The sequence below is a fragment of the Rhodoferax sp. GW821-FHT07G04 genome (assembly GCF_059418585.1).
This window is the reverse complement of the sequence record NZ_JBWKQD010000004.1, coordinates 57,672-173,014: the sequence shown is the minus strand read 5'-3', so window position 1 is coordinate 173,014 and position 115,343 is coordinate 57,672. Positions and strand designations below refer to the sequence as shown.

Sequence of the window (115,343 nt, the reverse complement as noted above, 5' to 3'; positions counted from 1 at the left end):
TGCGCGTTCTGCACAAGCAGCCTATGGGCGAGTGGTTCCTGACCGTTGCCGCTGCGCTGGAATACATGGTCAGCATGCCTGCACACCCGCAAGCTGACCAAGCGGAGGACGACGAAGAGGAGACCGACAACGAGGTGGAGGACGCGGAAGAGGCCGAGGCCCGTACCCGCGAAGAGGCCGCTGCCGACTGGATGGTCGAGCAAGGCTTTGACCGCAAGGAGTGATGGCATGAGCAACAACCTTGCACTCATTGCCAAGACGCAGAGCCTGATCGCCGCAGGCGACATCGTTGCCGCCGAATCCGCATTGGTCGAGTTGGCCGACACCGAGGGCGATGGCGCCCTGATGGTGGTGCTGGAGCAGTTGCCGCCCAAGGACATCCTGGCGGTGATACGTGAATACGACAACTCCAAAGAGTCCGTCATCAACCTGCTGGTCACGCCCGAGATGTTTGCCCGGGCCGTGGTCATCGAGAAGCAATACAAGGACCTGACCCGTACGCACCTGCGTGGCATGGTCAACTCGGTCATCTTCCGCGAAGATGGCGACCCGGTTGAATTCCTCAACGCCATTGGCGATCTGGAGGGCGGTAGCGAGGCGCTGGCTGACTACTTCTCCGAAAAGTGGAGCCGCATCGAAGCCTTTGCCCGCACCGGCACCTTCGACACCGTGGAAGACGACGGCGAGATGCTGTCCGAAACCGCCCTGCTGTCGCTGGCCTATGCGCCGCCCCGCATCGAGTTGGATGAAGTGACCGATCAGGACTGGATGCAGTTGGCCTGGCTGCTGCGCCACGAGTGCCCCGACCTTTTCACGGAAACCGTCTTGGTGCTGCGTGCCAAGGCACGTGCCCACGATCTGGGCCTGGACGGTGATGACGAGGCAGAAGCAGCGGCCGAGGAAGACGATGACGGCAAGGTGGAAACCGGAGACACCGACCGCGGCAAGGCAACCCCCGCGGCCCGCGAGGACGACGACGAGGAATCGGCCATCTGATGACGCCCCACGCAATCTCGCTGTTCGACGCGCGGCCGTTTTTCGAAAAGGCTCTGGCATACGGCGTACAGCACGGCATCATCAACCAGGCCAAGCTGGACAGCATCTGCCAGGACGCGCCCAAGGGCATGGTGCAGATCGCGCGCTACTTCGGCACCGAATTTCTGCGCCCCGAGCTAGAGAAAGCCCGGGACCGCATGGTCAACCTGATCAGCCTGTACCTGGAAAGCAGCAGCAGCGGTGACCTGCGGCTGGCGGCCGAGTCCTTGCGCGACAACTCCTTTCTGTCGCGCTCCAAGGGTGGCTCGGACATGCTCAAGGCCCTGATCGCCATGCCGCAAAACAGCCACTTCGGCATGAACGAAGGTCGTGCTTTCACCGACGACCAAATTCCGTTGCTAGCCAAATGGTCGTTGCGCACGCTGCCCGAGTACCAGACCGAACTCGCCCAGCGCACACAAGCCACACAATTGGTTGATGCAGCCGTCTGGATGGCCCAGAGCCTTGACCTGTCTGCCGACGAATTGGAAGAAGCTGGCAAAGATGCCGAGGCTGTCATACGCACGGCCCTGCTGGCGCGCTCCGCACGGCGCAGTGACATGCCAGACTGGGTGGCGTTTGAGAAGCTGATTCTGGCTCTGCGCAAGAAATACCCCAAATCCGACGACACAAGCCCACAAACCCTGCCCCCCCTCGCCCTCCCCAAAGACCTGCCGCCCGCGTTGGTGCCAGCCGTGGACCGGGTTCGCCAGTCTGTGTTGGATGACATGCCCAAGATTTTGGACACCGCCCTGCCGGTGCGTAAATTGTTCGACCAGACACCGGCCTTCATGGGCCGCTACTTCTGGCTGGAAGACGCCATCAGCGAGATTGACCACTTCGACCGCAGCGCGTCGGCCGCTTGGAACAACGCCACTGGCGGCCATGGCGATGATGGTTCACTGCTCACGCTGTTCCTGTGCATCGCAGCAGGTAGCGCACCCAAAACGGTGCTGACCGAAAAGGCCGCCGCCACGCTGATCCGCAAGATGCGCAAGTCCGGCCTGAAGCCAACATTGGCCACCGACTACATCTTCAGCCACGCACCCCAACACCACCAAAACGACTACGCCGAGTTGTGGAGTGCTTTTATCGAAGACGCACAGCCCACACTGCTCAGCGACCGGGATTACGCGCTCCACGATGCCCTGGCCCTGCTGCGGCGTGAATGCAATATTGGCCCCTGAGCCAACCAGCCATTGGATTGGACGTGAAAATTGCGAGCCCCCGGTGAATCCGCTACAGTGTTAGCAGCCACCCTTGAAGGGAAACGTAGTGAACACCAAGTCGCAAACACCTGCCCAACCCGCTGCGCCATCCCAAGAAAAGTCCCAAGAGCGCTATATGCCAGGTGACCCCATTCCGGTGCCCGATGCCGTGGAGGCCAATACCGAATCCAGCTGGGCACTGTTCTCGGACGTGCCGCGCCAACCCGACCCAGAACCGGAATTTCTGGACACTGTACCAGCCTCTATGCTGGACGAAGAACTTGCCGCCATCGTGCGCAAAAAAACGGAGTAAGCATTGAACCGTCGTCCCCTGATTGCATCCCTCGCGCTCATTCCCCTGCTATTGAGCGCCTGTTCCCAGCAAGAAGCCTCTAGTGGCGCCGCAAGCCCCAGCAAACAAGCCGTATCCGTGGAAACCGTGGCAGCACAGGCCAAAGGCTTTACTGTGGGCTCCATGATGAGCGCTCGTACGGTCTACGTCTTCTTTGACCCGCAGTGCCCCCACTGTGGCCACCTGTGGCAAGCCTCGTTGCCCTTGCACGCCAAGCTGAAGTTCGTATGGATACCTGTGGCCTGGATCAACGCCTCCAGCCTGCCCCAAGCAGCGACCCTGCTGACCGCCAGTAACCCAGTGGAGCAGATGACCGCGCACGAAGCTTTATTGCTGGCTGGCAAAGGCGGTATTTCTGCATCCGCCAGCGTGGCAGCGGAAGTCGAAAAGACCATCAAAGCCAACACCCAATTACTCAACAGCTTTGGTGCCGATTCGGTGCCCTACATCGTTGCCAAAGATGCCCGCAACGGCCAGGTCATAGGCCGCAGCGGTGCCATGGGCACGCCGGAGCTGGCCGCGCTGGCGGGAGTGGACGCTACGCCCTGATCCGCTTGGAGCACGCCATGCCCAGCATCAATGTGATCGCGGCCAGTCTTTTTGCGCTGGCCCTGCTGCACACCTTTTGCACCAAATTCTTTGAGCAGCTGGCCCACCGCCATCCTCGCCATGCGGGCCTGCTGCACCTGCTGGGCGAGGTCGAGGTGGTCTTTGGCTTCTGGGCCTTTGTACTGATCATTGCCATGGCCCTGATAGTGGGCGGGCCAGAGGCCATACGCTACGCCGAATCGCAGCACTACACCGAGCCGCTATTCGTATTCGTGATCATGGTGGTCGCAGCCTCCCGGCCAGTGCTGGCCAGTGTGGAGGCCCTCATCTCAACACTTGCTGCCCTTGCCCCGCTGCGCACCGTGGTAGCCCAGACCTGGGCCTGCCTAGCCCTGGTTCCGCTGATTGGATCGTTGATCACCGAGCCCGCCGCGATGACACTGGCCGCGCTGCTGCTGGCGCCACTGGTGTTCAGGCCCGGCATGCCCGAGCGGCTGAAATACGCAGCGCTGGGCGTGCTCTTTGTCAACGTGTCAATTGGCGGCACGCTCACGTCCTTCGCCGCACCGCCGGTGCTGATGGTGGCCAACGCCTGGAGCTGGGACAGTGCCTTCATGGCCCGCACGTTTGGCTGGCGCGCCGCCGTGGCCGTGTTGGTCAATGCCACGGCGATGGTCTTTGTGCTGCGCAGTCATTTGACCGATGCACAGGCCGCCGCGCCGGCGGACGACAACGCACCCCACCCCACCCCAGTGCCCCTAACCGTGCGGGCCATTCACATCGCCTTGCTGGCAGGCGTGGTGGTCTTCGCCCACCACCCGATCATTTTCATCGGCCTGTTTCTGTTCTTCTTGGGCTATACGCAGGCCTATGCGCGCCACCAGAGCCCCTTGATACTCAAAGAGGGCTTGTTGGTGGGGTTCTTCCTGGCGGGCCTGGTGGTGTTGGGTGGCATGCAGCAGTGGTGGCTGCAACCTATCGTGTCGGGCCTGCAGCCCACTGCCCTGTTCTTTGGCGCCATGGGGCTGACCGCGCTGACCGACAACGCCGCGCTCACATACCTAGGTTCGTTAATCACCGGCATCACCGACCCCGCTAAATATGCGCTGGTGGCCGGTGCGGTGGCGGGGGGTGGTCTGACGGTGATTGCCAATGCACCCAACCCCGCCGGCGTCGCGCTGCTCAAACGGGGTTTTGCCGACGAATCCATTGGCGCAGGCGGCCTGCTGCTGGGTGCCCTGGCACCAACAGCGGTCGCCGCGCTGGCGTTTCTGCTGTAGACCTGGCATGGGCTGGCTAGGCCAGCGCCGCCATCACTGCTGGTTCAGCGCCTTTTCAATGGCGGCGACCAGCGTCGTGCTTTGGGGCTCGACCTTGCTGGGGTAATTGGCCAGCACCTTGCCACGCCGGTCAATCAGGTATTTGCTGAAATTCCATTGCGGCTCGGCCTTGGTGGCCTTGCTAAGGTCCACATAGAGTGCATTCTTCTTGGCGCCGGCGACGTCGGACTTGGCAAACATCGGGAACTTCACGCCATAGGTGTTGAAGCAAAAATCAGCAATCTCCTTGGCCGACCCGGGCTCCTGCTCCCCGAACTCGTTCGACGGGAAGCCCAACACGACCAAACCCTTGCCTTGGTATTTGGCGTATAGCGCCTCCAACCCTTCGTACTGCTTGGTAAAGCCGCAATAGCTCGCCGTATTGACCACCAGCACCACCTTGCCCGCGTACTGGCACAGATTCTGGGGCGCGTCATCCTGCAGGCGGGGGAACTCATGTTGCAGTACCGCCGGGCAGGCGGCGCTTGCAACGGCTTTGTGGGCAGCCGGGGCTGCTGCGGTCTGCGCCATGGTGGAGGGAGTGGTCAGCAGGCCGCAAATGCCGGCTAGCCATGCGATGGTGTCAGTGCGTAGGGTCTTCATGCATCCATTATGGATGCCGTTGAAAATGTATTTTTACTATATATTGGTCAACAATTCGTAACCGCGAGGTAACTATTTCCTATAAATCACCGCAAAACCAAGTGTTTTCACCAATACCAACAAAAAGTAATAAAACTACATTCACTCCACCTCAATCGCACAGCACCGCCAAAAAGCAGCCAAACCTGCGGCGCAAGCCATAGCCCCCAAGGGATGCTTGATCGAGGTTGAACCGTTGCAAACGAAATCAACAACTAGATGGAGTAGACATGACAACTGGTATCCGATCACCCCTCGCAAAAATACTCGTGGCCGCAGGCACCCTGCTCTGCTGCGCGTTGACGGCCACCACCCCGGCCCATGCCGCCTTAAACCCCAGCGACACCTCGGTGCAGATGTTCCGCTGGAAGTGGAATGACATCGCCAAGGAATGCACCAACTGGCTGGGCCCGCAGGGCTACGGCGCCGTGCAAATTTCACCACCCCACGCAGCCGCGAGCCTGGGCTTCTGGTACGACATCTACCAGCCCGTGAACTACACCGATCTCAAAAGCGCCATGGGCACCGAGGCCGAGCTGCAAACCATGGTCAACACCTGCCACACGGCCGGCGTGCGCGTCTATGCGGACGTGGTCGTCAACCACCTGGCGGCCGGCGCTGGCACGGCCACCAACGGCCAGACCTGGAACTCCACCACGCTGACTTACCCTTTCTTCAGCACCAACGACTTCCATGCCAGCTGCGCGATACAGGACGCCGACTACGGCAGCCCCGGCAACCAGAGCAGCATCCGCAACTGCCGCCTGGTCGGCCTGCCTGATCTGTCCACCGAGTCCACCTACGTGCGCGGTCAGATCAAGAACTACCTCACCAAGCTCTTGAACATGGGCTTTGACGGTTTCCGTTTTGACGCGTCCAAACATATGCAACCGGCCGACCTGCAGGCCGTGGTCAGCGGCGTATCGCAGACCACATTGACGGGCGCACCGGTATGGGTCACGCACGAGATCATTCCCGATGGCAACGTGAACCGCGCAGACTACTTCACCAGCGGCACCGTCAACGAATTCAAGTTCACCTACGCCATGCGCGAGACCTTCCGCGGCACCAATGGCAACCAGCTCTCGCAGATTCGCACCTACATGGGCACGCCGGGCAACTGGGGCGGCACCTGGGGATTTGTGGACAGCGCCAAGGCCACGGTCTTCGTCAACAACTGGGACACCGAACGCAGCGGCGACTCGCTGATGGCCAGCAACTACACCGGCCTCACCAACGACACCCAGGGCTCCAAACGTTATGACCTGGCCAACATCTTCATGCTGGCGTGGCCCTATGGGCATGCGCAATTGCACTCGGGCTTCCGCTTCACCAACAAGGACCAGACCAGCCCCAGCGCCAGCCCGTTTGACGCCAACGGCAACCCGCAAATCAACGTGAACTGGGACTTCATCCACCGCTGGAGCGACATCTCCAACATGGTCAAGTTCCGCTCAACCACCTCGGGGCAAGACGTCAACAGTTTTGTCAGCGGCACGGTGAATCAGATCGCCTTTGGCCGCGGCAACAAGGGCTTTATCGCGATCAACAACGAGTTTTCCGCGTGGAACACCACACTGCAAACGTTGATGCCCGCAGGCACTTACTGCAATGTCATCGACGGTCAGGCCAACGCCGCACAAACGGCTTGCACCGGCAGCACCGTGGTCGTCAGCGCCAGCGGCCAAATCAGCATCAGCCTGCCTGCCAATGGCGGCGGCACCGTGCCAGCGGTCGCCATCCACATCAACCAGAAGCTCAATACCGACACCACCCCACCCAGCGTGCCCACAGGCTTGAGCAAGAGCAATGTGACGTCCAGCGCAGCCACCATCAGTTGGAACGCATCCACCGACAACGTGGGCGTGTCCACCTACCGCCTGCTGCGCAACGGCGCCCAGGTCGCGACCTCTGTATCCACCAGCGCGACCAACACCGGCCTGTCGCCCTCCACCACCTACAGCTACACCGTGCAGGCACTGGATGCAGCGGGAAACGTATCGGCCGCCAGTAGCCCCCTGTCCGTCACAACACTGGCCGCACCGGCGGGCTGCCAAGTGACCTTCACCATTGCGAACGCCAATACGGTCATGGGTCAAAACCTGTATGTGGTCGGCAACCAGACCGCCATTGGCAACTGGACGCCCGCATCAGGCTTTGCGCTGGCCATACAAGGCAGCGGCGCCAATGTGCCTTGGACGGGTACTGTGACGCTACCGGTCAGCACTGCTATTCAATACAAGTATGTGAAATGGAACGGCAGTACGGCGGTGTGGGAGAGCAACCAGTCCACGGCCTCCGGCAATCGCGAAATGACCACGCCGGCCAGCTGCGCCAGCCCTGTTGCGCGTAGCGACGGCAGCTTCAAGCTCTAACAGGTTAGCGCTACAAAGAAGCAGGAATGCCAGTTTGGGCAATATTGAGAACGAGGCCGGGACAAAGGCCAGCGTTTCCTGTTTTTTGAGTGGGGGTGCCATACAAGGCGCTCAGTACAATGCTGACAGCATTCCCTTCTCTCGATATACCCCATGCCTGCTGTCTTCCCCGCGCCTTGGGCCAACCTGTACCAAGATGCAGTCACTCTGCACCAACGGGGGCAATTGGAACTGGCTAGCCAACGCTACCAAGAAGTTTTAAAGCACCAACCGCAACACCATCAAGCCCAGCATCTATTGGGCGTCATTGCCGCACAACAGGGTCGCTCTGCGGAGGCCGTAGAGCGAATCGCCAAAGCCATTGCCCTATTTGCAGGTGATCCCAATTACCACATCAACCATGGCAATGCATGTCGCGCGCTAGGTCAGTTGGAAGCAGCGAAGACCAGTTATCACAAGGCGATCCAGCTTCAGCCCAACAACCCTCAGGCGCATGCCAGCCTGGGGGCCGTGTTCCAGGGGCTAGGTCAAATGAGCGAGGCCATACGCTGTTACGACACTGCATTGCGCATCAAGCCAGGTTCGTTTGAGGCACAGTACAACCGGGCAGTGGCCTTGCAGGCAACAGAAAAGCCATTGGAAGCCTTGGCAGGATTCGATCAAGCATTGGCCTTGATGCCAGGCTTTGTAGACGGTCACTTCAGGCGCGGCGTGGTACTGCAACAATTGGGACGCTCGGAGGCAGCAGTGGCTGCCTATGACCGCGTCACATCACTTCTGCCGAGCCATGCCGAAGCGTTCTACAACATGGGAGTTGCCCTGGCAGAGTTGCACCGCTTCGAAGATGCCATTGCCAGCTATGACAAGGCTATCGCAAACAAAGCGGATTTCGCCCAGGCCCATGGCAATCGCGGTGCAGCCTTGCTACAACTGCGACGGTGGGGCGATGCTTTGTCGAGCTTGGAGCGCTCCATTGAGCTCGCGCCGGAGTACACGGAGGCCCTCGTGAACCGCGGCGTAGCTCTGCATGCCTTGCAACGGTGGGACGAAGCACTGAAGAGCTATGCGCGGGCGCTGGAGACAGATCCGCAGTCCGTGAATGCCCTTGTCAACCGAGGCGTCGTACTCCATGCCTGCAACCAGTTGGATCCAGCGCTAGAAAGTTACGATCAGGCCATCGCCCTAATGCCGGAGGCTGCTGAGGCGCATTTCTTTAAGTCCCTCATCCTGCTGCTACGAGGTCAACTCCAAGTGGGTTGGAGCGAATACCGCTGGTTCTGGAAAACACCCCAAGGTGCCGCACGCCTGCGGACATTTGTGCAACCCACATGGACAGGCCAGGAACCGGTAAAGGGTCTCCGCGTGCTGGTACACAGCGAGCAGGGACTGGGCGACATGATCCAATTCTCTCGCTACGCCCGCCTCTTGGCCGCGCGGGGTGCCCATGTCATAGTGGAGGTGCCCTCGCCTCTATTGGATGCTTTGCAAGCACTGGAGGGGGTTTCTGAATGGGTCAGCAAAGGCGATGCACTGCCGCAATTTGACTACCAATGCCTGCTGCTGAGCCTGCCGGGCATCTTCGACACTGACTTAAACAACATTCCAACACCGGGTGCCTATCTGTCCTGCAACCCCGGCAGACTAGCCCAGTGGCGGGAACGTCTGGGGCACACACAGCAGCGACGCGTAGGCTTGGTTTGGAGCGGTAGCAAAGAACATATGAATGACGCCCATCGCAGTCTGTCGCTGGACACCCTCCTGTCGCGGTTGCCCGTGGGGTTCGACTATGTCAGCCTGCAAAAGGAACTGCGGGATGACGACATCGGTGCGTTGAAGAGTCGCTCCGACGTGCGGCACTTTGGGGATGCCATCCACGACTTTGCGGATACGGCCGCGCTGTGCGAACTCATGGACGTTGTGGTGAGTGTCGACACCAGCGTGGCCCACTTGGCAGGCGCTATGGGCCGCCCCACCTGGGTCATGCTGGCTGCTGTCCCGGACTGGCGCTGGCTGCAGGCCCGCGCGGATAGCCCCTGGTACGCCTCGGTCCGGCTATTTCGCCAAACCGTGCAAGGCGACTGGAATGCGGTCCTGCAAGCTGTCGCGCAAGACTTGGTTGATAAAGTCAAACCAACTAACGAGCTCACACCTCCATAGCTGCACCGCACTGCTCTCGCCTGTTCATGCCACCACCCAACGGTGGGCCAGAAACAATGTGCCATGGACGGGCACCGTGACGCTGTCCGTCCGCACAGCCCGTCCAATACAAGTATGTGAAGTGAAATGGCAGCACAGCGGAGTGGGATAGCAGCCAGTCCACATCCTCCGGCAACCACGAGATGACAACACCCGCCCGCTCAGCGTGGGCTTTTTTTGGGTCAAAAAAGCGAGTGCACCGCAGCGAGAAGTTTAGTAAGGTTGGCTTAGGCCGCACCTTGCCGCAAATCAGCAACGAGTTTGAACACTCTGCGTTGCCGGGTTTCTGGAGACTTGGCTTCTTCGATTGCCTTGACGTGCTTGCGCTTAAGACCAAACGGCAAGCGATCAAAGGCCAATCGCGCTTCCCGGATGTTGTCCAAAGCTGCCGCGAGATCTGTGGGCTCTGGCACTACTCTTGGCTCAGTGTCGCGTTCAAGCACAACTTGGATCAGTTCCGCCTCGGCGATGCCACTTGCAGATCTATTGGCTGCACTGATTCCAATCAAGCACTGCCCGCGCATGAGGGCTACTCTGCTTCGCCAAGTATGACCATTGATTGAAACTACAACGAGCGGCCTAGCCTCAGGCCCAAGGGCCTCCATGACTGCTGCTGGAACCACAACGGCGGTCGCGTTACCGGATGGAATGACTGTGGCTTGAAACTTCATGTTGGTGAGTGAATGGAGCGGTGTTTGTCTGCGGTCTAACGTTTGCAGTGAAACCTGTCTCATCAACAGAGTCGTTTTGAACCATGATTCCACTCCCGGCATTTATAAGTGGTTGATTTGTAACTGAATTGCCACCAGGCCTCATCGTGACCCAAAACAAAATAGCGACAAACTCTACAACAACCAATCTAATTGGACGCGTTCGACGAACTACCGCTTCCCATCCGGCAACTCCCCCGCCTTCACCCACGGCTGCTCATCCTCTAGCTGCTTGAGCAGCCGCTTGGGTGCCTGCGCACGGTAGCTTTCCATCATCCATCGCATCACGGTGTCCAGCACCACCGCTTCGTCGGACGCAAAGCTCAGCGAAACCCATCCGCTCTTGCCCAGGCCATACCCCGTGGGTTTGGCATTGGGGTATGCCTCCAGCACGGCCTTGCCGGTTACAGGCAGCTTGGCGGATACGGCCAGGCCGCCGTCGTCGTGCAAGCTCAGGTACACGAAGGTCTTGTTATTGACCGCCACATCGTCATGCCCCGGCCATGGGCTTTTGGGGGTGGTGCCGGGCAAGCTCAAGCCAAAGGCCTTGAGCTTTTTCAGTGTTGCGGCGTGGGCGTGCCGCTGTTGAGCCACAGCGCGTTTACCCCACCCAACGCCTTGCGTTGTGCCAAACCTGTATCCAGGGGCTGTGCGCGCTGCGGTCGCCATCTGTCCAGCTCATCTGTACGTTGCGGAAAACCCGCTCGGGGTGCGGCATCCACGCGGTGAAGCGGCCGTCAGGGGTGGTCACACCGGTCAGGCCGCCGGGGCTGCCGTTGGGGTTGAAGGGATAGGCTTCGGTTGCCGCGCCATGGTTGTCGGTGTAGCGCATGGCGGCCACGGCCTTGCCTGCGTTGCCGCGGTACTTAAAGTTTGCGTAACCTTCGCCATGGGCCACGGCCACCGGCAGGCGGCTGCCGGCCATGCCGGACAGGAAGATGGATGGGGATTCCAGAATCTCCACCATCGACAGGCGCGCCTCGAAGCGCTCGCTCTGGTTGGTGGTGAAACGCGGCCAGTCCTGCGCGCCGGGGATGATGTCAGCCAACTCGGCAAACATCTGGCAGCCGTTGCACACGCCCAGGCCAAACGTGTCCGTGCGGGCAAAGAAGGTCTTGAACTGGTCGGCCAAGGCGTTGTTGAAGGTGATGGAGCGCGCCCAGCCAATGCCGGCGCCCAGCGTGTCGCCATAGCTAAAGCCGCCACAGGCCACGATGCCCTTGAAGTCCGCCAGTTGGGCACGGCCCGTTTGCAGGTCGGTCATGTGGACGTCGTAGGCCTCGAACCCGGCCTCGGTGAATACATAGGCCATTTCCACATGGGAATTGACGCCCTGCTCACGCAGCACCGCTACCTTGGGACGAGCGGCGAGAATGGCGGGCGCTACATTCTTCGTAGCGGTATACGTAGATTCCACGAGGACTAGCGCCTGATTTGACAAATGCACATGCAGCCCAGGGTCGCCTAGCGCACCGGCGGCGCTGTGCTCGGCATCGGCACAGGCGGGGTTGTCGCGCTGCTGGCAGATCTTCCAGCTGACTGCGTCCCAGACCTGGTGCAGGTCGGCCAGCGGGGCCTTGAAGATGGCCTTGGCATCGCGCCAGATTTGCAGTTCGTTCTTGCCAGCGTCGATTTCACTGGAGGCCGGGCGCGTCTTGCCGATGAAGTGGCTGTGGGCGGACAGATTATGCTCACGCAGCGTGGCCATGACCTCGCTGCGCTGCGCGGTGCGCACCTGCAGCACGACACCCAGCTCTTCGCTGAACAAGGCTTTCAGCGTCAGCTCTTCGCGGCGGGCACCCACCTGCCCTGCCCAGTTTTTGCTGTCACCCACGTCCATGCGGCTGTCGGAGATGCCGTCGCCCTCGGTGACCAGCATGTCGACGTTCAGCGACACACCGACGCGGCCGGCAAAAGCCATCTCGGCCACGGTGGCCAGCAGGCCGCCGTCGCTGCGGTCGTGGTAGGCCAGGATCTTGCCTTGGGCGCGCAAAGCGTTCACGGCGTTCACCAGGTTGACCAGGTCCTTGGCGTTGTCCAGATCGGGGACCGCGTCGCCCACCTGGTTCAGCGTTTGCGCCAGGATGCTGGTGGCCATGCGGTTCTTGCCGTGGCCCAGGTCGACCAGCACCAAAGTGGTGTCTTCGGATGCATTCAATTGGGGCGTCAGCGTGCCGCGCACATCGGCCAAGGTTGCGAAGGCGCTGACGATCAGGGACACGGGGGATGTGACCTTCTTGTCGTCTGCGTTGGAATCCTTCCACTGCGTGCGCATGGACAACGAGTCCTTGCCCACGGGGATGGACACGCCCAGCGCCGGGCACAGCTCCAGGCCCACGGCCTTGACAGTGGCGTACAGCGCGGCGTCTTCACCCGGTTCGCCACAGGCGGCCATCCAGTTGGCGGACAGCTTGACGCGGGGCAACTCGATGGGCGCAGCCAGCAGGTTGGTGATCGCCTCGGCCACGGCCATGCGGCCCGATGCCGGTGCATCCAGCGCGGCCAGCGGCGTGCGTTCGCCCATGGACATGGCTTCGCCGGCAAAGCCCTTGAAGTCGGCCAGCGTGACGGCGCAATCCGCCACCGGCACCTGCCAGGGGCCGACCATCTGGTCGCGGTGGGTCAGGCCACCGACGGTGCGGTCACCAATGGTGACCAGGAAGCGTTTGGAGGCGACGGTGGGGTGGGCCAGCACGTCGATGACGGCCTTCTGGATGTCGACGCCGGTCAGGTCCAGGGGCTTGAAGGTGCGGGCTACGGTTTTGACGTCGCGGTGCATCTTGGGCGGCTTGCCCAAGAGCACATTCATGGGCATATCCACTGGCGATTCGGCGCCCTCGTCCACCAGCTTCAGCTGGCGTTCTTCGGTGGCCACGCCAATCACAGCAAACGGGCAACGTTCGCGCTCGCAGATGGCGGTGAACAGGTCCAGCGACTCGGGTGCAATCGCCATCACGTAGCGTTCCTGGCTCTCGTTGCACCAGATTTCCTTGGGCGCCATGCCGGACTCTTCCAGCTGGACGGCGCGCAGGTCGAAACGGGCACCACGGCCGGCGTCATTGGTCAGTTCGGGGAAGGCGTTGGACAAACCACCGGCGCCGACATCGTGGATCGCCAAGATCGGGTTGCCGGGTTGCTCGGCCGTACCCTGCCCCAGCATCCAGCACTGGTTGATGACTTCTTGCGCCCGGCGCTCAATCTCGGGGTTGCCGCGCTGCACCGAATCAAAGTCCAGCTCGGCGGCGTTAGCACCCGTGGCCATGGAGCTGGCCGCGCTGCCGCCCATGCCGATGCGCATGCCGGGGCCGCCCAGCTGGATCAGCAGGCTGCCGGCGGGGAATTCGATCTTGTGGGTCTGCGTGGCGTCGATGACGCCCAGGCCACCGGCAATCATGATGGGCTTGTGGTAGCCGCGCTGCACGGTGTCCACATTGCTGGCCACGCTTTGCTCGTATTCGCGGAAGTAGCCCAGCAGATTGGGCCGGCCAAATTCGTTGTTGAAGGCCGCGCCACCCAGCGGGCCTTCGACCATGATCTGCAGCGGGCTGGCAATGTGCTCGGGCTTGCCGAAATCTCCGCCCCAGAGCTTGGACACGGTGAAACCGGTCAAGCCTGCCTTGGGCTTGGAGCCGCGGCCGGTGGCGCCTTCGTCACGGATCTCGCCGCCCGCGCCGGTGGACGCGCCGGGGAATGGGGAGATGGCCGTGGGGTGGTTGTGCGTCTCCACCTTCATCAGGATGTGGTTGGTCTCGCTATGCTTTTCGTAGCTGGCTACGACCATTCCACGGGGGCCAGGGCCCGATTGGCCCTTCATGTCTGCTGATTTTGCTACGAAGCGTTCGACCACCACGCCTTCCATGACCGACGCATTGTCCGAATACGCCACCAGCATGTGCTGGGGGTTGGTCTGGTGCGTGTGGCGGATCATGCCAAACATGCTCTTGTCCTGCGCCACGCCGTCGATCGTGAATTGGGCGTTGAAAATCTTGTGGCGGCAGTGTTCGCTATTGGCCTGGGCAAACATCATCAGTTCTACGTCGGTCGGGTTGCGGCCCAGCGTCGTGAAGGCGTTGACCAGGTAGTCGATCTCGTCAGCGGCCAGGGCCAGGCCGAACTGGGTGTTGGCCTTGACCAGGGCATCCTTGCCACCCTTGAGCACGTCCACATGGTCCATGGGCGCGGCCTGCAGGGCGCCAAACAGGCCTAGGGCCTGGGCACGCTCCAGCATGGCGCTTTCGGTCATGCGGTCGTGCAGCACGGCGGCGACCTGCTGCAGTTGCTCGGCCGTCAGCGCGGTCTTGCTCAGCAGGCCGTTCTTCAGCGTCAGGCGGTATTCCACCAGGCGTTCAATACGCTTGACGGCCAGGCCGCAGTTGTGGGCGATGTCGGTCGCCTTGGACGCCCAGGGCGACACGGTGCCCAGGCGGGGCGACACCACAATCAACGGGCCATCCGTGGGACCGACATAAGGGTCGCCGTAAGTCAGCAGCGCGGCCAGTTGCTCGCTCAGCGCGGCATCTGGCGCCACATCGCTGGCCACCAAATGGACAAAACGGGCCGAAATGCCCGCAATTTTCTCGTGGATGCCCTGCAAAGCAGGCAGAAGTTGTTGGATACGGAAGCTGCTCAGGGCGTTGCTGCCCTCGAATTGGGTGATGTGCAGAGTCACTGGGGCGGCCTGTTGGGTGGGCTGGGGGTTGAAGGTTCAGCTTTTACCCGTACGCTGAATGGGCACGGGCCTAAAGCCTGCTGATTTTAGCCGCCCCGGCGTGCCGCTCCTGCGGCAAGCCTTCATCGCTTGATGGACTCGATGCGCGCGGCGCGCTTTTGGGCCTCTTGCGCTAGCTTGGGCCGGTGGGTCGCGCGATAGAGAACGGCCAGGTTGTTCAGACTTTTGGCCACTTCGGGGTGGTCCGGGCCAAGGGATTTCTCCCAGATCGCCAGCGAGCGCTTGTAGAGCGGCTCGGCCCGCGCGTAGAAGCCCTGTGCACTGTAAAGCTCTGCGAGGTTGTTGAGCCCGTTGGCGACGTCGGGGTGATCCGGACCCAAGGCTTTTTCGCGGATAGCCAATGAACGCTTGTAGAGAGGCTCCGCCAGCGCATACGCCTTGTTTTGGCGGTAAAGCAATGCGAGGTTGTTCAGGCTGCTGGCCACCGCCGGATGGTCCGGGCCGAGCGTCGTTTCCCATATCTTCAGCGCGCGTTGGTAGCGCGGCTCCGCCAGCGCGGTCCGGCCTTGAACCTGGTCCAGCGCCGCCAGGCTGTTCAGGCTGTTGGCGACATCCGGGTGGTGGGGCCCCAGCATCTTCTCCCGGATCGCCAGTGAACGCTGGTAGAGGGGTTCCGCGCGAGCGTACTGGTCTTGCACGCGGTAGAGTTCGGCAAGACTGTGCAAGCTGCTGGCCACAAGCGGATGCTCCGGTCCCAGCGCCTTCTCTCGGATTGCCAAGGCGCGCTGGAAGAATGGCTCGGCCTGTGCATAGCGCCCTTGCGCGCGGGCGAGTTCTGCGAGGCCGTTCAGGCTGTTGGCGACGGTGGGATGGTTCGGACCCAGCGTCTTCTCAAAGATCCCCAATGCGCGCAGGTAAAACGGTTCCGCCTGCGCATACTGGCCTTGCGCGCGGTAGATCTCCGCAATCCCGTTCAGGCTGTTGGCAACGTTCGGATGGGCTGGGTCGAATTTCCGCTCCGCAAGCGCCAGGGTCTCTTTCGCCGCCACCAGGGCGTCGGAGTAGTTGCCAGCCTGGTACAGCAGCACGGCTTCGTGGTTCTGGGCCAGCCATTCGTCGTTGGCGGCGTCAGCGGCACAAGCTGCCGACGCCATCGTGCAGGCCAGCACCCATGCCACGCAAACGGCCATCCAGTTGCGGGCATAGCCATTGCTATGCATTACATAGCGCATCATGTAATACCGGCGAGGGCTAGCGGCTCAAACAACTTATGACCTTGCTGCCATGCGGTGGTTTTCACGCCATCTGAAACAGTTCCTGCGGCATCTGCATCACCGCGCTGGTGGGTGCCAGCGCTGCGCTGTAGTGCGCGTCGGCGCGGGGCAGCAGGCGCGCAAAGTAGAACTCGGCGGTCTGGATCTTGGCCGTGTAGAAGTCGTTGGACTCCTTGCCCTTGCCGCTGGCCAGCAGTTCGTTCGCCTTGGATGCCTGCAGCGCCCAGAAGTAAGCCATCATCACAAAGCCGGAGTACATCAGGTAGTCCACGCTGGACGAGCCTACTTGTTCGCGGTCCTTGGAGGCGCGCAGCATGATGAGTGTGGTCAACACATTCCACTGGGCCGTGCGGCGCGCCAGCGTGCGCATCATCTGGCCCATGGGCGTGCGTTGCAACGCATAGGGCTTGACCATGCGCAGGATGGTGGCGCTGAAATCGCGCACACACTTGCCCTTGGTGTTGAGCAACACCTTGCGACCCAGCAGGTCCAGCGCCTGGATGCCGGTGGTACCTTCGTACAGCGTGGAGATGCGGGCATCGCGCGCGATCTGCTCCATGCCGTGTTCGCCGATGTAGCCGTGTCCGCCAAACACCTGGATGCCCAGGTTGGCTGCTTCCAGGCCCATCTCGGTCAAGAAGCCCTTCAAGATGGGGGTGTAGAAGCCCAGCTCGTCGTCGTATTTCTTGTAGGCCGCCTGGTCGCCGTCTTGCACCGCGGTGAACATCTTGTCGGCGATCTTGGACGCCCCGTAAATCATGGCACGGCCGCCCTCGGCGATGGCTTTTTGCGTCAGCAGCATGCGGCGCACATCGGGGTGCCAGATTAGGGCATCTGCCACCTGCTCGGGTTCTTTCTTGCCCGACAGCGCGCGCATGGAGCGGCGCTCTTGGGCGTAGGGCAATGCGCCCTGGAACGACAGCTCGGCATGGGCCACACCCTGGATGGCGGTGCCGATGCGGGCCGTGTTCATGAAGGTGAACATGGCTTCCAGGCCCTTGTTGGGCTCGCCAATCAAGGTGCCGATGGCGCCGTCAAAGTTCAGCACGGCCGTCGCATTGGCGGCGATGCCCATTTTGTGCTCCAGCGAGCCGGTGTTGACGCCATTGCGCGCACCGACCGCGCCGTCAGCAGCGACAGCAAACTTCGGGACAACGAACAGCGAGATGCCACGGGTGCCCGCTGGCGCATCGGGGAGGCGGGCCAGCACGATGTGGACGATGTTTTCCGCCAGATCGTGGTCACCGGCCGAGATAAAAATCTTGGTGCCCGTCAGCGCATACGTGCCATCCGCTTGCGGCTCGGCACGGGTCTTGACCTGGGCCAGATCGGTGCCGCACTGGGGCTCGGTCAGGCACATGGTGCCGGTCCATTCACCCGCCACCAGGCGCGGCAAGTAGACGGTCTTAATGGCGTCCGTGCCGTACTGCAGCAGCGTGTTGATGCAGCCAATGCTCAGGCCGGGGTACATGTTGAACGACCAGTTGGCCGCGCCCATCATTTCCGACTTCATCAGGTTCAGCGACATGGGCAGGCCCTGGCCGCCGTATTCCACGGGAAAGGACAGGCCTTGCCAGCCACCGGCCACGAACTCGGCGTAGGCCTCCTTGAAACCCTTGGGCGTGGTCACCACGCCGTCATTCAGTTTGCAGCCTTCCTTGTCACCGGATGCGTTCAGTGGTGCCAGCACCTCTTCGCACAGCGTGGCCGCGCCTTCCAGAATGGCATCGACCATCTCGGGCGTGGCTTCGCCGCCATTGGACAGCATGCTGTAGTGCTGGGGGTAGTCCAGCACTTCGTTGATCAGAAAGCGCATGTCGCGCAGGGGGGCTTTGTATTGCAGCATGGTGGCGAATCTCTTTAACGTTCAATGATGGCGACAACGCCTTGGCCACCTGCGGCGCAGATGGAGATCAACCCGCGGCCGGAGCCCTTTTGCGCCAGCATCTTGGCCAGCGTGGCCACGATGCGGCCGCCGGTTGCGGCAAAGGGGTGACCCGCAGCCAGCGAGCTGCCGTTCACGTTCAACTTCTTCATGTCGATCTTGCCCAACGGCTTGTCCAGACCCAGCTGCTGCTTGCAGAACACCTTGTCCTGCCATGCGTTCAGCGTGCACAACACTTGGGCAGCAAAGGCTTCGTGGATTTCGTAGTAGTCAAAGTCTTGCAGCGTCAGGCCGGCGCGCGCCAGCATGCGGGGCACGGCGTAGGCCGGGGCCATCAGCAGGCCTTCCTTCTTGTCGAAGAAGTCCACGGCAGCCACTTCGCTGAAGGTGATATAGGCCTGAACCGGCAGATTGCGCGCGGCGGCCCACTCTTCGCTGGCCAGCAGCACGGCAGATGCGCCATCGGTCAGCGGTGTGGAGTTGCCGGCGGTCAGCGTGCCCTGGCCGGGTGCTACCTTCTTGTCGAACACGGGCTTGAGCGAACGCAGCTTCTCGATCGTCAGGTCGGCGCGCAGGTTGTTGTCCTTGGTAACACCCTTGAACGGTGTCATCAGGTCGGTGAAGAAACCGTTGTCGTAGGCCTTGGCCAGGTTCTGGTGGCTCTTCAACGCCAGTTCGTCTTGGGCTTCACGGGTGATGGCCCATTCACGCGCCATGATCTCGGCGTGTTCACCCATGGAGAAACCGGTGCGTGGCTCGCCATTGCGGGGCAGCGCGGGCTTGAGCAGCATGGAGGGGCGCACACGTGCGGCAATCGCCAGGCGCTGGGCGCCGGTCTTGGCACGGGACAGGTCCAGCAGGATCTTGCGCAGCTTTTCGTTCAACGCAATGGGGGCGTCCGATGTGGTGTCCACACCGCCGGCAATGCCGCTGTCGATATGGCCCAGCGCAATCTTGTTGGCCACCAGCATGGCGGCTTCGAGGCCGGTGCCGCAGGCTTGCTGGATGTCAAAGGCCGGGGTTTCGCGGGCCAGCGTGGTGGACAGCACAGATTCGCGCACCAGGTTGAAGTCACGCGAATGCTTCATGACCGCACCGGCCACCACGTCACCCAGGCGTTCGCCGTGCAGGTTGTAGCGGTCCACCAGGCCTTGCAGCGTGGCGGTCAGCATCTCCTGGTTGGAGGCTTGGGAGTAGACGGTATTGGAGCGGGCGAAAGGGATGCGGTTGCCGCCCAGGATGGCGACGCGGCGAACGGTGGTGTTGGTGGTCATGGGTGTGTTGTTCCGTGTGGGGAGAAAAACAAATTCAATGGCTTTGCTACGGTTTTAGCAGCTAAGTTGGCCGCGCAGATGGGGGCGCATGCCCTTTTTGTCGCGCACTTCAAACTGCGCGCCGTGGGCGGATCGCTCGGTCCACAGCGTGGCGCGGCCAGGCAGCATCAACGGGGTCTTGAATTCGACAGTGGCCGATGCCTGCTCCAGTGGGTCGGCCGGCAGCAGGTACGACAGCGCCCGCGCCTTGGTCCACATGCCATGGGCAATGGCGCGCTGGAAGCCAAACAGCTTGGCGGTGATGGCCGTCAGGTGGATGGGGTTGCGGTCGCCCGACACGGCGCCGTAGCGGCGGCCCATGTCGGCGGGCGCCGTGAACTCGGTCTGGCAGGACAACGATGTGTCCAACGCCAACTGGCTGGCAAAGGGCTGGCCGGCAGTCTCTTTGACACCTACGCGCAGCAGGCTTTGTGTGGCGCTCCACACCAGCTCGCCGTCCCGCAGGATGCGCAGGTCCAGCGTGAAACCCTGGCCCTTTTCATGCGTGAACAGTTGGCCGGTGCCCATCTCCACACGCACCGTGTCGCCCGCGCGCAGGGATTTGTGTTGCTCGATGCTGTTGGCCAGGTGCACCGTGCCCATGGCGGGCCACGGGCATTCGGGCGAACACATATACGCGGTCACCAGAGGGAAGGTCAGCATCTGCGGGTAGATCAGCGGCACACCTTGCGACGCGCTAAAGCCGGTCAGTGCGGCGTAACGTGCAATATGGTTTGCACCCAGTGTGACGCTGGGGATGGCCAGCTCGACCTTGGGCAAGGACTTGACCAGACCGGGGCGTTTGCCGCCCGTGCCCAGGGCACGGAAAAAGGTGGCCGCCAGGCTGGGGGAGCCGGTGATTTCTTGGGTGGTGGTTGTCATAGTGTTAGGCACCGATCAGGCTTTGGCCGCAGACGCGGACCACGTTGCCGGTCAAACCACCGGATGCGGGGGATGCAAACCAGGCAATGGCTTCGGCCACGTCGACAGGTTGACCGCCCTGCCCCATGGAGTTCATGCGGCGGCCGGCTTCGCGGATCGCAAACGGCACGGCGGCCGTCATCTGGGTTTCGATGAAACCGGGCGCCACGGCGTTGATGGTGATGCCATTCTTCGCCAGCACCGGTGCCATGCTTTGCACCATGCCAATGACACCGGCCTTGGACAAGGCGTAATTCGTCTGACCCAGATTGCCGGCAATGCCGGAGATGGACGAAACACACACAATGCGCGCACCGGCCTTCAGCGCGCCCGATGCCACCAGCGCGTCATTGATGCGCTCTTGTGTGGACAGGTTGACGTTGACAACTGCTTGCCACAGGTGATCCTTCATGTTGGCAATGGTCTTGTCGCGTGTGATGCCGGCGTTATGCACGACCACGTCCCAGCCACCGTCGGCCAGTGCCGCATCCACCAGCGCTTGTGGCGCTTCGGCGGAGCCGATGTCCAGCGCGAGTGCCTTGGCACCCAGACGATTGGCAACAGCGTCGAGACCTTCCTTGGCTTGCGGCACATCCAGGCAGATGACCTGTGCGCCGTCACGCGCCATGACCTCGGCGATGGATTCGCCAATACCGCGCGATGCGCCGGTCACCAGAATCTTCTTGCCAGCCAGTGGCTGGTTCCAGTCCACTGCGCCATTGGCGGCTGTGGGAGCCGCCAGGCGCACGACCTGCGCCGACACATAGGCCGAACGGGGTGACAGCAAAAAGCGCAGCGTGTTTTCCAGCTGGTCTTCGGCACCCTCGGCCACGTACACCAGTTGCACGGTGATGGCACGTTTGAGTTCCTTGGCCAGGGCACGGGTCAGGCCTTCCAGCGCGCGCTGGATGGTGGCTTGGCGCGGATTGGCACAGGCTTCGGGCGGGCGGCCCAGCACGACCACACGGCCACAGGGCAGCACGGAGCGCGCGGCGTCGTGGAAGAAGTTGTACAGGGCATCGGACTGGTCGCTGTCGGTCAGGCCAGTGGCGTCGAACACCAGCGCCTTGACCTTTTCACCCGGCTGGTCGGCTACGCCCCAACGCCCGGTCATCATGCCGGCTTCGTTGGCCAGACCCATCCATTGCGGCAGGCTCTTGTGGGCCACGGTCTGCGCGCCCATGGATTTGAAAGCGGCGACCAATGCATTCAGCAGTTGGGGGGTACCACCGCCACCGATCAGCACGCCGCCCTTGATGACGGGTTGGCCGGGCTTGAAACGCTCCAAAGGCAGGGGTTGTGGCAGGCCCAGCATTGCTGCAATACGTGAGCCCAAAGTTGAGTTGGCAAAGCCAAGGTACGAATCGTTCATGAGAGGGAAGCTCCTTTGGGGCGCGATAGTACCGACCAATTGGTCATTTAGCGTAGAGCGCTCTGCCTAACCGAATATTGCAGTGCATCAAACCCATGCATCAAACGCTCGCCCGCTTGGGCGGTAAGGTGTGCAACAGGATGCGCTTCATCACCGTTGCATACTGCCGCAATAGGCTGCCCCTGTTGTAGGCAAGGCCATATTTGCGGCACAGCGCCTGGATCTGCGGCGCCACCTCGGGGTAGCGGTGGGCCGGCATGTCGGGGAACAGGTGGTGCTCAATCTGGTGGCTCAGATGACCGGTCAAGATGTGGAAGAGCCGCCCGCCCGTGAGGTTGCTGGAGCCCGAGAGCTGGCGCAGGTACCAGTCGCCCCGCGTTTCGTTGCGTGTGTCTTCCTCGCGGTACAGGGCCACCCCATCGGGGAAATGGCCGCAGAAGATGATGAGGTAGGTCCACAGGTTGCGGATCAGGTTGGCGCAGAAGTTGCCCGCGAGCACGCGCGGCGCGCTCCACAGTGCCAGCGCCGGGAACAACAGGTAGTCCTTGAACCAGACCTTCCCGACCTTGGTCAGGAACCGGTCCAGCCGCGCCTTGAACTCGGCCTTGGGCATGGCGCCGTGTTTGTAGCGGCCGATCTCCAGGTCGTGCGAGCCCACGCCGTACTGAAAGCCCATGGCCAGCATCAGATTCGCCAGCGGCTGGAACCAATGGCGGGGCTTCCACTTTTGCGCCTCGGTCATGCGCAATAGCGAGTAACCCACATCGCGGTCCTTGCCCAGAATGTTGGTGTAGGTATGGTGGGTCACGTTATGCGAATGCCGCCACTGCTCACCATCGCAGGCGATGTCCCACTCGAAGGTTTGTGAGTTCAGCGCCGGGTCGCCGGTCCAGTCGTACTGGCCGTGCATGACGTTGTGGCCGATCTCCATGTTGTCCAGAATCTTGGCGTGGGCCAGGGCCAGCACACCGGCTAGCCAACTCAAGGGGCCAAGACCAAAATGCAGCAGCGCACGGCCACCGATTTCGCTGGCGCGGCTGATGCGGATCATGTTGCGGATGTGATCAACGTCGGCCTGGCCCAGCTTGTTCATCACGCTGTCGCGGATGGTGTTGACCTCGCGCTCGAAGTCGGCAACCTGCTCGCGGCTCAGGGAATGTGGATTGGCAAAGTGCATGGTGTGGTGCTCGTGTTTGTTGGGTCTGGGTTGTTGTTGAAGGGCCTACAAGGCCAGCGCCACATCAGAGCGCGCGGTGGAGATACACAGGCGTATCAGTTCGTTCGGCGCGGATGACACCTCACCGGTCTGCAGGTTTTCCACCGTGCCATGGGTTTTGATGCACTGGCAGGAACGGCAGATGCCGATGCGGCATCCGTGCTTGGGTGCGAGCCCCGCGCGCTCGGCCTGCACCAGCAAGGGTGCGGTGCCCTGGGTCGTGAAGCTGCTGCCACTGTGGGCGAACTTCACCTGAACCGGCGTGCCCGGCGCGGTGCTGGGCAACAGCGGCGCGCCCACAAAGCGCTCGCTGAACAGTGGCGAAGCCAAGCCCTTTGCCTCCCAGTACGCACTGATGGCATCCATGAAACCGGCGGGGCCGCACATCCAGGTGCTGCGCTCTGAAAGATCGGACATTTGTTGGGCCAACGTCTGGGGTGTCAAGCGCCCGGCGGCTGCGTCATAGTGCAGCACCAAACGCAGGCTGGGGAAGTCGGCCGCTATTGCCTGCAATTGGGCTGCGAATATCAGGTCGTCCGGCGCGCGGCACACGTGCAGAAACACCACATCGCCCCGGTAAGCGCGGGCCTTCAAGTCGCGCAGCATGGACATCACCGGCGTAATGCCGCTGCCTGCGCTCAGCAGCAGCATTTTTGCGGGCAATTCCTTGGGCAACACAAACTCACCCATGGCCTGGCTGATGGTCAGAACATCGCCCACACGGACCGTGCGGTGCAGGTGTTGCGAGACCAAACCTGGGTCTTGTCGCTTGACGGTAAAGGCAATACACCGCGCTCCCGACCGCGACGACAGGCTGTAGGCCCGCTCCACGCGCCGGCCATCGATCTCCAACTGCACCCGCACAAACTGCCCGGCCTCTGCACCCGCCCACAGGGCATTGGGCTGCAACACAAAGGTCTTGGTAGCAGCTGTCTCTTCCACAATGCGCACCACGCGGGCTCGTACGTCGGTCAATGACAGCAAGGGGTGTATGGCGGCGAGCGCATCTTCGACCGCGCTGAGCCGAACAATGGACTCCACCCAAGGGTGCCGTAGGGCCTTGACCAGCGGCGTATTGACCGCCATTGCCATGCGATGAACGCTGCCTGTGGCATGGGGCGTGGTGGCTGTGAAGGATGCTTGCATGGTGTCTCCAGGTTGCAATGACTTGATTGTGTACATTCGTACACAAATATTCAATGCAAAAGCCCAAATCTAGGGAGATAAACCAATTTATTCATTGCACAGCATAAAATACAAACGTACACAACAAATGCCACATGACCAAACCCACCGCCCCCGCAGACCCCAAGGACAAGCTGACCCGCACCGAGCGCAAGGACCTCACCCGCAACAGCTTGTTGCAGGCTGCGCTGGCGCTGATGGGCGAAGGCCGCAGCTTCACCAGCCTGGGCATACGCGAGATCGCGCGCGAGGCCGGTATGGTGCCCAATGCCTTCTACCGGCACTTTCGCAATACCGATGAGCTGGGCCTGGAACTGGTCGAAGAGATGGGCATTGCGCTGCGCCGCCTGCTGCGCGAGGCACGCCAGACCGGTGCCGCAGATGCGGACATCGTGCGCCGCTCGGTGCAGGTTTACCGCCACTATGTGGTGGACAACCGCCTGTTGTTCCTGTTCGTGTCCAGCGAACGCTCGGGTGGCAGCCGCATCCTGCGCATGGCGATTCGCAACGAGGTGACCCACTTCACGAACGAAATGGCACAGGACTTCCGCCGCCTGGGCGCCTACAAAGACCTGTCCACCGCCAGCCTGCAAATGGTCTGCGGCCTGATCGTGACCTCCATGCTGGCCGCAGCCCCCGAGATACTGGACCTGCCGCCCGACCAGCCCATGCTGGAGACCGAAATGACCGAAAACTTCGTGAAGCAATTGCAACTGGTTCTGATAGGCGCGTCCAGTTGGAAGGAGAACGGGAAAGAGAGCGCACGCAAAACCTGAACAAAAAAACGTGTGCAGGCTTGGCCTGTCGCCGCTAGACTAAATCCATGGTGGCCGCATGCTGAACAATTCAACGCTCTTGTTGGTGCAGATCAGCTTGACGGTCTTGACGACCCTGCTGCTGATCGCTGCAGCACTGTCTACGGACGCCTTGGCCGAACAACGCCTCTGGGCGCTGGGCAATGTGGTGAGTTGCCTGGGGCTGGCCGTCGGCAACATGACCGAGCTGCCCGAGGTGGTGCACGGCGGCATCAGCTACGCATTGCTGGGTTTGGGCATGGCCCTCGTACTGCGAGGCGTATGCCGGTTTTGTGACTACGCAATGGCCTGGCAATGGCTGCCTGGCATTACTGCAGTCACTTTTGCCATCCCCGCGTATTTTGCGACCGTGCAACCCGACCAGACCGCGCGGCTGGTAGCCACCGGGCTCTTGCTGGGTGGACTCAATCTGGCCTGCGCGATCACGTTGGTGCGCGGCCTGCGGGGCAGCGTACGCGCCATGATGTGGATAGCCGTCAGCGGCTTTACTGCACTGGGGCTGGCGCTGGTACTGCGCTCCGTCTACCAGTTGGCGGCACACGCCCGTGGTTCTGGCACGGTATCCGACGAAACGCTGATGTCCGCAACCATTTTGGCGGTGGCGCTGGCGCAGGTGACCATTGCCTTTGGACTGATCATGCTGGTGGCCCATCGCTACGCTGAAAAGCTCAATCGCCTGACCCTGCTGGACCCGCTGACCGGCACCCTGAACCGCCTCGGCATGGAACGCATGGGGCAGCGCGTGCTGATCCGCTCGCGGCAAAGCATGCGCCCCGTGGCAGTGGCCTTGGTGGACGCCGACCATTTCAAAGCCATCAACGACCAGCATGGCCACCCCGTGGGCGACCAGGTGTTGACCCATCTGGCCAACTTGCTGATTGCCCAGGTTCGCCCCGGTGATCTGGTGGTGCGCTACGGCGGCGAAGAGTTCTTGCTGCTGTTGGATGGTTCGGGCCCCGAATCGGCTTTTCGCATTGCCGACCGTCTGCGCGAGCTGGTCACACAAGCCCAGGTTGCCACGCCGGCCGGCCCCATCCGCTACCAGGTCAGCATGGGCGTCAGCAACTCGGACAAATCGGGGCACACCTTGAGCCAGTTGATTCTAGACGCCGACGCCGCGTTATACAGGGCCAAACAGGAAGGTCGCAACCGGGTGTGCATGGGATAATTGCGCCATGACCATTACCTACAAAGACGCCCAGGGCATTGCGGGCATGCGCGTTGCAGGCCGCCTCGCCTCTGAAGTGCTGGACTACCTCACGCCCTTCGTCAAACCCGGTGTCACCACCAACGAACTGGACAAGCTGGCACACGACTACATCACCCAGGTGCAAGGCGGTATTCCGGCCCCGCTGAACTACAAGGGCGGCGGCAATATCCCCTACCCCAAGTCCATCTGCACCTCGGTCAACCACCAGGTCTGCCATGGCATTCCCAACGACAAGCCGCTGAAAAAAGGCGATGTGGTCAACATCGACGTCACCGTCATCAAGGACGGCTGGCACGGCGACACCAGCCGCATGTTCCCGGTGGGCGAGGTCTCCATCGCCGCCAAGCGCCTTGCCAACATCACCTACGAGGCCATGTGGAAGGGCATCATGCTGGTCAAACCCGGCATCCACCTGGGTGACATTGGTTTTGCGATCCAGAAGTTTGCCGAAGGCCACGGGTTCAGCGTGGTGCGCGAGTTCTGCGGCCATGGCATTGGCCAAGTTTTCCACGAAGAACCCCAAGTGCTGCACTATGGCCGCCCAGGTACGCTGGAAAAGCTGGTCGAAGGCATGACCTTCACGATCGAGCCCATGATCAATGCTGGCAAAAAAGAAATCAAGGACGGCCCCGAGAAAGACGGCTGGACCATCGTCACCAAGGACCATTCGCTGTCCGCCCAGTGGGAGCACACCGTGCTGGTCACACCCACCGGCTATGAGGTGATGACGCTGTCCGCCGGCTCCCCGCCCACGCCGGCATTTGTGCCCGCACAAGCCGCTGCTGCTGCCTGACACCGCTGGCGCGTAACGACGACGGCACGGTACCCATGGCTGATTTACAGGCAATCCGCAACGCCTACCGCGCCGACAAAACCCAACTGCTGCAGAACCTGGGCCAGGGCGATGCCACCGGGCGCGACGTGCACAAGGCCCTGGTCCGACTGGCGCATCTGGCCGACGGCGTGCTCAAACAACTGTGGGACCACGCCGGCCTGCAGCACCCCTTTGCACTGCTGGCAGTCGGCGGCTTTGGGCGTGGCGAGCTGTTTCCGCACTCCGACGTGGACGTTCTGCTGCTGCTGCCCGACGGCTACGACCCGCACTACGACACCGCGCTCAAGGGCCGCATCGAGGCGTTCATCGGCAGTTGCTGGGATGTGGGGCTGGAAATCGGCTCCAGCGTGCGCACCCTGGGCGATTGCCTGGCCGAAGCCGCCAAGGATGTGACCATACAGACCGCGTTGCTGGAATGCCGGCTGATCACCGGCAATGCCGATCTGGTGCAGCAGTTCAAGACCGCCTTCTTCAAGGCCATGGACGCACGGGCCTTCTTTGTAGCCAAGACACTGGAGCTGCGCCAGCGCCACACCAAGTTCGAAAACACCCCCTACGCGCTAGAGCCCAACTGCAAGGAATCGCCCGGCGGCATGCGCGACCTGCAGATCATCCTGTGGGTGGCCAAGGCCGCAGGCTTTGGCGATAACTGGCATGCACTGGCGGTCAATGGCCTGGCCACGCCTTTTGAGGTGAAGCAGATCCAGCGCAACGAATCGCTGCTGATGCGCATACGCGCCCGCCTGCACCTGATCGCCAACCGGCGCGAAGACCGCCTGATCTTTGACATGCAGAACGCGGTGGCCGAATCCTTTGGCTACACGACCAAGACCCTGGTCTCCAAAAGTACACCGCCAAAACGCACCGTGGTGCGTGCCAGCGAGGCGCTGATGAAACGCTACTACTGGGCCGCCAAGGCGGTGGCCCAGCTCAACCAGATTCTGCTGCTGAACATTGAAGAGCGGCTCAACCCCTCCACCCACGCGCCACGCCGCATCAACGACCGCTTCAACGACAAGGCCGGCATGATCGATGTGGTCAGCGACGACCTGTACCAGCGCGAACCCCACGCCATCCTGGAGACCTTTCTGGTCTACCAGACCGTAGTGGGCGTCAAGGGTCTGTCGGCCCGCACGTTGCGCGCGCTGTACAACGCCCGCAACCTGATGGATGCGCGCTTTCGCAGCGACCCGGTTAATCGCCAGACCTTCCGCCAAATTTTGATGGAGCCCCAGGGCACGACGCACGCCATGCGGCTGATGAACCAGACCTCGGTGCTGGGGCGTTATCTGTGGGTGTTCCGCCGCATCGTGGGGCAGATGCAGCACGACCTGTTCCACGTCTACACGGTGGACCAGCACATCCTGATGGTGTTGCGCAATATGCGCCGCTTCTTCATCGTGGAGCACTCCCACGAATACCCGTTCTGCTCGCAGTTGGCCGCGGGTTGGGACAAGCCCTGGCTGCTGTCCATTGCCGCCATCTTCCATGACATTGCCAAGGGCCGCGGTGGCGACCACTCCGACCTGGGCGGCGCCGAGGTGCGGCGTTTCTGCAAGCAACATGGCTTCTCGGGTGAAGATGCGCAACTGATCGAGTTCGTCGTGCGCGAACACCTGACGATGAGCCGCATCGCCCAAAAAGCCGACTTGAGCGACCCGCGCGTCATCGCCGACTTTGCCAAACGCGTCGGTAACGAGCGCCAGCTGACTGCCCTGTATCTGCTGACCGTAGCCGATATTCGTGGCACATCGCCCAAGGTGTGGAATGCCTGGAAGGGCAAGTTGCTGGAAGACTTGTACCGCTACACCAGCCGCGCGCTGGGTGGCCACGCACCCGACCCCGATGCCGAGGTGGAGGCCCGCAAGCGCGAGGCCCTGGTCATCGTCAACATGCACTCCCTGCCCTTTGAGGCGCACAAGCCGTTGTGGGATACGCTGGACGTGGGCTACTTCATGCGCCACGACGCGGCCGATATCGCCTGGCACACGCGCCACCTGTCGCGCGTGGTCGGCACCGGCAAGGCCGTGGTGCGCGCACGCCGTTCACCCGCGGGCGAAGGTTTGCAGGTGCTGGTTTACACACCGGACCAAAGCGATTTGTTTGCCCGTATCTGCGGCTACTTTGAGCAGCGCGGCTTCAGCATTCTGGATGCGCGCATCCACACGGCCAAGAACGGCTACGCGTTGGATACCTTCCAGGTGGTCACCTCGGCCGGCCCCGAGGAATACCGCGAAATCACCAGCATGATCGAGAACGGTCTGGCCAAGGTGATTGCCGACGCCGGCCCCCTGCCCAAACCCAGCCGCGGCCGGGTCTCGCGCCGAGTCAAGAGCTTCCCCATCGCGCCGCGCGTGACGCTGACGCCGGACGAAAAAGGCCAGCGCTGGCTGCTCAATGTATCGGCCAGCGACCGTGTGGGCCTGCTCTACAGCCTGGCCCTGGTGCTGGCCCGCCACCAGGTCAATGTGCAACTGGCCAAGGTGGCCACCTTGGGCGAGCGGGTGGAAGACACCTTCCTCATCGACGGGCCGGAGCTGCAGCACAACAAGAAGCAGATCGAGATAGAGACCGAATTACTGGAAGCCCTGGCGGCTCAGTGAGCTCGCTACTTATTTAGTAGCGAGTAACGCATATTTGGCGAGGGCTAGCGCCGTTTTTTATTTAGTGCGGCGACCAAGTAACCCAAAATGGGTTAGATTTTTGAGAAAACCTGGGCTTCTTCAAACAAGGGGGTCAGGTCGCCCAACCGGGCAATGACCTCTTCCAGCGTACCACCCAGGCGTTTGGCCACCTGGGGCGGGAGTTCCTCGACCAGGTGGTTACCGGCAAAACCGAACTTGAGCTGCTTGCTGATCTGGTTGGCCGCAAACACGCAGGCAATCATGTCGGAGTCGGCCAGCTCGGGGCCGTATTGGTGGCGAATCGTCTCCACCAGCTTGGGGGCAAAGCGCCATTTCTCGACCAGCATGGCGCCCACCACGGCATGGTCCACCTCAATGACCTGGCGCAAGGCCAGGTGCAGCGATGTGCCCTGCTGCTGGCTGATGTCCAGCGCGGCGCGGAACTCTTTGGGCATGAACTGGGCCAGCACCACCTTGCCAAAATCGTGTAGCAGGCCGGCGATAAAGCAGTCCATCGGGTCGGCATCGTCCACCTTGAGCGCCAGCTGCTTGGCAATGGCAGCCGTGGCCAAGGAATGCAGCAAATACTGCTGCCCGTCGAAACCGGCTTCGTTGGTCTTGGGCAGCATGCCGATGGCGGCAATGCTCAGGGCCAGGTTCTTGATGGTGTTGAAGCCCAGGTAGACCACCGAGTGGCCCACCGACGTGATCTGCTTGGGCAGGCTGTAGTAGGCGGAGTTGACGACCTTGAGTATCTTGACGGTCAGCACCGGGTCTTTATCGATGACCTCGACCAGGTCCTTGGGTGTGCTGTTGACATCGCGCGTGAGCTCCAGAACCCGTTGCACGCTCTTGGGAAAGGCCGGCATACCGTCCACGGCAGCGGCGAGCTTTTTGGTGAGTTCGGGGCTCATGGGCGTCAGGTGAGTTCCGGGAACAAAACCTCAGTGTAGCCAAATTGGCTGAAATCGCGAACCCGCATCGGGTAGAGCTTGCCCCACAAATGGTCGCACTCATGCTGAACTACGCGCGCATGGAAGCCGTCCACGGTGCGGTCGATGGGGTCACCGTACTGGTCAAAGCCGGTGTAGCGTATACGCGACCAACGTGGCACCAGACCGCGCAGGCCAGGGACGGACAGGCAGCCTTCCCAATCGTCTTCTTCCGGTGTTTCACCGGTTGCACTACCGTCTGCGGACAGCGGCGTGATGACCGGATTGACCAGCACAGTCGGTGGCACGATGGGCCGATCGGGATAGCGCGGGTTCCTGTCGCGGCTGCCGAAGATGACAACCTGCAAATCCACGCCGATCTGTGGCGCGGCCAGGCCCGCACCATTGGCGGCCTTCATCGTGTCCAGCAGGTCGGTGATCAGCAGGTGCAGCGCGTCGGAGTCGAAGTCGGCCTTTGGCACGGGTTGGGCGACACGCAGCAGGCGCGGGTCGCCCATTTTGAGGATGTCACGTACTGTCATGGGTGTTGGGATTCAAGAAGTTTGAGTTGTTGCAACAGAACGGGCACGTCAGTCTGCACAATGCTCCACAAGATGTCGTTGTCCAGGCCCAGATAGCCATGGATCAGCTGGTTACGCGTAGCAATCAACATCCGCCACGGAATAGTCGGCTGGGCATTGCGTACGTCTTGGGGAATATGGGTTGCAGCTTCACCAATTAGCTCAAGATTGCGCACCGTTGCATCGAAACGCATGGCATCCACCACGAACTGGGTTTGCTGCAGCCCTTGCGTGAACGCCAGGACCTTTTCACAAAAGCCTACCATGTCCGTTATGTAAAAGCGCCACTCCCGCTCAGACATGCACCGCGTCCTTCAGCACGTAGGGCCGTAACTCTGGGCGCAATGCTTTCTCGGTTACCAGATCGACGGGGCAGCCCAACACATCTTCCAGATAAAACTGAACCCCGAAAAACTGCGCAGAGGTAGCCGGACCGACAAAACTCACCAGCAAATCCACATCGCTACCTGGCTTTGCCGCATCGCGAGCAGTAGACCCGAACAAGGCCAGTGACGCGACGCCAAAGCGCCGCACGATCTGTGCTTTGTGCTCAGACAGGGCTTGGAGTGCGGCCGCGCGGTTCATGGTGGCAGTTTAAGGCAATGCTGAGCATCACGAACCGCCGTCTTTCCCACTCTCCGTATCGCCAGCCATTAAGGCAGTCATTGCCGCCTCGTCAATCACCGCCACACCCAGAGTCTGCGCCTTTTCCAGCTTGCTGCCGGCATCCGTACCGGCGACCACATAGTCGGTTTTCTTGCTGACGGAGCCAGCCACTTTGGCGCCAGCGGCCTCCAGCAAGTCCTTGGCCTGGTCGCGGCTCAGTGTAGGGAAGGTGCCGGTCAGTACAAAGGTCTTGCCGGCCAGCGGCTTGGGCGCCTGGGCGGCGGGCTCACCCTCTTCCCACGTGACGCCGCAGGCGCGCAACTGCTCGACCACCTCGCGGTTGTGGGCTTGGGCGAAGAAAGTGTGCAGGCTTTTGGCGACGATAGGCCCCACATCGTTGACCTCCAACAGTTGTTCCTCAGACGCGCCCATGATGGCGTCCAGCGTACCGAAGTGGCGTGCCAGGTCCTTGGCGGTAGCCTCGCCGATGTGGCGTATGCCCAGGCCAAACAGGAAGCGCGGCAGTGTGGTGCGCTTGGATTTTTCCAGCGCGTCGACAATATTCTGGGCCGATTTCTCGGCCATGCGGTCCAATGCCGCTAGCGATGCCAGACCCAATTTGTACAGGTCGGGTAGCGTGCGGATGACATTGGTCTCCACCAGTTGGTCGACCAGTTTCTCGCCCAGTCCTTCGACCTCGACCGCGCGGCGCTGCGCGTAGTGCAGGATAGCCTGCTTGCGCTGGGCACCACAAAACAGGCCGCCGCTGCAGCGGTGGTTCATCTCGGTCTTTTCACGTACTACGTCGCTGCCGCAGATGGGGCAGGTGCGGGGCATACGGAAGTTGGGCACATAGACCGCGCGGGGGCCGGTGCTGACCACACCAACCACCTCGGGGATCACATCGCCCGCTCGGCGCACGATGGCCTGGTCACCCACGCGCACCTTCTTACGGCGCATTTCAAACAGGTTGTGCAGCGTGGCGTTCGTCACCGTCACGCCGCCCACAAACACCGGTGCCAACCGCGCCACGGGCGTCAGCTTGCCGGTGCGGCCCACTTGCACGTCAATGCCCAACACCGTAGTGAGTTGCTCCTGCGCCGGGTACTTGTGCGCCACGGCCCAGCGCGGCTCGCGGCTGACAAAGCCCAGGCGCTGCTGCAAGGCCAGGCTGTTGACCTTGTAGACCACACCGTCGATATCAAAGGGAAGCTGGTCACGGGTCTGGCCGATGCGCTGGTGGTATGCTATCAATTCAAGAGCGCCTTGTGCCCGTTCCACGAGGGCTGCGACCGGAAAACCCCAATGCTTCAAAGTCTGCAGCATGTCGAAGTGGGTACCGAAGACGGGACCGCCCTGCTCTGCTGACGTGACCTCGCCCAGACCATAGGCGAAGAAGCTCAAGGGGCGCTGGGCCGCAATGCCAGGGTCCAGCTGGCGCACGGCACCGGCCGCGGCGTTTCGCGGGTTCACAAAGGTTTTCTCGCCTTTGTCACGCTGCTTCTCGTTCATGGCCTCGAAGTCATCGCGGCGCATATAGATTTCGCCACGCACCTCCAGAATAGGGGGCACACCTTGCGGTAGCTTCAAAGGTATCTGGCCTATGGTGCGGATGTTCTGCGTGACGTCTTCACCAAACTCGCCATCGCCCCGCGTGGCGGCTTGCACCAACACGCCGTGCTCGTAACGCAGGTTCATGGCCAAGCCATCAAACTTGAGTTCGGCCACGTACTCCACGGCCGGGTCGGCCTCGGTCAAGCCCAGTTCTTTGCGCACACGGGCGTCAAAATTCTGCGCGCCGCTGGCCTCGGTATCCGTCTCGGTGCGGATGCTGAGCATAGGCACGGCATGGCGTACCGACGCAAATTGGTCCAGCGGTTTACCGCCCACGCGTTGCGTCGGCGAATCGGGCGTCACCCACTCGGGGTGGGCAGTTTCCAGCGCCTGCAGCTCTTGGAACAGCCGATCGTATTCGGCGTCGGGTACCGTGGGCGCGTCCAGCACATAGTACTGGTGCGCATAGCGGTGCAGGGTCTCATGCAGGGCCAGCATGCGCGCGCGGTCGGGGTGGGACGCCGGCGCTTCGCCGCCAGCAACAAACAAATCCAGATTGGCCATGGCCTCTAAAGCCCCTTCGCAGATCGGTCAGGCAAACAGGCGGCGCGCCAGCAAGGAGCCGGCGGCCAGGTCACGCTGCTCCAGCGTGTCGTACAGGCTTTCCAATTCGGAACCGATGACGTCCATGGTTTCGGCGGTCAGCAGTTGGCCGTTATCGTCGGTCACCACGCCGTCCATGGTCTGGGCCAGGGCGGCAGCGACTTCGCGCATGCGCACAAAGGGCTGTTCGGTCCGGTCGACATGGGCCACGTCCAGGTGCAGGGCAATGTCACGCACGGCAGACTGGGCCGGGTCTTCGGCCAGTGCGGCCTGCGGGTCAAAGCTCAAGATCAGCACGGGCGCCAGGCCTTCGGTGCTGGCGGGCAACACCATGCGGCCGGGGATGACGCCGGCCACAAAGCCCAGGCGTGCGGCATTCTGCTGCACGTAGCCAGGGCTCCAGGAGGCGTTACGGGCGCGAATCGTGAAGCTCAGTTGCGCGTCGTGGGCGCTGGCAAATTGGTCCAGCTCGCGGGCGCGGGCCACTTCTTCCAGCATTTCCGGGAATTCGGGCGTGGCGTTGATGGCGTCGGCAAAGGCCTGGGTCTTGACCACGTATTCGGAGTATTCGATTTCGTTCAAGGCGCCGGCACGGTTGGCCAGTTGCACACCGGCCTGGAAACCGCCGTAACGCTGGCCGGGCACGGGGACTTCCCAGTTCAAGGTGGTCAGGTTGTAGCCCTCGATGGCGAAGGGCTTGGTCCCTGCGCGGCGCGTGGCGGGCATGGCGGCGATGGCGGCCTCGCCCGATACCACCATATTGGGGCCATCCAGCGCGATGGTGGCGATGACGTCGATCAGCGAATCCATGACCGAGCGGCGTGCCACCGGCGGCAGGTTCATGGGCTGGGTGTCACCCCGGGCGTCGGTGTCAAACGAAGGCTCACGCAGTGCAGCGTCGGGGCGCTCGCCCTGAGGCTCGGGCTGGGCCTGGCGGGGCGCATGCTTGCGTGCGTTCCAGGCGCTGTGGGCCACCACGGCCGCCAGCACTACGCCGCCCGCTATTGCCAAACCGATTTGTAGGTTGCTCATAGGGATGGTGCCTCCTGCAGAGCCGCCTCAAAGGAGGCACGCGCCCCCTCGGGGGGCAGCGAATGAATATGAGCGTGGGGGTTCATAAATTACACCAGCTCAGCCAGACTCAGGGCAGACTCCATGTCCACCGCAACGATGCGGGAGACGCCCTGCTCTTGCATGGTCACACCGATCAGCTGCTCGGCCATTTCCATGGCGATCTTGTTGTGGCTGATGAAAAGGAATTGGGTTTCTTTGCTCATGCTACGCACGAGTTTGGCATAGCGCTCGGTATTGGCGTCGTCCAGCGGCGCATCCACCTCGTCCAACAAGCAGAACGGCGCGGGGTTTAACTGGAAGATGGCAAACACCAGCGCAATCGCGGTCAGCGCTTTTTCGCCACCCGACAGCAGGTGGATGGTCTGGTTCTTCTTGCCCGGTGGCTGGGCAATGACCTGCACGCCAGAGTCCAGGATCTCGTCACCGGTGATCACCAGGCGCGCATTGCCGCCGCCAAACAGCTCGGGGAACATGCGCCCGAAATGCTGGTTGACCTTCTCAAAGGTGCCGGACAGCATCTCGCGGGTCTCCGTATCGATCTTGCGGATGGCGTCCTCCAGCGTCTGCATGGCCTGAGCCAGGTCGGCATTCTGCGCGTCCAGGAACTGCTTGCGCTCGCGCGCTGCGGCCAACTCGTCGACGGCGGCCAGATTGACGGCACCCAGGGCCGCGATCTCGCGGTGCAGGCGGTCGATCTCACCCTGCATGCCGGTCAAGCGCACATTGCCGTCCTTGATGGACAGCTCCACGGCCTCCAGTTCGGCCTGGGCGTCCAGCAATTGCTGCTCGTACTGCTCAAAGCCCAGGCGTGCGGCCTGCTCCTTGAGCTGGAATTCGGTGATGCGTTGGCGCAGCGGATCCAGCTCACGCTCCAGTTGCAGGCGGCGCTCGTCGCTGGCGCGCAGCTTGGCAGTCAGGTCGTCGTATTCGCTGCGCTTGGCGCCCAGGGCCTGTTCGCGCTCCAGCTTCAGGGCCAGCGCATTTTGCAAGCCAGCCTGGGCCGCTGCATCGGTCAGGCGCGTCAACTCGTCGCGGGCGCGCTGGGCCTCGGCATGGACGGATTCGGTTTGCTGGTTGGCGGTGTCAATGGCGCGGGCCAATTCGGCATTGCGGGCCTGCAGGCTGCGCTGCGCAAACTGGGCCTCCTGGGCCTGGCGTTCCAGGGTGCGCTGCTGCTCACGGCATTGGGTCAGCTTGCGCTGCACCTCGATGACACGCTCGTCCAATTGGGCGTGGCGCTCCTGGCTGTCGGCCAGTTGCATGTCCAGCGATTCGAAGCGCCCCTCGGCCGTGACGCGGCGCTCTTGCAGGTCTTCAAGTTGCGCATCCACCTCGGACAGATCAGCATCGATCTGGGCGCTGCGCATGCGGGCCTGCTCGGCCAGTTGCGACAGGCGCAAAACCTCGACCTGCAGGGCATGGGCCTGGGTCTGGGATTCGGTCGCCTCGCGGCGCACGCTGACCAGGCGCTGGGATGCATCGGCATAGGCGGCCTCGGCACGCACCAGGGCGACGCGGGCTTCCTCGGCAATCATGGCCTGGGCGCGCAGGTCTTTTTCCAGGTTTTCGATCTCCTGTGCCCGGGCCAAGAGGCCGGCCTGCTCGGAGTCTTGCGCATAGAAGCTGACGCTGTGCGCAGTGACCACATGGCCGGACTTGAGGTAAATGCTTTCGCCGGGCTGCAGTTTGTCGCGTTGGGCCAAGGCGTCTTCAAAATGGTTGGCCGTATAGCAGCCGTGCAACCACTCGGCGAACACGGCCTTTTGGCCGGCATCGTTGATGCGCAGCAAGTCGGCCAGGCGCGGCAGCGTGGACGCGGCCTCTGGCACGGCGGCCAAGGGTGGGCTGAAGAAAGCCAGCTTGGCGGGTGGTGCATCATTGGCAAAGGCGCGCACCAGGTCCAGCCGCGACACTTCCAGCGCAGCGAGACGCTCGCGCAGTGCGCCTTCCAGCGCACTCTCCCAACCTTGTTCGATGTGGATGCGGGTCCACAGGCCTTGCAAATGGTCCAGGCCGTGCTTGGCCAGCCAGGGCTGCAGCTTGCCGTCGGTCTTGACCTTTTCTTGCAGTGTCTTCAGGGCTTCCAGCCGGGCGGAAAGGTCCGCCTGGCGGGCCGATTCGGCATTGACGGTTTGCTGCTGGTTGCGCCGGGCCTCGTCGCGCTGGGGCAGCATCTCTTGCAACTCGTGCAGGCGGGCCTCGGCAATGCCGGCGGCCTCTTGGGCTTCTTCAAGTTGGGCTTGCAGTACCTGCAGGCGCTCTTCGTCAGGGGCGGACAGGTTGCTGCGGTCTGCAACCAGGCGCTCACGGCGGTTGGCGATCTGACGCGACTGCTCTTCGATATTGCGCTGCTCCGCGGCCAGCACCTGGATTTGCTGTTGCACCTGCATGACGCTGCCACGCTGGTCGTTGGCGGCGGTCTGGGCGGCGGTCAGCGCGTCTTCCAGGTCGGGCAGTTGCTGCGCCTGTTCTTCCACTTGGGCAGACAGCAATTCGGTTTGTTCTTCGCCCAAGGCTGCCAGCTCGGCCAAGCGTTCGATTTCAGCCTGGGCATCTTCCTTGCGGGCCGCCCATTGGCCGACCTGTTCTTGCAGCGTGGCCAGACGCTGCTCGGCGCGCTGGCGGCCTTCGACGACAAAGCGGATTTCGGCTTCCAGCCGGCCCACGTCGGTACTGGCTTCGTACAGCAGGCCCTGGGCCTGGTTGACCTGGTCACCCGCGGCGTAATGGGCCTGGCGCACGGCCTCCAGATCGGCTTCGATGTGACGCAGGTCGGCCATGCGGCTTTCCAGTGCATTGACGGCACCCAGGGCGTCGGACTTGACCTTGGCCTGGTCGGCCAGGGCCTCGGCCCGTTTCAGGAACCACTGCTGGTGCTGCTTCAGCGTCACATCGGTCTGCAGCGCGTTGTATTTCAGCGCGACCTCGGCCTGCTTTTCCAGCTTCTCCAGATTGGCTGTGAGTTCGCGCAGGATGTCTTCGACACGGGTCAGGTTCTCGCGCGTGTCCGAGAGGCGGTTTTCCGTCTCGCGGCGGCGCTCTTTGTATTTGGAAACCCCGGCCGCCTCTTCCAGGAACAGGCGCAACTCTTCGGGTTTGGATTCGATGATGCGGCTGATCGTGCCCTGGCCGATGATGGCGTAAGCACGTGGCCCCAGGCCCGTGCCCAGGAACACGTCTTGCACGTCGCGGCGGCGTACCGGCTGGTTGTTGATGAAGTAGCTGGAGGTGCCGTCGCGCGTCAGCACGCGCTTGACAGCGATCTCGCCGAACTGGCCCCACTGGCCGCCAGCGCGGTGGTCGGCATTGTCAAAAATCAGCTCTACGCTGGAGCGACTGGCCGGCTTGCGGCTGGTCGTGCCGTTGAAGATGACGTCTTGCATGGACTCGCCACGCAATTCACTGGCCTTGCTCTCGCCCAGCACCCAACGCACCGCGTCCATGATGTTGGACTTGCCGCAGCCATTGGGCCCCACCACGCCCACCAATTGGCCTGGCAACAGGAAGTTGGTGGGTTCCGCAAAGGATTTGAACCCCGATAACTTGATGGAATTAAGACGCACGGACGAGAAAAACTAGAGCTAAGCGGTTGATTTCATTGGTGTTTGTGGTGTACCTACACACACCAACGGCCTGCAATCATACCGTGCGGGTACAACGCCCCCGGCGCTTGCCACACCACAGGGACAAGGCCGAGGCCTCAGGTCCGCAAAGCCGCTTCGATTTTGGTGGCCAATGCAGTCAACGAAGGGGGTTTGACGAGATAGCCTGCCACGCCCAGTGGCAAGGCCTCGCCCACCGTGCCGGGGCTGGAGTCCGCGCTCAGGAAGATGACTTTGGTATTGCTGACCATGGTACTGGGCAGGGCCCGCAGTTGCCGCACGAATTCAAGGCCGCCGACCGGCTGCATGTGGATGTCGGTCAGTATCAGGTCTGGCTTCAAGCGGGCGACTTCCTTCAGCGCGCTGCCACCCTCCTTGAAGGCATGCAGGTCCATGATGCCGATGCGACACAGGCTATTCAAGATAAAAGTGCTCATGACGTTTTCGTCTTCGACCACCATGATCCGGGCTTTTTTTATGTCCACTTCACAGCTCCAACGTTAGGCCAAATACTGTGCGACTTCTTTTTGCAAGGCTATCAGCTTGGGCAGCAGGGGAGCAAAAGCTTCTGCCACCTCGGCCCCCGTACCCGCCTTGCTCAGTTGCTCCACCTGGGCCATATGCTCACACAGCGACGGTGCACAAAAGATGGGCAGACAACCTTTTAAGGAATGCAGCAGGGGGTTGGCGCCGCGGGCGTCCTGGTGGGCCAGTAGTTCGGTGATCTGGGGCACATCGCGCTCCAACAGTTCCTGCAGCATCGGCAGCATGCCGCGCATGGCGCTCTCGTCGCCGATCTGCTCCAAAGCACGCGCAATATCCAGGTGAACCCGCACTTGCCCGTCGGGCGAAGGTGTAGCCATTGATTGCTCCTTGACTGGCCGTGGTGAAAAGCGGTGAAGCCCAAAAACCTGCCGTCCAGTGTAGCAACTGCTCGGGGATAATGGCGGCCCATGAATCCGAATTTGAACCGCCTGCAAGCTTATCCGTTTGAACGCCTGCGCCAGCTATTTGCCAACGTCACGCCCAACCCCGCCTACAGCCCCATCAGCCTGGGTATTGGTGAACCACGGCACGCTACACCGGCCCTGATCAAGCAAGCCTATTGCGACGCCATCATGGACCCGCAGGGCGGCCTGTCGGTCTACCCGGCCACCGCAGGTGTGCCCGGCCTGCGCCAGTCGATTGGGCGATGGATGCTGCGCCGCTACGGGCTGGCGCTCCATGTCGATACCCAGATCCTGCCGGTCAACGGCTCGCGCGAGGCTCTGTTTGCCTTCGCCCAGGCGGTCATAGACCCGGCGCGTCCCACTGCGGGCGGCCAGCCGGCCCTGGTCGTGTGCCCCAACCCGTTCTACCAGATCTACGAAGGCGCGGCCTTTCTGTCGGGCGTGCAGCCCTATTACGTGCCGTCCGACCCGGCCCGCAATTTCGCGCAGGACTGGGACAGCGTGCCCGAAGAGGTATGGGCCCGCACCCAGTTGCTGTTTGTCTGCTCGCCGGGCAACCCCACCGGCGCGGTGATGCCGCTGGATGAATGGAAGAAGCTGTTTGCCCTCAGCGACCGCCACGGCTTCGTTATTGCCTCCGACGAGTGCTACAGCGAAATCTATTTCCGCGACGAACCCCCATTGGGTGGCCTGGAAGCCGCTGCCAAGCTGGGCCGCAGCGACTTCAAGAACCTCATCGCTTTCACCAGCCTGTCCAAGCGCAGCAATGTGCCCGGCATGCGCAGCGGCTTTGTGGCCGGTGATGCAGCGCTGATCAAACAGTTCTTGCTGTACCGCACCTACCACGGCAGCGCCATGAGCACCGTGGTGCAAGCCGCCAGCATCGCCGCCTGGGACGACGAGGACCACGTGCGCGACAACCGCGAGCAATACCGGGCCAAGTTTGCCCAGGTCACCCCCATGCTGGCCAGCGTGCTGGACGTGGCCCTGCCCGATGCCGGTTTTTATCTGTGGGCCAAGGTCAAGGGTAGCGACACCGACTTTGCCCGCGATCTGCTCGCTCTTTACAATGTGACGGTCTTACCGGGTAGCTTTCTGGCCCGTGAGGCCAGGGGCTTCAACCCAGGCGCCAACCGCATTCGCATGGCGCTGGTGGCCGAAACCGCGGAATGCGTGGAAGCCGCCCAGCGTATCGTCCAGTTTGTACAGTCCCGCGGCTAGCCAAGCCTTGCGGGACGGATCCTGATCTTTCGTGACTTTGCTTTGACCCTTTAGGAAAATACTCCATGAGCCAACAACTCCAGCAGATCATTGACGCAGCGTGGGAAAACCGCGCCAATATCTCCGTGCAATCCTCCACCGCCGAGGTGCGCGACGCTGTGGAACACGTGATCCACGAACTCGATACCGGCCGCCTGCGCGTGGCCACCCGCGAAGGCGTGGGCCAATGGACCACCCACCAGTGGATCAAAAAGGCCGTGTTGCTGAGCTTCCGCCTGCGCGACAACGAGATGATCCAGGCCGGCCATCTGGGCTTCTACGACAAGGTGCCAACCAAGTTTGCCGACCTGTCCGCCGAAGAAATGCGTGCCACCGGTGCCCGCGTGGTGCCGCCGGCCGTTGCCCGCCGCGGCAGTTATGTGGGCAAGGGCGCGATCCTGATGCCCAGCTTTGTGAACATCGGCGCCTATGTGGACGACGGCACCATGGTCGACACCTGGGCCGCGGTAGGCTCCTGCGCTCAGATCGGCAAGAACGTGCACTTGTCCGGCGGCGTGGGTATTGGCGGCGTGCTGGAACCCATGCAGGCCAACCCCACCATCATCGAAGACAACTGCTTCATCGGCGCCCGCTCCGAGGTGGTCGAAGGCGTTATCGTCGAAGAGAACTCCGTACTCTCCATGGGTGTGTATGTGGGCCAAAGCACCCCCATCTACGACCGCGCCACGGGCCAGATCAGCTATGGCCGCATTCCTTCCGGTTCGGTCGTTATCAGTGGCACTTTGCCGAAAGACGGCGGAAAATACAGCATGTATGCAGTCATCATCGTCAAGCGCGTCGACGCCCAGACCCGGGCCAAGACCTCGCTGAACGATCTGCTGCGTGACTGAAGACCAAATCCTCTGTTGATCTCACAAGACCAAGGCTGAACATATGGCAACGACGACGACAACGACACCCCCCTCTTCCGGAACCATGGAGCGCATCCTGCGCTTGATGAGCGAGAAGAAAGCGTCGGACGTCTATTTGTCAGCCAATTCGCCGGCCTTGATCAAGATCAACGGCCAGTGCGTGCCCATCAACAACCAGTCGCTGCCGGTGGAGGCCACGCGCAACTTGTTGGCCGAGATCCTGCCGGCCGACCGCATGGCCGAGCTGGACGCTGAGGGCGAGTTGAACATGGGCTTTCCCATACCCGGGTTGGGGCGGTTCCGGGTCAGCGCCATGCGCCAGCGCGGCAGCATTGCTGCCGTATTTCGCTACATCTCGGTGGATGTGCCACCACTGGCCGACCTGTTCCTGCCACCTGTTCTGGGCGACCTGATCATGGAAAAGCGCGGCCTGGTGCTGATGGTGGGCTCCACTGGCGCTGGCAAGAGCACGACGCTGGCGTCCATGATCGACTACCGCAACACCATGGTCTCGGGCCACATCCTGACCATTGAAGACCCGGTGGAATTCTTGTTCAAGAACAAGAAGTCCGTCATCAACCAGCGCGAAATCGGCTCCGACACCAAATCCTTGCAGGTGGCGTTGAAAAACGCACTGCGCCAGGCGCCTGACGTCATTTTGATCGGCGAAATCCGCGACCGCGAGACCATGTCGGCGGCCATTGCCTACGCCCAGTCCGGCCACCTGTGCCTGGCTACCATGCACGCCAACAACAGCTACCAGGCGCTGAACCGGATTCTGAGCTTCTACCCCGTGGAAGTGCGCCCCACGATGCTGGGCGACCTGGCCGCCGCGCTAAAGGCCATTGTCTCGCAACGCCTGCTGCGCAACACCGCCGGCACCCGCGTGCCCGCCATCGAGGTCATGCTGAACACCAAGTTGGTTTCCGAGCTGATCGAAAAAGGCGACTTCTCCGGCGTCAAGGACGCAATGGAGCAATCCATGGCCGATGGCTCGCAGTCCTTCGAGCAAGATATCGCCCGCATGATTGTCGAAGGCGTGGTCGACCGCAAGGAAGGCCTGGCCAATGCCGATTCGCCCACCAACCTGATGTGGCGTCTGCAAAACGACTTCACCAAGGCCGCACAACCCGTGGCGGCACCCGAAGAACACGAGGAAGCCTCGTTCACCGAAATCACCCTGGACGTCAAGCATTGATGAGCACAGCAACCAGCAGTGCCACACTGCGCCTGGCCGAGCAACTGATTGCGCGGCCATCGGTCACCCCCGCAGACGGCGGATGCCAGGAACTGATCGCCCAGCGGCTGCAGGCCCTGGGCTTCCACTGCGAGACCATTGTCAGCGGCCCGGCCGACTTCTCCGTCACCAACCTTTGGGCCAAACGGCCTGCAGCCCTCGTCGAATCTACGCAGTCCGCTAGCAATTCAGTAGCATCGCCAAGGACGGCCAAAACCCTGGTATTTGCCGGTCACACCGATGTCGTGCCCACCGGTCCCTTGGGTGAGTGGAACAGCCCCCCTTTCGTGCCCACACACCGCGATGGCAAGTTGTTCGGCCGCGGCGCCAGCGACATGAAGGTGTCATTGGCCGCATTTGTCGTGGCCCTTGAGGAATTCATCGCCGCCAATCCCAACCCGCAGTTGAACATCGCCCTGCTGCTGACCAGCGACGAGGAAGGCCCGGCCAACGATGGCACGGTGGTCGTCTGCAAGGCGCTGACCGCGCGCGGCGAATCGTTTGACTACTGCATCGTCGGCGAACCCACTTCGGTGGAGCGCACCGGCGACATGATCAAGAACGGCCGCCGCGGCACTATGAGCGGCAAGCTCACGGTCAAGGGCATCCAGGGCCACATTGCCTACCCGCATCTGGCCAAGAACCCCATCCACCTGGTCGCCCCCGCGCTGGCCGAGCTGGTGGGCGTGGAGTGGGACAAGGGCAATGCCTTCTTCCCGCCCACCACCTGGCAGATCAGTAATATCCACGGCGGCACCGGCGCCAGCAATGTGATTCCGGGCCACGTGGTCATTGATTTCAATTTCCGCTTCTCCACCGAATCCACGCCCGAGTCGCTGCAGTCGCGCCTAGTCCGCGTGCTGGAAAAGTACGAACTGGAATACGACCTCGCCTGGACCATCGGTGGTCTGCCCTTTTTGACGACGCCCGGCACATTGGTGCATGCGGTGCAAGAGGCCATCTTGGCCGAGACCGGCATCACGACCGAACTCTCCACCACCGGCGGCACCAGCGACGGGCGTTTCATCGCCCAGATCTGCCCACAGGTCATCGAGATGGGCCCGCCCAACGCCACCATCCACAAGATCAACGAGCATGTGAGAGTGGCCGACATCGAGCCGCTGAAGAACATCTACCGCCGGGTGCTGGAAAACCTCGACCGTCAGGCCCGTGCATGACGCTGATCGAACTGATTGAATCGGCCACCCAGCAGTTGGAGCAGGCCAAGGTGTCGTTTGGCCACGGCACCACCAATGCCTTTGACGAGGCCGCTTGGCTGGTGCTGTGGAGTCTGGGCCTGCCGCTGGATACCCCGCTGGACGGCGAAGGCTCAAAAGCCAATCAACCGGTAGCCCTCACCGATGCTGAGAAGGCCGCTAGCATTTTGGAAGCACGCGTCACCACACGCAAACCCGCCGCCTACCTGACGCAAGAGGCGTGGCTGCAAGGCGTGACCTTCTACGTGGACGAGCGTGCCATCGTGCCCCGCTCGCTGATCGCCGAACTGATCGCCGATGGCAGCATTGACTATTGGCTGAAGGCCTCCACGCACACAGTGCTGGACCTCTGCACCGGCAACGGCAGCCTGGCAGTGATTGCCGCGCTGACCTACCCGGACGTGGAGGTCACCGGCTCCGACCTGTCAACTGACGCACTGGCCGTGGCCCGCATCAATGTGGACAAGCATGGCCTGCAGGAACGCATTGCACTGATCGAGTCCAATGGCTTGTCAGCCCCGACATTGGCGGCGCGCGGCCCCTTTGACCTGATCCTGTGCAACCCGCCCTATGTGAACGCCCAGAGCATGGCCGACCTGCCTGCCGAGTACAAGGCCGAGCCCGTGATGGCGCTCAGTGGCAACCAAGACGGTGGCAGCGATGGCATGGACTTTATCCGCGGGCTGCTGAAAGACGCACCTCAGCACATGAGTGAAGACGGCGTGCTGGTGCTGGAGATTGGCAACGAGCGGCCGTACTTTGAAGCCGCCTTCCCCGAGTTGGAAGTGGTGTGGCTGGAGACCAGTGCTGGGGAAGACCAGGTGTTGCTGGTGACTAAGGAGGCCTTGCTGCTTTAGCGCCTGTTTTTTTGCTGGGCTCTGCTGGGCTCGCGGAGGCTAGGGGTAAGGGGCTCCGTTCGTGTCCCCCGGCCTTCGGCCTCCTCCTTTACCTCACTGCACCCCTTACCCCTAGCCTCTGCTACGAACAGCTTTACTTTTTTGCGAGACATACCGCATCTTTCCTTGTTAGCGCACCAATAACGCCGCGCGGCGGGAGGATGGGGTACTGCGAAGCGCAGGTAAAGGAGGAGGCCGGAACGGCCGGGGGACACGGAGCTTCGCAGTACCCCATCCTCCCGCTCACCACGCTGCACCTGCCGAAGTGAACCGAATAAATAGTTACGACCACAAAGAATGATCACCTTAAAGAATGTCACCTTACGCCGCGGCGTCAAGGTATTGCTGGACAGTACGTCCGTCACCCTGAACCCTGGCGAAAAGGTCGGCCTGGTGGGCCGCAACGGCGCGGGCAAATCCTCGCTGTTCGCGTTGCTGAATGGCAGCCTGCATGAAGACGCTGGCGAGTACTACATCCCTACCCAATGGCGCATGGGCCAGGTGGCCCAGGACATGCCCGAGACCGACCAATCCGCCACCGACTTCGTGGTCGAAGGCGACACCGTACTGCTGGCCGCCCGCGAGGAAGTGACCGCTGCTGAGGCCACCGAAGACTACAACCGCATGGCCCACGCCTACACCGGATTGCACGACGCCGGCGAGTACGACGCTGCTGCCCGCGCACAGGCGCTGATCCTGGGCCTGGGCTTCAAGACCACCGAGCTGGACAACCCCGTCAACAGCTTCTCGGGCGGCTGGCGCATGCGCCTGCAACTGGCCCGTGCGCTGATGTGCCCGAGCGATCTGCTGCTGCTGGACGAGCCCACCAACCACTTGGATTTGGACGCCCTGGTCTGGCTGGAGGCCTGGCTCAAGAAGTACGAAGGCACCATGGTCGTCATCAGCCACGACCGCGAATTTTTGGACGCTGTGACCAATGTCACGCTGCACATCGACGCCGGCAAACTGGTGCGCTACGGTGGCAACTACAGCAAGTTCGAGGACATGCGCGCCGAGCAGATGGAGCTGCAGCAAAACGCGTATGCCAAGCAGCAGGACAAGATCGCCCACCTGCAAAAGTTCATTGCCCGCTTCAAGGCCAAGGCCAGCAAGGCCAAACAGGCGCAAAGCCGCGTCAAGGCGCTGGACCGCATGGAGAAGATTGCGCCGCTGCTGTCCGAGGCTGAGTTCACATTTGAGTTCAAGGAACCGGCCAACCTGCCCAACCCCATGTTGAGCATGAGTGGCATCAGCGTGGGCTACCCGGCGCCAGAAGACGCGCCCGAGGGCACACCGCCCACAACCATCGTGCGCAACATCAACAAGTCGGTGCTGGCCGGCCAGCGCATCGGTATCCTGGGTGCTAACGGCCAGGGCAAATCCACACTGGTCAAGACCATCGCGCGCGATCTCGCCATCCTCGACGGCGAAATCACCGAAGGCAAAGGCCTGAATATCGGTTACTTCGCCCAGCAGGAGCTGGACGTGCTGCGCCCCGCCGACAACCCGTTGGAACACATGATCCGACTGGTGCGCGACATGACGGCCGCCGGCAAAATTGCAGGCCAGCAGACGCGTGAGCAGGATCTGCGCAGCTTCCTGGGCACGTTCAACTTCAGCGGCGACATGGTCAAGCAAGCCGTGGGCAGCATGAGCGGTGGCGAGAAGGCCCGCCTGGTGCTGTGCATGCTGGTATGGCAGCGCCCCAACCTGCTGCTGATGGACGAGCCCACCAATCACCTGGATCTGGCAACCCGCGAAGCGCTGTCCATGGCGCTGAACGAGTTCGAAGGCACGGTCATGCTGGTCAGCCATGACCGTGCGTTGTTGCGCTCGGTGTGTGATGAGTTCTGGATGGTGTCGCGCGGTGGCGTCGAGCCCTTCGACGGCGATCTGGACGACTACCAGCGTTACCTGCTGGACGAAGCCAAACGCCAACGCGAAGAGGCCAAAGAAGCAGCCAAGGCGCCCGTGGTGGCGAAGGCTGCTACCCCCACCACGCCTGCTGCCGCCGGCAGCAAGTCCAAAGGCAGCACCTCGCCCAAACTCAAAAAAGAATTGCAGGACGTGGAGGCACGCATGGCCGTGCTCAACGGCGAAGGTGCCGCACTGGAGAGCCGCCTGTCCACCAACCCGCATCCACAAGAGATTGCCGAGATTGGCCGCAGCCTCAAGCTGGTCAATGACGAGTTGGCGGTGCTGGAAGACAAGTGGCTGGAGTTGTCCAGCAGCATCGAAGGTTAGCAAGCCGGTGCTGGATAGTCATGCGCTAACGCTAGAGCTTGCGTGGGAGCAGGCTCTGGCGCTGGCCTATCGTTGCTCCGGCTACATGCTGCTGAACTGGGGCGACGACGTCGCGTTGCTGGCGCTGATGTTCTGCTGATCGCCCCCCTCAATGACAAGCGCCCAAGAAAAAACCCCGCTACCTATTCGATAGCGGGGTTTTCAATGCCCACAAGGGCCAATTGGTGGGATCTGAGAGATTCGAACTCTCGACCTACGGATTAAGAGTCCGCTGCTCTACCAGCTGAGCTAAGATCCCTGGTTAATCTTTTGGTGGGACCAGCGGGGGTCGAACCCACGACAAACGGATTAAAAGTCCGCTGCTCTACCAACTGAGCTATGGTCCCGACAGTTAGTAGCAAGTTACCTTACAACCCCCCGCGAAGCTTTCAATTATAGCCTTTTTTAGTTGCCTGTTTTACAGGTTTCAGAAATTTTATCCAAAACCCATCCGGCAGCACACATACCAAAGGTGGCGGTCACGGACACGGCCGAGCCATAGCCATGGCAGTTCAGTGAATTGTCCCCCTGCTCTATCTGGCAGGATGCATCCGCAGGCTTGACAGCTTCGCGGCTGAAGACACAGACAACGCCGATGCGTTTGCCTTCCTTCGGCGCGTTGTGTGTCTTGCGCAGGCGGTAGCGCATTTGCGCCAGCAAGGGGTCGTGCGTGGTTTCGCTGAGGTCGGCTATATCGACCTTGTGCGCGTGGCGCTTGCCTCCGGCAGCACCGACCGAGATGAACAAGGCCTTGTTGCGCCGTGCCCAATCAGCCATCGCGGTCTTGGCCTTGATTTGGTCGCAAGCGTCCACCACGGCATCCGTGTCAGCGGGCAAGATGCCAGGCCAGTTGTCGGGTTCGACAAAGGCATCCACACAGGTCACTTGGCAGGCGGGGTTGATCAGTGCGATGCGCTCTTGCATGGCCGTGATCTTGGCCATGCCCAGCGTGGTGCTGAGCGCATGCACTTGCCGGTTGACATTGGATTCCGCCACATGGTCCAGGTCGATCAGCGTCAACCGCCCCACGCCGCTGCGGGCCAGGGCTTCCGCGACCCAGGAGCCTACGCCGCCGATGCCGACTACGGCTACGTGGGCTGCGCGAATGGTGCGTGCAGGGTCCACGCCATAGAGGCGCTCCAGGCCGGAAAAGCGCCGCGCTCCATCGGCCTCATCGTCTTCAACACCGGCCTGCAGGTTAGAGGCCGTGATGCCGGACTGCTCGCTCACGGCTTGGCTAGCGCAAACGTGCCAGACGGTCCTTGGCGGCTTGGGCGGCTTCGGAACCTGGGTAGTTGGCGATCAACTCGTCCAGCGTCTTGCGCGCACCCTTGTTGTCTTTCAACTCCAGTTGGCAATTGGCAATGGCCAACTGCGCTTCTGGCACACGCATGTGATCCGAGCCCATCGCCACCAGGGCGCGGAAGCTGGCCAGCGCGTCCTTGTAGTCGCGTGTGGCGTACTGGGCATTGCCCAACCAGAACAAGGCCGAGGGCCGGAAACCCGTTTTGGGGTAGCGGTTCAAGAAATCGACCAGGGCGACCTGCGCAGCGGCGAACTCGCCCTTGCGGAAGGTGGCCATGGCGGCGTCGTAGCTCAGCTTTTCATTGGGATCGGCCAAGAACTCACGCCCGTCCACGGTGATGCGGGAAGGCTCGAATTTGCGCAGGCGCTCGTCCACGTTCTGCACGGCATCTTTTTGCTGGCGCTGCAGTTCGGCCACATCACGGGCCATCTGCTCTTCCGAACCACGCAGCTTGGCCATTTCGGAACGGGTCACATCCAACTGGTTTTGCAGATCGATGAGATTGCGCTGCAATTGGGCCGACTCTTCCGATGCACGCCGTGTTTCCTCGGTCAGCTTTTGCTCCAAGACCTGCACCTTTTGGCGCAGGTCCAGGATGGCCTTGCGTGCCTCGTCGTCATCAAATAGACCTGCAGAGGCATTGCCCATGCAAGCCAGCATCACCGCAACAGCGGCCGCCACGCGGCCCATCTGCCCGACAGAAGACAAGGCGCCGGATTTCATCGGTAGGAGATTTCAGCGCGGCGGTTCTTGGCAAAGGCGTCTTCGGTAGAACCCATGGCAGCGGGCTTCTCTTTGCCGAAGCTCACGGCTTCCAACTGGCTCTCCGACACGCCCAGCAGGCCCATGGCACGCTTGACGGCTTCAGCACGCTTCTGACCCAGGGCCAGGTTGTACTCACGGCCACCGCGCTCATCGGTATGGCCTTCGATGGCAATCTTCTTGCTCTTGTCGGCCTTGACCAGCTTGGCGTTGGTTTCAATCAGCGCCTGGAACTCAGGGCGAATGACGTAACTGTCGTAGTCAAAATAGACGATGCGGTTGGCCGCATCGGGCACCTTGCTCTTGCCCAGATCCACGGGGGTCACGGCGCGTTCGCCGACGTTGCCGGTACCTGGCCCGCCAGGTTGGGTCATATTGCTGCCGGATTTGTCTTCAACCGGTGCCTTGTCCAGCTTTGTCGAACTGCAAGCGCTCAAGAGAACGGCCAGGGAGGCCACCAATACCAAATGTTTCATCCAATAACTCCTTTTAAATTTCCGTTGTGTGTGTATTAGGTATTACTTTTGCATGGGGCCCCAATCGGGCTCCCGGATATCGCCATTTTGCCCTGCCAAGCGGGCCTTGATCTTTCCATCGACGGTGGTCGTCATCAGCGCTTCGCGCCCCAACTGGTGGGTCGCGTAGATGATGAGTTTGCTATTGGGCGAAAAACTAGGATTTTCATCGGCTGTGGTGTCGGTGATGGCATTGACGGTTCCGCTTGCCAACTCCATCACATGCAGCTTGAACACGCCACTGACTCTGGAAATATATGCCAGCCATTTTCCGTCAGGGCTCACTGATGGCGAAATATTGTAAGTGCCAGTAAATGTGACCCGCTCCGCGTTACCACCCGATGCGGGCATGCGGTAGATCTGGGGCGCGCCACCGCGGTCACTGACAAAGTAGATGAACTTGCCATCGGAGGTGAACGTGGGTTCGGTGTCGATGGAGCTGTTCTGGGCCAGGCGGCGGGGTTCACCGCCATTGGCGTCCATCAAATAGAGCTGGGAGCCGCCGTCGCGGGTCAAGGTGGCGGCCAGGGTCTTGCCATCGGGCGACCAAGCAGGGGCGCTGTTGGAGCCCTTGAAATTGGCAACCAGGCGACGCTTGCCGGTGGCCACGTCGTGCACAAAGATCACCGGCTTGCGCGACTCGAACGACACATAGGCCAGTTGTTGCCCATTGGGCGCCCAGGATGGCGAGATGATGGGTTCTGCGCTATTGAGCGCGCTTTGTGCGCCCTCGCCGTCGGCATCGGCCACCCACAGGTTGTAGGTCTGGCCCACCTTGGTCACATAGGCAATGCGGGTGGAGAACACACCTTTGTCGCCAGTCAGCTTTTCGTACACGAAGTCGGCCACGCGGTGGGCTACCAGGCGCAGATCACCTGCGACCACAGCATAACTCTGGCCACCCAGGTCCTGGCCCCGCACCACGTCCCACAGGCGCATACGCACATCGAAGCGGCCGTCGGCCAAGCGCGTGATGCTGCCGGTGACCAGGGCATCCGCCCCTTTTTGGCGCCACGTGGACACTTCGGGGCGCGAGCCCTCGTCCATTGCAGCACCGCTGCTGTCTACGGCACGGAACTGCCCGCTGCGCTCCAGGTCGGCCTGCACGATGCTGCCTATCCTCTGGGGGGCGACGTCATCGCCACGGAAGCTTGCAATGGCGATGGGGACTTGGGTCAGCCCCACGCCGGTGACCTCAACGCGGAACTGCGCGAATGCAGAACCACAAGCCAGACTGGCTATCAAAATTAACAGGTGACGCTTCAACATCTTTGCATTATCCCAGTGTTGTGATGAGCACATCATCATTGATACGTTCTTGCGCGTAACCCAATGTAGGTTGGGTTACGGTCGTCTGGGCTCGCGCCTGGACGACCGCCGCGTTATGCGACTCCTGGTTGCGGGCGGCTTCCTGGTGCCACAAATGGAAAACCTCGGTTGCACAAAACCCGTTCTTGCGCGCGACACCGCTGTTATGCAGCCGCAACACAAAGTCCGCATCCTCGTGCCCCCATCCAACGAAAGATTCATCAAATCCGTTTACCCGCTCGAAGTCTGTGCGCCAGCACCCCATATTGCAACTGCGAATGCCCTTCCATGAAAATGCGCGCTGGTTGCGCCAAGGCATGTCGGGCAGGCGCAACAAGCCGGTGAGTTTACTGGCGTCGCCATTGCGCCTATGGCGTAGCCAGTACCAGGCGGAGCGCCCACTGATTTGCTCGGCGCCACTGAGTACCTGGTCCGTGAAGGTGGGTGACAGCAACACGCGGCTGCCGTTGACAAAGAAGCCCAGCCGGGCCAGCGCCCGATGGCGGGCGATGAAGTCCACCTCGGGCACGCAATCGCCGTCCAGGAAGATGATGTAGTCGCCACGCGAAGCGGCCACGCCCCTGTTGCGCACGCGCGAGGCGGTGAACCCCACGTCCGGGTGCCACACGTGGGTAGCGTGCAAAGCCCTTGCGGCGGGCGCATGCAATACTTTGGTCTGGTGCTCGATACGCGAGCCATCATCGGCCACCAGCACTTCAAAATTGCGGTCCGTTTGCCGCACTAATCCGGCCAATACGGCCAGCAAGGCATCGCTGCGGTTGTAGGTCGTGATGACCACGGAAACAAGTTGGGAGGCATTCATTTTGAACTAGACTACGCGGCTGGCAACCGTCTGCTGCGCGCCAAAGTGGCCGAATACTACCACCCCCCGATGTCCAAAATTTCCGTCTACATCATCGCTTTCAACGAAGCGGCGAAAGTTGCCGCCACCATTGAAAGCGTTCAGTGGGCCGATGAGATCATCCTGGTGGACTCCTGGAGCACCGATGGCACACCCGAGATCGCCACGCGCATGGGCGCCAAGGTTGTGCAGGTGGAGTTCAAAGGCTTTGGCGATCTGCGCAACCACGCGATTGCAGCCTGCACCCACGAATGGATTTTCAGCCTGGATGCCGATGAACGCTGCACACCACAGGTGGAGCAGGAGATCCGCGCTGTGACCAACAACCCCGACGCGCTGGATGTGTACTGGATGCCGCGGCGCAACTACTTCATGGGCCGGTGGATACGCCACTCCGGCTGGTACCCCAACTACCGCCAGCCGCAGCTGTTTCGCAATGGCCGCATGGCCTATGACCTCAAGCCCGTACACGAGGGCTATGTGCTCAAGTCCGACAAGCCCATTGGCCATTTGCAGAACGCCATCTGGCAATTCCCGTTCAAGAACATGGCCGAGGTCATGCACAAGTCCAACCGCTACTCCACGCTGGGTGCGGAGAAGATCATGCACAAGAAGATCAGCATGGGCAGTGCGCTGGGCCATGGCATCTGGTCCTTCGTCAAACACTATGTCTTCAAGCGCGGCTTTCTGGATGGCTGGGCCGGCTTCGTGATCGCCCTGGGCAACTTCGAGGGCACCTTTTACCGCTACGTCAAGGCCCTCGAAGCGCAAAAGGGCGCCGAGTGGCAGGCACCCAAGGCCCCTCCCCGCGATGCCTGAGAACCGTATGGCGCCGACAAAGGGTGTGTGGAACGCCCGGCTCGCTCTGGTGTGTTTGTCGGCTGTGTCCGTCAGCTTGCCGATGGCCTGGATCAGCCTGGCCAAACTCTTGGTATTGGTTGCCGGCCTGGGCTATCTGGGCGCGGACTTTGCGCGCGGACGGCGCGATGCGGCGCTGGCTGCACTGTGGACACCACGCGTGCTGGTGCTGGTCGTCCTCGCATTCGCCGCCAGCCTGCTGTGGACCGGCGCGGACATGCCCTTTGCGTTGAATGCCATGCTCAAGCACATCAAGCTGGTGGAGATTGCCCTCTTGGTGGTGCTGGTGCGCAGCCTGGCCGAGGCCCGCATAGCCCTTGGCGCCTACGCCATAGGCCAGGGCTTCTTGCTACTGAGTTCGTGGCTGCTGTTTGTCGGCGTGCCTGTTCCCTGGCAGGCGGGTTCGGCCGTCAAATACGAAGTGTTCTCCACCTACCTAGACCAGTCTCTGATGTTTGCCACTACGGCCGGCGTGTTCTGGTACCTGCGTGGCGAGCGGCTTTGGCCCCGCTGGGCCGGCATGGGCCTGGCAGCATTTGCCCTGGTCAACACCTTGTTGCTGCTGGAGGGCCGCAGCGGCTACCTGGTGGCGCTGACCACCATTGCACTGGCCGTCATGTGGACACTGCCCAGCCGCCTGCGCCTGGCCGCCCTGGTCATTACGCCCGTGGTGCTGTTGCTAGGCTTGTCCGTGGGCTCGGCCAAGGTCCATGAGCGCGTCACCAAGATTTTCCAAGAGAGCCAAAACTTTGCCCAGACCCAGCAGGTGGCTGAAGGCGATTCGTCCGGCTGGCGCCTCAATGCCTGGCTGCGCTCCGTGCAAGCCCTGCAAGAGAAACCGGTGCAGGGCCATGGTGTAGGCAACTGGGCCTTGGTAGTCAAGCGCATACAGGGCAACAATGCCGATGCCATTTTTGGCATGGGCAACCACAGCAACCCACATGAAGAATACCTGCTGTGGGGCGTTGAGTTGGGCGTGGGCGGCACCCTGCTGTTGCTGGCGCTGTTTCTTGGCATGGTGCGTGATGCGCTGCGTTTCCCACCGGTGGCGCAGCAGGCTTTGATCGGCGTGGTGGCGGCCACCGCCGTGGCCTGTCTGTTCAACTCGGCCTTGTATGACGACCTGATGGGCGACTACTTCTGTGTCAGCCTGGGCTTGCTGATGGCCCTGGGTGTGCGCAGCAGCGGCGCTGCCTCCAATGCATCCCCTCCGGTGCCCGCAGCATGACGACCGATACAGCCGTTCCGGCTTCCACAACGTCCGCGGCGCCAAGCGCCGGCATGCTGGCGCGGATGCGCGCTCTGCAGCCCTACTTCGGCGCCTTCCCGGGCACATGGCTGGTCATCGTGCTGGCCACCATCGTGGGCGCGGCCACCGAACCCATGATCCCCGCCTTGTTCGACAAACTGCTGGACCTGGGTTTTGTCAAACGCAGCCTGCAGCCCTGGATCGTGCCGGTGGTGTTGCTGGCCCTGTTTGGCGTGCGCGGCCTGGCAGGCTATGTGGCACAACTGGGCCTGTCCCGCATCACCAACCATGGGCTGTTGCTGATGCGCCGTGAGATGTTTGCCAAGCTGCTGGTTGCACAGATGGGTCTGTTCAAGCGGCAGACCTCCAGCGCCCTGTCCAACGCCATCGTCTACGAGACGCAGAACGGCGCCTCCATGCTGGTCAACTCCATCCTCAGCCTGACCCGCAATGCCCTCACGCTGGTGGCGTTGACGGTTTACCTGCTGTACAAAAACTGGCAGCTCACGCTGATCGTCATCGCGGTTTTCCCCGCCGTGGCCTGGGTCATGCGCGTGCTCACCAAGCGCCTGCACAACCTGACCAAGGCCAACCAGGACGCCACCGACGGACTGGCCTATGTGGTCGAGGAAAACGTGCTGGCCCACCGTGACATCCGCCTCTACGCGGCCCAGGCCTCCCAGGCCGAGCGCTTTGAACACCTGGGCCTGTCCTTGCGCCGCCTGGCCATGAAATCCACCGTGGCCGGTGCCGCGATGACACCCATGACGCAGATGCTGGCGGCGATGGCGTTGTCGGCAGTCATCTCGGTGGCATTGGTGCAAAGCGCGTCCAGCGACACCTCGGTGGGCGGCTTTGTAGGCTTCGTCACGGCGATGCTGATGATCATTGCGCCGATTCGCCAACTGTCTGAAGTGTCCAGCCCGATCACACGCGGCCTTGCGGCGCTGGAGCGCGGCCTGGAGCTGATCCACGACGTACCCGCCGAAAGCCAGGGCAGCTTTGCCGAACCGCGTGCCCGTGGCGAGATCGTATTCCAGGATGTGCTGGTGCAATACGCTGCCGAGGCCGCACCGGTCATCCATGACCTGAGCCTGTCCATCCACGGCGGTGAGACCATTGCCATCGTCGGTGCTTCGGGCGCCGGCAAATCCACACTGGTCAACCTGCTGCCGCGCTTTGTGGACCTGCAGGGCGGCAGCATCTTGCTGGACGGTCAAGACCTGCGGGAATGGAACTTGAAAGCCCTGCGCGCACAGTTCGCCTTCGTCAGCCAACACGTCATCATGCTCAACGACAGCATTGCCGCCAATGTGGCGCTGGGCCTAGCGCTGGACCGCGACAAGGTGCTGGCCTGCCTGCAGGCGGCCAATCTGGGCAACCTGGTGGCCGAACTGCCGCAAGGCCTGGACACGCTGGTCGGCCACAACGCCATGCAACTCTCCGGCGGCCAGCGCCAGCGCCTGGCCATTGCCCGCGCGCTGTACAAGGATGCGCCCATCCTGATCCTGGACGAAGCCACATCTGCCCTGGACACCGAGTCCGAACGCGCCGTGCAAGATGCCCTGCAGACCCTGATGCGCAACCGCACCACGCTGGTCATCGCCCACCGCCTGTCCACCGTGATGCATGCCAGCCGCATCGTGACGATGGAAGCCGGGCGCATTGTGGAGACCGGCACGCACCAGGAGCTGATCCAACGCAACGGCCACTACGCCCGCCTCTACCAATTGGGCCTGGGCGGGTTTGAGGCGCCTCAAGCCGGCTGAAGCCGCTTTAAGCGGCTCTGAGACAAGCGGTATTTGGAAAATCTGGCGCTAGCCCTCGTCAAATGGGCTTATGCAGCTACCGAAACAGTAGCATTCAACGCGCGGAAGCCAGCCGCTGGTATATCGCCTCTTGCTGCAGCGCGATCTGCGGCCACAGGTGGCTGCGCGCAAACGCCAGCCCGCGCGCGCGCATCTGCTCGGCCAAGACCGCATCGTCCAGTACACGGCGCAGGCTCTGCGCCAGAGCGTCCGCGTCCCGCGGATCATTCAGCAGCAAGGCCTCTTGCCCATCGCGCAGTTCGGCGGCAATGCCGCAATAGGACGGGCCGCTGACCACCACCGGCAGGCCGTGCGACAAGGCCTCCAGCACCACCATGGCAAAGGTATCTTCCAGCGTGGGATGGGCCAGACAGTCCGCCGCTTGGTAGGCCACGTCCACGGCAGCCAACGCACCCAGAAAGAACACCCGGGCGGTTTGGCCGCTGGCTTGCAGCTCGGCCTGCACCAGGGCCTGTTGTGCGGCATTGCCCACCACGGCCAGGTACACGTCATCAGGCGTTTGGCGCAGGGCCTGCAGCAGCGTGGGCAAACCCTTTTTGCGGAAGTCATTGCCCACCAGCAGCACGCAGCGCCCGGCCTGCGGCAGGCCCAATTGAGCGCGGGCCAGTTCGCGCTGGTATGCGCTGGCCGGGCCGGGTACGGCGGCCACGCCGGGCGACACCACTTGGCAGGCGGCCACCGTGTGGGGGAAAGATTCGGCCATCACCGGCAATTGGCTACGCGATGCCAACGCGATGCAGCGGCCATCGGCCACCCGATAACGGCCCCACTCCAGGCCCAAGTAAGCCAGGAGCCGTGGGCTGGTGACAATCTTGAGCCAGCGCAGCGCACGGCGCCAGCCGGTGCGGCCGTGCAGCAGGCTGTAGCGCACCGGCACCACGTGCACGGTCTGCACCTGGCCGTGCCAGGTGTTCTCGTGGGCGTGCACCACGTCAAAGCCGCTGCGGGTCTGCCACCAGGTGGCCAGCGCAAACCACAGCTGGTTGATCCAGCGGGGTTTGTCAAAAGGCCAGGCAATGCGGTGGTAGCGCACACCCGGCCATTGGTGGTCGATCTGCTGGGCAAATACGTGGATGTCGTGCCGCACTGCCAGTTGCTCGACCAGTGCGATCGAATAGCGTTCGGCCCCGCCACCGGTTGGGCGGAAGATGCGGTTCAAGACGGCAATACGCAGGCGCTTGGCGCCAGGGGCTGGTGCGTGGTCTGTTGGGGCCAGCGCGTCCGCGGTAGGCTCTGTCATCCCCTGCGCCGGTCTTCGTACTGCGAGACCAGCTTCCACCACAGCAGCGGGCGCCCGGTGCGACGCAAGACCGGCACACGCGGCAACTCCAACAGGGCGTCGCCACCCCGGCAGCGACCCCGGCGGGTGGTGGTGGCACTCAGGTAGCCGGCTTCCTTGACCATGGCCACATGCTCAGGCCCGAACTCACCATAGGGGTAGCAGAAATGGGTAACAGCCGTGCCCGTGTAGTACTCCAGCTCCTGCTTGCACAACGCGATTTCGTTGTTGCAGGTTGCAGCATCCAGCGTGGGCAGGCGCACGTGGTTGCGGGTATGGGCGCCCACCTCTTGCCGGCCCGCCACCCATTGGCGCAGGTGCGGGGCCGACATCAGCTCCGACGGCGGCACGCCCATGGCCGCGTCCCACACATTGGTCTGCCCCAACAGGCCGCTGACCACATAGCAGGTGGACGAGAAGCCATACCACTGCAGCACGGGCAGCGCATGGGTCAGGTTGTTCAGGTAGCCGTCGTCAAAGGTGATGCCAAAGACCTTGCCCTCACGCTCACCGCGCAGGTAGGGCTGCAGGGCGGTCATGGACAGGCCGTGGTAGCCCATGCCATGCAAAAAGGCCATCTGGCGTTCGAAATCCGCCGGCGCCACATTGAGGCTGCGAAACGCCGCGCCCTTGGGCGGCGCCTCGGCCACCTGGTGGTAGGTCAGTATGGGGACGGGTACGCGGCTGGAAACTTTGGTGTGCACGGTGGTAGTGGGCGCAGTGGTGGTGGGCTCAGTCGGGCAGGCTACAGCAGCACGATATCGTACTGGTCTTGCCCCATCGCGGCTTCGCTTTGCAGCGACACGGGCTTGCCAATGAACTCGCTCAAGCCTGCGAGGTGCTGGCTCTCTTCGTCCAGAAACAATTCGATGACCTTGGGCGAGGCCACCACGCGAAACTCGCGCGGGTTGAACTGCCGGGCCTCACGCAGGATCTCGCGAAAGATGTCATAAGCCACGCTGCGCGGCGTCTTGACGATGCCCTTGCCATCACAGGTGGGGCATGGCTCGCACAGCATGTGGGCCAGCGACTCGCGGGTGCGCTTGCGCGTCATCTCCACCAGGCCCAACTGCGAGAAGCCGCCCGCCATGGTCTTGACCCGGTCCCGCGCCAGCTGCTTGCGGAATTCGGCCAGCACGGCGTCACGGTGGTCTTCGCGCACCATGTCGATGAAGTCCACGATGATGATGCCACCCAGGTTGCGTAGCCGCAGCTGGCGGGCAATGGCCTGCGCGGCCTCCAGATTGGTCTTGAAGATGGTGTCGTCGAAATTGCGCGCGCCGACAAAGCCACCCGTGTTGACATCGACCGTGGTCAAGGCCTCGGTCTGGTCCACGATCAGGTAACCGCCCGATTTGAGGTCCACACGGCGACCCAGCGCTTTTTCAATCTCTTCGTCGATGGAGAACAGGTCAAAGATGGGGCGCTCGCCCTTGTAGTGCTGCAGCTTTTCAGCGGCCATGGGCATGAACTCGGCGCCAAAGGCCTTCAGCGCTTCAAACTGCTCGCGCGAATCCACGCGTATGGTCTGCGTGGCCTCGCCCACCATGTCGCGCAGCACGCGCTGCAATAGGCTCAAGTCCTGGTGCAGCAGAGATTGCGGCGGCAGGCGCGTGGAGGCGTCCTTGATGCGGGCCCAGGCCTTGCGCAGGTAGCCAATGTCATCGGCCAGCTCGGCATCGGTCGCGTCTTCGCCATTGGTGCGCAGGATGAAACCACCGCCCTGCGTGCCAGCCAGGTTTTGCATGCGCGTGCGCAATTCGTCGCGCTGCTCCTTGGGAATTTTTTGCGACACGCCGATGTGGTCGTCCTGCGGCAGAAACACCAGCAGGCGCCCAGCAATACTGATCTGTGTGGACAGACGCGCGCCCTTGGTGCCGATGGGCTCCTTGATGACCTGCACCATCAGCGACTGGCCTTCGAAAATCTGCTTTTCGATCGGCACGATGGGAGCCGCGCCCTTGGCGATGAACGGCGCCTCGCCATCGGGCTGGCGGTGCCAGACATCGGCCACGTGCAAAAAGGCCGCGCGCTCCAGGCCGATGTCGATGAAGGCCGACTGCATGCCGGGCAGCACACGCGCCACCTTGCCCAGGTAGACATTGCCCACCAGACCGCGCTCCAACGTGCGCTCGACATGCAGCTCTTGCAGCGCACCGTTCTCCAGTATGGCCACGCGGGCCTCTTGCGGGGACCAATTGATCAAAATGTCATTGTTTTGCATCACAGCCAGTCCGGTTTTTTGTGTCTATCGTGGTCGGCTCAGAGCCTGAAACCCAGGGACCGCAATGCCTGCGCGGTCTCGAACAAGGGCAGACCCATGATGCCAGAGTAGCTACCGTTTATGCGTGCAATATGCGCGGCCACCCTGCCCTGCACCGCATAGGCGCCGGCCTTGCCCATGGGTTCGCCCGAGGCTACATAGGCGTCGATATCGGCCTCACCCATTTCGGCAAACGTGACCCAGGATTCGCTGCAGGCCACGACCCGTTGGTCGCCCACGCCGATGGCGATAGCCGTCAGGACCTGGTGGGCGCGGTTGGACAGCGCACGCAGCATGCGCTTGGCGTCATCGGCATCCGCGGGCTTGCCCAGAATGGTTTGCCCCACGGCCACTGTGGTGTCGGCACACAGAATGGGCGCTGCTTGCAGGTTGCGCCGCGCCAGACGTTGCTGGGCGGCCTGCAGCTTCAGCGCCGTGACGCGCTGCACGTAAACCGTGGGGTCTTCGTTAGGGAGCACGGCTTCCAGCGCCTCGGCATCTTCTTCCTGGGCATCTGCCAGCAACAGGATGTGGCGCACACCCAATTGGTCCAGCAACTGGCTACGCCTAGGGCTTTGGGATGCCAAGTAGATGAAGTCGGGAACGGATTGCATTTAAAAAGACTATTCCCGATGGTAAGGATGGTTGGCGTTGACGGACCAGGCGCGGTACAGCTGCTCGATCAGCAGCACACGCACCATGGCGTGCGGCAAGGTCAGGTCCGACAGGCGGATGCGCTCGTGCGCGGCCTGACGGAAGGCGGGGTCCAGCCCGTCGGGGCCGCCTATGACCAGGGCCACATCGGTGCCGCCCAATTGCCAGTCCTTGAGCTTGCCGGCCAGTGCTACCGTGGTGAGGTTGGTGCCGCGCTCGTCCAGGGCGACTATGCGTGTGCCCTTGGGAATGGCAGCCTCGATGCGGGCGCGCTCGGCGGCGTAGAGGGTCTCCAGCGTCTTGGAGCCGCGGGGCTCGGTCTTGACGGCCTTGAGCTCAACCTGCAGCTCGCGCGGGAAGCGCTTGGCGTAGTCGTCCCAGGCTGTTTGCGCCCAATCGGGCACCCGCTGTCCGACGGCGACGATGATCAGCCGCACGGACGCTGTCAGGCTTTACGGGCGACCGTCTTCTTGGCGGCAACTTTCTTGGCCGCAGGCTTGGGCGCAAACTTCGCCGCAGGTTTGGCAGCCGCGGGCTTGCCCACCACGACACGCTTGGCGGCAGCTGGCGCGGCAGCCTTCTTGGTTGCTACTTTTTTCGCAGCCACCTTCTTGGCCGGTGCCTTGGCCGCCTTGTCGGCGTCCTTCTTCAACTGGGCCTTGGACGGGAAGGCCTCGGCCACGCCCTTCTTGGCGGCATTGGAGCGCTTCAGGCTCACTGGCTCTTTGGATGCTGCCTTGGCAGCAGCCTTGGCGCCTTCAGAGGCAGCCGCGGGCTTGGCCGCGCCCAGCTTCATGCGCACGGGCTTCTCGCCCCACAGCTCTTCCAGGTTGTAGTACTGGCGGAAGGTGGGCTGCATGATGTGCACCACAGCTTGGCCGCAGTCCACAATGATCCATTCACCGTTCTCTTCACCTTCGATGCGGGGCTTGGGAAAGCCGGCTTCGCGCACGGCGTCGCGCACGCTGGCGGCCAGGGCCTTGGTCTGCCTGTTGGAGGTACCCGATGCCACAACCACCCGTTCGAACAATGCAGACAAATGTTCCGTGTCAAACACCTGGATGTCCTGGGCTTTGACGTCTTCCAGGCCATCGACGATGGCGCGCTGGAGCTTGGTGGTGTCTTTTTTGGCAACGGTGGATGTAGTCATCAGGCAATTCGGTAAAGGTGGTGTTGGGCAATATAACGCGCAACGGGATCAAAAACCAGTGGGGCGGCAGGCTGGCCGTGGGCCAAGCGCTGGCGGATTTCGGTGGCACTGACCTCCATGGGAGGCATTTCAAGCCGTCGCAAGCCTGGAACACTGGAAGGCACTGCATCAAAAATGCCCTCAGCCCTCGTGGAATCGGCGCGATCAGCTACACATATTGTAGCGATTTCGGGAATCTCGCGAATTCGGTGCCAGGAACCCAGTGCCTGGGCCTGGTCTTCCCCCAGCACCAGAAACAGTTGGGCATCCGGATACTCGGTGCGCAATTCCAACAGCGTGTCGACCGTATAGCTGGGGCCGGTGCGCAGCGTTTCGCGCGGGTCCACGACCACGCAGTCCAGTTCGGCAAACGCCAGGTGGGCCATTTCCAGGCGGTGCTGCGCCAATGTCAGACTGCGGGCCTTGTGGTAAGCCTCGCCGGTGGGAATGACGAACAGCACGTCCAGCCGCAACTGATCAATGGCGGTCTGCGCCAATGCCACATGGGCGATATGGGGCGGGTCAAAGGCGCCGCCAAAGACACCGATGCGGCGCGGCAATGCTGCTGCCACCCTCAGACCCAATCGCGCCGGGGCAAGAAATGCGTGTACAGCGCGGCCTCCGGCGTGCCGGCCTCGGGCACGGCCTGGTAGGCCCAACTGGCCAAAGGCGGCATAGACAGCAAGATAGACTCCGTGCGGCCACCCGATTGCAGGCCGAAATGCGTGCCCCGGTCCCACACCAAGTTGAACTCCACATAGCGGCCACGGCGGTAGAGCTGGAAGTTGCGCTCGCGCTCGCCATAGGCCGTGTCCTTGCGGCGTTCGGCGATGGGCGTATAGGCCTTCAGGAAGGCATCGCCTACGGATTGCATCAGCGCAAAACCGGTGTCGAAGCCGCCCTCTGAAAAATCGTCATAAAAGATGCCGCCAATACCGCGCTGTTCGTCCCGGTGCTTCAGGTAGAAATACTCGTCGCACCATTGCTTGAAGCGCGGGTACTTGTCAGCGCCAAAGGGCTGAACGGCGTCACGGCAGGTGGCGTGGAAGTGGCGCGCATCTTCCTCGTGGCCATAGAACGGCGTCAGGTCCATGCCGCCACCAAACCAGCACACGGCTTCATGCCCGGGGTGACCCGCCGAAATCATGCGCACGTTCATGTGCACGGTGGGCACATAGGGGTTGCGTGGATGGAAGACCAGCGACACGCCCATGGCCTCGAACGGCGCACCGGCCAGCTCGGGCCGGTGCTGCGTGGCCGACGGCGGCAGCTTGGGGCCGCGCACGTGCGAGAAGCCGCAACCGGCCCGCTCGAATACCGTGCCACCTTCCAGGATGCGGGTGATGCCATTGCCCTGCAAAGGCTCACCGGGCGCCTTCTCCCAGGCGTCGGACACAAAGGGAACCGAACCCCCGTCCATGGCCGCGACGGCATCGGTGATGCGCAGCTGCAGGCCCTGCAGGTAGGCGCGCACCTGCGCGACCCGCGTGTCACTCATCGACCCGCCTTGTTGCCGTCGGCACCGGGCTTCATGGCACGGTGGCCGATGTCCTGGCGGTACTGCATGCCGTCAAAGCGGATACCGGGGATCACGTCATACGCCACTTGGCGGGCGGCCTTGGCGTTTTCGGCCAGCGCGGTCACGCACAACACGCGGCCACCGCTGGTCACGGTGGCACCATCGCCCGCCTCGGTGCCCGCATGGAAGACCATGCAGGTTTCTTGTGCGGCGGGCAGGCCGTGGATGGCATCACCCTTGCGGGGTGTCATCGGATAGCCATGGGCGGCCAGAACAACACCCAAGGCGGTGCGGCGGTCCCATTCCAGCTCCATGTTGGCCAGGCCACCATGCTCGGTGGCGGCCATCAGCACGTCCACCAAGTCGGTCTTCAGGCGCATCAGAATGGGCTGGGTCTCGGGGTCGCCCATGCGGCAGTTGAATTCCAGCGTTTTGACCTGCCCTTGCGGGTCGATCATCAGGCCGGCGTACAGGAAGCCGGTGTAGGGAATGCCGTCTTGTTCCATGCCCTTGAGCGTCGGCAGGATGATCTCGCGCATGGCGCGGGCGTGGACCTGGGGCGTGACCACCGGTGCGGGCGAATACGCGCCCATGCCACCGGTGTTGGGGCCCTGATCATCGTCCAGCAGGCGTTTGTGGTCCTGGCTGGTGGCCAGTGCCACCACGTCCTTGCCATCGCACAGCACCATGAAGCTGGCTTCTTCGCCTTCCAGGAACTCTTCGATGACCACGCGCGGCACGGCTTGGCCGCCCTCGCCCGCGTTGTGCACCACGCCCAGCTTGTTGTCCAGCAGCATGAAGTCGATGGCGGCATGTGCTTCGTCCAGCGTCATCGCCACAACCACGCCCTTGCCCGCGGCCAGGCCATCGGCCTTGACCACGATGGGCGCACCCATGCGGTCCACATAGGCGTGAGCCGCTTTCGGGTCGGTGAATGCTTCGTAGGCTGCGGTGGGAATGTTGTGCCGCTGCATGAAGGCCTTGGAGAAGGCCTTGGAGCTTTCCAGTTGCGCGGCCGCCTTGGTGGGGCCGAAGATGCGCAGGCCGTGGGCGCGGAACTCGTCCACCACACCGGCCGCCAAGGGGCCTTCGGGGCCGACCAGGGTCAGGCCGATCTTGTTTTCTTGCGCCCATTCGCGCAGAGCCACCACGTCGGTGATGGGCACGTTCTTCAGGCGGCTGTCCAGCGCGGTACCGCCATTGCCGGGCGCCACGTAGACCATTTGCACCTTGTCGGACTGTGCCAACTTCCAGGCCATGGCGTGCTCGCGGCCGCCTCCGCCAATCACCAGAACATTCATATGGGCTCCCTATCCGCCGTCATCCGGCCGTTGCAGTTATTGTTTTTCATAGCGCGGCGTTGTGGTAAATCTCTTGGGTATCGTCCAGGTCTTCCAGCACGTCCAGCAGTTTTTGCATGCGCGCCGCATCGTCGCCGCTGAGCTCGATGGTGTTTTCGGCACGCATGGTGACGCCCGACACTTCAGCGGTGAACCCAGCAGCCTCTAGCGCCTGCTTGACGGCTTCGTAATCGGCAAAGCCCGTCAGCACCTCGATGGCGCCGTCGTCGTCCGTGATGACGTCTTCGGCACCGGCCTCCAGCGCCACTTCCATGAGCTTGTCTTCGTTGGTGCCCGGTGCGTAGATCAGTTGCCCGCAGTGCTTGAACTGGAACACCACCGAACCCTCGGTGCCCATATTGCCGCCGTGCTTGCTGAAGGCGTGGCGCACTTCAGCAACGGTACGCACGCGGTTGTCGGTCATGGTGTCCACCACAATGGCGGCGCCGCCGATGCCATAGCCTTCGTAACGGATTTCTTCGTAGCTGACACCGTCCAGCGAACCGGTAGCCTTGTCGACGTTGTATTTGACACGGTCCGCCGGCATGTTGGCGGCCTTGGCCTTTTCGATGGCCAGGCGTAGCCGGGGGTTCATGGCAGGGTCTCCGCCGCCTGCACGGGCCGCTACGGTGATTTCACGAACAATGCGCGTCCAGATCTTTCCCCGCTTCTCGTCCTGGCGACCTTTGCGGTGCTGAATATTGGCCCATTTGCTGTGTCCTGCCACGTGAAATCCTTTGAAAAATCGTTACGCTACGGGCTCAATTGTACTTTTTGAGAATCCCATGGCCGCCCTCGACGACACCAGCATCCTGATTGCCCAGCACGGCACGGACAACACCCTTGTCCAGTGCGCCCTGTTGCCCAGCAAGGCCAACCGCCACGGCCTGATCACCGGCGCCACTGGCACCGGCAAAACCATCACCCTGCAAACCATGGCCGAGGGCTTTTCGCGCCTGGGTGTGCCAGTCTTCATGGCCGACATCAAAGGCGACCTGACGGGCATCTCGCAGCAAGGCAACTCCACCCCCAAGCTAGCCAAGATCTTGGCGGAGCACCAGTTGCCCGAACCGGCCTACCAGGCCTACCCCACCACACTGTGGGATGTGTTTGGCGAGCAAGGCCACCCGGTGCGCGCCACCGTCAGCGACCTGGGCCCGCTGCTCTTGGCCCGCATGCTCAACCTGAACGAAACCCAGGCCGGCGTACTGCAACTGGTGTTCAAGATTGCCGATGACGATGGCCTGCTGCTGCTGGACATGAAAGACCTGCGCGCCATGTGCCAGGACGTGGGCGAAAACGCCGGCCAGTACACCACCAGCTACGGCAACATCAGCGCCGCCAGCATAGGCGCCATCCAGCGCGCGCTGATGCAGATCGAGCAACAGGGCGGCGAGAAATTCTTTGGCGAGCCCATGCTCAACATCGCCGACTTCATGCAGACCGACGCCAACGGACGCGGCATGGTCAACGTCCTGGCGGCCGACAAGCTGATGAACGCTCCCCGCCTGTATGCCACCTTCCTGCTGTGGCTGCTGAGCGAGCTGTTCGAGACCCTGCCCGAGGTTGGCGACCTGGACAAGCCCAAGATGGTGTTCTTCTTCGACGAGGCCCACCTGCTGTTCAACGACGCGCCCAAGGTGTTGCTGGAACGCATCGAGCTGGTGGTGCGCCTGGTGCGTAGCAAGGGCGTGGGTGTGTATTTCGTCACGCAAAACCCGCTGGACATACCCGACACCGTGCTGGCCCAACTGGGCAACCGCGTGCAGCATGCCCTGCGCGCCTTCACGCCGCGCGACCAAAAGGCCGTCAAATCCGCAGCCGAGACCATGCGCCCCAAAGAGGGGCTGGACATTGGCACGGCCATCTCGGAGCTGGGTGTGGGCGAGGCCCTGGTCAGCTTCCTGGACGACAAGGGCCGCCCCTGCCCCACCGAGCGTGTCTACGTGTTGCCGCCTTGCAGCCAGATCGGGCCTATCACGCCCGCGCAGCGCCAATCGCTGCTGGCCGAATCGCTGGTGGCCGGTGTGTATGAAAAGGCGGTGGACCGGGAATCGGCATTTGAAGCGCTCAAGGGCCGCACCCAGACGCGCCAACCGGCCGGCACCGTGGCGCCAACCGCGCCCTCGCCGTCCGCAGCGCCCCCCATGCCAACACCCACTGCGGCACCGGCCCCAGCAAACGCCACCCCCGCGCCTGCGACACCACCCGCCGCACCCGAGAAAAGCATCTTCGACAGCCTGGGCGACATGCTCAGCGGCGGTGCCCGCCGGTCGCGTGCCAGCGCAGGCGAGCAAATGATCAAGAGCGCTGCCAGCTCCATTGGACGCGAAGTGGGGCGACAGATCATCCGCGGCGTGCTGGGCGGGATATTTGGGGGCTCCAAGCGCTAGCCACCCGCCGCTCTGGCAAGAGGGCAGCAAAAATACCCAAATCGGGGTTCATGGCAAAGGGCGTTGGTAAAAATCGCCTCTAGCCCTCGTCATATCTAGCGATACCGCTATTATTTCTGCAGCAGCCTGAGACTCACTCGGCAGCGCGGCTGGCCACCGAGTGAGCCCATTGCTTAGCGGACGCTGAAGCCCTGCGACTGGAGCGCAAACCAGTTGGCCTGCACCCGCAGCCGGTAGCGCGTGGGGCTTTCCTGCCACCAGAATTCGCTCTCCTTGCCGGCGGGTACGCCACCCAGCGTCAGATCGGGCACCAGCACGAGGTTCTGGCCCTGGAAGGTCACGTTGGCCGTACCGTCTAACTGGATGCTCATCGTGCTGCTGCTGTCCAGCGATTTCAGGATACGGCCCAAGGCATCGGATTCACCAAAGGCGGCGTAGAGGACTTGCACATTGCCCGCCGAATCGATGAAGCGCAAATTGCCGTCGCTGCCGGTGAAGAAGCTCGCGACGCCCGAGGGATTTGGCTGTTTCTCCACAAACACGCCAGGGCTCACAACGTAGGTGGCGCCGCCCACCTGGGCCGACATCACGCCATTGTTTTGCAGGCTCAGCGTGGCACCAATGGGCAGCAAGCCGACCATCTCGGGCAGGTTTTGCACGGTGGGCATCACCAACAAGGCGGTGCCGCCGGCCACGATCTGGTATTGGCCGTTACCAATCGGGTAGAGGCCATTGGGCCGTGGATCATTGGTCTGCACGGAGAGCGGCGTAAACACCACGTTCTGGCCATTGGGTGCGGCCATGACCACGCTGCCCTGCGGCGTTTGCTCTACGAACCGCAGCCCGGAGCCCAGCACGGGTGCCAGCGTGTTCACAACGCCAGTCATCACGCTGGGGCCATTCAAACCAGCCATGTTCAGCACGGGTGGCGCGCCGGTGACGCCGGGCAGGGCTGGCGTAGGCAGCACCGGAATGACTTCGGTCACCGGCGGCACGACGACTGCGGCTGCAATCACAGCGGCCGTGGCCACCGAGCAGGTTTCGGTACCTGTCGTCACGCCCGCTGTGGCAATGGGCGTCACGCAGAAGAACAGGTAGTCGCCCTGCTCTGCTGCCGCCACGGTGTGCGTCAGTGCCGTTTCATTGGCGATGGCGGTCTTGGTGGCGCCGCTGCTCTGGCTATCGCGCATCCAGCGGAAGGTGGATGTACCTTGCGCATCGCCCTGGGCGTCGAAGTAGGTGTAGCTGCCGGTGAGCTGGGCAGCCACCTGGGGCGTGCCAGACACGGTGACATTGGTCGCCGTGGGCGCAGTGTTGGCCGCAAAGCTGGCGGTCACTGCCTTGGCCGCCGTCACATTGCTCAGCACGCAGCTGGCACCGGAGCAATCACCGCTGAAGGCCGTGAAGGTATAGCCCACATTGGGCGTGGCCGTGCAGGTGCTGCTGCTGCCGTGCGACACGGGGTTGGGCGTGCAGCTGACCGTGCCGCCCGCAACCGGGTTGGCCGTGGCCGTGATGGCATAGGTGTTCAGCGCAAAGCCGGCGGTCACGCTCTTGGCCGACGTGACATTGCTCAGGGTACAGCTGGCACCGGTGCAATCGCCGCTAAACGCCGTGAAGCTGTAGCCTGCATTGGGCGTGGCCGTGCAGGTGCTGCTGCTGCCGTGCGGCACCGGGTCGGGCGTACAACTGACCGTGCCGCCGGCCACCGGGCTGGCCGTAGCGGTAACGGTGTAGCTATTGAGCGCGAAGCCGGCTGTCACGCTCTTGGCCGATGTGACATTGCTCAGCGTGCAACTGGCGCCGTTGCAGTCGCCACTAAAAGCCGTGAAGCTGTAGCCCGCGTTCGGCGTGGCCGTGCAAATAGTGGATCCGCCATGCGACACCGGGTTGGGCGTACAACTGACCGTGCCGCCTGCAACAGGGCTGGCCGTGGTGGCAACCGTGTAGCTATTCTGCGTGAAGCTGGCGGTGACGGACTTGGCTGACGTGACATTGCTCAGCACGCAGCTGGCACCGGTGCAATCCCCACTGAAAGCCGTGAAGCTATAGCCTGCATTGGGCGTGGCCGTACAGGTGCTGCTGCTGCCATGCGAGACGGGATTGGGCGTGCAGCTAACCGTGCCGCCCGCCACCGGGCTGGCCGAGGCGGTGATCGCGTAGGTAATGGCCGTGAAATTGGCGGTCACGCTCTTGGCCGATAGCACATTGCTCAAGGTGCAGCTGGCGCCGGTGCAATCACCACTAAAGGCCGTGAAGCTGTAGCCCGCATTGGGTGTGGCCGTGCAGGTACTGCTGCTGCCACCGGCCACCGGGTTGGGCGTGCAACTGACCGTGCCGCCGGCCACCGGGTTGGCGGTCGCGGTGATGGGGAAGCTGGCGAGGTCGCCGTTGATGGTGATGGAGTAACTGCCGTACAAGGGGAATACCGCATCGGCCGCACCCGAGTAGCTGGTGATGACCAGCCAGTAGCTGGTGTTGGGTGCCAGGCCGGTGGCCGTCAGCTTGGCATGGGGGTAGGTATTGCCGTCATCGTCGGCGAACAGCAAATTGGCGCCGGGGCTGGCTGGAGCAAACGAAGAATACAGGGCCAGAAAGGAGTCGAAAGGTGTGTTGCTGTCCACCGTGGCGGTGACCGTACCGCCCGTGGAGCCGGTCTTGATCTCGATGGCGGCATAGGGCAGTGCATCGTTGGCCGAATCCGCAAAACCCGCGCGGTCTGTGGTCCGGTTGAAGGTGGGCGAACCAACACTCAGGCTGTCGGCCACAACAATGGTGGAGGCCTGCGCCCCGCCTGCAAGCCACAGCGACTGCACCAGCAGCGCCGCAAACACCGTTTTAAGAAATTTGGAAATCATGGTGTTCGTCTGGTGGATCAGTTGCGCGCAGGGAAGATGCCTTGGGTGGCGATGATGCAATTCAGCGTCAAGGTCGGCATCATGTTGTTGTGGGCTTGTCCGCCGCCTGTGGTGGAGACTGCGCCGGGCGCCATGCTGGCGGTAACGTTGGTGCCATACAAGGAACCGGTAGCGGACTGCGCCAGTACATTGGCGCTGGGTGAAGTCTGGTCGGCCACGGCATTGGTCGCCTGCACGGCATGGGTGTGTGCAGGAATCTGGGACGCGGTCAGTGTGACGCGCTCCTCGCCACCCATTTCACCCTGGGCGTAAGTGCTCAGGCCTGGCCCTTGGCCTTCCTTCACCAGCATGCGCCCCTGTGCATCGGGCAGCGCAAACGTGGTCTGACCGTTGCCGCCATAGGTTGTGCCCAACAGGGAGAACAGGGCCGTATTCTGCGCAATGCTCAGAATCCGCCCATCGCACATGGCCCAACCGGTGGGCGCAAAGTTGTAGGGCACCCACATGATCTCACCCAGAAATGGCTGGTTGCCACCCGCCCAGGCAGCACCGGGTTGCACCGTGCCCAACATTGTCACAGCCAGTGCGGCCACCAGTTTCAGATATTTTTTGTACATTGGCTGCTCTCCCCCGCGCTTGCGCGCGTCTTGGTGATGGTGGTCATCGTCGTTCAATTGCTGCTCGGGAAAATACCCTGCAGGGCAATGATGCATTTGAGGGCAATGAAAGGCTTCATGTTTTCGTGGGGCTGGCTGCCGCCGTAAGTACCGACGCTGTTGTTAGCCAGACTCGTGTTAACCGTGCTGCCGTAGGCGGATGTACCGGCACTGGTCTTGGCCAGGGCACTGGTTGTGCCATTGGCCACCGCATGGGTTGCTTCCTGCGGGTCCACGGCCATGGTGTGCGTATGGGCGGGCATCTCGTTGATGGTCAGCGTGTGGCTCTCCGCGCCGGCCTTTTCGCCCAGAGTATGGCCGTTGCCCACGTGGATGGGTGCACGCCCGCGCATGTCCGGCAGCGCAAAAGTCGTTTGACCATTGCCGCCGTAGGTGGTGCCCAAGAGCGCAAACAAGCCCTGATTCTGGGCAATGGGCAGAAGCTGGCCGTTGCAGGCGGCCCAGCCGTGGGGCACGAAGTTGAAAGCCACCCAATTGATTTCACCCAGGTATTGGGAGCCATCCCCTGTGGCCCAGGCTTTCGGCGCAGCCAAGGATCCCCCTAGCGCGGCGCATACCGATAGGGCCAACAAAAGGCGTTTGCGTGAGACAAATGGCATATGCAGTTCCTTGTATCCAGTCGTCTTCATCATCATTGGGTTGGGAAAATGCCGTTCAACGCAATGCAGCACTTCACCGCCAGGTAAGGCTGTAGGTTGTTGTGGGGCTGAGACCCGCCCACGATGCTCATGGCGCTGGGACGCAACTGAACGTTGGTCGCCTGTGAGGAATAGGCCTTGGCCGTGGCGGGCGAAACACCCATGACCTTGCCGACTGGCGAGGCGGATTTATCGGCCCCGTCGTTGGCCATCAGCGCATGGTTGTGCGTGGGCAGGTTACTGGCGGTGATGGTGACACTCTCCACCCCACCGGTCTCACCCTGGGTCCGGTTGCTCAAACCCGGGCCTTGGCCATCGGCCACTACAGTGCGGCTTTGTAGATTGGGCAGTGCAAAGGTGGTCTGCCCATCGCCACCGTACGTGGTGCCCAGCAGATTAAACAAGTCACTGTTTTGGGCGATGTCCATCAATTGGCCATTGCACTCCCCCCAGCCCACCGGGCAGAAGTTCCAGCCGCCACACATGACTTCGCCCAGGAAAGGGTCGCCGGCGTGGGCCGCCTGCGGCAAGACCAGTGCCCCCAAGCTCAGGCAGGCCCCCGCAATCGTGGACAGCAGCGCCGAGCGGGCACGGCCAGCGTGCGTATGCTTCTGGGGCATGGTGAAATCTCTCCCTGCTTTGTTTGAAAAAAATTGGCGCCAATGATGCCATAAGTATCAGACGCTCTTGTGACGGGGCCAATTTGCGTTAGAGTTTGGCAAACCTGCATGAACCAAGTTCATCCCCTCTTCACTGTTTGACTGATTGCCAGCCATGATCCCCATCAACCCCGAAGCCCGCGCCAACGTCCACCTGATCGACCACCCCCTGGTGCAGCACAAGCTCACGCTGATGCGCAACAAGACCGCCAGCACCAACAGCTTTCGCCGCCTGCTCAACGAGCTGGCCGGCCTGATGATCTACGAAGTCTGCCGCGACATGCCGCTGCAGGATGTGCAAATCGAAACACCGCTGGAAACCATGACCGCCAGGGTCATAGACGGCAAAAAACTGGTGTTTGCATCGATCCTGCGCGCCGGCAACGGCATCCTGGATGGCGTGCTCAATGTGGTGCCCGGCGCCCGCGTGGGCCATGTGGGCCTGTACCGCGACCCCAAGACGCTGCAGGCTGTGGAGTACTACTTCAAGATGCCCAAGAACATGGAAGAGCGCGACATCGTCGTCGTCGACCCCATGCTGGCCACCGGCAACTCCGCCGCCGCCGCCGTGGCACGGCTGAAAGAGTGCAAACCCAAGTCCATCAAGTTCCTGTGCCTGCTGACCTGCCCCGAGGGCATCAACACCATGTACAAGGAGCACCCCGATGTGCCCATCTTCACCGCGGCCATCGACCGCGAGCTGAACGACCACGGCTACATCCTGCCGGGCTTGGGCGATGCGGGCGATCGTATCTTTGGTACGCAATAACAGCTTAAGCCAAACCAATCGCCAGCCCTCGCGGAATATGCGTAGCCCGCTACGCTTCTGATAGCATTTCTAACGGAGCCGACCCATGCTGGACTTGCTGGTGCACAACGCAACGCTGCCCGACGGCCGCACAAACATGTCGGTAGCGGTGCAAAACGGCCGCATCACCGATGTCGCACCCGGCTTGGCAGCCCCGGCCGCCGAGACCGTGGATGCCCAGGGCCTGTTGCTGAGCCCACCTTTCGTTGACGCCCATTTCCACATGGACGCCACGCTCAGCTACGGCCTGCCGCGTGTCAACGCCAGCGGCACGCTGCTGGAGGGCATTGCGCTATGGGGTGAGCTCAAACCCCACCTGACCCAGGAGGCGCTGATCGACCGCGCCCTCGCCTATTGCGACTGGGCCGTGGCCAAGGGCCTGCTGGCCATCCGCAGCCACGTGGACATCTGCGACCCGCGCCTGCTGGCCGTGGAGGCGTTGTTGGAGGTCAAACGCCGCGTGTCGCCCTACCTGGATCTGCAACTGGTCGCCTTCCCGCAGGACGGTGTGCTGCGCGACCCCCAAGCCATGGACAAGCTGCAGCGCGCACTGGCCATGGGTGTGGACGTGGTCGGCGGCATTCCCCACTTCGAGCGCACCATGGCCGATGGCGCTTTAAGCGTCAAGCTGCTGTGCGAACTGGCCGCCACACAGGGCAAGCTCGTGGACATGCACTGCGACGAGTCGGACGACCCGCTGTCGCGCCACATCGAGACCCTGGCCTTTGAGACCCAGCGCCTGGGTTTGTACGGCCGCGTCACCGGCTCGCACTGCACATCCATGCACAGCATGGACAACTACTATGTGAGCAAGCTGCTGCCGCTGATTGCCGAAGCGGGGGTGAGCATCGTCAGCAACCCCCTCATCAACATCACGCTGCAGGGCCGCCACGACACCTACCCCAAACGCCGCGGCATGACCCGCGTACCCGAGCTGCTGGCCCATGGCGTGACCGTCGCCTTCGGCCACGACTGCGTGATGGACCCCTGGTATTCGCTGGGCAGCGCCGACATGCTGGAAGTGGCCAGCATGGGCCTGCACGTAGCGCAGATGACCAGCCAGGCCGCGATGCGCCAGTGTTTTGAAGCCGTGACCACCAGCCCGGCCAAGATCCTGCATCTGGAAGGCTATGGGATTGAGAAGGGTTGCAATGCAGACTTTGTGCTGCTGCAGGCGCAGGACCCGATTGAGGCGATTCGGTTGCGGGCGACAAGGCTGCAGGTGTTCCGGCGCGGCAAGCGGGTGGCGCAGACGCCGGCGGCTACTTCGACGCTTGATATACCAGGGCGGCCGACACAGACCACCTTCTTGCATGACAAATAGACCGCTAGCCCCTGCAAAAATTGCTCCGAATGCTACTAAAAGTGTAGCAACCACCACCATTGCCGCAGCGCAAAGCATTTCCGTACCCTTGGACGTAGCGGCCAATGTGCAAGAGCATCTGGCGCTGGTGCAGGCCGCCGCCGAGCACGGTGTGCAGTGGCTGGTGTTTCCTGAGCTGTCTCTCACCGGCTACGAACTGGCTGCCATGCCCGGTCTGGTTTTGCACGCCGAGCACGCCCTGCTCGCCCCCTTGCGCCAGGAGGCTTTGCGTACCGGCATGGCCGTCACCGTGGGCGCGCCCGTCGCCTTGGGCGATACGGGCCTGCCCGCCATCGGCGCCATCACCTTGCGGCCCGATGGCGGCCACGCCACCTACACCAAACACCACCTGCACGGCAGCGAAACCGAGTTCGCCATACCTGGCCCCGCGCCCGTGCATGTACAAGCGCTGGGGCCGCTACAGATTGCCAGCGCCATCTGCGCCGACACCACCCACCCCACCCACGCCGCCCTGGCCGCACAAGCAGGTGCGAACGTCTATGCGGCGGGAATACTCACATCCGAAAAAGGCTACGCCGCCGAGGCGCCGCTGTGGCAAGGGTATGCGCGGCAGCACGGCATGGCGGTGCTCATCGCCAACCACGGCAGTCCGTCAGGGGGCTATGTGTCGGCGGGCAGGAGCGGCATATGGGATGCGAACGGCGAGCTCGTCGTGGAGGCACCCGGTGTGGGAAGGTACTTGGTCATTGCGCAGATTGATGCAGATGGTCGAAGCCTCGGCGGCACCAAAGCGATTCGTATTGAATCTTGACTTAGACCAAATTCGGTACTAAATTCAGACCCATCCCTGTTCAAGGATCGCCATGTCGTCCGTCGCCAATATCAAGTCCATCTCCTACCTCAAGAGCCATGCCGCCCAGATTTCCGAAGACTTGGAGATGAACGGCCGGCCGTTCTTCATCACCCAGAATGGCGAAGCCAGCATGGTGATTGAAAGCGTCAAGCAGTTTCAGGAAAAGGAATCGCTCATCGCCGCCTTGAAAATCATGGCCTTGGGTGAGAAAGATCGCATGCAAGGCAAAGGCATATCCGTTGCGGAATCACGTTCGCAACTGGCCGCCGCGCGCCAACGCCGCAAGTAATGGCGGTCATCATTCTTCCCGATGCACAGGAGGACTTGCACTCGCTTCAAGAGTACATGCTCGACAAGTGGAGCGAGGCCGACTGGCTCAAAGCAGAGGACGAAATCTTCGAAAAGCTGGCCCTGGTTGACACGGGACTTTTGACTGGCGCGCCGGTGCAGGAGCTTGCCTCCGTTGGCATCTTGGAGTACCAGAACATCTATACCTCACACCACAAGCTGGTCTATCGGCGTATCGACGGTGACGTTTACGTCTACACCGTCGCGGGGCATCGGCAAGACTACCCGACGCTTTTGATGAAGCGGTTGTTGAAAATCTGACCGGCAAAGCGGAAAACCTATTCGTACCAGTCAGCGGTATACCTGACACTTCAGTGCAGACTGACGGCTTCGGGTGGTACCTCACTTTTACATTGACCACTGCATGAACAAAACGGAACTCCGAGGCAATTTGCAAACACTCAAGAACAATTACGCCCTCGTACAGGCTGGAATCTTGTTCTTGGCTCAACCCGATGCGGTACAGAAATTCGACGAGTACTCCGTCGCATTTACCGATCATCCCGAGGGTAAGCAGTTTCTTTATATCCGATACGTTCTTGAAAGCGATGCGCTATTAGCATTGGCCACGAATCAGTTGAGAAAATCCGTTCTGAGAAACTGCATCAAGGAAATGTTCGAACTGGTCAAGAACTATGGATTGGACACGAATCAAATCAATCTCTTGAGAGCTGCACCTTGGTACCAATTTTTGCGAATGATTAGAAATAGTCTCTCGCACGACTTCTTCATCAGATACAACCAACATGATTTGAAACTGCTTCCAGTCAGTTGGTCCGGCCTCACGCTTGTCACCTCAATGGAAAACAGCGAGTTACCGATGGCCGGTTTTCTGACACGCATGAAGATCCTCGAACTAATAGATGAAGTGATTTCATACGTTGAGCAGCATATCGCTTGACTCCTCGCTCAACTCGAAAACGCAGCAGAAAGCCGTTCAACGGCAATTCCTGCTTGCCGGGCAGCACTGGAATTTAACTGCCGCCTTAGCGGCGCGCCCCCCTACAGGACAGCATTTATCGCCAACTAGGTGGGTGGTGTGGCTTGCGGGCGCAGGCCGCACTTGCGGTTGCCACAAGAACAGGCGTGCCGAACACGGTGTTAATGCGAAAACGTAGGCCAACCAACCGTGTTCACCCGCGAAGCGAGCCGGAGAACGTGAGCCACGCCGCCCGTCGTGCGCGAACCACAGACGGGCATTCTCGTCAAGCCAAATGAACTGCTAGCCCTCGTGGAATACGCGTAAGCTGCTATTGATCCAATAGCAACCTAGAAACGGCTTAGCAAGCACCAAAACCCATCAATGGTGGTGCCCATGCTCCCCGTGCACATGCTTGTGCGCAATCTCTTCCGCCGAAGCAGCACGCACTTCCACCACCTTGATGCCAAACGTCAGCGTCTGGCCGGCCAGGGGGTGGTTACCGTCCAGGTGCACGGTGTCGCCCTTGATCTTGACGACGGTGAACACGTGTTCCTGGTTGTCTTCGCCACGGCCTTGCAGATGGCCGCCGACCTTGACACCGGGGGGGAAGTCCTTCTTGGCGATGGTGGTGATCAATTGCGGGTTGTGCTGGCCGAAGGAGTCTTCGGGGGCCAGTGTCAGTGTGACCTGGTAACCGGGCTCCTGGCCGGCCAGGGCTTCTTCGACCTTGGGGAAGATGTTGTCGTAGCCACCGTGCAGGTAGACCATGGGCTCAGTGCCCTTGTCGATGACCTTGCCTGCGGCGTCGGTTACAGAGAAGCGCAGGGTGACGGCGGTGTCTTTGTCGATTTTCATGGGGTGGGGAAAAATAGGTGATGAATTAAGGAATGCTTGCTATTTTCGCCGCAGTTCGTCAGTCCCGGTTTGGGGCGATGGATTCGGCATAGTCGTACAGCGCGCCCAGGATGGCCTCGCTACGCTCGTCATCACCCACTGACTCCGACAATGCGTCGATGGCTTCAAACAACTGCTCCACCGTGCGTGCGCCGTCCACGCCGTCGAACAGGCGCTCAGCGCGGTGGGTCTCCCAGCGCGCCGCTTCGTCATCTGTCAGCAACTGCGGGAAATTGCGCGCCCGGTAGCGGAACAGCAACTCGGGCAGCCGGGCGTCATCAAAGGCCGGGTGGGCGTTGGACAGCTGCTGCGGCGACATGCCGCGTAGGTCATTCAGGCGGCGGCGGTCTGCGTTGCCGACAAAACCGCCGTACAGGTCTTCGTCCACATCGAGCCGTGCCGGTTCGGGCCGCTCGAACACCTCGGGCCAGATGGCGCTCATGTCGGGCAGGTCGCGCGCCCACTCGGCATGGCGCAGCTGCGCCTCCACATCCACACCCCAACGTTGGGCCATGGCGGGCGACAGCACTTTCAGGTTCGCCATCACCATCGGTGATTTGTTCAGGTGGATGGTTTTCACCGGCAGGCGGGTCATGCCTTCGGGCAGATCACTGGTTTTGCTGAACAGACGCAAACGCAACGCGTCCGGCTTGAGCGTCTCCAGCTCGCGCGGGTCAAAGGCCAGGTCCCACGCGATCAGTTCGTTCTTGTTCTTGGGGTGCATGGCCAGCGGCCACATCAGCGCCAGGCAGCCGCGCTCGGCCGGGAACATGCCGGATATGTGCCAAAACGGCCGCGCATGCTGGGGCGTGGTGGGCAGGCCCAGCTCGGCGGCCACGCGGTCTTTCTTGTGCAGACCCAGGCAGAAGTCAAACAGACGGGGCTGTGCGGTCTTGATGAGCCGCGCCAGTGCAATGGTGGCGCGCACATCGCTCAGCGCGTCGTGGGCGGCCTCGTGCAGCAGGCCGTTGGCGGCGCTCAGGTCCGTCAGCTTGAAACTGGCGCCACCTTCGGGCTTGGTGGGCCATTCAATGCCCTCGGGCCGCAAGGCATAGGCGGTACGCACCACGTCCAGCAAATCCCAGCGGCCGCACTGGTTCTGCCATTCACGGGCATAAGGGTCGATCAGGTTGCGCCAGAACAAAAAGCGCGTGATCTCGTCGTCAAACCGTATCGTGTTGTAGCCGACGCCTATGGTGCCGGGCAAGCTGAAGGCCTGCTCTATGGTGGCGGCAAACTGGTGCTCGGGCACGCCCTGCTGCAGACATTGCTGGGGGGTGATGCCGGTGATCAGACAGGACTGTGGATCGGGCAGAAAGTCCGGCGCGGGTTGGCAAAACAGCATGATGGGCTCGCCCAGCTCGTTCAGGTCCGCATCGGTGCGGATGGCGGCAAACTGCGCGGGCCGGTCGCGCCGCGGCACGGCGCCGAAGGTCTCGTAGTCGTGCCAAAGAAAGGTGTGGCTGCTGCTGTCCATAGGTGCAATCGTGCGGTGGGTGCAACATTACACTATCCCACAACCCCCACCAGGCACCCATGCCCCCACCCTACCCAGCACGCCGCGCCAGCAACTCTGGCGCCCGCCACAAACAATGATGTTGATGCGCAGTCTCATCGCGGTGGCGCGCTGGCTGGTACTGCCCTTGGCCCTGCTGCTGTTTGCGCAGTGGCCACTGCGCGACTGGGTGCAGGCCCATTCCCGCGCCGCCAACGATGTGGCGCAAATCCTGTTTGGGCTGTATGCGGCCGTTGCCATCACAGCAGCATCCAGATCAAAGAGCCACCTAGCCCTCGTCAAACCTGAACATACCGCTACCACTTCTATAGCAAATTGGCGCGGCTTGGCATTGCTGGCCTGTGTGGCGCCCTGGGCCGCTTTCTTGCTGTGGACGGCCGCTCCACAGATGTGGGAGTCCATCAAGGCACTGGAGATCTTTAGCGAAGGCCTGACGCCTGGCTACTTTGTGTTGCGCATCGCCCTGGTGTTGCTGGCGGCGTTGGTGCTGGTGGATGCGGTGGCACAGGCTGCTGGCAGCGCTCGCGCCCGCAAACGGCGGGGCAAACCATGATGGGCCCAGCCTTTCCCATAGGCGGCCTGTGGATGCTGCTGGTACTGGCACTGCTCATCATGGGCAGCGGCTTGCCTGTATGGGCACTGCTGATCGGCACGGCCAGTGCCTTTGCCGCTGGTGGCTGGGTGGCCGGGGTGGTCGATGCCAAGGTGCTCAGCGCCATCAGCGGGCGCACCTTGGGCCTGCTGGACAACGACCTGCTGCAGGCCCTGCCCTTGTATGTATTTGTGGGAGTGCTGCTGCAGCGGCTGCCGGTGGCGGACGCGCTGTTCGCGTCGCTGGGCCGCCTATTCGGTTGGACGGGAGCAGGCAGCTCCGTGGCGGCCTTCGGCATCGGCGCGCTGGTGGCACCTATGAATGGCTCGGTCGCCTCCAGCTCTGCGCTGTTGACCCGCTTGGTGGCGCCGCGACTGGGACAGCTCAACACCGCAGCGGCCACCGCCTTGATCAGCGCCTCCAGCACGATAGGCGTGGTGGTGCCGCCCTCGCTAGTGTTGATACTGCTGGGCGACGCCCTGCAGCGCGCCCACACCGAGGCCAGCAACCTGCCCGGCTTTGTGCTGGGCCAGCAGCGCATCATCAACACGCAGGACGTGTTCCACGCCGCACTGGTGCCCGCGACAGCGGTGTTGCTGCTGTGGCTGCTGGTGGCCTGGTGGCAGGGGCGCAGGCTACAACCTATGCCAGGCAACGAACTGCCACCCGTCAGAGCCCAGCAATGGGCGCTATCGGCCGCGTTCACATTGGCCATTCTTTTGCTGCTGGGTGGCGTGTTTGTCGGCAAGGTCTTTGCCGTGGAAGCCGCCGCCACCGGCGCAGTGGCCTTGGTGGTGGCTACGTTGGCCACGCGCGCCCTCAAGGCAGCAGAGTGGTCCACCGTGCTGACCGACACGCTGAACCTCAGTGGCGCGTTGCTGGCACTCTTGGTGGGCGCCAGCACCTTCAGCCTGGTGTTTCGGCTGTGGGGGACCGATACCTGGATCGCGCAGAACGTGCTGGCTTCTCCCTTGCCCCCGTTGATGGTGGCCGCCCTGGTCTTGTCGCTGGTAGCCCTTTGCGCCTGGGTGCTGGATGCGTTCGAGATGATTTTTGTCATCATCCCCATCGTCGCGCCGCCGCTGATTGCCCGCCTGGGTGACGCGCAGCAAACCGCCGTGCTCTTGCTGTTGGTGCTGCAACTGAGTTTTCTGATTCCGCCCATGGGCTATGCCGTGATGATGGCCCGTGCCCGCGCGGGCCTGGCCCATGCCAGCCTGTGGCATACGCTGCGTGCCTTGTTGCCCTATATCGCCGTGCAGTGTGTGGCAACGGCCGGCGTGTTCATGGCGCCCTGGTCTGTGCATCTGCTCGATGCCCCGCAGCCAGCCATTTCGGTGGATGCGTCGCCTGTGTCAGCGCAAGACCTGGACCAGCAGATACGGGACATGGCAACGCAAGCCGGTGATGCACCGAACGACGACGCAAACAAGAAACCCTGAATTCGCAGACGGATGGATAGTCGGGGCAGCGCTCAGGCTTTGCGTGGAGTACGCACCAGCAGTGCAACGCCTACAAGAATGAACGGCAGGCTGAGGTACTGCCCCACCGTGAAAAACTGGCCCGCCTCGTAGGCGGCCTGCGGTACCTTGAAGGCTTCAGCGCCCACGCGGGCCGAGAAGACCATGACGAGGAAGCTACCGAAGAGCAAGCCTGGCTGGTCTCGGAATCGTTGCTTGCGATAGAGATATAGCAGCACGCAGAAGGTGATGAGGTAGGCCACTGCCTCGTAGAGCTGGACCGGGTGCCGGGGCAATGCGTCAACCGACTCGAACACGACACCCCAGCTGCCCGAGGTCGGCATACCCACGATCTCCGAATTCAAAAAATTGGCGACACGTACGAATATGGCACCCAAGGCGGCGGGAATCGTGACGCGGTCCACAAGCCAAATATAGGGAATCGCAGGCCTGGCGGTCCTGGCGCCCAACCAAAGGCCCAGCAACAAACCCACAGCGCCCCCATGGCTGGCCAGCCCACCCTCCCAGATGCGCAGCACGGCCAGCGGGTGTGCGAAGTAAAACGCGGGGTCGTAGAAAAGGCAGTGGGCGATACGGGCGCCAACAACCGTGCTGACCAAGGCCACGAGCAAGAGGCGTTCGGACTGCTGCGCCGGCATACGCTCCGCCTGGAACATGCGCGCCAACACGAATTGCCCGGCCCAAAATGCGGAGACAAACAGCAGGCCGTACCAGCGAAACTGCAGAGGCCCTAGCGCAAACAGAACGGGATCAAAGTCCCAATGCAAGACCGGTAGAGGCACTAGGCCCGCCGATCAATCAAAACGTCTCCCAATCGTCGTCCGCGCCGCGTGCAGCGGGTTTGGGGACGGCACTTGGGGCGGCTGCGGGCTTGGGCGCCGCCAGCTTCTGCACCGGCCTGGCGGCGGGTTTGGCCAGCGGCTTGGCTTGGGGTGCGGGCGCCCTGGCATGGGAAACCGCAGCAGGCTTGACAGATGGCTTCGCATGCTGCGCAGGAGCACCACCGCGGTTGGTGCCCACGCCCATGTCGCTGGGCAGCTTGAATTCGCCCACCAAGCTGTGCAGCTTGGCGGCTTGGTACTTGAGGCTTTCGGCAGCGGCGGTTTCCTGCTCCACCAAGGCAGCGTTTTGCTGCATGGCCACGTCCAGATGCTCCAGCGTGGTGGCAATCTCCTGCAGGCCTTGCGATTGCTGGCGGGATTTGCCGCTGGCCTCGACGATCAGGCTCGAAACCTCTTCGATGGCCTTGACCACCTCACCCATTTTTTCACCGGCGTTGTTGACCAGGCCGGCGCCCTTTTCCACCTGCTCAACCGAAGTCGTGATCAGGCGTTTGATTTCCTTGGCAGCCTCGGCCGAGCGCCCTGCCAGTGAACGCACTTCACTGGCCACCACGGCAAAGCCGCGGCCCTGCTCGCCAGCACGGGCCGCTTCCACCGCCGCATTCAAGGCCAGGATATTGGTCTGGAAGGCAATGCCGTCGATGACGGAAATGATGTCGGCAATCTTGCGGGACGATGAGTTGATCTCTTCCATGGCCGCCACGGCTTGGTTGACCACATCGCCACTGGTGTGCACCAAAGCGCTGGTGCCCTGGCTGAGGCTGGTGGCCTTTTGCATGGCGTCCGAGCTTTGCGCTGCAGCATCCGTCATTTCCTTCATGGCGCTGGAGGCCGATTGCAGCTCCGAACTGCCCTGCTCCGTGCGGCGGCTCAGATCCTGATTGCCCGCGGCAATCTCTGCCGACGCATTGCTGACCTGCCAGGCCCCATCGTTCAACGCGCCCAGCATGGAGCGTATGCGCAATTGCAGCGCCTGCATGGTGCCCAGGCCTTCACGCAATGTGGGGTTGCCAAAGCTGGAGGACACGTCTTTTGTCAGATCACCATGGCCCATGCGGTCGGCGCCAGATATCAGCTCTTCGACAAATTGCTTGCTGGCCAGCGCGCTGTCCAGGTACAGCCACAGCATGAACAGGCCCACACCCAGGCTGCTCAGTATCAGCGTCGTCTTGCTCCACTCCATCAGCACGCCAGTGACCACCACCACCTGCAGGGTGATGTTGAGCACCAACTGAATGACCACGCGTTGCTTGAGGGTGAGCTGATTGAACATGCCGCTGTCTCCTTGTTGATTGGGGGTAATTTAGCAGACGAAACATGGGGCCAGTGCACTTTTAAGCCGAGAAAAGTGCGGATAAAGCACGGGCGCAGGCGCCTCGGCTCAGGCGAGCCCCGTCAGGCGGTGCAGCTCGCGCAAATTGGCGGCACAAATGGCGCGGAATGGTGCGCTGATGCGCTCGTCATCTGCAGCCGACTGCCAAAAACCCTGGGCGGCACGGCTGGCCTGCAGCCAAGCCGCTCGGTCCTTGGGCGCAGGCAGTCCCGGCGCATAGTCGGTGCGGGGTATCTCCCCGCCCGCCAGCGGGGCGTAACCCATGGGCAGCATGTCGTACACGGGCGCGACCTGCAGCCGGCCTGCCCCGGGAACGAAGCTGACATTGCCCTTGTGCATGTCGGCATTGGCGATGAGTTTGCCAAAGGCCCAGATGGTACGCAGCTCAGCCGCAGCATCGGCATGCAACCACCCTTGGGCCAGCATCTTGTCGCCAGCGTCACCCCAGTCGGTGCTGGTGGATGGAAGTATGGCGGCCTCCAGCGCCTCCAGGCTGCACAGCGGGCTTCTGCCAAACAGGCCGTGCCTATCGAACCGCTCCACTTCTAAAAAGGTGCGCCCGCCGTGTTGCAAGACCCGGCTACGGGCGCTATGGATGTCGGTGATGCTGCGAATGGCTTGCAGCGCGAGGTGTTCGCAGACCAGCAGGTCGGACCAGCGTTGAACGGTGTGCGAACGGTCATTGGCCGAAAACTTGACGATCACATGCGGCGTGTGAGCGCCCCGCAGCGCACGCAGGGCGGTGAACTTGGGGAATTCGCCCCCCGCGCTAGAGCCCGCAATGCCCCGTGCGCTGGCCTGCTGGGCGCGCTCCCAGTAGGCCTGGGGGGTGTCTTCTTCGCTTAACACAGCCTGTGGCTGGGCCTTGTTCTCCAGCCAAGCCTGCAAGGCTGTGTCGCCAAGGATAAGGTTTCCACTGGTGTCTGCTCCCTTGCCCAGCAGAATGACCAGCACGTCGTCGTCACCCCATTCCTTGGGGTTGGGCGATACACCTAGCGCCCGGGATTCCAGGTGGGCGAATTGGCGACCCAGAAAACCCTGGGGCTTCATGTCTTGCAAGGGATATGGCAGGCCATCTGGCCATACGCCCTGCGCAAACTCCTGTTCAATGGGCCAGCCCATGGCCGCGACATCCAGAACCGTGTCCCGCGGCGCGATCAACTCGAGCTGGCCGACCTGGGACGGCACACCACTGCGGTCGATCGCATAGACAGGTGCGGAGATGGTCAGCCCGCGCAGCGCGCGGCGCAAGTAGTAGCGCGTGCCCCGGGCCTTGCCCAGACGCAACACGGTATCGCCCACTTCGCCCAACATGCGCACCATGGTGGGCGTGCTGACCTGGGCCAGCGCAGCCAACTCCGTGCTCTTAGCGCCGGGGTTGCTGTGCAATAGACGTGACAGTTGCGCGCGGGGGAACTCCAGTGTTTTTGGCGGCATTGTGATTCGATTATTGAATCAATATTTTGCCACCTATGCAACAAATTACCAAAGAGAACTTAAAGAAATTGCGCTGAATCTGTGGTTTTTGTGATTCGATATTTTTTCAATTCAGGATCAACGCCGGCGCGCCGCCCGCACCCCGCTCAGGTCGGCCACAATGCCCAGCACCTTGGTCAGACGCCCGGAATCGCTGACCTCTACGGTGAACGTCATCCACGCAATGCCGCGTATCGACTGGGTCTGTACGCCGATCACATTCATCTTTTCCTTGGCAAACACTTCGGAAATATCGCGCAGCAGGCCCTGGCGGTCATTGGCTTCCACGGCCACGTCCACTGGGTAGACGGAGCCATCACCACCGGTCTTCCCGCCCCACTCCACGTCGATAACGCGGTCGCCACTGCGGGTCACCATATTGCGCAGGTTGGGGCAGTCGGCCCGGTGCACGCTGACGCCCTTGCCGCGGGTCACAAAACCACAAATGGCATCCGGCGGCGCGGGCTTGCAGCACTTGGCCAACTGCGTCATCAGTGAATCGATGCCCACCACCAGTACACCGCCCTTGCCGCCCGTGGCGCGGGGCTTCTTGAGCGGCATGTAGTCGTCTTGCGCGGCGGCTGGTTCCGGTGGGCGCAACAGCAGTTCGATATTGCGCAGCGAGAACTCGTCCTTGCCCACCACTTCGAACAAATCGTCGGCTGAGTTGAAGCCCAACTGCGAAGCCAGGTCGTCCAGCTTGACTGCGGTCTTGCCTTCACGCTGCAGCAGTTTTTCCACCGCATCCCGGCCCTTGGCAACGGTTTCGCCCATGGCCAGTGCGTTGAACCAGGCCCGCACCTTGGCACGGGCGCGGTGGCTGGCCAGGAAGCCCAGCTCGGGGTTGAGCCAGTCACGCGACGGGCCGCCCTCCTTGACCGTGCTCACCTCAACCGTCTGCCCATTCTTCAATGGGGTGTTCAGCGGCACCATGACACCATCGACCCGCGCACCGCGACAGCGGTGGCCCAAGTCAGTGTGCACGCTGTAAGCGAAGTCCACCGCTGTGGCGCCCTGGGGCAGCTCGACGATGGCTGCATTGGGTGTCAGCACATAGATGCGATCGTCAAAACTGACGGCGCCCTGCTGCCCCTCTTGCGCACCCGACAGATCGCGTTCCCAGGCCAGCAGTTGGCGCAGCACGGCGATCTTGGCATCGTATTCACCGCTAGCACTGACCCCGGCATAGCCCTTGGTACCGGCCTCCTTGTAGGCCCAGTGGGCGGCCACGCCGGTCTCGGCATGGTCATGCATGGCTTGGGTACGCACCTGCACCTCGATGGGCTGGCCGGTGGCGTCACGCACCACCGTGTGCAGGGACTGGTAACCATTGGCCTTGGGGCGGGCGATGTAGTCGTCAAACTCGTCGGGCACGGGTGTGAAGTGGCTGTGGACCCAACTCAGCGCCGCATAGCAATCGGGCACACCCGGCACCACAATGCGCAGCGCGCGTATGTCATACACCTGCTCGAACCCCAGTGACTTGCCGCGCATCTTCTTGACGATGCTGTAGATGTGTTTGGGCCGGCCCTGCACCGTGGCATGGATACCCTGCTTGCCCAGGTCTTCGGCCAGTTGCAGGCGCAGCTTCTCGACATGGGCCTCGCGCTCCACCCGCTTTTCGTCCAGCAGCTTGGCGACGTTGCGGTAGGTTTCGGGCTCCAGGAAGCGGAAGGACAGGTCCTCGATTTCCCACTTGATTTCCCAGATGCCCAGACGGTTGGCCAAGGGCGCAAACACCTGCAGGGATTCGCTGGCCAGGCCGGGCGGTACAGGGGCCTTGGTGGCCGCGAAGTAACGCAGCGTCTGCAAGCGCGAAGCCAGGCGCAGCATGACTACGCGCAGGTCGCGCGAGAAAGCCAGCAGCATTTTGCGCACGCTCTCGGTCTGGGCCGCTGCCGTCTGGGCCATGGGCGCGACCGCAACCTGCCCAGCGGAGGCGTTCTGGGCCAGGCGGGCCATGCGCTGCACCCGCACCAGCTTGGTGGTCTCTATCGCCAGATCGGCGAAATTGCTGCCAAAGGCCTTGGCAATCACCTCATGCGGTTTGTTCAGGTGGTCGCAGGTGTAGACCAGGTAGCAGGCCGCCTGCATGGCCTGCGAGCCGCCTATGCTGTGCAAAATGCGCGCCACCGCATCGGCGTGGGCCAAGACATTTTCGCCAGTGTCCAGGGTTTCGCTGCCCAACAGCGGCTCGGCAAAGGCGCGGGCACGCAGCAGGGCATCGGCCTGCTCGGGCAGGCTCTGGGCGGTAGCGGCAATGACGGGCGCCGTAGGCCCGTGCTCGGTCGACAAACTTTTCATCGTGAACGCACAACAGGCCTTAACCCAGCACAAAGCTGGTCACGGTCTCCACTTGGTCTGGTGCAATCAGCGTGGGCGCGTGGCCCACACCAGCAAACTCCACCAAGCGGGCTTTGGGGCCACGCTCGGTCATCGTCTTGGCGGTCTGCGGCGACAGCAGATCCGACTGTGCGCCACGCAGCAGCAGGGTCTGGGCCTGCACGCCGTCATAGAGTTGCCACAGCATGGCTTCGCCCTGGGCCGCGGACTCTTGCGTCACCGCGGTGAAAGGCACGGCAATGGCCGGGTCGTAGTGCAGGGTCACCGCCGTGTCAGAGCCCGGCACCGGCTTGACCATGTGGCGCGACAGCTCCAACCACTGCGCGGGCGTATGCGGCCCAAAGCTGGTGGATATAGCCCACATAGCGTCGGCCGCCTGCTGCAAGGAATCAAACTTGACCGAACGCCCCAGGTAGGCACCAATACGGGCCAGCGCCTCCCATTGGATCACAGGCCCAACGTCATTCAACACCAAGCGACGCAGCTGAAGCGGCAAGGGAAACTGCTTCTGCCCAAAAACCGTCATTCCGATCAGGCCGCCCATGCTGGTGCCCACCCAATCCAATGTCTGGGTCGTCGGCTGCAAGTAGGCAAGCAAGGCCAGCATATCGGCTGCATAGGTGGGCATGATGTAGGCCTGCGGGTCGGCCAACCAGTCGCTCTTGCCGCGGCCCACCGCGTCGGGGCAGACCACGCGCAGCGCGCCGCCCGCCTTGGCCACCAGGGCCTGGGCCAGCACGTCAAAGTCGCGCCCCTGGCGCGACAGGCCGTGTAAACAGACCACGACGTGACTGGCCTTGGGGTCGCCCCATTCCCAGAAGGCCATGCGGTGCCCGGCGCCGGCATCGGGGCACGGTAGGTAGTTCAGCTTAGGGTCAGACATGGTGCAATGGGTGGTTTGATAATGAAGGATCAGGCATTGGTTTTGTGTCAAAAGGGTTTCGCAATTTCAATGCCATACGTGGATCGTAATTGATTAAAAAGGATGACCATGCTCAAAGGTAAAACAGCTCTCGTTACCGGTTCCACCAGCGGCATTGGCCTCGGCATTGCCAAGGCTCTGGCCGCCCAGGGTGCAAACATCGTGCTCAACGGCTTTGGTGATGTGGAAGGCCCCAAGGCCGAGGTTGCAGCCCTGGGCGTGCAGGTGGCCTACCACGGTGCCGACATGAGCAAGCCGGCCGAGATCGAAGACATGATCACCTTCGCCACCAAGACCTTTGGCAGCCTGGACATCCTGGTCAATAACGCCGGTATCCAACACGTGGCGCGGGTTGAGAACTTCCCGGTGGAGAAGTGGGACGCCATCCTGGCCATCAACCTCAGCAGCGCCTTCCACGCCACACGCCTGGCCTTGCCGGCCATGCAGACCAAGAACTGGGGCCGCATCATCAACGTGGCATCAGTCCACGGCCTGGTGGCATCCGCCGAGAAAGCCGCCTATGTGGCCGCCAAGCACGGCATCGTGGGCCTGACCAAGGTCACCGCGCTGGAGAACGCCACCACCGGCGTGACCTGCAATGCCATCTGCCCCGGCTGGGTGCTGACACCACTGGTGCAAAAGCAGGTCGATGCCAAGGCCACCGCCCAAGGCATCAGCAACGCCGATGCCACCAAGCAATTGCTGGGCGAAAAAGAACCTTCCCTGCAGTTCACCACGCCTGAAGAACTGGGCGCCCTGGCCGTGTTCTTCTGCTCGCCCGCGGGCAACAATGTGCGCGGTGTAGCCTGGAATATGGATGGCGGCTGGGCAGCGCAATAAGCCGGGCTCGGTGGCGGAGGCCTGCCTGCGCACAAGCCTCGCCAGAGGGCTCAACTATTCACTGAGCTTCTCGATCAAGCGCATCGTCAGATAAAGACGTGGAGCGATGCTGTCCGTGTCCACAAACTCATCGGAAGAGTGGATGCGGTCACCCACCACGCCTAGCCCATCCAGCACCACGGGCTTGGCAGCGCCAGGGGTAAACGCAAAACCGGCATCGGTGCCATAGCGCATGGCCACGGGTTCAATGGACTTGCCGATCTCACCGTAGAGGGTATTGGCCGTTCGGGCCAATTGCTCGGTCTGCGGGTTGCGCTGAAAGGGCGGGCGGCGGTATTCCACTTTCACCTGTACCTCGTTTTCAGGGACCATCTTCTTCTGGATGATGCGGTCGGCATCGCGCTGCACACGCTCCACCTCGCTCAGGTCCGACATGCGCATATCCGCGGTGGCACGGCCGGCTTCGGGAATGATGTTGCTGCGGTCGCCAGACTGCACCACGGTCCAGTTGACGGTCGTGCCCTTGGCGGGGTCGCCTAACTGCCCCAATTGCAGCAACTGGTACGCCAGCTCCATCGCCGCATTGCGGCCCTTTTCGGGCGCAGAACCCGCATGCGAAGCCAGCCCCTTGACCTGCAGATTGACGAAGGAAATACCATTGGTCGCCACGATCAGCTTCTCGGCCTCGGGCGGCTCAAAAATCAACACGGCATCCTGTTGGGGCGCCAGGCGGCGAATGGCTTCGCGTGAACCTATGGAGCTTTTCTCTTCATCCGGGTTGAACAACACCGTCAATTCGCCATAGCGCTCGAACCCCTGCGCCTTCAACAAGGCTATGGCATGCAGGATCAGGGCGACACCACCCTTGGCGTCCGCCGCACCCGGACCATAGGCGCGCTGCCCCTCCACACGGAACGGCCGCCGCCCCGCCTCGCCCACCGGGAACACGGTGTCGTAGTGGATCATCAGCATGATCTTGGAGCTGCCCTTGCCTTTGAGGCGGCCCACCACGACCTTGCCCACCGAGGGTGGCGCGGCCGAGGTTTCCACGGTTGCGCCCAGCGCCTGCAGGCGGCGCACCAGTTCGGCCTCCACCAAGGCCAGGCCCTTGCCGTCGTCGGTGCCTGAATCCAGATTGACCAAGGTCTCCATGGTCTTCAGCACGGCCGGCTTTTCAGCCAATGCGGCGTGATGCGCCCATTCATGGCTTTGGCCATACGCGGCCGCCATGCCCAGCACCAAGCCCAACGTAGCGAACTTATGGATTTTCATGTGTGTGTCTCCTGTTGCGCATACATGCCAAAACGGAATTTCATGCATTGCGTGCTGCCGATTCTTGCCCTGGGCGTTGATTAGCGATAGCGAAAGATAGGCGTCAGGTTCATTCCTAGAATGAATGAACTATGCGCAAGCTCTACCCCCCCATGCCCTGGTTGCGGGCCTTTGTGGTGACCGCCCGCCACGGCAGCATTTCGCGTGCGGCGGAAGAACTGCACCTGACGCAAGGCGCGGTCAGCAAGCAAATTCTGGAGCTGGAACAAAGCCTGGGCGTGGCGCTGTTTACACGTGAACGCAAGCGGCTGTTTGTGTCGTCTGCGGGGCAGAGTTATTTGCCGGAGGTGCAGGCGGCGCTGGCGCAGATCGAGTCCGCCACGCTGGAGCTGATGGCGCACGGCAACCAGGGCGGCGCCCTGCATGTGTACTGCGTGCCCACCTTCGCCGCCAAGTGGGTCATTCCACGCATGGCGCGTTTGTATGAGATGCACGCATCGGTGACGGTGGACTTTGTGCACACCAGCCGCGGGCAGGACTTCAATAGCCTGGAGCTGGACTGCGCGATCCGCTATGGCAATGGCGATTGGTCCGATGCCGACAGCGACTACCTGGCCGGCCGCGAGTTGCTGCTGATCGCCCCGCCCAAACCGCACCGCAGCGCCACGCTGAACCGTCCGGCCGACGTTGCCAAACACACGCTGCTGCACCACTTCCAGGTGCCCGACGCCTGGCCCCAGTGGTGCCGCGCGCAGAGGCTGACCCAGTTGACGGCCCTGCAGGGGCCGGTGCTGGACAACTACAACTCCATCATTCGGGCCGTCATGGCGGGCTTGGGCCTGGCCCTGGTGCCGGCCTGCCTGGTGCGCGAGGACATTGCGGCCGGCCTGGTCAGCGCGCCGCTGCCGGATTCGGTGGCGCCGTACCAGATGGCATCGGGCTACTTTTTGTGCTGCCCGCGCGGGCGCATCCATACACCGGCGCTGGCGGTGTTTCGGCAATGGCTGTTGGACGAGGCGCGCAACGACAACACTGCGCGGTGAAGCCCGTCACCCGCGCTGCGCCGCCTGCTCCAGGTCTTGCACGGTGTCGATGTCGGTCACAGTGCCGATGTCGTTTACTATCAATTCGGTAGCGCCATACGCTTGTACCACGAGGGCTGCACCCTTATTTCCTTTTAGGGCCAAGAGCGCATCACGGCATGCGGGCGCAAAACCGACCGGGTGCCCGCGCTGCCCCTGGAACACCGGCACCACGACCGCATGCTGCGCCAGGTGCTGTGCAACCGCCAGCAGCGTGGCGCTCTGGACCAGCGGCAAGTCGCCGGGTAATACCAACCAGCCCGCTGCGTCCTGTGTGGCGCGTACGGCAGCGGCGATCGAATCGCCCATGCCGGCGTGCGGTCCCGTTTCCACATGGAGAGGCAGACCTGTGGCGCGCACCGCGTCCAGCGTGTGCTGCAACACCGGCTTGCCGTGCAGCAGCGCGTCGAGCTTGGAACCCTGACCGCCGGAAGCTTGGAAGCGTTCGCCGCGGCCGCTGGCCAGTATCAGGACTGTGGGAGAGGTGTCGCGCACGTCGAGGGCTCGGACGCTGATTGGGCGGCGGACGTGGCGTTCTTGACCTGGATGATTTCGGCGATCACCGACACCGCAATCTCGGCCGGTGTCTTGGCGTTGATGAACAGGCCCACCGGGCCGTGCAGCCGGGCCAACTCTGCGGGCTGCAGATCAAAATGCTCGGCCAGGCGCTGCTTGCGCGCCTCCTGGTTGCGGCGGGACCCCAAGGCACCCACGTAGAAGGCGTTGGACTGCAGCGCCTCCAGCAAGGCCATATCGTCGAGCTTGGGGTCGTGCGTCAGCGCGACGATGGCGGTGTGCGCATCGGGCACCAGTTCGCGCACCACGTCGTCCGGCATGCCTTGCAGGCGGGTGACGCCATCCATCTGCAGCATGGCGGCATATTCTTCACGCGGATCACACACCAGCACCTCAAAGTCCAGCATCTGCGCCATCTGCGCCACGGCCTGCGACAACTGGCCCGCGCCTATCAACAACAAACGCCACTTGGGACCAAAAACGGTGGTCAACACGCTGCCGTCAAAGTGCATGGCCTGCCCGCGCTGGGCGACCAGCAGGCGTACGGCGCCAGTGGCCAGCGTCAGTTGCCGGGCCACCAGCTCATGCGCCTGCGTGCGTGCCAGCAGCTCTTCAACCCAGGCCACATCCAGCAGCGGCTCGCGCACCAGGCGCAGCGTGCCGCCACAGGGCAGGCCAAAACGTGCCGCCTCTTCCTTGCTGACCCCATAGGCCAGCATGGACGGTGGCGCCTGTGTACGCGGCTGGCCATGGGCATCCTGAAAGGCGGCCTTGGTCTGTGCAATCAAGTCGTCTTCCACGCAACCGCCGGACACCGAACCGCTGACCAGGCCATCGTCACGCACCGCAAGCAGGGCGCCAGGCGGACGCGGTGCGCTGCCCCAGGTTTCGACCACGGTGACCAGCGTCACCGCGTGGCCACTCTGCCGCCACCGCAGGGCATCACCCAGCACGCGCAGGTCCAGACTTTCCATGCGGGCTCAGGTCAGCTTGAACGGCAAGTCGCGCGGCGTCTTGCCGGTCAGCTTGGCAATCGCATTGCCAAAGGCCGGCGCCAGTGGTGGCAAGCCAGGCTCACCCATGCCGGTGGGTGGTTCGGCGCTGGGCACGATGTGCACCGCGATCTTGGGCATGTCGGGCATGCGGGCCACCACATAGTCGCCAAAATTGCTTTGCTCCACCATGCCGTCCTTCAGCGTGATGGCCGCACCGGGCAGGCAGGTGCCCAGGCCCATCAGCGCGGCGCCCTGCACTTGCGCCTCCACCGTCTTGGGATTGACGGCCAGGTTGCAATGCACGCCAGCTGTCACCGCATGCAGCTTGGGCACACCCTTGGTGACCGAGGCTTCAGCCACATAGGCCACCACGGTGTCAAACGATTCGTGCACCGCCACGCCCCAGGCCTGGCCCTTGGGCAGCTTGCGTTTGCCGTAACCGGATTGCTCCACCGCCAGCATCAACGCGGCCTTGTGGCGAGGGTGCTTGTCACCCATCAGTTTGAGGCGGTAGGCCACCGGGTCCTGCTTGGTGGCGCGGGCGATTTCGTCGACCAGGGTTTCCATCACGTAGGCGGTGTGTGTGGAGCCCACGCTGCGCCACCACAGCACCGGCACATTCTGCTTGGGATGGTGCACCGAAAGCTGCATCGGCACGTCATAGGGCTCGCGCATGCCTTCGACGATGGTGGCGTCTATGCCATCCTTGACCATCATGGCTTCGAACGGCGTGCCCGACACAATCGACTGGCCGACGATGACGTGGTCCCAGGCCAGCACCTTGCCCTTGGCATCAAAGCCGATCTCGGCGCGGTGCACATGCATGGGGCGGTAGTAGCCGCCCTTGATGTCGTCCTCGCGGCTCCACAGCACGCGTACCGGTGCGTCCAGGCCCGATGCTTGTGCCAGCTTGGCCACGGTGCAGGCTTCGACCACATAGTCGGCCGTGGGCACGGCACGCCGGCCAAAGCCGCCACCGGCCATCTGCACATTGACTTTGACGTTCTGCGGCTGCAGGCCCAGGACCTTGGATGCCACCATGCCATCAAAGCCCGGCATTTGCGTACCCAGGTAAATGGCAGCCTTGGCGTCTGCCCCGCTACCGCTCAGTTGCACGGTGCAGTTCAACGGCTCCATGGGCGCATGCGCCAGGTAGGGGAAGGTGAACTCGGCGCTGATCTTCTTGGGCGCCTTGGCCAGCGGGCCCATGTCGGCCTTGTACTTCAATGCGCCGGTTTTCTTGGCCAGGGCTTTGTAGCTGGCCAATTGCTTGGCACTGTCGACTTTCTCGACGCCGGAAGCGTCCCACTCCAGCTTCAGCGCATCGCGCCCCTGCTTCGCGGCCCAGTAGCCTTGCGCGACCACGGCCACGCCTTCGCCGCCCCGGTCGGTGGGCATGCGCAACACGGCCTTCACACCCGGTATGGCCTTGGCGGCGGTGTCGTCCAGCGACTTGATCTTGGCCCCCCATACCGGCGGGTGCGCCACCACGGCGGTCAGCAGGCCGGGCAATTGCACATCGATGCCAAAGTTCTGCTGGCCGCTGGACTTGGCCCGCGCGTCCAGGCGTGGCGTGGCCTTGCCGATGATGCGGAAGTTCTTGGCGTCCTTGAGCGCCACCTTCTCAGGTACTGGCAATTTCATCGCCGCATCCGACAGGTCTCCATAGCTGATGGATTTGCCACCCGCACCGATGACCATGCCGTTCTCGGTACGCAGCGTGCTGGCGTCCACGCCCCACTGCGTGGCCGCAGCAGACACCAGCATGGCGCGCGCCCGCGCACCCAGCTCGCGGTACTGCATGAAGGAGCGTTTGATGGAGCCCGAGCCACCGGTAAGGTGCATGCCAAAGGCGGGGTCTACATAGGCGGGGTTGGCATCGCCGTGCTCGGCGCGTACCTTGCTCCAGTCGGCGTCCAGCTCCTCGGCCAGGCACATGGGCAGGGCGGTCAGCACGCCCTGGCCAAATTCCAGGCGGTTGATGGCCACCGTTACCGTACCGTCCTTGTCAATGCGCACAAAGGCGGCCGGCTGCTCGAACGGTTTGAGGCCGGCGGGTGCAGCCGGTGCGGTGCCCTGTGCACCAGCAACCATTGGGTACGCGCCCAGCGCAAAGCCAGAGGCCACGCCCATCTTTAGGAAGCTGCGGCGTGGCAAACCGTGTTTTGCTACTGATTCAGTAGCGCCTTGCGTACGTTCTACGAGGGCTAGCAGCCCTTTTGGCAATTGGTCTCTGGCCAGATCCAGGCTTGCGGCGTCGAAATGCATGGTGATTTCCTCGCTTGGGTAGGGTTAGGCCAAACTGGCGGCAGCAGCGTGGATGGCGCTGCGCACACGGGCGTAGGTGCCACAGCGGCAGATATTGCCGGCCATCGCGGCATCGATGTCGGCGTCACTGGGTTTCTTGTTGGTCTTTAGCAGGGCCGTGGCGCTCATGACTTGGCCGCTCTGGCAATAACCGCACTGCACCACATCGTGTGCGACCCAGGCGTTTTGCACGGCCAGCCCCACTTTGTCGGCGGCCATGGCTTCAATCGTCGTGATTTTTTTGCCCGCCGCTGCAGAAATGGGGGTGATGCACGAGCGGGTAGCCTGGCCATCGATGTGCACGGTGCACGCCCCGCACAAGGCTGCACCGCAACCGAACTTGGTGCCGGTCATGCCCAGCGTGTCGCGCAGGGCCCAGAGTATGGGGGTGCTGGAATCGGCATCGACCTGTGTGTCTTTGCCATTGATATTGAGTGTTGGCATGCAGTCTCCTCCGTCACGGCCACGGTGGCCGGGTCGGCGAAATGTAATCCAATTCCGGGAAACGTGCAGGCAGTTCTAACTTGACTGCTTGAAAGCCATCAAAGCCTGGTTGCGCAGGGTGCGCAGCAACGCCAGCTCTTTCTCGTCCAGTTCCAGCGCGCCGCGCTTTTTCTTGTCAGCGTAAATCAGGCCAAAGGGCGCGCCCTTGATCATCAGCGGCAGCAACAGAAAGGTGGGCGCATTCAAGCCCTTGCGGTACCAGTCTGGCAGGCGCTGCGCCAGCCTGGGCTCGGTGGCGTCGCTGATCATCGTGTCGGTGCCCTTGCCGCACACCACGGCAAACAGATCCGGCGTGGCCGTCCTGAGCGGCACCTTGAAGCCCTTGGCGAAGGATTCCACACCGTCGCCCAGGCCAAAACGGCCGGTCATTGTCTCGGTCTTGGCGTCACGCATGCAAAAGATGATGTGGTCAAAGCGCATGGCGCGGATCATGGTCTCCAGAATCATGCGCAGCACGTCGGTGAGCTTGAAGTCATCCACCATGGCGTTGGTGATATCTTGAATGCCGGCAGTCAGTATCTGTGTCACCAATGACTCCTGCGGCCTGGCAAAGTCATGGGCTTCTGGAATGGTGGTGTTGGTCGCATGCAATTCGAAGGCCGCAAAACCGCTGTCCACATCCGGTGTGTGCCCGTCGGAGCCCTTGTCCAGAGAGAGCTTGGGCATGGACAACAGGTTGGCGGCGGCCGAACCGGGCGTGACCCGTATCTCCATCGCGGCCGCCAGCTCGATCAGCTTCTGCCGCGCGGCGGTGGTGGCGGCCTGCACGGCTTTGGAGCCCACGCCCAGGGCCGACACATACTTGCGGGTAACCGCCAGCACGTGCGCATCCACGTCCTTGGGGGCAGAGTGCAGCAGCACATCGGCAATCTCGTTGGCGGCCAGCGCGATCCAGCGCATGCGTTCGTCATCGTCGGACGGCGCTTTGGACGGTACCGGGCCGGTGGGCTTGCGCATGCAGCGCTGCATGCTGGGCGGAAGGCCCCAGGCCTTGGCGATACCCAGACCCAAGGCCTCGAAGCTCAATCCCAACACGTTGATGGATGCAGTGGTTTCACTGACGGGCTCGCGCGTGGACAGTACCATCTTGCGCACTTGGCTGGCCTCTTCCGGAAAGTAGAACTGCACCAGCAGGCGCCCCAGGTTCTGGAACATCGCGCCAATGAAGGCTTCTTCGCTCTCCCCTGCCCCGGGACACAACTCTCCACCGATGGAGCCGGCCATCAGCGAACGCAGAAACTCCTCCTTGAGCTGGCCGGCATGGGCCTTGTCGTGCATGTGTTCCAGCAGCACCAGGCTCAGGGCCATATTGCGTATGCCGTTGAAGCCCACCAGGTTGACAGCACGGGATACGGTGTTGATGCCCCCGCGCTGCCCATAGTGCGCACTATTGACCATGCGCAGCAACTTGTTGGTCAGCGCCACGTCCTTGAGGATTTCATTGGTGACACTGTTGACGCTTTCGGTCTCCGAATTCGCCATATCCTGGATGCGCACCACCGAATCCGACAACGCCGGGAAGTCACTCTTGTGCCGCATGCGGCGCAGCAAAAAGTCCAGCGTACTGTTGTCTCCGGTGGTCTTGGCCGCGGCGTCGACCGGCTTGGCCCACTGCTCCAATTCATCCTGAAAAGCCTGCGCCGTAGGGAAGCGCTGCTGTGGATCCCGCGCCAACGCCCGCTGCACGATGGCGCGCAGGCGGTCGTCCACATCGGCAGTCATGTCGTCGGGCAAGCTGAACTGCTCATGCACCACACGGTAAACCGAGCGGTAAGGATCGGGCTCGTCAATCAATGGCCTGCCCATCAGCAACTCGGCCAATACCACGCCCGCAGAGAAAATATCCATTGACGCCGACGGCGCAGCGCCATTGGCCGCCTCGGGCGACAAATAGCCCACCGTGCCGCCGCTGGGCACTACGGGGTCTGTACTGTTGCGGTCCGGAATGCGGGCGGCAATGCCAAAGTCCAAAACCCTGGCTCGACCGGCTGTATCCACCAGCACATTGGAGGGCTTCAAATCGCGGTGGACGACGTTGACGGCGTGGGCCACAACCACCGCGTCCAGCACGTCCAGCATCAGGGCCACGGCCTCTTGCGGCGGTATGGCACCGCGCTGCTTCAAAATCTGGTCCAACGTATTGCCGGCAATGTACTCAAACACCAGATAGGGCTGCTGATCCTGGATGTCAGCCTCGTAGACCGGCACGATATTGGGGTGCTTCACCCGACCGACGCTACGGGCTTCGTCCAGCCATTGCACCAGGGCCTGCGGGTCGGAACCGCTGCCAGGGCGCATCACCTTGATCGCCACCTCCCGCTCCAGCCGCGGGTCAAAGGCCAGCCACACCGTGGACTGAGCGCCGCGGCCCAGCATCTTGCGCAACTCAAAGCGCCCCAGGGTGTCCGACACCCGCAGTGAGCCCGTTGCCAACGGCGACCGGCCATTCGTGAACGTGGAAGGTGCTGGCATGCTCAGGCAGGTTGCGGTTTGCGCATTTTTGGTGTCAAAACCGCAGTATGACACCGCAGTGCCCCCCAGGCCAAGCACGAAGATGGGGGCGCTTGCCCCTTTATTTTTATCGCTGCTGCCGGCGCTATTGCTGGCGCAGTTGCTGGCGCAAATCAGCCCGCTCCTGGGGGCTGAGCAGACGCTGGGAGCCTACTGGCAGGTCCCGCGCCATGGCTACATCGGCCTGCGACTTGAGCGAGGCCCGCAGCAGGGCTCTGCGCTGCTGAACGTCACCATCGCGCGCAGGCTCCCGGGCTTCGGCCTTGGCCGGCTCGGCCGCTTCCTTGGCAGGCTGCGCATCGGCAGCGACGGCCAATAGAGCCAGTAAACCGTATATGACGCGGGGCGCAAACATGGTGATCTTTGTTGTGGTTCTCAGATTGTCTTCCTCGCTTTTTATTGTTGGAGTATCGTCCGCAACAGTCTTCCGATTTTTGTAACTTTCTGTCAACACCTGGAATTTAGGCAGGTCGAAGACCCGGAAGCCGCGCAAAATCACGCCTGTTACAAATTCATGACCACCTATGCAGAATACGGCAACCCGACCCAACAAGATTCTGGTCGTAGACGATGACACCCGCATCCGCGACCTGCTGAGGCGCTATCTGTCGCAGGAGGGGTTTGACGTCTTGCTGGCTGAAGACGGAAAGTCCCTGACCCGCATCATGTTGCGCGAGACAGCCGATTTGATCGTGCTGGACCTGATGATGCCGGGTGAAGACGGCCTGTCCATCTGCCGCCGCCTACGCGCCGCGGGTGACGCCACCCCCATCATCATGCTGACGGCCAAGGGCGAGGACATTGACCGCATCGTGGGCCTGGAAGTCGGCGCCGACGACTACCTGGGCAAGCCCTTCAACCCCCGCGAACTGCTGGCCCGCATCCATGCGGTACTGCGCCGCCGCCCTACGCCCGAAGTACCCGGCGCCCCGTCCACCGAGAACGAGGTCGCCCACTTTGGCGTGTTCACCTTTGATCTGGCTGCCCGCACCCTGCACAAGGAAGGCAAGGAGCTGACGCTGACCACGGGCGAATTTGCGATGCTCAAAGCCCTGGTCCGCCACCCCCGTGTGCCGCTGTCGCGCGAGAAACTGGCCCAGCTCTCCCGCGGACGGGAGTTCGAGCCCTTTGACCGCAGCCTGGACGTGCAAGTATCACGCCTGCGCAAGCTGATCGAGAAGGACCCGGCCTCGCCCCATTTCATCCAGACCGTGTGGGGCGTGGGCTACGTCTTCGTGCCGGACGAAGCGGCCTAGGAACTGTTAGCACTTGGCCCTTCTCGCCACCCAGCAAACACAGTCGGAAGCGCAGGACGACTCAGAGTACGAACCCGCGCCGGTTGGGCTCAACCTCTTTTGGCGCACCTTTTTCCTGATCGCCGTGCTGCTGATGGGCAGCATGCTGGCCTGGCTGCAGACGCTGCACTCGTTGGAGTTTGAAGCCCACGCGGTGGGTACCGCCCAGGAGTTGGCCTCGCAGGTCAATCTGAGTCGCGCCGCGCTGGTCTACTCCGACGCCATCGCCCGGGTTGCCCTGCTCAAGACCATGAGCGACCAAGAGGGACTGCGTATTGTCCCCCGCGAACCCAGCGACCAATTCGCATTGTTCGACGACGATGCGCTGAGCCGCCGCGTCGCCAGCGAGCTGGCCAAACGCCTGGGCACCGGCACCGTGGTGGCCAAAAGCGTCAACAACCAGACCGGCCTGTGGATTGGCTTCGTCATCGATGGCGACGACTACTGGCTGCTGACCGATGAAACCCGTTTTCATGCGGCCGAGGGCAAGACCTGGGGCGTGTGGTTGGCAGTGGCCACGGCCCTGTCACTGGTCGGTGCCGCGCTAATCGCGCGGCTGATCAACCGGCCGCTGAAGCAACTGTCCTTTGCGGCCAGCCGCGTACGCGAGGGGGACTTTGAAGCCAGCCGCCTGGATGAGAACGTGCAGACCGGCGAGATTCGCGAGGTCAATATTGGCTTCAACCGCATGGCCCAACGCCTGGCCAAGATCGAGCAAGACCGCGCCGTCATGCTGGCCGGCATTTCCCACGACTTGCGCACACCGTTGGCCCGCTTGCGCCTGGAGACCGAAATGAGCGTGACGGACCCCGATGCCCGCTCCCACATGTCGGCCGACATTGCGCAATTGGATGCCATCATCGGCAAGTTTCTGGACTACGCCCGCCCCGACAAGGCCAAGCTGGCGCCCGTGGTGCTGGCCGACGTGGTGGAAGCCTGTACCTATTCCTACCGCAAACAGAACGACGTGAAGATCAAGGTGCAGTTGGAGGACAACTTGCTCGTCTTGGCCGACGAGGTGGAGTTGGGCCGCATCCTCTCCAACCTGCTGGAAAACGCACGCCGCTACGGCAAATCGGTCGATACCGGCATCGCCCGCATCCAGCTCGCTGCAATATCCCGTGACAAATGGGTGCTGATCAAGATACGCGACCACGGCGTGGGTGTTGCGCCAGAGCAACTGGTTAACCTGACCCAACCCTTCTACCGCGGCGAAACCGCCCGTACGGCAGCCAATGGCGCCGGTCTGGGCCTGGCGATTGTGGACAAGACCGTGCAGCGCATGGGTGGCGGTTTTTCGCTGAGCAATGCCCCGTCGGGTGGTTTGTCCGCCAACATCCGCTTACAACGCGTCACCAGCGTCTGATATCGCCCCCACACCTGTTACAGGCTGGTTGCGAGCGTTGCCCCTTCACGAATCGCGCGCTTGGCATCCAGCTCGCTGGCCAGCGCTGCACCGCCAATGGCATGGAAGCGCGGTGCGCCCGGCACTACCGGCGCGTCAGCGGCCGGCATCAGTTCGGTCAAGGACTCCTGGCCCGCGCACAGCACCACGTGGTCCACTTCCAAGACCTGGGATTCACCATTCACCGTGATGTGCAGACCAGCATCATCAATGCGGCGGTACTCCACACCCGACAGCATCTTGACGCCATTGCGCTGCAGCACGGCCCTGTGCACCCAGCCCGAGGTCTTGCCCAGGCCTGCGCCCACGCGCGTGGTCTTGCGTTGCAGCAGGTACAACTCGCGGTAGGGTTCGGGCGGAGCAGCGGGCACCAGGCCACCATGGACCTGGGCTTGCAGGTCCACGCCCCATTCCTGGCACCAGTGTTCTATGGACACGGGCAAGGCCACGCTCGGGTCGTGCAACAGGAATTCGCCCACATCAAAGCCAATGCCGCCCGCACCGATGATGGCCACGCGCTTGCCCACGGTGACCTTGCGTTGGAGTACGTCCAGATAGGACACCACATTGGCCCGCTCCACGCCGGGTATCTTGGGCTTGCGCGGCACGATGCCGGTGGCCAGCACGATGTCATCAAAGCCCTGGGCGATCAGCTCTTCGCGGGTGACGCGCTGATTTAGTTTCACGTTGACGCCGGTGATGTCCAGACGTCGAGAAAAATAGCGCATCGTCTGCGCAAACTCTTCCTTGCCAGGCACTTGCATGGCAACGTTGAACTGGCCGCCCACCCGGTCGCTGCTGTCGAACAATGTGACGTCATGGCCGCATTCAGCGGCTACTGTGGCGGCGGACAAACCGGCTGGCCCCGCGCCGACCACGGCAATCTTCTTCTTGCGTGCGGCCTTGCGGTAGACCAGTTCGGTCTCGTGCGCGGCACGCGGATTGACCAGGCAGCTCGCGCGCTGGTTGGCAAAGGTGTGGTCCAGGCAGGCCTGGTTGCAGCCTATGCAGGTGTTGATCTCGTCCACGCGCCCGGCAGCCACCTTGTTGACCCAATCGGAGTCGGCCAGAAAGGGCCGCGCCATGGACACCATGTCCACGCTGCCACTGGCGATCAGGGCCTCGGCCTCGTCGGGCATGTTGATGCGGTTGCTGGCGATGACCGGCACCTTGACCGCCTGCTTCAGCCGCGCAGCCACGCTGGCAAAGGCCGCGCGGGGCACGGAGGTGACGATGGTGGGCGTGCGCGCCTCGTGCCAGCCGATGCCGGTATTGAACAGTGTCACGCCCGCGGCCTCCAGCGCCTGGGCCACCTGCACGACCTCGGGCCAGGTGTTGCCCCCCTCCACCAGATCCAGAACCGAATGGCGGTACATCAGGATGAAATTGGGCCCCACGGCAGCGCGCACCTGGCGCACAATCTCCACGGCCAGGCGCATGCGGTTTTCGATGCTGCCGCCCCAGCGGTCCGTGCGCTGGTTGGTGCGGGTGCACAGAAACTGGTTGAGCAGATAGCCTTCGCTGCCCATGATCTCGACACCGTCATAGCCCGCCTTCTGCGCCAACTGGGCACAGCGCACATAGGCCTTGATCGTTGACTGGATGCCGCCCTCGGTCAGCGCCTTGGGCTTGAACATGGAGATAGGGGACTTGATGCTGGACGCCGACACCACAAAGGGCTGGTAGCCATAGCGGCCGGAGTGCAGAATCTGCATCAGAATCTTGCCGCCCTCCTCGTGCACCGCGGTGGTCAGTTTGCGGTGGTTGCGCACATCAAAGATCGAATTCAGTGTGCCGCCAAAGGGCAGCAGCCAGCCTTGGCGATTCGGCGAAATGCCGCCGGTGACGATGAGTCCGACGCCGCCCTTGGCACGTTCACGGAAATAGGCGGCCAGCTTGGGGTAGTTGTAGAAGCGGTCTTCCAGCCCCGTGTGCATGGAGCCCATCATCACGCGGTTGCGCAGCGTGGTAAAGCCCAGGTTCAAGGGTTGCAGCAGATGAGGATGTGCAGTGGTGGCGGTAACAGTCATGGATGGGCAACACGAAAATGACAAAGGGCCACAAACCGTGGCCCTCTGGATTCTCTGCCCAAACCGGGCGACTGCGTTCGACTAAATTAGAGGTTCAATTCTTCGCAACACTGGGGTTAAACCGGTTGCGGAACCAGTCCTTGAGCATATGTTTTTCGTAGGGCAAAGACTCCCAGCCGGTATAGCCACCCAGGTGCTGGTTGTAGGCCATGTCCGAGATCGACTCTTCGGCACTGGCCAGCACTTTGCCGCCCGATTCCAGGCGGTAACGCAGCGACATTTGCGGCCAATCCAGCGGCTTGCCTATCACCCGCACCATGCCCCATCGGGCCGATGTGCGCAGCTTGCCGGCAAGGTCCACGTTCAATACATCGACCTGCAGTGTCTGGTCCGCCGGCAGATACTTTTTGCCCAGCCATTGGAAGTATTCGGCAATGGTCTGCAAGTGGGCTGTGTTGTCCTTGTCCATCCAGTCCCGCGCATCGGTGTAGTTTTCTGGGTGCACAAAGACCACGTTGACGGTGCCGGCCGTGGCGGCAGCACTTGCAAGCAGCAGGCTTGCACAGGCACATGAAAGGCGAGCAAATTTTTTCATGGCAACTCCTTCACACAATGGCTCCCTGAACCGGGTTTGTGCATTGGACGCATGCTACGACTGCCAAGTTCCGTACGTCAATATCGGAGCAAGTAAAGCTTAGTAAATGAGTAGCACGACGGCTCGGGCCTCCATGGCCTTGCCCTCCCCCACTGGTCCCATTTTTTCTGCAGTTTTTGCCTTCACGTTGACCTGGTCCACATCCACCCCCAGCACCTCGGCAATACGGGCACGCATGGCGGTGATATGGGGCGCCAGCTTGGGCGCCTGGGCAATGACGGTGCTGTCCACATTGCCGATCTCATAGCCCTTTTCGCGCACGCGGCGCGCGGCTTCGGCCAGCAGCACGGTCGAATCGGCACCTTTGAAGCGGGCATCGGTATCCGGGAAATGCGTGCCGATATCGCCCATGGCGGCAGCGCCCAAGAGCGCGTCGGTGATGGCATGCAAGAGGGCGTCAGCATCGGAATGGCCCAGCAGACCCTTGCTATGGGGAATCTCCACGCCACCCAGAATCAGCTTGCGCCCCTCCACCAGGGAGTGGATATCCCAACCTTCTCCGATACGCATTTTCATGGCTTGTTGTGGTCTTTCTCTGGTGAAAACCTGTGTCTGTACTGCCCTGCATTATCGGTCGCCAGTCGCCATGGCTTGGACCAACTGGATGGCACGCTGGGCCGAGGGCGACAACGTGCGGCCTTTGAGCCAGATGGCGTGTATGTCTGCATACGGTGGTGCCACCTTGGATGGGGGTAGTTGCACCAAGCCATGGGGTCCGCGCTCGGCCGCACGTTGCGGCAGCAAGCCCAGCACATCGGTCTGGCTAACCAGGTGCCGCAGCGTGTGGATGTCATCACATTCCACGGCCAACGGAAAATCCGCAGCATGGGCAAAGCCGCAGGCCTGGGCCACGGCCGCCATCAGAATGGGCGACACAGAGATGAGTGCCACCCCATACTGGGTCAATGCCTCTGGCGTAATGCTAGCCTTGCGCGCCAGCGGATGGCCTTTGCGGCAATACAGGCCGCCGTATTGCTTGCCGATGCGGGCCATCGCATAGCGTGCGTTCTGGGTCACCAGGCGCGGATCGCCCAGGCAGAAGTCCAGCTCTTGTGCGTCCAGATGCTCCAGCAGCTTGGGCAAGTTGCCCATGCGCACACGGGCCACCAACTGGGGGCTTTGTTGGCGCAATTGGCACAGCAGATCAGGCATCCACACGGCGGCGGGTATGGGCGCCGCGCCAATGGCGATTTCACCCACATCGCCCTGGCGCACCAGTTCAATATCGCGCTGCAGGCAGCGGCTCTCAAACACCAGGTCCGAGGCACGCCGCAGCACAACCTGACCAGCCGGCGTGAGCTTGGCACCCTTGGATCCGCGGTCAAACAGGCGCAGGCCCATCTGCTCTTCCAGCGTCTGGATACTGCGGCTGAAGGCGGCTTGGCTCAGGTGCACACGGGCCGCAGCCAGGGCAAACTTGCCCTCTTCCGCCAGGGCGATGAAGTGGGTCAGGCGCTTGATATCCATGGAACCTGCCTTTTTACATATTGCATAAAACGCAATATATAGCAGCTAATTTTGCGATGGACGCAATGCATTGCACACCGCAAACTCCGGCCAACCGACACGAGAGAACACTGGAGAAACCCTTGGCCCCTACGCTTACCGCTATCCGTATCACGCTGTGCGCAAGCCTTTGTGCCTTGCTCGCCAGCACCGGATTGGCCACGCCGCTTGCGCAAAACCGTCCCAACATCGTCTTTGTGCTCCTGGACGACGCGGGATTCAGTGACTTTGGCGCCTATGGCAGCGAGATCCACACACCCCATATCGACCAGATCGCACAGACCGGCGTGCGCTTCACCAACTTCCACACTGCGTCCACCTGCGAATCGTCGCGCGCCATGCTGCGCACCGGCGTGGACCACCACCGTGCCGGGGCGGGCACGCTGCGCGTGGTCATGGCCGACAACCAAAAAGGCCAGCCCGGCTATGAGGGCTACCTGAGCGACAAGGCCCACAGCCTGGGCCAGTTGCTGCATGACGGCGGCTATGCCACCTATTTCGCTGGCAAGTGGAATCTGGGCGAAGGCGTGGAGCGCGCGCCCGGCGCGAAGGGCTGGGACCGCTACCTGGCCCTGGAGCAAACCGGCGCCGACAACTACGAGGCCAAGGTCTACGCCCCGCTGAACATGGAAGCCGTGTGGTGGGAAGACGGCAAACGCGCCCAACTGCCCGCCGATTTCTTCTCCACCAAGCACTATGTGGACAAGATGCTGCAATTCATTACCGAGGGCGCAGCCAGCCAAAAGCCCTTCTTTGCAACCATCGCTTTGCAGGCTGTGCATTCGCCGCTGCAGGCGCCCGATGTGGATATCCAGAAATACCAGCGGACCTATGCCGCCGGTTGGGATGCCATCCGCAGTCAGCGCTACCAGCGCCAGGTCGCACTGGGCCTGGTGCCCGGCGGCATAGCCCTGCCCCAGTCGCAAATGGGCAGAAGCTGGGCCAGCCTCAGCGATGGCCAGCAAAAGTTATATGCCAAGAAGATGGCCGTCTTTGCCGGCATGCTGGACAACGCCGACCAGCACATAGGCCGCCTTCGGGAGCAGTTGAAAAAGATCGGCCAGTTGGACAACACGGTCTTCATCATCATGTCCGACAACGGTGCCGATGCCTACGAGTTGAACACGCTCAATCTGCCTTTCCGCCTCTGGTACCGGGCCAACTACGCGCTGGGCATTGACAGCCTGGGACAAAAAGGCAGCTATGTGCACTATGGGTCGGACTGGGCCCAGGTGTCCAACACCCCGTTTGCGATGTTCAAGGGAACATCGGCCGAGGGCGGCATGCGGGTGCCCTTCATCATCAACTACCCCCAGCGCATCCAGCCGGGCGGCGTGGCGAATGCCTTTGCCTATGCCACCGACTTCCTGCCCACGGTGCTGGACATTGCCGACATCCCCTTGCCCGGCGACAGCTACCACGGCAAGCCGCTGATGCGCCCCACCGGCAGCAGCATGATGCCCTTCCTGGAAGGCCGTGCCAGTAGCATTCACCCTGCAGGCTATGCCGTGGGCTTTGAGGGCACCGGGGCCGAAAGCCTGTTCAAGGGCGACTACAAGATATCGCGCAACAGCCGCCCGCTGAGTGACGACCAATGGCACCTGTACGACATCCGCCAGGACCCCACCGAATCCAAGGATCTGGCCGCAACCCAGCCCGCACGCATGCAGGAACTGCGTGCAGACTACGACCGCTACCTGGCGCAAAACGGCGTCATCAAGCCCCCGGCCGACTACGACCCGCTGGGCCAGTTGCTGAAGAACAATTGGCCGGTCTTGCTGCGCCAAATGGCCGGCGTGCTGGCGGCGGCTGCGGCTGTGCTGCTGGGGCTTATAGTGGCAACGGTCTACGGAGTGCGCCGGTGGCGCAGAAGCCTGCGTTCGTAAACCGTGGTCTGTTGAGGGCTTGAAAGGAGTCGCATGGGCCGGCTGTGGCAAGGAGCGGCGTGGATGAAGCGGTGGTTGCCGGGCGTGGCAACGGCGGTGCTCGCGGTGGCTGTGCTCGCCTGGTTGGGGTGGCGGCCCGCCAATGTCCAGCAGAAAGAACCCCAGACACAAGTCACACCGGCAACTGCGGCAAGCCCCGCCCGCTTTGTAGGCTCGCAGGCCTGCGCCCAGTGCCACGCAACCGAGCACCAGGCCTGGCAAGGCTCGCACCACGACCTGGCCATGCAGCCGGCCACCGCGGCCACCGTGCTGGCCCCGTTCAAGGGCGAACGCTTTGCGGGGTCCGGCGCCACCGCCGTCTTCAGCCAGCACAATGGCCGGTTCTATGTGCGCACCGAGGGTGCCGATGGGCGCCTGCACGCGTTCGAAATCACCCACACACTGGGCATCACACCGCTGCAGCAGTACCTGATTCCCATGCCCAACCAGGGCATGCAGGCCTTGACGATTGCGTGGGACAGCCGCCCCCGTGCCCAAGGAGGCCAGCGCTGGTTCCATCTGCAAGCGGGCCAGAACGTGCGCCCCGGCGAAGGCCTGCACTGGACCGGTCGGCAAAACAACTGGAACTTCATGTGCGCCGAGTGCCACACCACGCAGTTCAAGAAAAACTACCAGGCCGATACCCAGACCTATGCCAGCACCTGGGGCGAGCCGCATGTGGGCTGCGAGGCCTGCCATGGCCCGGCTTCGCAACACCTGGCCTGGGCCAACAAGACCGATGCCGAAAAGAAAGTGGACACCACGCATGGCCTGGCACTGCAGCTCAACGAACGCAAGGGCGTGCAGTGGGCCATACAAGCCAGCACTGGCAATGCCCAGCGTAGCCAGGCGCCGAGCCCGCGGCGCCCGGAGGGAGAGATGTGCGCACGCTGCCACGCCCACCGCAGCCAGATCAGCGACGACTATGTGCACGGCCAGCCGCAGCTCAACACCCATGTACCGTCCTTGCTGGACAAGGGCTTGTTCTGGGCGGACGGTCAAATGCGGGGCGAGGTCTACAACGATGCTTCGTTCCAGCAAAGCAAGATGTACCAAAAGGGCGTGACCTGCAGCGACTGCCACAACCCCCACACGCTCAAGCTGCGGGCCGAAGGCAACGCCACCTGCCTGCAATGCCATGCTGGGGCCCGCTATGAATCCAAGGCCCACCACTTCCATAGCCCCGGCTCTGCGGGCACCACCTGCGCGGGCTGCCACATGCCCACCACCACCTACATGACCGTGGACCCGCGGCACGACCACAGCATCCGCGTGCCACGGCCCGACCTGTCGGTGACCAACGGCACGCCCAATGCCTGTACCCGCTGCCATGCCGACAAGCCCGTGCAATGGGCAGCTCAGCGGGCCGCGCAGTGGTATCCCCGTCTGCAGCAGCGCCAGCGGCCGTTGGATACCGCCTTGCTGGCACTGGACAAGGGCGACGCCACGGCCCAAGCCTCGCTAGGCGCGTTGGCGCGCGACACCACGCAGTCTCCCATCGTGCGCGCCACCGCTTTGCAGCGCTGGGCCGCCAACCTGCCAGCACAAGACCTGCAGCAACTGATCCCCCTGCTACAAGACAGCGAAGCCCTGGTACGCAAAACAGCGGTTGACGCCACAGCTGACTGGCCACCCGCGCTGCGCACACGCGCCCTGCTGCCACTGCTGCAAGACCCGGTCAAGGCCGTGCGCATTGCCGCCGCACGCTGGCTGGCGGGCCTGCCCAGTCAGCAGTGGAGTCCGCGAGACCAGGCCGCACTGCTGCAAGGCATAGCCGAATACATCGCCGTGCAGCAGTTCAATGCCGACCGGCCCGAAGCCTTCAACAACCTGGGCATGCTGTACGCCGACCAAGGCGACTGGGGTCCAGCAGAAGCCGCCTTGCGCAAGGCGATGCAGATGGCGCCCGAGCTGGCAGTCTCGCCTTTGAACCTGGCCGATGTCTACCGCGCACAGGGGCGCGAAGACGAGGCCCAGGCTCTGATACGCCAGGTCGTACAGCAGCAGCCCCAAAACGCCGCAGCCCAACATGCGCTGGGGCTGTCCCTGTTGCGCCAGCACCGCAGGGCCGAGGCGCTGAAGGCCCTGCAGCAGGCCGCGCGCCTGGAGCCCGACAATCCGCGGTTTGCCTATGTCTACCGCTTGGCCGTGCAAAGCCCCTAGGGTTGCGCTTTAGCGCACAGCCAACGCATACAGCGCGGTGCTCTTCGCGCCGTTGTAGACACCGAAGTCGCAGCTATAGATGGTCCAGGCCTGGCTGGGGTCTGCGGCGTCCGTCGTGGAGGTCCAGTAGTAGTCCGACACAATGAAGTTGGTAAAAACCACCGGCCCGTTGACCGAAGTATTGGCCTGGTACTGGCCGTTGAGGTACGAGGCCTGCGGGAAGGTCGGCGCCCGGTCCGACAGGCTCAGCATCTCGCTGCGATTGGGCATACGCCACTGGCCCGCGCTGGAACCATCGCTCAGTCCGCACTGGCCGCTGGCCAGACCGTTCACGGCGGCCAGCGCGCCGGCCCAGTTGCTGTTGATGCAGTCGGCCTTCTTGAGCCAGGTCAGGCCCGTCACCGTGTCGGCCAATGTGCCATCGCCCTTGTCAATGAAACGGGCTGAGGTCAGCACCGCGCCCAGCTGCAGGTTGGCGTCGTCACGCGCGCCGAATGAGCCGCCACCCTGGCCGTCATAGACGCCGGTGGCCAGCAATTGCACCGTGCCCACCGCACCCGACTTGACCGCCCACAGCCCGTTGGCCGACGTGGCCTTGCTGTTGTTGAAATCACCGTCACCCGCCGCCAACAGCGTATTGCCCTGCGCGTTGACGGCGCCGTTGATCCAGCGGCCATCCGAGAAGCGTATGGCCATGGCATTGGCGGTCAGTGCCATATAGGTAGTCGATGTCCAATAGGCGCTGCTCAGGCGAATGCCGGTGAAGGGATGACCTGCCGAGATGGCGGGATTGGCCTGGGAAGCATCGACCAGGCTCTCCAGCTCATTGGCATTGGGCATACGCCACTGGCCGGCGGTGGACGCGTCGCTGAGGCCGCAGGCGCCGCTGGCCAATGTGTTGGCAGCCGCCAAGGCCGTGGCCCAATTGCTGGGGGCAAAACAGCCCGCGTTCTTCAGCCAGACCAGGCCGGTCAGCCGGTCGGTCACCGTGCCGTTCTGGTTGTCGCTGAAGCGTGCGCCGGGCCAGACGATTCCCTTGGCTGCGGCCGCATCGTCACCGGCAGCATAACTCTGGGCTTGGCCGGTGCGCGCCAGGCTGGCCACCCGATCGCCGGGCCGGTAGGTGATGAAGTTGGCACTGCGCACGTCGCGGGCCGGCATGGTCTGAAAGCGTATGACCGTGCGGTACAGGCCGTTGAAATCGAACTTGGTCACGCTGCCCGCCGCGTCACCCACGGCCGCGGCAAAGCCCAGCCCGGCTTTGGTGGCGTAGACGGCGTAATCGGCGTTGGCGACAGTCGACAGCCCGGTAACTGCGTAGGCACCGCTGGCGTCGGTTGTGGTGGTGACTGTCGTATTGTTGTTGTGGTGGAAGACGCTGATGGTCACACCGGCCACCGGTGCGCCGCTCTTGTCCACCACCGTACCGGCCATCGTGGCAAACACCGGCGCATTGGTCTGCGTGCTGCAGCCAGTGCAAGGCGTATTGTTGACGCTGCCCGTGCTGCCACCGCCTGATCCACCTCCACCGCAGGCTGCCAGCAGGCCTGCCAGGCTGATGGCGGCCAGCAGCCTGGCCCTGGTCAGATGTAGCGTAGTAGCGGCAGCGCCGCGTGGGCTTGATTGCTTGGGCATGCTCCAACTCCTGCTCTGGGTTCTAGCGGCTTGGCCCTGGGAACCAACCCGGTCCTTCGACAGCTCAATGTAGGACGCTTATATCCAGCGTTTGGATGGGATAGATGGGCGGCAGCATCGGGCCGACAGGTGGAATTCAGGGAAAAGATGCCTCAAAAACCCCAAAATAGGTTTATTAACGGTGTTTTTACGAAGACAGGAGCAAAAAGTGCCTCTAGCCCTCGCCGAATATGCACCAATGGCTATCAAAACAATAGCGATTCGCCTGAAAACACAGGAGCCAGAAGAGACGCCCTGGCTGTGCGGCGCCAAGCAGCAGGGTCGTTTTCAGCCGCCCGCGACTTCCTGGATGGTGAAGCTGATGCAGGGCGCGCTGAAGTCGTCAAACGGCGCACCGAGCGCCACTTCGCCGTCCCCCACCAGGGTGCACTCCTGGCGCCGCAGGGCCACGACCGAGTCATTGCCTACAAAGCGTATCCAGCTGCCGTAGCTGCTCAGGTCTTCCAAGATGAAATGGTTGCCCCGTCGGTCGATACGGGCATGCATGCGCGACACACGCTGGTCGTTGACCGGGAAATGCGAGTCGTTCTCGCGGCCCACATAGATGGGGAAGTCCAGCCCCGAGAACGTGATCGTCACATCCAGGCAGGTCAGCGTGATGCTGCTCAATGGCAGAGTGCTGAGCGTCAGCAGCGAGTCCAGCGAGGCCGGCATCGTCAGGAACTCAGAGGAGCCGTCGGCCTGCCACTCCACGCGGTGCACCTCCACCCGCTCGGCCTTGCCGCGGATATCCATCATGCCCAGGTTGCGGGACAGCGTGCCGCCCTGCTCCGTGAAACCGGCGATGACCGGTTGCGACACCAGAATCTGCTCGCCCCCGGCCAGGTCGCTCAGGCGTGCGGCCAGGTTCACGGCATCACCAAAGCAATCTCCGTCCTGCTCGACCACGGGGCCACGGGCCATGCCGATCTTGATCTGCATGCGCACACGCTCGGGCCAGGTGCTGATGCGGTCGTGGTGCAGGCGTTGCATCTCGGCCATGGCCAGCACGGCGCCGGTGTTGTCGGCAAAGGCCATCAACACACCGTCGCCCAGGTATTTGATGACCCGTCCGCCCCGCGACTGGCACAGCTTGCCAATCCACTGCGTGGCCCGCGTCAACGTCTCTGCGGCCTTGGCATTGCCTTGCGTTTCATACAGGCCCGTACTTCCTGTGAAATCGGCAAAGACAATGGTGGTGTCGGGCATGGGAAAGGCGGGGGCAATCGGGACGATGAAGGCCCATTATGGCCCGATCCAGGCTTCGCCAACACAAGAAACACCGTGCTTTTTCTGCCCCGCCAGCCTGTGTCGAACGCGCTAGAAGAAGCGCCGCAGGAAGGCGGCGGTAGCGTCGCTGATGCCTACGATCTTGTTCGTGGCCTGGCGGTAGAACTTGAAGTTGAGTTCGGTTTCGGGCCGGCCGTCGTCCCAATCAGTAAAGGGTTTCAGGTCCGCACGCCCCAGGGAGCGACGGGCCAGCGCCGTGCGCTGCACGGCGATGCTGATGCGGGGCGTCTGCCGGTCTACGCCTGCCCGTTTGGGCGTCGCCATGGCTGACGTGATGACGCCCTGTGCCACCAGGCCCACCCCGCCCTCGTTCTCGCTGGCAAACACAAAGACCACGTCGCCGCTGGCGATCTGCTTGCCGCCATACATGGTCTTCTGCGCATCAAACGTGAAAGACGGGGCCTGGGGATCGGCCACATCGGCTTTGATCGCAAACGCCATGCTACCGCCCTACCCCGCTGTGCAACCCGTCAGGCCAGCTGCCGCCGCAAGCGGTATTGCTCATGCAGCCGCTTGGAAACCGCCGTCACCACAAAAAACACCACTACGCCAGCCACACCCATGGCAGCGTCGGAATACAGGCCGGCATTGCTGCCGGCCTTCTCGTAAAAGTGCCCGTTGAGGATGCCCATGTAGGCGATCGGCGTGTTGGACAGCGATGAGAAGATGCTGTATTTGGTGGCCGCCGCACCGGTGCCAATGGCCTCCAGCGTGACCGCGGTGAACGATGCAAAACACAGGCCGCTGATGAAGCCGTAGCCCAGCACAAACAGGTAGTACATGTTCAGCGTGTGCGGTGCCCAGGCCATCAACACGGCGCAGATGGCCATCAGCACACCAAACAGCGCATAGGCCTGCTTGCGGTCCATGCGGTCGCAGATGACGCCGCCCACCATGCAGCCGGCCGCCGACAGCAAGCCGCTCAAGGCACCACTGGTGGCGGCTACGTCACTGGCGCTGGCGCCCCATTCGGTGGCGAACAGCGGGAACAGATTGCCGGCCGCACCAGAGCCTATGGGCAAGAAGCAGATCAGCAAGCCCAGGTAACCCATGCGCGAGCGGGCCACCTGCCACAGGTCCAGCAGCACACTGCGCACGGCGCGCCACACAGCCTGCAAGGGGCTTGTCGGTGCATGGGCAGCCCCCCCATCCATACCCGGCATATGCGGCTCGGGCTCGGTCGTGAAGCGCACGGCAATGCCGGTCAACAGGCAGACCACGGCCAGCACCACGCCGGGCAACCAAGCCAGGCTGGTGTTTTCGGCAATGACCAAGGCAAGGCCTCCTCCCAGCCCGCCGCCGCCCAGGTTGCCGGCCTGGAACCAGCCGGCCGTGCGGCCCAGTTGGTCGGGCGCCGTGTTGTAGGCCATCAGGCTTTCGACAGCCAGACTCAAAAATGCCGTTGAGAAATTGCCCACCACCACCAGCACACGCAACCAGGGCAGCCCGGCCTCGGTGGCCGGCACCACGCCCAGGAGCGCAATGCCCAAGGCACTGGTGATGCTGGCCAGCACAAACCAGCTCTTGCGCTTCCACGTCAGGTCCACCAAGGGCGCATACAGAAACTTGAAGGTGTGCGGCAGAAAGCTCAGGCCCGTCAGCACGGCAATGGTCAGCGGGTCCACCCCCGCCTTGCCCAGCAGGTAGACGATGGTGACGCCCAGGAAACCGCTGGCAGCACCAAACGGAACAATCAGCAGCAAGAAAACCAGGGGGTGGGTGTAGCGGCGGCCCGTAGGCGGCACCGCGGGGCTTGTGTCGTTTGCGGTCATGCTCAGCGGCCCACTGAGAACAGGATGGCGTTGTTGACGGCAAACACGGCACCATCGGGCCCTATCAGCGTGGGCGTATAGGCCTCACCCAGGCCAGCGGTCAGCTGGATGCGTTCGGTAAAGCTGTTGGTGGCCATGTCCCAGCGGTAGAGCAACCCGTCTTCGTTGTTGACCAAGATGGACTTGGTGACGGGGTCCACCGCCGCCGTGTTGATGCACCACTCTTTGACGCCGCCGCCGTACAAGGTATCAGGCGTAGGGCCGAGGATGGTCAAAACCTCTTTCATCACCGGTATGCCGGCCATGAAGTCGGGCTGCGTCTGGTCGGGATCGAGCACAGCGATGCGGTTGCGGCCGTCGCCCGTGCCCACACCGCCGTAGTTGTTGTACTTGGTCATCAGCAGGTAGGTAGAGGTGCCCGTGTAGGAGGCCACCATGGACGCGGGCAGCAGCGAGGCCGTGTCGTCCCAGCCAAAGGAGCCCGGCGTCTTGGTCTGTGCCAGCGTGGCGTCGAAGTGCAGCAGCCAGCCCCGCTGGTTGTGGGCCCGGGCGTCGGACTCCAGCACGCCGTAGAACACATCGCCATTGGGTGCGATGGTGGGGGATGCGGTGCCGTCGTCGCTGATGCGAGCCGGTAGGTTGCTGGACGGGTCGGTCAAGCGCACCGCAGCCTTGGTGGCCAGTGTGGTGCTGTCCAGTGCCAGCAGGTAGCCGGATTGGCGCACGCCGGTTACCGCCGCAATATTGACGGCCACGTAGACGGTCTTGCCATCGCTGGACAGGGCCGGCGCGCAGTTCATGGCCACCTTGTCGATGCCAACATCACCGCTGGCCACCGCGGCTGACACCCAGGTGCCTACGCCATCGGCGGTGACGCGGGCCAGTCCGCTGGTCACGCCGGCAGGGTTGCCGGCATTGGCCATGAAGCCGAAGTAGAGGGTGCCGTTGGCATCCGCCGTCAGCGGTGTATTGATGAAGATGCTGGCATCGCAGGCGGCCTTGGCACCGTTGTAGACGCTGGCGCCGTAGAAGACCACGTTTTGCACCGCGGCCGTCAGGGCATCGGCATCGCTGCGCATCAGCAGCTTGCCGCCCGAGCCAGGCGCATAGAGGCGGTTGCTGGTGGTCAGCACCATGCCGTAGCTGGGCGTCCAGCGGTGCAGCGGCAGCACGTAGTCGCTGGTGACCGACCACAGCAGCGTGCCGGTGTTGCCCAGATGGGCCTCGAACTTGAAGCCGTCGGTGGCACCGGTCTTGACCGGCACGATGACGGTGTTCTTGGCCGTGATGACGGGCGATCCGTAGTGGATCAGCAAGCTGCCATTGGTGCTGTACTGCGGCTGCAGGTCCACCGGCGTGGACCACTGGATGCGGCTCAGCGGCTGTGTGGCAATGGCGCCCTGGGCACCGTGCTGGGCGTCTCGGCCATAGCCCCACCAGGGAGGGCCGTTGACGGCCGGTGGCGTGACCGGCGTGGGCGTTGGGGTTGGTGTGGGTGTCGGCGTAGCGGTACCACCACCGCCTCCACCACCGCAGGCCGGCAGGGCCGCTGCAGCGGCCATGGCCAGGAGCAATTGCCTGCGCGATGCGGAGGTGGGTTGCAAGGCGGAATCAGATGCAGGGTGCTGGGCGTGGGGTTTCACAAGTCTCCTTGGTTTTTTATATGTGCTTGGTCGCGCTACATGCCATCGGTCAGGCCGTGGGCCAGGCGGTATTCGCAAGCCTTGAACACGATATAGGCCAGAAGGCTGGCATAACCGGTGACCAAGACCTCCAGCAGCTGCACCAAGCCACCGTCCATCACGGCCAGCCAACCATGCGTCAACAGCAGATCGGCATTGGCCTTGAAGACATAGATCAGGTTCAAGGTGCCCAGGCCGAAGGCAAAAAAGCTCAGGCCCATGACGATGAAGCACAACCAGTAGCGCCGCAGGATCACACGCTGGAACCAGGCCTTGAGTTTGGATGCAAATGTAGTTTTCACCGCGCAAACCTGGGCCACCACCAGGCGTCCAGCGACCACTTGCCGGGCCCCCACAGCACCAGAGCCAGTAGCAAGGCACCCCAGAATTGGTGCTGCTGCAGAGCTGCAGGCGCAACCTCCGACAGGCTGACCACAGCCATGATGTTGACGCAAAAAAGCCCCAGGGCGGAGAGGCGGCCGCACAGCCCCAGAATCAGCAGTACGGGGAAGAACAGCTCGGCACCGGTGCCGGCCATCGCCGCGATCTGGGGTGGCAAAAGCGGCACATGGTATTCATCGGCAAACAGGGCCAGCGTCGTGCCCCAGTCGTCAATCTTGGTCAGCCCCGAGCGAAAAAAGGCCATGCCCACGAAGATGCGCGCAGCCAGCGCAGCGGGCGCCTGCAGCAGGGTCAGCCATGATTGCAGGGTCTGCAGCACAGGCAAAGCCTTGT

The 115,343-nt window shown here is 62.5% G+C and carries 101 protein-coding genes and 2 tRNA genes (2 of these 103 cut by a window edge); 37 read left to right on the top strand and 66 right to left on the bottom strand.

Annotated elements, in window-relative coordinates:
- From AC07OO_RS20105 to AC07OO_RS20080, 6 genes are all read left to right on the top strand, one after another.
- Positions 1-224, top strand: partial view of a hypothetical protein gene (locus tag AC07OO_RS20105; RefSeq protein ID WP_495083923.1) — the 3' portion only. 307 nt of this gene lie to the left of the window's left edge; the window shows 224 of its 531 coding nt (coding positions 308-531); the start codon falls outside the window, past its left edge; it ends in the stop codon at positions 222-224.
- A gap of 4 nt (positions 225-228) precedes the next feature.
- Positions 229-996 (top strand): hypothetical protein, encoded by a 768-nt coding sequence (locus AC07OO_RS20100; protein WP_495083922.1) that lies wholly within the window; start codon positions 229-231, stop codon positions 994-996.
- Complete coding sequence (locus tag AC07OO_RS20095; RefSeq protein WP_495083921.1) at positions 996-2,222, top strand: hypothetical protein; 1,227 nt, start codon at positions 996-998, stop codon at positions 2,220-2,222. The genes AC07OO_RS20100 and AC07OO_RS20095 overlap by 1 nt, the downstream gene beginning before the upstream one ends.
- 88 nt (positions 2,223-2,310) lie before the next feature.
- Complete coding sequence (locus tag AC07OO_RS20090; RefSeq protein WP_495083920.1) at positions 2,311-2,556, top strand: hypothetical protein; 246 nt, start codon at positions 2,311-2,313, stop codon at positions 2,554-2,556.
- Positions 2,557-2,559: 3 nt separating this feature from the next.
- Positions 2,560-3,144 carry a DsbC family protein gene (locus AC07OO_RS20085; protein ID WP_495083919.1) on the top strand — a complete coding sequence of 195 codons (585 nt, stop codon included), beginning with the start codon at positions 2,560-2,562 and terminating at the stop codon, positions 3,142-3,144.
- A gap of 17 nt (positions 3,145-3,161) precedes the next feature.
- On the top strand, positions 3,162-4,424 hold the full coding sequence (locus AC07OO_RS20080; protein ID WP_495083918.1) for a putative Na+/H+ antiporter: 1,263 nt from the start codon (positions 3,162-3,164) through the stop codon (positions 4,422-4,424).
- Between the two features lie 33 nt (positions 4,425-4,457).
- Here the strand turns inward: AC07OO_RS20080 and AC07OO_RS20075 are convergent, their stop codons facing one another.
- On the bottom strand, positions 4,458-5,066 hold the full coding sequence (locus tag AC07OO_RS20075; RefSeq protein ID WP_495083917.1) for a glutathione peroxidase: 609 nt from the start codon (positions 5,064-5,066) through the stop codon (positions 4,458-4,460).
- A gap of 269 nt (positions 5,067-5,335) precedes the next feature.
- Here AC07OO_RS20075 and AC07OO_RS20070 point away from each other — a divergent pair, with 269 nt between their 5' ends.
- Together AC07OO_RS20070 and AC07OO_RS20065 are read left to right on the top strand one after the other, a co-directional pair.
- Positions 5,336-7,480, top strand: coding sequence for a carbohydrate-binding module family 20 domain-containing protein (locus AC07OO_RS20070; RefSeq protein ID WP_495083916.1), 2,145 nt, complete (start codon positions 5,336-5,338; stop codon positions 7,478-7,480).
- Positions 7,481-7,633: 153 nt separating this feature from the next.
- Positions 7,634-9,637 carry a tetratricopeptide repeat protein gene (locus tag AC07OO_RS20065; protein WP_495083915.1) on the top strand — a complete coding sequence of 668 codons (2,004 nt, stop codon included), beginning with the start codon at positions 7,634-7,636 and terminating at the stop codon, positions 9,635-9,637.
- A gap of 266 nt (positions 9,638-9,903) precedes the next feature.
- Here AC07OO_RS20065 and AC07OO_RS20060 read toward each other — a convergent pair whose 3' ends face one another.
- The 10 genes from AC07OO_RS20060 to AC07OO_RS20015 all read right to left on the bottom strand — a co-directional run bounded on the left by AC07OO_RS20060 (position 9,904) and on the right by AC07OO_RS20015 (position 24,182).
- Positions 9,904-10,281 (bottom strand): YdeI/OmpD-associated family protein, encoded by a 378-nt coding sequence (locus AC07OO_RS20060; RefSeq protein WP_495084118.1) that lies wholly within the window; start codon positions 10,279-10,281, stop codon positions 9,904-9,906.
- A gap of 276 nt (positions 10,282-10,557) precedes the next feature.
- Positions 10,558-10,980 carry an MmcQ/YjbR family DNA-binding protein gene (locus AC07OO_RS20055; protein WP_495083914.1) on the bottom strand — a complete coding sequence of 141 codons (423 nt, stop codon included), beginning with the start codon at positions 10,978-10,980 and terminating at the stop codon, positions 10,558-10,560.
- Between the two features lie 7 nt (positions 10,981-10,987).
- Positions 10,988-15,055: a phosphoribosylformylglycinamidine synthase gene (purL, locus tag AC07OO_RS20050; protein WP_495083913.1), complete on the bottom strand. Its 4,068-nt coding sequence runs from the start codon at positions 15,053-15,055 to the stop codon at positions 10,988-10,990.
- A 122-nt stretch (positions 15,056-15,177) separates the two neighbouring features.
- Positions 15,178-16,290, bottom strand: a complete 1,113-nt coding sequence (locus tag AC07OO_RS20045) for a tetratricopeptide repeat protein (RefSeq protein WP_495083912.1) — start codon at positions 16,288-16,290, stop codon at positions 15,178-15,180.
- 61 nt (positions 16,291-16,351) lie between these two features.
- The gene (locus tag AC07OO_RS20040; protein WP_495083911.1) at positions 16,352-18,175 is read right to left on the bottom strand and encodes an acyl-CoA dehydrogenase C-terminal domain-containing protein; all 1,824 of its coding nucleotides are present in this window, start codon (positions 18,173-18,175) and stop codon (positions 16,352-16,354) included.
- A gap of 14 nt (positions 18,176-18,189) precedes the next feature.
- On the bottom strand, positions 18,190-19,488 hold the full coding sequence (locus AC07OO_RS20035; RefSeq protein ID WP_495083910.1) for an acetyl-CoA C-acetyltransferase: 1,299 nt from the start codon (positions 19,486-19,488) through the stop codon (positions 18,190-18,192).
- A 54-nt stretch (positions 19,489-19,542) separates the two neighbouring features.
- On the bottom strand, positions 19,543-20,409 hold the full coding sequence (locus AC07OO_RS20030; protein WP_495083909.1) for a MaoC family dehydratase: 867 nt from the start codon (positions 20,407-20,409) through the stop codon (positions 19,543-19,545).
- A 4-nt stretch (positions 20,410-20,413) separates the two neighbouring features.
- A complete protein-coding gene (locus tag AC07OO_RS20025) occupies positions 20,414-21,820 on the bottom strand; it encodes a 3-oxoacyl-ACP reductase (RefSeq protein ID WP_495083908.1) in 1,407 nt (468 codons plus the stop codon).
- Positions 21,821-21,920: 100 nt separating this feature from the next.
- On the bottom strand, positions 21,921-22,997 hold the full coding sequence (locus tag AC07OO_RS20020) for a fatty acid desaturase family protein (protein ID WP_495083907.1): 1,077 nt from the start codon (positions 22,995-22,997) through the stop codon (positions 21,921-21,923).
- Between the two features lie 45 nt (positions 22,998-23,042).
- Positions 23,043-24,182 (bottom strand): ferredoxin reductase, encoded by a 1,140-nt coding sequence (locus AC07OO_RS20015; RefSeq protein WP_495083906.1) that lies wholly within the window; start codon positions 24,180-24,182, stop codon positions 23,043-23,045.
- A gap of 134 nt (positions 24,183-24,316) precedes the next feature.
- On the opposite strand from AC07OO_RS20015, the gene fabR reads away from it, so the two are divergent.
- The 4 genes from fabR to AC07OO_RS19995 are packed head-to-tail and all read left to right on the top strand — an operon-like array spanning position 24,317 to position 29,684.
- Positions 24,317-24,997 carry an HTH-type transcriptional repressor FabR gene (fabR, locus tag AC07OO_RS20010; RefSeq protein ID WP_495083905.1) on the top strand — a complete coding sequence of 227 codons (681 nt, stop codon included), beginning with the start codon at positions 24,317-24,319 and terminating at the stop codon, positions 24,995-24,997.
- A 58-nt stretch (positions 24,998-25,055) separates the two neighbouring features.
- On the top strand, positions 25,056-26,204 hold the full coding sequence (locus tag AC07OO_RS20005) for a GGDEF domain-containing protein (protein WP_495083904.1): 1,149 nt from the start codon (positions 25,056-25,058) through the stop codon (positions 26,202-26,204).
- Between the two features lie 7 nt (positions 26,205-26,211).
- The gene (gene map, locus AC07OO_RS20000; protein WP_495083903.1) at positions 26,212-27,039 is read left to right on the top strand and encodes a type I methionyl aminopeptidase; all 828 of its coding nucleotides are present in this window, start codon (positions 26,212-26,214) and stop codon (positions 27,037-27,039) included.
- 35 nt (positions 27,040-27,074) lie between these two features.
- Positions 27,075-29,684, top strand: a complete 2,610-nt coding sequence (locus AC07OO_RS19995; RefSeq protein ID WP_495083902.1) for a [protein-PII] uridylyltransferase — start codon at positions 27,075-27,077, stop codon at positions 29,682-29,684.
- Positions 29,685-29,776: 92 nt separating this feature from the next.
- Here AC07OO_RS19995 and AC07OO_RS19990 read toward each other — a convergent pair whose 3' ends face one another.
- The 9 genes from AC07OO_RS19990 to AC07OO_RS19950 all read right to left on the bottom strand — a co-directional run bounded on the left by AC07OO_RS19990 (position 29,777) and on the right by AC07OO_RS19950 (position 39,520).
- A complete protein-coding gene (locus AC07OO_RS19990) occupies positions 29,777-30,619 on the bottom strand; it encodes an HDOD domain-containing protein (protein ID WP_495083901.1) in 843 nt (280 codons plus the stop codon).
- A 5-nt stretch (positions 30,620-30,624) separates the two neighbouring features.
- The gene (locus tag AC07OO_RS19985) at positions 30,625-31,179 is read right to left on the bottom strand and encodes a peptide deformylase (RefSeq protein ID WP_495083900.1); all 555 of its coding nucleotides are present in this window, start codon (positions 31,177-31,179) and stop codon (positions 30,625-30,627) included.
- Positions 31,176-31,520 (bottom strand): HepT-like ribonuclease domain-containing protein, encoded by a 345-nt coding sequence (locus AC07OO_RS19980; RefSeq protein WP_495083899.1) that lies wholly within the window; start codon positions 31,518-31,520, stop codon positions 31,176-31,178. Before AC07OO_RS19980 ends, AC07OO_RS19985 begins: the two co-directional genes overlap by 4 nt.
- Entirely contained in the window at positions 31,513-31,803 is a 291-nt protein-coding gene (locus tag AC07OO_RS19975) for a nucleotidyltransferase family protein (RefSeq protein ID WP_495083898.1), read from the bottom strand. The genes AC07OO_RS19980 and AC07OO_RS19975 overlap by 8 nt, the downstream gene beginning before the upstream one ends.
- Positions 31,804-31,830: 27 nt before the next feature.
- Positions 31,831-33,942, bottom strand: coding sequence for an NAD-dependent DNA ligase LigA (ligA, locus tag AC07OO_RS19970; protein ID WP_495083897.1), 2,112 nt, complete (start codon positions 33,940-33,942; stop codon positions 31,831-31,833).
- 27 nt (positions 33,943-33,969) lie between these two features.
- A complete protein-coding gene (locus tag AC07OO_RS19965; RefSeq protein ID WP_495083896.1) occupies positions 33,970-35,013 on the bottom strand; it encodes a cell division protein ZipA C-terminal FtsZ-binding domain-containing protein in 1,044 nt (347 codons plus the stop codon).
- A gap of 89 nt (positions 35,014-35,102) precedes the next feature.
- Positions 35,103-38,618: a chromosome segregation protein SMC gene (gene smc / locus AC07OO_RS19960; protein WP_495083895.1), complete on the bottom strand. Its 3,516-nt coding sequence runs from the start codon at positions 38,616-38,618 to the stop codon at positions 35,103-35,105.
- Positions 38,619-38,755: 137 nt separating this feature from the next.
- Entirely contained in the window at positions 38,756-39,142 is a 387-nt protein-coding gene (locus tag AC07OO_RS19955) for a response regulator (RefSeq protein ID WP_495083894.1), read from the bottom strand.
- 15 nt (positions 39,143-39,157) lie between these two features.
- On the bottom strand, positions 39,158-39,520 hold the full coding sequence (locus AC07OO_RS19950; protein WP_495083893.1) for an Hpt domain-containing protein: 363 nt from the start codon (positions 39,518-39,520) through the stop codon (positions 39,158-39,160).
- Positions 39,521-39,610: 90 nt separating this feature from the next.
- Here AC07OO_RS19950 and dapC point away from each other — a divergent pair, with 90 nt between their 5' ends.
- From dapC to AC07OO_RS19915, 7 genes are all read left to right on the top strand, one after another.
- The gene (dapC, locus tag AC07OO_RS19945) at positions 39,611-40,828 is read left to right on the top strand and encodes a succinyldiaminopimelate transaminase (RefSeq protein ID WP_495083892.1); all 1,218 of its coding nucleotides are present in this window, start codon (positions 39,611-39,613) and stop codon (positions 40,826-40,828) included.
- Positions 40,829-40,893: 65 nt separating this feature from the next.
- Positions 40,894-41,718, top strand: coding sequence for a 2,3,4,5-tetrahydropyridine-2,6-dicarboxylate N-succinyltransferase (gene dapD, locus AC07OO_RS19940; RefSeq protein WP_495083891.1), 825 nt, complete (start codon positions 40,894-40,896; stop codon positions 41,716-41,718).
- Positions 41,719-41,761: 43 nt separating this feature from the next.
- Entirely contained in the window at positions 41,762-42,937 is a 1,176-nt protein-coding gene (locus AC07OO_RS19935; RefSeq protein WP_495083890.1) for a PilT/PilU family type 4a pilus ATPase, read from the top strand.
- Positions 42,937-44,154: a succinyl-diaminopimelate desuccinylase gene (gene dapE / locus AC07OO_RS19930; protein WP_495083889.1), complete on the top strand. Its 1,218-nt coding sequence runs from the start codon at positions 42,937-42,939 to the stop codon at positions 44,152-44,154. The genes AC07OO_RS19935 and dapE overlap by 1 nt, the downstream gene beginning before the upstream one ends.
- Positions 44,151-45,050, top strand: coding sequence for a 50S ribosomal protein L3 N(5)-glutamine methyltransferase (gene prmB, locus AC07OO_RS19925; RefSeq protein WP_495083888.1), 900 nt, complete (start codon positions 44,151-44,153; stop codon positions 45,048-45,050). The genes dapE and prmB overlap by 4 nt, the downstream gene beginning before the upstream one ends.
- Before the next feature lie 336 nt (positions 45,051-45,386).
- On the top strand, positions 45,387-47,333 hold the full coding sequence (locus tag AC07OO_RS19920) for an ABC-F family ATP-binding cassette domain-containing protein (RefSeq protein WP_495083887.1): 1,947 nt from the start codon (positions 45,387-45,389) through the stop codon (positions 47,331-47,333).
- A 7-nt stretch (positions 47,334-47,340) separates the two neighbouring features.
- Positions 47,341-47,472, top strand: a complete 132-nt coding sequence (locus tag AC07OO_RS19915) for a hypothetical protein (protein WP_495083886.1) — start codon at positions 47,341-47,343, stop codon at positions 47,470-47,472.
- A gap of 83 nt (positions 47,473-47,555) precedes the next feature.
- Here AC07OO_RS19915 and AC07OO_RS19910 read toward each other — a convergent pair.
- The 7 genes from AC07OO_RS19910 to AC07OO_RS19880 all read right to left on the bottom strand — a co-directional run bounded on the left by AC07OO_RS19910 (position 47,556) and on the right by AC07OO_RS19880 (position 52,086).
- A tRNA-Lys gene (locus tag AC07OO_RS19910) sits at positions 47,556-47,631 on the bottom strand.
- A gap of 12 nt (positions 47,632-47,643) precedes the next feature.
- Positions 47,644-47,719 (bottom strand) — tRNA-Lys (locus tag AC07OO_RS19905).
- 58 nt (positions 47,720-47,777) lie between these two features.
- Positions 47,778-48,602 carry a tRNA threonylcarbamoyladenosine dehydratase gene (locus AC07OO_RS19900; protein ID WP_495083885.1) on the bottom strand — a complete coding sequence of 275 codons (825 nt, stop codon included), beginning with the start codon at positions 48,600-48,602 and terminating at the stop codon, positions 47,778-47,780.
- Between the two features lie 7 nt (positions 48,603-48,609).
- On the bottom strand, positions 48,610-49,401 hold the full coding sequence (ybgF, locus tag AC07OO_RS19895) for a tol-pal system protein YbgF (RefSeq protein WP_495083884.1): 792 nt from the start codon (positions 49,399-49,401) through the stop codon (positions 48,610-48,612).
- Entirely contained in the window at positions 49,398-49,916 is a 519-nt protein-coding gene (gene pal, locus AC07OO_RS19890; protein WP_495083883.1) for a peptidoglycan-associated lipoprotein Pal, read from the bottom strand. The genes ybgF and pal overlap by 4 nt, the downstream gene beginning before the upstream one ends.
- A 42-nt stretch (positions 49,917-49,958) precedes the next feature.
- A complete protein-coding gene (gene tolB / locus AC07OO_RS19885; RefSeq protein ID WP_495083882.1) occupies positions 49,959-51,224 on the bottom strand; it encodes a Tol-Pal system beta propeller repeat protein TolB in 1,266 nt (421 codons plus the stop codon).
- Positions 51,225-51,231: 7 nt separating this feature from the next.
- On the bottom strand, positions 51,232-52,086 hold the full coding sequence (locus AC07OO_RS19880) for a glycosyltransferase family 2 protein (protein ID WP_495083881.1): 855 nt from the start codon (positions 52,084-52,086) through the stop codon (positions 51,232-51,234).
- A gap of 69 nt (positions 52,087-52,155) precedes the next feature.
- Between AC07OO_RS19880 and AC07OO_RS19875 the strand changes: the two genes are divergently transcribed.
- Genes AC07OO_RS19875 through msbA form a run of 3 tightly spaced genes read left to right on the top strand, consistent with a single transcriptional unit; the run spans position 52,156 to position 56,001 of the window.
- Positions 52,156-52,944, top strand: a complete 789-nt coding sequence (locus tag AC07OO_RS19875) for a glycosyltransferase family 2 protein (protein WP_495083880.1) — start codon at positions 52,156-52,158, stop codon at positions 52,942-52,944.
- Positions 52,937-54,211, top strand: coding sequence for an O-antigen ligase family protein (locus AC07OO_RS19870; protein WP_495083879.1), 1,275 nt, complete (start codon positions 52,937-52,939; stop codon positions 54,209-54,211). Before AC07OO_RS19875 ends, AC07OO_RS19870 begins: the two co-directional genes overlap by 8 nt.
- Positions 54,208-56,001, top strand: a complete 1,794-nt coding sequence (gene msbA, locus AC07OO_RS19865) for a lipid A export permease/ATP-binding protein MsbA (RefSeq protein ID WP_495083878.1) — start codon at positions 54,208-54,210, stop codon at positions 55,999-56,001. Before AC07OO_RS19870 ends, msbA begins: the two co-directional genes overlap by 4 nt.
- A gap of 94 nt (positions 56,002-56,095) precedes the next feature.
- Here the strand turns inward: msbA and AC07OO_RS19860 are convergent, their stop codons facing one another.
- The 10 genes from AC07OO_RS19860 to AC07OO_RS19815 are packed head-to-tail and all read right to left on the bottom strand — an operon-like array spanning position 56,096 to position 65,032.
- Positions 56,096-57,301: a glycosyltransferase family 4 protein gene (locus tag AC07OO_RS19860; protein WP_495083877.1), complete on the bottom strand. Its 1,206-nt coding sequence runs from the start codon at positions 57,299-57,301 to the stop codon at positions 56,096-56,098.
- Positions 57,298-58,044, bottom strand: a complete 747-nt coding sequence (locus tag AC07OO_RS19855; RefSeq protein ID WP_495083876.1) for a polysaccharide deacetylase family protein — start codon at positions 58,042-58,044, stop codon at positions 57,298-57,300. The genes AC07OO_RS19860 and AC07OO_RS19855 overlap by 4 nt, the downstream gene beginning before the upstream one ends.
- A 41-nt stretch (positions 58,045-58,085) precedes the next feature.
- The gene (gene rng / locus AC07OO_RS19850; protein ID WP_495083875.1) at positions 58,086-59,564 is read right to left on the bottom strand and encodes a ribonuclease G; all 1,479 of its coding nucleotides are present in this window, start codon (positions 59,562-59,564) and stop codon (positions 58,086-58,088) included.
- Positions 59,565-59,602: 38 nt separating this feature from the next.
- On the bottom strand, positions 59,603-60,217 hold the full coding sequence (locus tag AC07OO_RS19845) for a Maf family protein (RefSeq protein WP_495083874.1): 615 nt from the start codon (positions 60,215-60,217) through the stop codon (positions 59,603-59,605).
- Between the two features lie 9 nt (positions 60,218-60,226).
- A complete protein-coding gene (gene rlmH / locus AC07OO_RS19840; RefSeq protein ID WP_495083873.1) occupies positions 60,227-60,694 on the bottom strand; it encodes a 23S rRNA (pseudouridine(1915)-N(3))-methyltransferase RlmH in 468 nt (155 codons plus the stop codon).
- Between the two features lie 8 nt (positions 60,695-60,702).
- Positions 60,703-61,407: a ribosome silencing factor gene (rsfS, locus tag AC07OO_RS19835; RefSeq protein WP_495083872.1), complete on the bottom strand. Its 705-nt coding sequence runs from the start codon at positions 61,405-61,407 to the stop codon at positions 60,703-60,705.
- Positions 61,407-62,018, bottom strand: a complete 612-nt coding sequence (gene nadD / locus AC07OO_RS19830; RefSeq protein ID WP_495083871.1) for a nicotinate (nicotinamide) nucleotide adenylyltransferase — start codon at positions 62,016-62,018, stop codon at positions 61,407-61,409. The genes rsfS and nadD overlap by 1 nt, the downstream gene beginning before the upstream one ends.
- 2 nt (positions 62,019-62,020) lie before the next feature.
- Entirely contained in the window at positions 62,021-62,944 is a 924-nt protein-coding gene (hemF, locus tag AC07OO_RS19825; protein ID WP_495083870.1) for an oxygen-dependent coproporphyrinogen oxidase, read from the bottom strand.
- Complete coding sequence (gene purD, locus AC07OO_RS19820) at positions 62,941-64,266, bottom strand: phosphoribosylamine--glycine ligase (protein WP_495083869.1); 1,326 nt, start codon at positions 64,264-64,266, stop codon at positions 62,941-62,943. Before purD ends, hemF begins: the two co-directional genes overlap by 4 nt.
- Before the next feature lie 46 nt (positions 64,267-64,312).
- On the bottom strand, positions 64,313-65,032 hold the full coding sequence (locus tag AC07OO_RS19815) for a YebC/PmpR family DNA-binding transcriptional regulator (protein WP_495083868.1): 720 nt from the start codon (positions 65,030-65,032) through the stop codon (positions 64,313-64,315).
- 58 nt (positions 65,033-65,090) lie between these two features.
- Between AC07OO_RS19815 and AC07OO_RS19810 the strand changes: the two genes are divergently transcribed.
- Positions 65,091-66,698: a helicase HerA-like domain-containing protein gene (locus AC07OO_RS19810; RefSeq protein WP_495083867.1), complete on the top strand. Its 1,608-nt coding sequence runs from the start codon at positions 65,091-65,093 to the stop codon at positions 66,696-66,698.
- Between the two features lie 173 nt (positions 66,699-66,871).
- Here AC07OO_RS19810 and AC07OO_RS19805 read toward each other — a convergent pair whose 3' ends face one another.
- The 4 genes from AC07OO_RS19805 to AC07OO_RS19790 are packed head-to-tail and all read right to left on the bottom strand — an operon-like array spanning position 66,872 to position 71,491.
- A complete protein-coding gene (locus tag AC07OO_RS19805) occupies positions 66,872-69,556 on the bottom strand; it encodes an InlB B-repeat-containing protein (RefSeq protein WP_495083866.1) in 2,685 nt (894 codons plus the stop codon).
- A 17-nt stretch (positions 69,557-69,573) separates the two neighbouring features.
- A complete protein-coding gene (locus AC07OO_RS19800) occupies positions 69,574-70,173 on the bottom strand; it encodes a phage tail protein (protein WP_495083865.1) in 600 nt (199 codons plus the stop codon).
- Between the two features lie 53 nt (positions 70,174-70,226).
- Complete coding sequence (locus tag AC07OO_RS19795) at positions 70,227-70,832, bottom strand: phage tail protein (protein ID WP_495083864.1); 606 nt, start codon at positions 70,830-70,832, stop codon at positions 70,227-70,229.
- Positions 70,833-70,864: 32 nt separating this feature from the next.
- A complete protein-coding gene (locus AC07OO_RS19790; protein WP_495083863.1) occupies positions 70,865-71,491 on the bottom strand; it encodes a phage tail protein in 627 nt (208 codons plus the stop codon).
- A 154-nt stretch (positions 71,492-71,645) separates the two neighbouring features.
- On the opposite strand from AC07OO_RS19790, the gene upp reads away from it, so the two are divergent.
- From upp to AC07OO_RS19760, 6 genes are all read left to right on the top strand, one after another.
- A complete protein-coding gene (upp, locus tag AC07OO_RS19785) occupies positions 71,646-72,299 on the top strand; it encodes a uracil phosphoribosyltransferase (protein ID WP_495083862.1) in 654 nt (217 codons plus the stop codon).
- Positions 72,300-72,384: 85 nt separating this feature from the next.
- Complete coding sequence (locus AC07OO_RS19780) at positions 72,385-73,662, top strand: amidohydrolase family protein (protein ID WP_495083861.1); 1,278 nt, start codon at positions 72,385-72,387, stop codon at positions 73,660-73,662.
- Positions 73,652-74,473, top strand: coding sequence for a carbon-nitrogen hydrolase family protein (locus tag AC07OO_RS19775; protein WP_495083860.1), 822 nt, complete (start codon positions 73,652-73,654; stop codon positions 74,471-74,473). The genes AC07OO_RS19780 and AC07OO_RS19775 overlap by 11 nt, the downstream gene beginning before the upstream one ends.
- 52 nt (positions 74,474-74,525) lie before the next feature.
- On the top strand, positions 74,526-74,804 hold the full coding sequence (locus tag AC07OO_RS19770) for a type II toxin-antitoxin system Phd/YefM family antitoxin (RefSeq protein ID WP_495083859.1): 279 nt from the start codon (positions 74,526-74,528) through the stop codon (positions 74,802-74,804).
- The gene (locus AC07OO_RS19765) at positions 74,804-75,124 is read left to right on the top strand and encodes a type II toxin-antitoxin system RelE/ParE family toxin (RefSeq protein ID WP_495083858.1); all 321 of its coding nucleotides are present in this window, start codon (positions 74,804-74,806) and stop codon (positions 75,122-75,124) included. Before AC07OO_RS19770 ends, AC07OO_RS19765 begins: the two co-directional genes overlap by 1 nt.
- A 103-nt stretch (positions 75,125-75,227) precedes the next feature.
- Positions 75,228-75,764 carry a hypothetical protein gene (locus AC07OO_RS19760; RefSeq protein ID WP_495083857.1) on the top strand — a complete coding sequence of 179 codons (537 nt, stop codon included), beginning with the start codon at positions 75,228-75,230 and terminating at the stop codon, positions 75,762-75,764.
- 399 nt (positions 75,765-76,163) lie between these two features.
- Here AC07OO_RS19760 and AC07OO_RS19755 read toward each other — a convergent pair whose 3' ends face one another.
- Together AC07OO_RS19755 and sbcB are read right to left on the bottom strand one after the other, a co-directional pair.
- Positions 76,164-76,640 carry an FKBP-type peptidyl-prolyl cis-trans isomerase gene (locus tag AC07OO_RS19755; protein WP_495083856.1) on the bottom strand — a complete coding sequence of 159 codons (477 nt, stop codon included), beginning with the start codon at positions 76,638-76,640 and terminating at the stop codon, positions 76,164-76,166.
- A gap of 58 nt (positions 76,641-76,698) precedes the next feature.
- The gene (gene sbcB, locus AC07OO_RS19750) at positions 76,699-78,156 is read right to left on the bottom strand and encodes an exodeoxyribonuclease I (RefSeq protein WP_495083855.1); all 1,458 of its coding nucleotides are present in this window, start codon (positions 78,154-78,156) and stop codon (positions 76,699-76,701) included.
- A 124-nt stretch (positions 78,157-78,280) separates the two neighbouring features.
- On the opposite strand from sbcB, the gene AC07OO_RS19745 reads away from it, so the two are divergent.
- A complete protein-coding gene (locus AC07OO_RS19745) occupies positions 78,281-78,748 on the top strand; it encodes a C4-dicarboxylate ABC transporter substrate-binding protein (protein WP_495083854.1) in 468 nt (155 codons plus the stop codon).
- Positions 78,745-80,229 (top strand): TRAP transporter large permease subunit, encoded by a 1,485-nt coding sequence (locus AC07OO_RS19740; RefSeq protein WP_495083853.1) that lies wholly within the window; start codon positions 78,745-78,747, stop codon positions 80,227-80,229. The genes AC07OO_RS19745 and AC07OO_RS19740 overlap by 4 nt, the downstream gene beginning before the upstream one ends.
- A gap of 32 nt (positions 80,230-80,261) precedes the next feature.
- Here the strand turns inward: AC07OO_RS19740 and lgt are convergent, their stop codons facing one another.
- The 5 genes from lgt to AC07OO_RS19715 all read right to left on the bottom strand — a co-directional run bounded on the left by lgt (position 80,262) and on the right by AC07OO_RS19715 (position 87,145).
- Complete coding sequence (gene lgt / locus AC07OO_RS19735) at positions 80,262-81,050, bottom strand: prolipoprotein diacylglyceryl transferase (RefSeq protein WP_495083852.1); 789 nt, start codon at positions 81,048-81,050, stop codon at positions 80,262-80,264.
- A gap of 16 nt (positions 81,051-81,066) precedes the next feature.
- Positions 81,067-82,383, bottom strand: coding sequence for a methyl-accepting chemotaxis protein (locus AC07OO_RS19730; RefSeq protein ID WP_495083851.1), 1,317 nt, complete (start codon positions 82,381-82,383; stop codon positions 81,067-81,069).
- A 108-nt stretch (positions 82,384-82,491) separates the two neighbouring features.
- Entirely contained in the window at positions 82,492-83,880 is a 1,389-nt protein-coding gene (gene yjjJ / locus AC07OO_RS19725) for a type II toxin-antitoxin system HipA family toxin YjjJ (protein WP_495083850.1), read from the bottom strand.
- Between the two features lie 117 nt (positions 83,881-83,997).
- Positions 83,998-86,223 carry a RelA/SpoT family protein gene (locus tag AC07OO_RS19720; RefSeq protein ID WP_495083849.1) on the bottom strand — a complete coding sequence of 742 codons (2,226 nt, stop codon included), beginning with the start codon at positions 86,221-86,223 and terminating at the stop codon, positions 83,998-84,000.
- 19 nt (positions 86,224-86,242) lie between these two features.
- Complete coding sequence (locus tag AC07OO_RS19715; RefSeq protein ID WP_495083848.1) at positions 86,243-87,145, bottom strand: alpha/beta fold hydrolase; 903 nt, start codon at positions 87,143-87,145, stop codon at positions 86,243-86,245.
- Positions 87,146-87,253: 108 nt separating this feature from the next.
- Here AC07OO_RS19715 and AC07OO_RS19710 point away from each other — a divergent pair, with 108 nt between their 5' ends.
- Complete coding sequence (locus AC07OO_RS19710) at positions 87,254-88,024, top strand: 3-hydroxybutyrate dehydrogenase (protein ID WP_495083847.1); 771 nt, start codon at positions 87,254-87,256, stop codon at positions 88,022-88,024.
- Positions 88,025-88,078: 54 nt separating this feature from the next.
- Here the strand turns inward: AC07OO_RS19710 and AC07OO_RS19705 are convergent, their stop codons facing one another.
- A complete protein-coding gene (locus tag AC07OO_RS19705) occupies positions 88,079-89,296 on the bottom strand; it encodes a glutamate carboxypeptidase (protein ID WP_495083846.1) in 1,218 nt (405 codons plus the stop codon).
- Between the two features lie 131 nt (positions 89,297-89,427).
- On the opposite strand from AC07OO_RS19705, the gene AC07OO_RS19700 reads away from it, so the two are divergent.
- Positions 89,428-90,339: a LysR substrate-binding domain-containing protein gene (locus tag AC07OO_RS19700; RefSeq protein WP_495083845.1), complete on the top strand. Its 912-nt coding sequence runs from the start codon at positions 89,428-89,430 to the stop codon at positions 90,337-90,339.
- A 6-nt stretch (positions 90,340-90,345) separates the two neighbouring features.
- Here the strand turns inward: AC07OO_RS19700 and AC07OO_RS19695 are convergent, their stop codons facing one another.
- The 6 genes from AC07OO_RS19695 to AC07OO_RS19670 all read right to left on the bottom strand — a co-directional run bounded on the left by AC07OO_RS19695 (position 90,346) and on the right by AC07OO_RS19670 (position 97,566).
- Complete coding sequence (locus AC07OO_RS19695; RefSeq protein WP_495083844.1) at positions 90,346-90,873, bottom strand: nucleotidyltransferase family protein; 528 nt, start codon at positions 90,871-90,873, stop codon at positions 90,346-90,348.
- A complete protein-coding gene (locus AC07OO_RS19690; RefSeq protein WP_495083843.1) occupies positions 90,846-91,868 on the bottom strand; it encodes an XdhC family protein in 1,023 nt (340 codons plus the stop codon). Before AC07OO_RS19690 ends, AC07OO_RS19695 begins: the two co-directional genes overlap by 28 nt.
- 6 nt (positions 91,869-91,874) lie before the next feature.
- Complete coding sequence (locus AC07OO_RS19685) at positions 91,875-94,157, bottom strand: xanthine dehydrogenase family protein molybdopterin-binding subunit (RefSeq protein ID WP_495083842.1); 2,283 nt, start codon at positions 94,155-94,157, stop codon at positions 91,875-91,877.
- A gap of 24 nt (positions 94,158-94,181) precedes the next feature.
- Positions 94,182-94,640 (bottom strand): (2Fe-2S)-binding protein, encoded by a 459-nt coding sequence (locus AC07OO_RS19680; RefSeq protein WP_495083841.1) that lies wholly within the window; start codon positions 94,638-94,640, stop codon positions 94,182-94,184.
- Between the two features lie 75 nt (positions 94,641-94,715).
- Positions 94,716-97,172 (bottom strand): protein kinase domain-containing protein, encoded by a 2,457-nt coding sequence (locus tag AC07OO_RS19675; RefSeq protein ID WP_495083840.1) that lies wholly within the window; start codon positions 97,170-97,172, stop codon positions 94,716-94,718.
- A 124-nt stretch (positions 97,173-97,296) separates the two neighbouring features.
- Complete coding sequence (locus tag AC07OO_RS19670) at positions 97,297-97,566, bottom strand: hypothetical protein (RefSeq protein ID WP_495083839.1); 270 nt, start codon at positions 97,564-97,566, stop codon at positions 97,297-97,299.
- Between the two features lie 169 nt (positions 97,567-97,735).
- On the opposite strand from AC07OO_RS19670, the gene ompR reads away from it, so the two are divergent.
- Both ompR and AC07OO_RS19660 read left to right on the top strand, forming a co-directional pair.
- A complete protein-coding gene (ompR, locus tag AC07OO_RS19665; protein ID WP_495083838.1) occupies positions 97,736-98,467 on the top strand; it encodes an osmolarity response regulator transcription factor OmpR in 732 nt (243 codons plus the stop codon).
- A 13-nt stretch (positions 98,468-98,480) separates the two neighbouring features.
- Positions 98,481-99,872: a sensor histidine kinase family protein gene (locus AC07OO_RS19660; protein ID WP_495083837.1), complete on the top strand. Its 1,392-nt coding sequence runs from the start codon at positions 98,481-98,483 to the stop codon at positions 99,870-99,872.
- A gap of 17 nt (positions 99,873-99,889) precedes the next feature.
- On the opposite strand, the gene AC07OO_RS19655 is transcribed toward AC07OO_RS19660, so the two are convergent.
- The 4 genes from AC07OO_RS19655 to AC07OO_RS19640 all read right to left on the bottom strand — a co-directional run bounded on the left by AC07OO_RS19655 (position 99,890) and on the right by AC07OO_RS19640 (position 104,063).
- Positions 99,890-101,941: an oxidoreductase gene (locus AC07OO_RS19655; RefSeq protein WP_495083836.1), complete on the bottom strand. Its 2,052-nt coding sequence runs from the start codon at positions 101,939-101,941 to the stop codon at positions 99,890-99,892.
- 94 nt (positions 101,942-102,035) lie between these two features.
- Positions 102,036-102,536: a DUF3016 domain-containing protein gene (locus AC07OO_RS19650; protein WP_495083835.1), complete on the bottom strand. Its 501-nt coding sequence runs from the start codon at positions 102,534-102,536 to the stop codon at positions 102,036-102,038.
- 99 nt (positions 102,537-102,635) lie between these two features.
- Positions 102,636-103,112 (bottom strand): 2-C-methyl-D-erythritol 2,4-cyclodiphosphate synthase, encoded by a 477-nt coding sequence (ispF, locus tag AC07OO_RS19645; RefSeq protein ID WP_495083834.1) that lies wholly within the window; start codon positions 103,110-103,112, stop codon positions 102,636-102,638.
- A gap of 51 nt (positions 103,113-103,163) precedes the next feature.
- Positions 103,164-104,063, bottom strand: coding sequence for a LysR family transcriptional regulator (locus AC07OO_RS19640; RefSeq protein ID WP_495083833.1), 900 nt, complete (start codon positions 104,061-104,063; stop codon positions 103,164-103,166).
- 122 nt (positions 104,064-104,185) lie between these two features.
- Between AC07OO_RS19640 and AC07OO_RS19635 the strand changes: the two genes are divergently transcribed.
- Positions 104,186-105,988: an arylsulfatase gene (locus AC07OO_RS19635; RefSeq protein ID WP_495083832.1), complete on the top strand. Its 1,803-nt coding sequence runs from the start codon at positions 104,186-104,188 to the stop codon at positions 105,986-105,988.
- Positions 105,989-106,051: 63 nt separating this feature from the next.
- Positions 106,052-108,190: a tetratricopeptide repeat protein gene (locus AC07OO_RS19630; protein ID WP_495083831.1), complete on the top strand. Its 2,139-nt coding sequence runs from the start codon at positions 106,052-106,054 to the stop codon at positions 108,188-108,190.
- A gap of 9 nt (positions 108,191-108,199) precedes the next feature.
- Here the strand turns inward: AC07OO_RS19630 and AC07OO_RS19625 are convergent, their stop codons facing one another.
- The 7 genes from AC07OO_RS19625 to AC07OO_RS19595 form a co-directional block, all read right to left on the bottom strand.
- The gene (locus AC07OO_RS19625) at positions 108,200-109,825 is read right to left on the bottom strand and encodes an Lcl domain-containing protein (protein ID WP_495083830.1); all 1,626 of its coding nucleotides are present in this window, start codon (positions 109,823-109,825) and stop codon (positions 108,200-108,202) included.
- Between the two features lie 327 nt (positions 109,826-110,152).
- Positions 110,153-111,073, bottom strand: coding sequence for an adenylate/guanylate cyclase domain-containing protein (locus AC07OO_RS19620; RefSeq protein ID WP_495083829.1), 921 nt, complete (start codon positions 111,071-111,073; stop codon positions 110,153-110,155).
- A gap of 111 nt (positions 111,074-111,184) precedes the next feature.
- A complete protein-coding gene (locus tag AC07OO_RS19615) occupies positions 111,185-111,595 on the bottom strand; it encodes a hypothetical protein (RefSeq protein ID WP_495083828.1) in 411 nt (136 codons plus the stop codon).
- A 29-nt stretch (positions 111,596-111,624) separates the two neighbouring features.
- Positions 111,625-112,926, bottom strand: coding sequence for an MFS transporter (locus AC07OO_RS19610; RefSeq protein WP_495083827.1), 1,302 nt, complete (start codon positions 112,924-112,926; stop codon positions 111,625-111,627).
- 2 nt (positions 112,927-112,928) lie between these two features.
- Positions 112,929-114,569 (bottom strand): hypothetical protein, encoded by a 1,641-nt coding sequence (locus AC07OO_RS19605; protein WP_495083826.1) that lies wholly within the window; start codon positions 114,567-114,569, stop codon positions 112,929-112,931.
- Between the two features lie 35 nt (positions 114,570-114,604).
- Positions 114,605-114,910, bottom strand: a complete 306-nt coding sequence (locus AC07OO_RS19600) for a hypothetical protein (protein ID WP_495083825.1) — start codon at positions 114,908-114,910, stop codon at positions 114,605-114,607.
- Positions 114,907-115,343, bottom strand: the 3' portion of a protein-coding gene (locus AC07OO_RS19595; protein ID WP_495083824.1) for a DoxX family protein. 31 nt of this gene lie beyond the right edge of the window; the window shows 437 of its 468 coding nt (coding positions 32-468); its start codon lies beyond the right edge, outside the window; it ends in the stop codon at positions 114,907-114,909. The genes AC07OO_RS19600 and AC07OO_RS19595 overlap by 4 nt, the downstream gene beginning before the upstream one ends.

What these genes read in the sequence shown, in the direction of transcription:
- AC07OO_RS20005 (WP_495083904.1), top strand. Translation starts at nt 25,056, where the DNA reads ATGCTGAACAATTCAACGCTCTTGTTGGTGCAGATCAGCTTGACGGTC.
- map (WP_495083903.1), top strand. Translation starts at nt 26,212, where the DNA reads ATGACCATTACCTACAAAGACGCCCAGGGCATTGCGGGCATGCGCGTT.
- AC07OO_RS19675 (WP_495083840.1), bottom strand. Translation starts at nt 97,172, where the DNA reads ATGCCAGCACCTTCCACGTTCACGAATGGCCGGTCGCCGTTGGCAACG.
- AC07OO_RS20065 (WP_495083915.1), top strand. Translation starts at nt 7,634, where the DNA reads ATGCCTGCTGTCTTCCCCGCGCCTTGGGCCAACCTGTACCAAGATGCA.
- sbcB (WP_495083855.1), bottom strand. Translation starts at nt 78,156, where the DNA reads ATGGACAGCAGCAGCCACACCTTTCTTTGGCACGACTACGAGACCTTC.
- AC07OO_RS19620 (WP_495083829.1), bottom strand. Translation starts at nt 111,073, where the DNA reads ATGCCCGACACCACCATTGTCTTTGCCGATTTCACAGGAAGTACGGGC.
- AC07OO_RS20040 (WP_495083911.1), bottom strand. Translation starts at nt 18,175, where the DNA reads ATGCTGCAATACAAAGCCCCCCTGCGCGACATGCGCTTTCTGATCAAC.
- ybgF (WP_495083884.1), bottom strand. Translation starts at nt 49,401, where the DNA reads ATGAAATCCGGCGCCTTGTCTTCTGTCGGGCAGATGGGCCGCGTGGCG.
- msbA (WP_495083878.1), top strand. Translation starts at nt 54,208, where the DNA reads ATGACGACCGATACAGCCGTTCCGGCTTCCACAACGTCCGCGGCGCCA.
- AC07OO_RS20075 (WP_495083917.1), bottom strand. Translation starts at nt 5,066, where the DNA reads ATGAAGACCCTACGCACTGACACCATCGCATGGCTAGCCGGCATTTGC.
- AC07OO_RS19920 (WP_495083887.1), top strand. Translation starts at nt 45,387, where the DNA reads ATGATCACCTTAAAGAATGTCACCTTACGCCGCGGCGTCAAGGTATTG.
- AC07OO_RS19690 (WP_495083843.1), bottom strand. Translation starts at nt 91,868, where the DNA reads ATGGAAAGTCTGGACCTGCGCGTGCTGGGTGATGCCCTGCGGTGGCGG.
- AC07OO_RS19860 (WP_495083877.1), bottom strand. Translation starts at nt 57,301, where the DNA reads ATGACAGAGCCTACCGCGGACGCGCTGGCCCCAACAGACCACGCACCA.
- AC07OO_RS19700 (WP_495083845.1), top strand. Translation starts at nt 89,428, where the DNA reads ATGCGCAAGCTCTACCCCCCCATGCCCTGGTTGCGGGCCTTTGTGGTG.
- AC07OO_RS20020 (WP_495083907.1), bottom strand. Translation starts at nt 22,997, where the DNA reads ATGCACTTTGCCAATCCACATTCCCTGAGCCGCGAGCAGGTTGCCGAC.
- AC07OO_RS19765 (WP_495083858.1), top strand. Translation starts at nt 74,804, where the DNA reads ATGGCGGTCATCATTCTTCCCGATGCACAGGAGGACTTGCACTCGCTT.
- AC07OO_RS20070 (WP_495083916.1), top strand. Translation starts at nt 5,336, where the DNA reads ATGACAACTGGTATCCGATCACCCCTCGCAAAAATACTCGTGGCCGCA.
- prmB (WP_495083888.1), top strand. Translation starts at nt 44,151, where the DNA reads ATGACGCTGATCGAACTGATTGAATCGGCCACCCAGCAGTTGGAGCAG.
- ompR (WP_495083838.1), top strand. Translation starts at nt 97,736, where the DNA reads ATGCAGAATACGGCAACCCGACCCAACAAGATTCTGGTCGTAGACGAT.
- rsfS (WP_495083872.1), bottom strand. Translation starts at nt 61,407, where the DNA reads ATGACTACATCCACCGTTGCCAAAAAAGACACCACCAAGCTCCAGCGC.
- AC07OO_RS19775 (WP_495083860.1), top strand. Translation starts at nt 73,652, where the DNA reads ATGACAAATAGACCGCTAGCCCCTGCAAAAATTGCTCCGAATGCTACT.
- AC07OO_RS19640 (WP_495083833.1), bottom strand. Translation starts at nt 104,063, where the DNA reads ATGGATATCAAGCGCCTGACCCACTTCATCGCCCTGGCGGAAGAGGGC.
- AC07OO_RS20025 (WP_495083908.1), bottom strand. Translation starts at nt 21,820, where the DNA reads ATGAACGATTCGTACCTTGGCTTTGCCAACTCAACTTTGGGCTCACGT.
- AC07OO_RS20100 (WP_495083922.1), top strand. Translation starts at nt 229, where the DNA reads ATGAGCAACAACCTTGCACTCATTGCCAAGACGCAGAGCCTGATCGCC.
- AC07OO_RS19630 (WP_495083831.1), top strand. Translation starts at nt 106,052, where the DNA reads ATGAAGCGGTGGTTGCCGGGCGTGGCAACGGCGGTGCTCGCGGTGGCT.
- AC07OO_RS19985 (WP_495083900.1), bottom strand. Translation starts at nt 31,179, where the DNA reads ATGACAGTACGTGACATCCTCAAAATGGGCGACCCGCGCCTGCTGCGT.
- AC07OO_RS19745 (WP_495083854.1), top strand. Translation starts at nt 78,281, where the DNA reads ATGCGCAGTCTCATCGCGGTGGCGCGCTGGCTGGTACTGCCCTTGGCC.
- AC07OO_RS20015 (WP_495083906.1), bottom strand. Translation starts at nt 24,182, where the DNA reads ATGCAAGCATCCTTCACAGCCACCACGCCCCATGCCACAGGCAGCGTT.
- AC07OO_RS19995 (WP_495083902.1), top strand. Translation starts at nt 27,075, where the DNA reads ATGGCTGATTTACAGGCAATCCGCAACGCCTACCGCGCCGACAAAACC.
- AC07OO_RS20045 (WP_495083912.1), bottom strand. Translation starts at nt 16,290, where the DNA reads ATGATGCGCTATGTAATGCATAGCAATGGCTATGCCCGCAACTGGATG.
- dapE (WP_495083889.1), top strand. Translation starts at nt 42,937, where the DNA reads ATGAGCACAGCAACCAGCAGTGCCACACTGCGCCTGGCCGAGCAACTG.
- AC07OO_RS19710 (WP_495083847.1), top strand. Translation starts at nt 87,254, where the DNA reads ATGCTCAAAGGTAAAACAGCTCTCGTTACCGGTTCCACCAGCGGCATT.
- AC07OO_RS19625 (WP_495083830.1), bottom strand. Translation starts at nt 109,825, where the DNA reads ATGCCCAAGCAATCAAGCCCACGCGGCGCTGCCGCTACTACGCTACAT.
- AC07OO_RS20080 (WP_495083918.1), top strand. Translation starts at nt 3,162, where the DNA reads ATGCCCAGCATCAATGTGATCGCGGCCAGTCTTTTTGCGCTGGCCCTG.
- AC07OO_RS19705 (WP_495083846.1), bottom strand. Translation starts at nt 89,296, where the DNA reads ATGAAAATCCATAAGTTCGCTACGTTGGGCTTGGTGCTGGGCATGGCG.
- tolB (WP_495083882.1), bottom strand. Translation starts at nt 51,224, where the DNA reads ATGTTGAAGCGTCACCTGTTAATTTTGATAGCCAGTCTGGCTTGTGGT.
- AC07OO_RS19790 (WP_495083863.1), bottom strand. Translation starts at nt 71,491, where the DNA reads ATGCCCCAGAAGCATACGCACGCTGGCCGTGCCCGCTCGGCGCTGCTG.
- fabR (WP_495083905.1), top strand. Translation starts at nt 24,317, where the DNA reads ATGACCAAACCCACCGCCCCCGCAGACCCCAAGGACAAGCTGACCCGC.
- AC07OO_RS19670 (WP_495083839.1), bottom strand. Translation starts at nt 97,566, where the DNA reads ATGTTTGCGCCCCGCGTCATATACGGTTTACTGGCTCTATTGGCCGTC.
- dapC (WP_495083892.1), top strand. Translation starts at nt 39,611, where the DNA reads ATGAATCCGAATTTGAACCGCCTGCAAGCTTATCCGTTTGAACGCCTG.
- upp (WP_495083862.1), top strand. Translation starts at nt 71,646, where the DNA reads ATGATCCCCATCAACCCCGAAGCCCGCGCCAACGTCCACCTGATCGAC.
- AC07OO_RS19615 (WP_495083828.1), bottom strand. Translation starts at nt 111,595, where the DNA reads ATGGCGTTTGCGATCAAAGCCGATGTGGCCGATCCCCAGGCCCCGTCT.
- AC07OO_RS19870 (WP_495083879.1), top strand. Translation starts at nt 52,937, where the DNA reads ATGCCTGAGAACCGTATGGCGCCGACAAAGGGTGTGTGGAACGCCCGG.
- AC07OO_RS19680 (WP_495083841.1), bottom strand. Translation starts at nt 94,640, where the DNA reads ATGCCAACACTCAATATCAATGGCAAAGACACACAGGTCGATGCCGAT.
- AC07OO_RS20035 (WP_495083910.1), bottom strand. Translation starts at nt 19,488, where the DNA reads ATGACCACCAACACCACCGTTCGCCGCGTCGCCATCCTGGGCGGCAAC.
- AC07OO_RS19800 (WP_495083865.1), bottom strand. Translation starts at nt 70,173, where the DNA reads ATGTACAAAAAATATCTGAAACTGGTGGCCGCACTGGCTGTGACAATG.
- AC07OO_RS19650 (WP_495083835.1), bottom strand. Translation starts at nt 102,536, where the DNA reads ATGAAAAAATTTGCTCGCCTTTCATGTGCCTGTGCAAGCCTGCTGCTT.
- AC07OO_RS19730 (WP_495083851.1), bottom strand. Translation starts at nt 82,383, where the DNA reads ATGTTCAATCAGCTCACCCTCAAGCAACGCGTGGTCATTCAGTTGGTG.
- dapD (WP_495083891.1), top strand. Translation starts at nt 40,894, where the DNA reads ATGAGCCAACAACTCCAGCAGATCATTGACGCAGCGTGGGAAAACCGC.
- purD (WP_495083869.1), bottom strand. Translation starts at nt 64,266, where the DNA reads ATGAATGTTCTGGTGATTGGCGGAGGCGGCCGCGAGCACGCCATGGCC.
- AC07OO_RS19845 (WP_495083874.1), bottom strand. Translation starts at nt 60,217, where the DNA reads ATGCAATCCGTTCCCGACTTCATCTACTTGGCATCCCAAAGCCCTAGG.
- hemF (WP_495083870.1), bottom strand. Translation starts at nt 62,944, where the DNA reads ATGAGTGACACGCGGGTCGCGCAGGTGCGCGCCTACCTGCAGGGCCTG.
- rng (WP_495083875.1), bottom strand. Translation starts at nt 59,564, where the DNA reads ATGCAAAACAATGACATTTTGATCAATTGGTCCCCGCAAGAGGCCCGC.
- AC07OO_RS19740 (WP_495083853.1), top strand. Translation starts at nt 78,745, where the DNA reads ATGATGGGCCCAGCCTTTCCCATAGGCGGCCTGTGGATGCTGCTGGTA.
- AC07OO_RS19875 (WP_495083880.1), top strand. Translation starts at nt 52,156, where the DNA reads ATGTCCAAAATTTCCGTCTACATCATCGCTTTCAACGAAGCGGCGAAA.
- AC07OO_RS19685 (WP_495083842.1), bottom strand. Translation starts at nt 94,157, where the DNA reads ATGCATTTCGACGCCGCAAGCCTGGATCTGGCCAGAGACCAATTGCCA.
- AC07OO_RS20060 (WP_495084118.1), bottom strand. Translation starts at nt 10,281, where the DNA reads ATGGAGGCCCTTGGGCCTGAGGCTAGGCCGCTCGTTGTAGTTTCAATC.
- AC07OO_RS19795 (WP_495083864.1), bottom strand. Translation starts at nt 70,832, where the DNA reads ATGCCATTTGTCTCACGCAAACGCCTTTTGTTGGCCCTATCGGTATGC.
- AC07OO_RS19770 (WP_495083859.1), top strand. Translation starts at nt 74,526, where the DNA reads ATGTCGTCCGTCGCCAATATCAAGTCCATCTCCTACCTCAAGAGCCAT.
- AC07OO_RS20030 (WP_495083909.1), bottom strand. Translation starts at nt 20,409, where the DNA reads ATGACAACCACCACCCAAGAAATCACCGGCTCCCCCAGCCTGGCGGCC.
- pal (WP_495083883.1), bottom strand. Translation starts at nt 49,916, where the DNA reads ATGAAACATTTGGTATTGGTGGCCTCCCTGGCCGTTCTCTTGAGCGCT.
- AC07OO_RS20095 (WP_495083921.1), top strand. Translation starts at nt 996, where the DNA reads ATGACGCCCCACGCAATCTCGCTGTTCGACGCGCGGCCGTTTTTCGAA.
- yjjJ (WP_495083850.1), bottom strand. Translation starts at nt 83,880, where the DNA reads ATGCCGCCAAAAACACTGGAGTTCCCCCGCGCGCAACTGTCACGTCTA.
- AC07OO_RS19935 (WP_495083890.1), top strand. Translation starts at nt 41,762, where the DNA reads ATGGCAACGACGACGACAACGACACCCCCCTCTTCCGGAACCATGGAG.
- AC07OO_RS19975 (WP_495083898.1), bottom strand. Translation starts at nt 31,803, where the DNA reads ATGAACCGCGCGGCCGCACTCCAAGCCCTGTCTGAGCACAAAGCACAG.
- AC07OO_RS19760 (WP_495083857.1), top strand. Translation starts at nt 75,228, where the DNA reads ATGAACAAAACGGAACTCCGAGGCAATTTGCAAACACTCAAGAACAAT.
- AC07OO_RS19990 (WP_495083901.1), bottom strand. Translation starts at nt 30,619, where the DNA reads ATGAGCCCCGAACTCACCAAAAAGCTCGCCGCTGCCGTGGACGGTATG.
- AC07OO_RS19805 (WP_495083866.1), bottom strand. Translation starts at nt 69,556, where the DNA reads ATGATTTCCAAATTTCTTAAAACGGTGTTTGCGGCGCTGCTGGTGCAG.
- AC07OO_RS19720 (WP_495083849.1), bottom strand. Translation starts at nt 86,223, where the DNA reads ATGAAAAGTTTGTCGACCGAGCACGGGCCTACGGCGCCCGTCATTGCC.
- AC07OO_RS19655 (WP_495083836.1), bottom strand. Translation starts at nt 101,941, where the DNA reads ATGACTGTTACCGCCACCACTGCACATCCTCATCTGCTGCAACCCTTG.
- AC07OO_RS19780 (WP_495083861.1), top strand. Translation starts at nt 72,385, where the DNA reads ATGCTGGACTTGCTGGTGCACAACGCAACGCTGCCCGACGGCCGCACA.
- AC07OO_RS19755 (WP_495083856.1), bottom strand. Translation starts at nt 76,640, where the DNA reads ATGAAAATCGACAAAGACACCGCCGTCACCCTGCGCTTCTCTGTAACC.
- AC07OO_RS19715 (WP_495083848.1), bottom strand. Translation starts at nt 87,145, where the DNA reads ATGTCTGACCCTAAGCTGAACTACCTACCGTGCCCCGATGCCGGCGCC.
- AC07OO_RS19610 (WP_495083827.1), bottom strand. Translation starts at nt 112,926, where the DNA reads ATGACCGCAAACGACACAAGCCCCGCGGTGCCGCCTACGGGCCGCCGC.
- AC07OO_RS19810 (WP_495083867.1), top strand. Translation starts at nt 65,091, where the DNA reads ATGGCCGCCCTCGACGACACCAGCATCCTGATTGCCCAGCACGGCACG.
- ligA (WP_495083897.1), bottom strand. Translation starts at nt 33,942, where the DNA reads ATGGCCAATCTGGATTTGTTTGTTGCTGGCGGCGAAGCGCCGGCGTCC.
- AC07OO_RS19965 (WP_495083896.1), bottom strand. Translation starts at nt 35,013, where the DNA reads ATGAGCAACCTACAAATCGGTTTGGCAATAGCGGGCGGCGTAGTGCTG.
- AC07OO_RS19980 (WP_495083899.1), bottom strand. Translation starts at nt 31,520, where the DNA reads ATGTCTGAGCGGGAGTGGCGCTTTTACATAACGGACATGGTAGGCTTT.
- ispF (WP_495083834.1), bottom strand. Translation starts at nt 103,112, where the DNA reads ATGAAAATGCGTATCGGAGAAGGTTGGGATATCCACTCCCTGGTGGAG.
- AC07OO_RS19950 (WP_495083893.1), bottom strand. Translation starts at nt 39,520, where the DNA reads ATGGCTACACCTTCGCCCGACGGGCAAGTGCGGGTTCACCTGGATATT.
- AC07OO_RS19880 (WP_495083881.1), bottom strand. Translation starts at nt 52,086, where the DNA reads ATGAATGCCTCCCAACTTGTTTCCGTGGTCATCACGACCTACAACCGC.